The organism is Massilia sp. Bi118 (genome assembly GCF_918697865.1).
Classification (GTDB): Bacteria; Pseudomonadota; Gammaproteobacteria; order Burkholderiales; family Burkholderiaceae_D; genus Telluria.
Genome location: NZ_CAKKMV010000002.1, coordinates 1 through 112061, shown reverse-complemented (window position 1 = coordinate 112061; position 112061 = coordinate 1). Strand labels below are relative to the sequence as shown.

The 112061-nt window shown below is 65.4% G+C and carries 104 protein-coding genes and 1 rRNA gene (1 of these 105 running past the window's edge); 43 read left to right on the top strand and 62 right to left on the bottom strand.

Annotated elements, in window-relative coordinates; translation table 11 throughout:
• On the top strand, positions 1 to 2178 hold the 3' portion of the coding sequence (locus LQV39_RS03115) for a valine--tRNA ligase (protein WP_230020284.1). The gene continues 621 nt to the left of window position 1, outside the view; 2178 of the gene's 2799 nt are visible here — the last part of the coding sequence; its start codon lies off the left edge, out of view; the stop codon is at positions 2176 to 2178.
• A 142-nt stretch (positions 2179 to 2320) separates the two neighbouring features.
• Positions 2321 to 2830: a hypothetical protein gene (locus tag LQV39_RS03110; RefSeq protein WP_230020283.1), complete on the top strand. Its 510-nt coding sequence runs from the start codon at positions 2321 to 2323 to the stop codon at positions 2828 to 2830.
• On the opposite strand, the gene LQV39_RS03105 is transcribed toward LQV39_RS03110, so the two are convergent.
• The 4 genes from LQV39_RS03105 to LQV39_RS03090 form a co-directional block, all read right to left on the bottom strand.
• Positions 2827 to 3408 carry a PEP-CTERM sorting domain-containing protein gene (locus LQV39_RS03105; protein ID WP_230020282.1) on the bottom strand — a complete coding sequence of 194 codons (582 nt, stop codon included), beginning with the start codon at positions 3406 to 3408 and terminating at the stop codon, positions 2827 to 2829. The genes LQV39_RS03110 and LQV39_RS03105 overlap by 4 nt on opposite strands.
• A 76-nt stretch (positions 3409 to 3484) precedes the next feature.
• Positions 3485 to 4102 (bottom strand): DNA-binding response regulator, encoded by a 618-nt coding sequence (locus tag LQV39_RS03100; protein WP_230020281.1) that lies wholly within the window; start codon positions 4100 to 4102, stop codon positions 3485 to 3487.
• The gene (locus LQV39_RS03095) at positions 4099 to 5220 is read right to left on the bottom strand and encodes a sensor histidine kinase (RefSeq protein WP_230020280.1); all 1122 of its coding nucleotides are present in this window, start codon (positions 5218 to 5220) and stop codon (positions 4099 to 4101) included. Before LQV39_RS03095 ends, LQV39_RS03100 begins: the two co-directional genes overlap by 4 nt.
• Positions 5221 to 5253: 33 nt before the next feature.
• Positions 5254 to 7062, bottom strand: coding sequence for a CIA30 family protein (locus LQV39_RS03090; protein WP_230020279.1), 1809 nt, complete (start codon positions 7060 to 7062; stop codon positions 5254 to 5256).
• 202 nt (positions 7063 to 7264) lie between these two features.
• On the opposite strand from LQV39_RS03090, the gene LQV39_RS03085 reads away from it, so the two are divergent.
• The 3 genes from LQV39_RS03085 (at position 7265) to LQV39_RS03075 (ending at position 10541) form a co-directional block, all read left to right on the top strand.
• Positions 7265 to 7711: a DUF2147 domain-containing protein gene (locus LQV39_RS03085; RefSeq protein ID WP_230020278.1), complete on the top strand. Its 447-nt coding sequence runs from the start codon at positions 7265 to 7267 to the stop codon at positions 7709 to 7711.
• Positions 7712 to 7800: 89 nt separating this feature from the next.
• Positions 7801 to 10023 carry a bifunctional diguanylate cyclase/phosphodiesterase gene (locus LQV39_RS03080; RefSeq protein WP_230020277.1) on the top strand — a complete coding sequence of 741 codons (2223 nt, stop codon included), beginning with the start codon at positions 7801 to 7803 and terminating at the stop codon, positions 10021 to 10023.
• Between the two features lie 62 nt (positions 10024 to 10085).
• Positions 10086 to 10541 (top strand): hypothetical protein, encoded by a 456-nt coding sequence (locus LQV39_RS03075; protein WP_230020276.1) that lies wholly within the window; start codon positions 10086 to 10088, stop codon positions 10539 to 10541.
• Here LQV39_RS03075 and LQV39_RS03070 read toward each other — a convergent pair whose 3' ends face one another.
• The 11 genes from LQV39_RS03070 to tyrS form a co-directional block, all read right to left on the bottom strand.
• The gene (locus LQV39_RS03070; protein ID WP_230020275.1) at positions 10542 to 11000 is read right to left on the bottom strand and encodes a YaiI/YqxD family protein; all 459 of its coding nucleotides are present in this window, start codon (positions 10998 to 11000) and stop codon (positions 10542 to 10544) included.
• A gap of 13 nt (positions 11001 to 11013) precedes the next feature.
• A complete protein-coding gene (gene ruvB, locus LQV39_RS03065) occupies positions 11014 to 12081 on the bottom strand; it encodes a Holliday junction branch migration DNA helicase RuvB (protein ID WP_230020274.1) in 1068 nt (355 codons plus the stop codon).
• A 110-nt stretch (positions 12082 to 12191) separates the two neighbouring features.
• Positions 12192 to 12770: a Holliday junction branch migration protein RuvA gene (gene ruvA / locus LQV39_RS03060; RefSeq protein ID WP_230020273.1), complete on the bottom strand. Its 579-nt coding sequence runs from the start codon at positions 12768 to 12770 to the stop codon at positions 12192 to 12194.
• A 21-nt stretch (positions 12771 to 12791) separates the two neighbouring features.
• Complete coding sequence (ruvC, locus tag LQV39_RS03055; protein WP_230020272.1) at positions 12792 to 13334, bottom strand: crossover junction endodeoxyribonuclease RuvC; 543 nt, start codon at positions 13332 to 13334, stop codon at positions 12792 to 12794.
• Positions 13335 to 13429: 95 nt separating this feature from the next.
• The gene (gene purH / locus LQV39_RS03050) at positions 13430 to 15016 is read right to left on the bottom strand and encodes a bifunctional phosphoribosylaminoimidazolecarboxamide formyltransferase/IMP cyclohydrolase (RefSeq protein ID WP_230020271.1); all 1587 of its coding nucleotides are present in this window, start codon (positions 15014 to 15016) and stop codon (positions 13430 to 13432) included.
• A gap of 97 nt (positions 15017 to 15113) precedes the next feature.
• Positions 15114 to 15347 carry a helix-turn-helix domain-containing protein gene (locus LQV39_RS03045; RefSeq protein ID WP_056447956.1) on the bottom strand — a complete coding sequence of 78 codons (234 nt, stop codon included), beginning with the start codon at positions 15345 to 15347 and terminating at the stop codon, positions 15114 to 15116.
• A gap of 76 nt (positions 15348 to 15423) precedes the next feature.
• On the bottom strand, positions 15424 to 16449 hold the full coding sequence (dusB, locus tag LQV39_RS03040) for a tRNA dihydrouridine synthase DusB (RefSeq protein WP_230020270.1): 1026 nt from the start codon (positions 16447 to 16449) through the stop codon (positions 15424 to 15426).
• A gap of 118 nt (positions 16450 to 16567) precedes the next feature.
• A complete protein-coding gene (locus LQV39_RS03035) occupies positions 16568 to 17206 on the bottom strand; it encodes a histidine phosphatase family protein (protein WP_230020269.1) in 639 nt (212 codons plus the stop codon).
• A gap of 11 nt (positions 17207 to 17217) precedes the next feature.
• Positions 17218 to 17886: a YbhB/YbcL family Raf kinase inhibitor-like protein gene (locus LQV39_RS03030; RefSeq protein WP_230020268.1), complete on the bottom strand. Its 669-nt coding sequence runs from the start codon at positions 17884 to 17886 to the stop codon at positions 17218 to 17220.
• 61 nt (positions 17887 to 17947) lie between these two features.
• Entirely contained in the window at positions 17948 to 18406 is a 459-nt protein-coding gene (gene dtd, locus LQV39_RS03025; RefSeq protein ID WP_230020267.1) for a D-aminoacyl-tRNA deacylase, read from the bottom strand.
• Positions 18403 to 19677 carry a tyrosine--tRNA ligase gene (tyrS, locus tag LQV39_RS03020; RefSeq protein ID WP_230020266.1) on the bottom strand — a complete coding sequence of 425 codons (1275 nt, stop codon included), beginning with the start codon at positions 19675 to 19677 and terminating at the stop codon, positions 18403 to 18405. Before tyrS ends, dtd begins: the two co-directional genes overlap by 4 nt.
• A gap of 169 nt (positions 19678 to 19846) precedes the next feature.
• On the opposite strand from tyrS, the gene LQV39_RS03015 reads away from it, so the two are divergent.
• Together LQV39_RS03015 and LQV39_RS03010 are read left to right on the top strand one after the other, a co-directional pair.
• A complete protein-coding gene (locus LQV39_RS03015) occupies positions 19847 to 21211 on the top strand; it encodes a peptidoglycan DD-metalloendopeptidase family protein (RefSeq protein WP_230020265.1) in 1365 nt (454 codons plus the stop codon).
• A 130-nt stretch (positions 21212 to 21341) separates the two neighbouring features.
• Positions 21342 to 22445 (top strand): anhydro-N-acetylmuramic acid kinase, encoded by a 1104-nt coding sequence (locus LQV39_RS03010; protein WP_230020264.1) that lies wholly within the window; start codon positions 21342 to 21344, stop codon positions 22443 to 22445.
• A gap of 121 nt (positions 22446 to 22566) precedes the next feature.
• Here LQV39_RS03010 and erpA read toward each other — a convergent pair whose 3' ends face one another.
• The 5 genes from erpA to rplM all read right to left on the bottom strand — a co-directional run bounded on the left by erpA (position 22567) and on the right by rplM (position 25652).
• On the bottom strand, positions 22567 to 22944 hold the full coding sequence (gene erpA, locus LQV39_RS03005; RefSeq protein ID WP_230020263.1) for an iron-sulfur cluster insertion protein ErpA: 378 nt from the start codon (positions 22942 to 22944) through the stop codon (positions 22567 to 22569).
• Between the two features lie 54 nt (positions 22945 to 22998).
• Entirely contained in the window at positions 22999 to 23412 is a 414-nt protein-coding gene (locus LQV39_RS03000) for a polymer-forming cytoskeletal protein (RefSeq protein WP_230020262.1), read from the bottom strand.
• A 120-nt stretch (positions 23413 to 23532) separates the two neighbouring features.
• Positions 23533 to 24570: an N-acetyl-gamma-glutamyl-phosphate reductase gene (argC, locus tag LQV39_RS02995; RefSeq protein ID WP_230020261.1), complete on the bottom strand. Its 1038-nt coding sequence runs from the start codon at positions 24568 to 24570 to the stop codon at positions 23533 to 23535.
• A 251-nt stretch (positions 24571 to 24821) separates the two neighbouring features.
• Positions 24822 to 25214 carry a 30S ribosomal protein S9 gene (gene rpsI, locus LQV39_RS02990; RefSeq protein WP_028102305.1) on the bottom strand — a complete coding sequence of 131 codons (393 nt, stop codon included), beginning with the start codon at positions 25212 to 25214 and terminating at the stop codon, positions 24822 to 24824.
• Between the two features lie 9 nt (positions 25215 to 25223).
• Complete coding sequence (rplM, locus tag LQV39_RS02985) at positions 25224 to 25652, bottom strand: 50S ribosomal protein L13 (protein ID WP_230020260.1); 429 nt, start codon at positions 25650 to 25652, stop codon at positions 25224 to 25226.
• A 266-nt stretch (positions 25653 to 25918) separates the two neighbouring features.
• Between rplM and LQV39_RS02980 the strand changes: the two genes are divergently transcribed.
• Genes LQV39_RS02980 through LQV39_RS02965 form a run of 4 tightly spaced genes read left to right on the top strand, consistent with a single transcriptional unit; the run spans position 25919 to position 29760 of the window.
• Positions 25919 to 27370 carry an alpha/beta fold hydrolase gene (locus tag LQV39_RS02980; RefSeq protein WP_230020259.1) on the top strand — a complete coding sequence of 484 codons (1452 nt, stop codon included), beginning with the start codon at positions 25919 to 25921 and terminating at the stop codon, positions 27368 to 27370.
• 12 nt (positions 27371 to 27382) lie between these two features.
• Positions 27383 to 28117, top strand: a complete 735-nt coding sequence (locus LQV39_RS02975; protein WP_230020258.1) for an ATP-binding cassette domain-containing protein — start codon at positions 27383 to 27385, stop codon at positions 28115 to 28117.
• Positions 28114 to 29295, top strand: coding sequence for an ABC transporter permease (locus LQV39_RS02970; protein WP_230020257.1), 1182 nt, complete (start codon positions 28114 to 28116; stop codon positions 29293 to 29295). Before LQV39_RS02975 ends, LQV39_RS02970 begins: the two co-directional genes overlap by 4 nt.
• A 42-nt stretch (positions 29296 to 29337) precedes the next feature.
• Positions 29338 to 29760 (top strand): OsmC family protein, encoded by a 423-nt coding sequence (locus tag LQV39_RS02965; RefSeq protein WP_230020256.1) that lies wholly within the window; start codon positions 29338 to 29340, stop codon positions 29758 to 29760.
• On the opposite strand, the gene coq7 is transcribed toward LQV39_RS02965, so the two are convergent.
• Both coq7 and LQV39_RS02955 read right to left on the bottom strand, forming a co-directional pair.
• Entirely contained in the window at positions 29757 to 30404 is a 648-nt protein-coding gene (gene coq7 / locus LQV39_RS02960) for a 2-polyprenyl-3-methyl-6-methoxy-1,4-benzoquinone monooxygenase (RefSeq protein ID WP_230020255.1), read from the bottom strand. The two genes, LQV39_RS02965 and coq7, sit on opposite strands and share 4 nt — an antisense overlap.
• 7 nt (positions 30405 to 30411) lie before the next feature.
• A complete protein-coding gene (locus LQV39_RS02955; RefSeq protein ID WP_230020254.1) occupies positions 30412 to 30831 on the bottom strand; it encodes a hypothetical protein in 420 nt (139 codons plus the stop codon).
• A 215-nt stretch (positions 30832 to 31046) separates the two neighbouring features.
• Here LQV39_RS02955 and LQV39_RS02950 point away from each other — a divergent pair, with 215 nt between their 5' ends.
• The 4 genes from LQV39_RS02950 (at position 31047) to LQV39_RS02935 (ending at position 36174) form a co-directional block, all read left to right on the top strand.
• Positions 31047 to 31940 carry an ABC transporter ATP-binding protein gene (locus tag LQV39_RS02950; RefSeq protein ID WP_230020253.1) on the top strand — a complete coding sequence of 298 codons (894 nt, stop codon included), beginning with the start codon at positions 31047 to 31049 and terminating at the stop codon, positions 31938 to 31940.
• Positions 31941 to 31944: 4 nt separating this feature from the next.
• Entirely contained in the window at positions 31945 to 35529 is a 3585-nt protein-coding gene (locus LQV39_RS02945) for a M1 family aminopeptidase (RefSeq protein ID WP_230020252.1), read from the top strand.
• Positions 35530 to 35575: 46 nt separating this feature from the next.
• Positions 35576 to 35779 (top strand): addiction module protein, encoded by a 204-nt coding sequence (locus tag LQV39_RS02940; RefSeq protein ID WP_230020251.1) that lies wholly within the window; start codon positions 35576 to 35578, stop codon positions 35777 to 35779.
• A 137-nt stretch (positions 35780 to 35916) separates the two neighbouring features.
• Positions 35917 to 36174 carry a DUF6582 domain-containing protein gene (locus LQV39_RS02935; RefSeq protein ID WP_230020250.1) on the top strand — a complete coding sequence of 86 codons (258 nt, stop codon included), beginning with the start codon at positions 35917 to 35919 and terminating at the stop codon, positions 36172 to 36174.
• 77 nt (positions 36175 to 36251) lie between these two features.
• On the opposite strand, the gene LQV39_RS02930 is transcribed toward LQV39_RS02935, so the two are convergent.
• The 4 genes from LQV39_RS02930 to LQV39_RS02915 all read right to left on the bottom strand — a co-directional run bounded on the left by LQV39_RS02930 (position 36252) and on the right by LQV39_RS02915 (position 42086).
• Entirely contained in the window at positions 36252 to 38924 is a 2673-nt protein-coding gene (locus LQV39_RS02930) for a DNA topoisomerase III (protein ID WP_230020249.1), read from the bottom strand.
• 267 nt (positions 38925 to 39191) lie between these two features.
• Positions 39192 to 39659, bottom strand: coding sequence for a DUF494 family protein (locus LQV39_RS02925; RefSeq protein ID WP_230020248.1), 468 nt, complete (start codon positions 39657 to 39659; stop codon positions 39192 to 39194).
• Positions 39660 to 39766: 107 nt separating this feature from the next.
• On the bottom strand, positions 39767 to 40948 hold the full coding sequence (dprA, locus tag LQV39_RS02920; RefSeq protein ID WP_230020247.1) for a DNA-processing protein DprA: 1182 nt from the start codon (positions 40946 to 40948) through the stop codon (positions 39767 to 39769).
• Between the two features lie 7 nt (positions 40949 to 40955).
• Positions 40956 to 42086 (bottom strand): LysM peptidoglycan-binding domain-containing protein, encoded by a 1131-nt coding sequence (locus LQV39_RS02915; RefSeq protein ID WP_230020246.1) that lies wholly within the window; start codon positions 42084 to 42086, stop codon positions 40956 to 40958.
• Between the two features lie 264 nt (positions 42087 to 42350).
• On the opposite strand from LQV39_RS02915, the gene def reads away from it, so the two are divergent.
• Both def and fmt read left to right on the top strand, forming a co-directional pair.
• On the top strand, positions 42351 to 42887 hold the full coding sequence (gene def, locus LQV39_RS02910; protein ID WP_230020245.1) for a peptide deformylase: 537 nt from the start codon (positions 42351 to 42353) through the stop codon (positions 42885 to 42887).
• A gap of 11 nt (positions 42888 to 42898) precedes the next feature.
• Positions 42899 to 43846, top strand: coding sequence for a methionyl-tRNA formyltransferase (fmt, locus tag LQV39_RS02905; protein WP_230020244.1), 948 nt, complete (start codon positions 42899 to 42901; stop codon positions 43844 to 43846).
• A 46-nt stretch (positions 43847 to 43892) separates the two neighbouring features.
• On the opposite strand, the gene LQV39_RS02900 is transcribed toward fmt, so the two are convergent.
• Positions 43893 to 44123 (bottom strand): BrnA antitoxin family protein, encoded by a 231-nt coding sequence (locus tag LQV39_RS02900; RefSeq protein ID WP_230020243.1) that lies wholly within the window; start codon positions 44121 to 44123, stop codon positions 43893 to 43895.
• 329 nt (positions 44124 to 44452) lie between these two features.
• On the opposite strand from LQV39_RS02900, the gene metH reads away from it, so the two are divergent.
• Positions 44453 to 48220 carry a methionine synthase gene (gene metH, locus LQV39_RS02895; protein WP_230020242.1) on the top strand — a complete coding sequence of 1256 codons (3768 nt, stop codon included), beginning with the start codon at positions 44453 to 44455 and terminating at the stop codon, positions 48218 to 48220.
• Between the two features lie 93 nt (positions 48221 to 48313).
• Here the strand turns inward: metH and LQV39_RS02890 are convergent, their stop codons facing one another.
• The 10 genes from LQV39_RS02890 to rsmB form a co-directional block, all read right to left on the bottom strand.
• Positions 48314 to 49588 carry an ABC transporter permease gene (locus LQV39_RS02890; protein WP_230020241.1) on the bottom strand — a complete coding sequence of 425 codons (1275 nt, stop codon included), beginning with the start codon at positions 49586 to 49588 and terminating at the stop codon, positions 48314 to 48316.
• Positions 49589 to 49604: 16 nt separating this feature from the next.
• Positions 49605 to 50561, bottom strand: a complete 957-nt coding sequence (locus LQV39_RS02885) for an ABC transporter ATP-binding protein (RefSeq protein WP_230020240.1) — start codon at positions 50559 to 50561, stop codon at positions 49605 to 49607.
• A 148-nt stretch (positions 50562 to 50709) separates the two neighbouring features.
• Positions 50710 to 52026 (bottom strand): EAL and HDOD domain-containing protein, encoded by a 1317-nt coding sequence (locus LQV39_RS02880; protein ID WP_230020239.1) that lies wholly within the window; start codon positions 52024 to 52026, stop codon positions 50710 to 50712.
• Positions 52027 to 52139: 113 nt separating this feature from the next.
• Positions 52140 to 52910: a class II glutamine amidotransferase gene (locus tag LQV39_RS02875; RefSeq protein WP_230020238.1), complete on the bottom strand. Its 771-nt coding sequence runs from the start codon at positions 52908 to 52910 to the stop codon at positions 52140 to 52142.
• 82 nt (positions 52911 to 52992) lie between these two features.
• A complete protein-coding gene (locus LQV39_RS02870) occupies positions 52993 to 53250 on the bottom strand; it encodes a DUF3567 domain-containing protein (RefSeq protein ID WP_230020237.1) in 258 nt (85 codons plus the stop codon).
• A 108-nt stretch (positions 53251 to 53358) separates the two neighbouring features.
• Positions 53359 to 53778 (bottom strand): GTPase, encoded by a 420-nt coding sequence (locus tag LQV39_RS02865; RefSeq protein WP_230020236.1) that lies wholly within the window; start codon positions 53776 to 53778, stop codon positions 53359 to 53361.
• On the bottom strand, positions 53775 to 54509 hold the full coding sequence (locus LQV39_RS02860) for a response regulator (RefSeq protein WP_230020235.1): 735 nt from the start codon (positions 54507 to 54509) through the stop codon (positions 53775 to 53777). The genes LQV39_RS02865 and LQV39_RS02860 overlap by 4 nt, the downstream gene beginning before the upstream one ends.
• Before the next feature lie 52 nt (positions 54510 to 54561).
• Positions 54562 to 56880 carry an ATP-binding protein gene (locus LQV39_RS02855; protein ID WP_230020234.1) on the bottom strand — a complete coding sequence of 773 codons (2319 nt, stop codon included), beginning with the start codon at positions 56878 to 56880 and terminating at the stop codon, positions 54562 to 54564.
• A gap of 3 nt (positions 56881 to 56883) precedes the next feature.
• Positions 56884 to 57465, bottom strand: a complete 582-nt coding sequence (locus tag LQV39_RS02850; protein ID WP_230020233.1) for a DUF4390 domain-containing protein — start codon at positions 57463 to 57465, stop codon at positions 56884 to 56886.
• Positions 57466 to 57504: 39 nt separating this feature from the next.
• The gene (gene rsmB / locus LQV39_RS02845; RefSeq protein WP_230020232.1) at positions 57505 to 59046 is read right to left on the bottom strand and encodes a 16S rRNA (cytosine(967)-C(5))-methyltransferase RsmB; all 1542 of its coding nucleotides are present in this window, start codon (positions 59044 to 59046) and stop codon (positions 57505 to 57507) included.
• Positions 59047 to 59204: 158 nt separating this feature from the next.
• Between rsmB and argS the strand changes: the two genes are divergently transcribed.
• Genes argS through LQV39_RS02810 form a run of 7 tightly spaced genes read left to right on the top strand, consistent with a single transcriptional unit; the run spans position 59205 to position 65408 of the window.
• Positions 59205 to 60929 carry an arginine--tRNA ligase gene (gene argS, locus LQV39_RS02840; protein ID WP_230020231.1) on the top strand — a complete coding sequence of 575 codons (1725 nt, stop codon included), beginning with the start codon at positions 59205 to 59207 and terminating at the stop codon, positions 60927 to 60929.
• Complete coding sequence (locus LQV39_RS02835; protein WP_230020230.1) at positions 60929 to 61642, top strand: SPOR domain-containing protein; 714 nt, start codon at positions 60929 to 60931, stop codon at positions 61640 to 61642. The genes argS and LQV39_RS02835 overlap by 1 nt, the downstream gene beginning before the upstream one ends.
• Before the next feature lie 53 nt (positions 61643 to 61695).
• Positions 61696 to 62346, top strand: a complete 651-nt coding sequence (locus LQV39_RS02830) for a thiol:disulfide interchange protein DsbA/DsbL (protein ID WP_230020229.1) — start codon at positions 61696 to 61698, stop codon at positions 62344 to 62346.
• Positions 62343 to 63146 carry an SDR family oxidoreductase gene (locus LQV39_RS02825; protein WP_230020228.1) on the top strand — a complete coding sequence of 268 codons (804 nt, stop codon included), beginning with the start codon at positions 62343 to 62345 and terminating at the stop codon, positions 63144 to 63146. The genes LQV39_RS02830 and LQV39_RS02825 overlap by 4 nt, the downstream gene beginning before the upstream one ends.
• Complete coding sequence (locus LQV39_RS02820) at positions 63143 to 63919, top strand: biotin--[acetyl-CoA-carboxylase] ligase (protein WP_230020227.1); 777 nt, start codon at positions 63143 to 63145, stop codon at positions 63917 to 63919. The genes LQV39_RS02825 and LQV39_RS02820 overlap by 4 nt, the downstream gene beginning before the upstream one ends.
• A 10-nt stretch (positions 63920 to 63929) precedes the next feature.
• Positions 63930 to 64661, top strand: coding sequence for a type III pantothenate kinase (locus LQV39_RS02815; RefSeq protein ID WP_230020226.1), 732 nt, complete (start codon positions 63930 to 63932; stop codon positions 64659 to 64661).
• Between the two features lie 9 nt (positions 64662 to 64670).
• Entirely contained in the window at positions 64671 to 65408 is a 738-nt protein-coding gene (locus LQV39_RS02810) for an SPOR domain-containing protein (RefSeq protein WP_230020225.1), read from the top strand.
• A 21-nt stretch (positions 65409 to 65429) separates the two neighbouring features.
• Here the strand turns inward: LQV39_RS02810 and LQV39_RS02805 are convergent, their stop codons facing one another.
• The gene (locus LQV39_RS02805) at positions 65430 to 65681 is read right to left on the bottom strand and encodes a hypothetical protein (protein WP_230020224.1); all 252 of its coding nucleotides are present in this window, start codon (positions 65679 to 65681) and stop codon (positions 65430 to 65432) included.
• A gap of 192 nt (positions 65682 to 65873) precedes the next feature.
• On the opposite strand from LQV39_RS02805, the gene LQV39_RS02800 reads away from it, so the two are divergent.
• Together LQV39_RS02800 and LQV39_RS02795 are read left to right on the top strand one after the other, a co-directional pair.
• On the top strand, positions 65874 to 67289 hold the full coding sequence (locus tag LQV39_RS02800) for an FAD-binding protein (protein ID WP_230020223.1): 1416 nt from the start codon (positions 65874 to 65876) through the stop codon (positions 67287 to 67289).
• 308 nt (positions 67290 to 67597) lie between these two features.
• The gene (locus LQV39_RS02795) at positions 67598 to 68299 is read left to right on the top strand and encodes an HNH endonuclease signature motif containing protein (protein ID WP_230020222.1); all 702 of its coding nucleotides are present in this window, start codon (positions 67598 to 67600) and stop codon (positions 68297 to 68299) included.
• A 384-nt stretch (positions 68300 to 68683) separates the two neighbouring features.
• Here the strand turns inward: LQV39_RS02795 and LQV39_RS02790 are convergent, their stop codons facing one another.
• From LQV39_RS02790 to LQV39_RS02765, 6 genes are all read right to left on the bottom strand, one after another.
• On the bottom strand, positions 68684 to 69658 hold the full coding sequence (locus LQV39_RS02790) for a septal ring lytic transglycosylase RlpA family protein (protein WP_230020221.1): 975 nt from the start codon (positions 69656 to 69658) through the stop codon (positions 68684 to 68686).
• A gap of 82 nt (positions 69659 to 69740) precedes the next feature.
• Entirely contained in the window at positions 69741 to 70859 is a 1119-nt protein-coding gene (gene rodA, locus LQV39_RS02785) for a rod shape-determining protein RodA (protein ID WP_230020220.1), read from the bottom strand.
• 3 nt (positions 70860 to 70862) lie between these two features.
• Positions 70863 to 72851 carry a penicillin-binding protein 2 gene (mrdA, locus tag LQV39_RS02780; RefSeq protein WP_230020219.1) on the bottom strand — a complete coding sequence of 663 codons (1989 nt, stop codon included), beginning with the start codon at positions 72849 to 72851 and terminating at the stop codon, positions 70863 to 70865.
• Between the two features lie 9 nt (positions 72852 to 72860).
• Positions 72861 to 73373, bottom strand: coding sequence for a rod shape-determining protein MreD (mreD, locus tag LQV39_RS02775; protein ID WP_230020218.1), 513 nt, complete (start codon positions 73371 to 73373; stop codon positions 72861 to 72863).
• Positions 73373 to 74566: a rod shape-determining protein MreC gene (gene mreC / locus LQV39_RS02770; protein WP_230020217.1), complete on the bottom strand. Its 1194-nt coding sequence runs from the start codon at positions 74564 to 74566 to the stop codon at positions 73373 to 73375. The genes mreD and mreC overlap by 1 nt, the downstream gene beginning before the upstream one ends.
• An 82-nt stretch (positions 74567 to 74648) precedes the next feature.
• Complete coding sequence (locus LQV39_RS02765; RefSeq protein ID WP_230020216.1) at positions 74649 to 75692, bottom strand: rod shape-determining protein; 1044 nt, start codon at positions 75690 to 75692, stop codon at positions 74649 to 74651.
• A gap of 332 nt (positions 75693 to 76024) precedes the next feature.
• Here LQV39_RS02765 and gatC point away from each other — a divergent pair, with 332 nt between their 5' ends.
• The 6 genes from gatC (at position 76025) to LQV39_RS02735 (ending at position 82005) form a co-directional block, all read left to right on the top strand.
• A complete protein-coding gene (gene gatC, locus LQV39_RS02760) occupies positions 76025 to 76324 on the top strand; it encodes an Asp-tRNA(Asn)/Glu-tRNA(Gln) amidotransferase subunit GatC (protein WP_230020215.1) in 300 nt (99 codons plus the stop codon).
• Between the two features lie 22 nt (positions 76325 to 76346).
• The gene (gatA, locus tag LQV39_RS02755) at positions 76347 to 77822 is read left to right on the top strand and encodes an Asp-tRNA(Asn)/Glu-tRNA(Gln) amidotransferase subunit GatA (RefSeq protein WP_230020214.1); all 1476 of its coding nucleotides are present in this window, start codon (positions 76347 to 76349) and stop codon (positions 77820 to 77822) included.
• Between the two features lie 85 nt (positions 77823 to 77907).
• Positions 77908 to 79368 (top strand): Asp-tRNA(Asn)/Glu-tRNA(Gln) amidotransferase subunit GatB, encoded by a 1461-nt coding sequence (gene gatB / locus LQV39_RS02750; RefSeq protein WP_230020213.1) that lies wholly within the window; start codon positions 77908 to 77910, stop codon positions 79366 to 79368.
• Between the two features lie 142 nt (positions 79369 to 79510).
• The gene (locus LQV39_RS02745) at positions 79511 to 80230 is read left to right on the top strand and encodes a hypothetical protein (protein WP_230020212.1); all 720 of its coding nucleotides are present in this window, start codon (positions 79511 to 79513) and stop codon (positions 80228 to 80230) included.
• A 144-nt stretch (positions 80231 to 80374) separates the two neighbouring features.
• On the top strand, positions 80375 to 80659 hold the full coding sequence (locus tag LQV39_RS02740; protein WP_230020211.1) for a helix-turn-helix domain-containing protein: 285 nt from the start codon (positions 80375 to 80377) through the stop codon (positions 80657 to 80659).
• Positions 80656 to 82005: a HipA domain-containing protein gene (locus tag LQV39_RS02735; RefSeq protein WP_230020210.1), complete on the top strand. Its 1350-nt coding sequence runs from the start codon at positions 80656 to 80658 to the stop codon at positions 82003 to 82005. Before LQV39_RS02740 ends, LQV39_RS02735 begins: the two co-directional genes overlap by 4 nt.
• A gap of 16 nt (positions 82006 to 82021) precedes the next feature.
• On the opposite strand, the gene LQV39_RS02730 is transcribed toward LQV39_RS02735, so the two are convergent.
• Positions 82022 to 82603: a TetR/AcrR family transcriptional regulator gene (locus LQV39_RS02730; protein ID WP_230020209.1), complete on the bottom strand. Its 582-nt coding sequence runs from the start codon at positions 82601 to 82603 to the stop codon at positions 82022 to 82024.
• An 82-nt stretch (positions 82604 to 82685) separates the two neighbouring features.
• Between LQV39_RS02730 and LQV39_RS02725 the strand changes: the two genes are divergently transcribed.
• Positions 82686 to 83336, top strand: a complete 651-nt coding sequence (locus LQV39_RS02725; RefSeq protein ID WP_230020208.1) for a glutathione S-transferase family protein — start codon at positions 82686 to 82688, stop codon at positions 83334 to 83336.
• On the opposite strand, the gene pyrE is transcribed toward LQV39_RS02725, so the two are convergent.
• Both pyrE and LQV39_RS02715 read right to left on the bottom strand, forming a co-directional pair.
• Positions 83337 to 83993, bottom strand: a complete 657-nt coding sequence (gene pyrE / locus LQV39_RS02720; RefSeq protein ID WP_230020207.1) for an orotate phosphoribosyltransferase — start codon at positions 83991 to 83993, stop codon at positions 83337 to 83339. It lies immediately after the preceding gene.
• Positions 83994 to 84029: 36 nt separating this feature from the next.
• Positions 84030 to 86627 (bottom strand): ATP-binding protein, encoded by a 2598-nt coding sequence (locus tag LQV39_RS02715; RefSeq protein ID WP_230020206.1) that lies wholly within the window; start codon positions 86625 to 86627, stop codon positions 84030 to 84032.
• Between the two features lie 164 nt (positions 86628 to 86791).
• Between LQV39_RS02715 and LQV39_RS02710 the strand changes: the two genes are divergently transcribed.
• Both LQV39_RS02710 and LQV39_RS02705 read left to right on the top strand, forming a co-directional pair.
• Positions 86792 to 87562, top strand: coding sequence for an exodeoxyribonuclease III (locus tag LQV39_RS02710; protein WP_230020205.1), 771 nt, complete (start codon positions 86792 to 86794; stop codon positions 87560 to 87562).
• A gap of 152 nt (positions 87563 to 87714) precedes the next feature.
• Positions 87715 to 92013, top strand: a complete 4299-nt coding sequence (locus tag LQV39_RS02705) for an Ig-like domain-containing protein (protein ID WP_230020204.1) — start codon at positions 87715 to 87717, stop codon at positions 92011 to 92013.
• Here LQV39_RS02705 and LQV39_RS02700 read toward each other — a convergent pair whose 3' ends face one another.
• The 8 genes from LQV39_RS02700 to gshB all read right to left on the bottom strand — a co-directional run bounded on the left by LQV39_RS02700 (position 92014) and on the right by gshB (position 99179).
• Complete coding sequence (locus tag LQV39_RS02700; protein ID WP_230020203.1) at positions 92014 to 92952, bottom strand: RluA family pseudouridine synthase; 939 nt, start codon at positions 92950 to 92952, stop codon at positions 92014 to 92016.
• Positions 92936 to 93850, bottom strand: coding sequence for a M48 family metallopeptidase (locus LQV39_RS02695; protein WP_230020199.1), 915 nt, complete (start codon positions 93848 to 93850; stop codon positions 92936 to 92938). The genes LQV39_RS02700 and LQV39_RS02695 overlap by 17 nt, the downstream gene beginning before the upstream one ends.
• A 77-nt stretch (positions 93851 to 93927) precedes the next feature.
• Entirely contained in the window at positions 93928 to 94545 is a 618-nt protein-coding gene (gene metW / locus LQV39_RS02690; protein WP_230020197.1) for a methionine biosynthesis protein MetW, read from the bottom strand.
• The gene (locus LQV39_RS02685) at positions 94542 to 95696 is read right to left on the bottom strand and encodes a homoserine O-acetyltransferase (protein WP_290368545.1); all 1155 of its coding nucleotides are present in this window, start codon (positions 95694 to 95696) and stop codon (positions 94542 to 94544) included. Before LQV39_RS02685 ends, metW begins: the two co-directional genes overlap by 4 nt.
• 13 nt (positions 95697 to 95709) lie before the next feature.
• Positions 95710 to 97476 (bottom strand): phosphoenolpyruvate--protein phosphotransferase, encoded by a 1767-nt coding sequence (gene ptsP, locus LQV39_RS02680; RefSeq protein WP_230020195.1) that lies wholly within the window; start codon positions 97474 to 97476, stop codon positions 95710 to 95712.
• A 41-nt stretch (positions 97477 to 97517) separates the two neighbouring features.
• The gene (locus LQV39_RS02675) at positions 97518 to 97787 is read right to left on the bottom strand and encodes an HPr family phosphocarrier protein (protein WP_230020193.1); all 270 of its coding nucleotides are present in this window, start codon (positions 97785 to 97787) and stop codon (positions 97518 to 97520) included.
• A 38-nt stretch (positions 97788 to 97825) separates the two neighbouring features.
• Entirely contained in the window at positions 97826 to 98230 is a 405-nt protein-coding gene (locus LQV39_RS02670; RefSeq protein WP_230020191.1) for a PTS sugar transporter subunit IIA, read from the bottom strand.
• A 1-nt stretch (position 98231) separates the two neighbouring features.
• On the bottom strand, positions 98232 to 99179 hold the full coding sequence (gshB, locus tag LQV39_RS02665; RefSeq protein ID WP_230020189.1) for a glutathione synthase: 948 nt from the start codon (positions 99177 to 99179) through the stop codon (positions 98232 to 98234).
• 193 nt (positions 99180 to 99372) lie between these two features.
• Here gshB and LQV39_RS02660 point away from each other — a divergent pair, with 193 nt between their 5' ends.
• Positions 99373 to 100188 (top strand): class I SAM-dependent methyltransferase, encoded by an 816-nt coding sequence (locus LQV39_RS02660; RefSeq protein WP_230020183.1) that lies wholly within the window; start codon positions 99373 to 99375, stop codon positions 100186 to 100188.
• Here LQV39_RS02660 and gshA read toward each other — a convergent pair.
• The 4 genes from gshA to LQV39_RS02640 form a co-directional block, all read right to left on the bottom strand.
• Positions 100091 to 101392, bottom strand: a complete 1302-nt coding sequence (gene gshA / locus LQV39_RS02655; protein ID WP_230020180.1) for a glutamate--cysteine ligase — start codon at positions 101390 to 101392, stop codon at positions 100091 to 100093. The genes LQV39_RS02660 and gshA overlap by 98 nt on opposite strands.
• A 146-nt stretch (positions 101393 to 101538) precedes the next feature.
• The gene (locus LQV39_RS02650; RefSeq protein ID WP_290368544.1) at positions 101539 to 102960 is read right to left on the bottom strand and encodes an ammonium transporter; all 1422 of its coding nucleotides are present in this window, start codon (positions 102958 to 102960) and stop codon (positions 101539 to 101541) included.
• A gap of 10 nt (positions 102961 to 102970) precedes the next feature.
• Positions 102971 to 103309 carry a P-II family nitrogen regulator gene (locus LQV39_RS02645; RefSeq protein ID WP_230020178.1) on the bottom strand — a complete coding sequence of 113 codons (339 nt, stop codon included), beginning with the start codon at positions 103307 to 103309 and terminating at the stop codon, positions 102971 to 102973.
• 12 nt (positions 103310 to 103321) lie between these two features.
• On the bottom strand, positions 103322 to 104074 hold the full coding sequence (locus LQV39_RS02640; protein ID WP_230020176.1) for a TorF family putative porin: 753 nt from the start codon (positions 104072 to 104074) through the stop codon (positions 103322 to 103324).
• A 272-nt stretch (positions 104075 to 104346) separates the two neighbouring features.
• On the opposite strand from LQV39_RS02640, the gene LQV39_RS02635 reads away from it, so the two are divergent.
• Positions 104347 to 104598 (top strand): accessory factor UbiK family protein, encoded by a 252-nt coding sequence (locus LQV39_RS02635; protein ID WP_230020171.1) that lies wholly within the window; start codon positions 104347 to 104349, stop codon positions 104596 to 104598.
• On the opposite strand, the gene LQV39_RS02630 is transcribed toward LQV39_RS02635, so the two are convergent.
• Complete coding sequence (locus LQV39_RS02630) at positions 104595 to 104891, bottom strand: hypothetical protein (RefSeq protein ID WP_230020169.1); 297 nt, start codon at positions 104889 to 104891, stop codon at positions 104595 to 104597. The genes LQV39_RS02635 and LQV39_RS02630 overlap by 4 nt on opposite strands.
• Before the next feature lie 88 nt (positions 104892 to 104979).
• Between LQV39_RS02630 and LQV39_RS02625 the strand changes: the two genes are divergently transcribed.
• The 5 genes from LQV39_RS02625 (at position 104980) to LQV39_RS02605 (ending at position 109817) form a co-directional block, all read left to right on the top strand.
• Positions 104980 to 106506, top strand: a complete 1527-nt coding sequence (locus LQV39_RS02625) for a YifB family Mg chelatase-like AAA ATPase (protein WP_230020168.1) — start codon at positions 104980 to 104982, stop codon at positions 106504 to 106506.
• Between the two features lie 54 nt (positions 106507 to 106560).
• Positions 106561 to 107082, top strand: a complete 522-nt coding sequence (locus LQV39_RS02620) for a hypothetical protein (protein WP_230020167.1) — start codon at positions 106561 to 106563, stop codon at positions 107080 to 107082.
• Positions 107083 to 107091: 9 nt separating this feature from the next.
• A complete protein-coding gene (locus LQV39_RS02615) occupies positions 107092 to 107826 on the top strand; it encodes an ABC transporter ATP-binding protein (RefSeq protein WP_230020165.1) in 735 nt (244 codons plus the stop codon).
• A complete protein-coding gene (locus tag LQV39_RS02610) occupies positions 107823 to 109373 on the top strand; it encodes a hypothetical protein (protein ID WP_230020160.1) in 1551 nt (516 codons plus the stop codon). Before LQV39_RS02615 ends, LQV39_RS02610 begins: the two co-directional genes overlap by 4 nt.
• A 102-nt stretch (positions 109374 to 109475) precedes the next feature.
• The gene (locus LQV39_RS02605) at positions 109476 to 109817 is read left to right on the top strand and encodes a DUF1840 domain-containing protein (RefSeq protein ID WP_230020154.1); all 342 of its coding nucleotides are present in this window, start codon (positions 109476 to 109478) and stop codon (positions 109815 to 109817) included.
• A gap of 10 nt (positions 109818 to 109827) precedes the next feature.
• Here the strand turns inward: LQV39_RS02605 and LQV39_RS02600 are convergent, their stop codons facing one another.
• Complete coding sequence (locus LQV39_RS02600) at positions 109828 to 111507, bottom strand: sensor domain-containing diguanylate cyclase (protein WP_230020151.1); 1680 nt, start codon at positions 111505 to 111507, stop codon at positions 109828 to 109830.
• Positions 111508 to 111752: 245 nt separating this feature from the next.
• Positions 111753 to 111865, bottom strand: a 5S ribosomal RNA gene (gene rrf, locus LQV39_RS02595).
• Positions 111866 to 112061: the final 196 nt, after the last annotated feature.

The following is a 112061-nucleotide window of genomic DNA, read 5'->3' as shown; positions in this document are numbered from 1 at the left end:
GGCAGCGGCCACCTGACGGTCGCCACCACCCGTCCTGAAACCATGCTGGGCGACGTCGCCGTCGCGGTCGATCCGACCGACGAGCGCTACACCCACCTGGTCGGCAAGATGCTCAAGCTGCCGCTGACCGGCCGCGAGATCCCCGTCATCGCCGACGAATACGTGGATAAAGCCTTCGGCACCGGCTGCGTGAAGATCACCCCGGCCCACGACTTCAATGACTACGCCGTCGGCCAGCGCCACAAGCTGGCGATGCCGAGCATCATGACGCTCGACGCGAAGATCGCCGACGAAGCGCCGGAAGCCTACCGCGGCCTGGACCGCTTTGAAGCGCGCAAGAAGATCGTCGCCGACCTCGAAGCGCAGGGCCTGCTGGAACAGGTGAAACCGCACAAGCTGATGGTGCCGCGCGGCGACCGCACCGGCGTCATCATCGAGCCGATGCTGACCGACCAGTGGTTCGTCGCCATGAGCAAGCCGGCGCCGGAAGGCACCTTCAACCCGGGCAAGTCGATCACCGAAGTGGCGCTGGAAAAAGTCGCCAGCGGCGAGATCCAGTTCGTGCCCGAAAACTGGACCACCACCTATAACCAGTGGCTGGGCAACATCCAGGACTGGTGCATCTCGCGCCAGCTGTGGTGGGGCCACCGCATTCCGGCCTGGTACGGCCCGAACGGCGAGATCGTGGTCGCGCGCAGCGAAGAAGAAGCGCAACAGAAGGCATCGGCGCAAGGCATTACCGGTGAACTGCGCCGCGACGACGACGTGCTGGACACCTGGTTCTCCTCGGCCCTGGTGCCTTTCTCGACCATGGGCTGGCCGGAACAGACGAAGGACATGGACCTGTTCCTGCCCTCGTCGGTGCTGGTGACCGGCTTCGACATCATCTTCTTCTGGGTCGCGCGCATGGTCATGATGACCGCGCACTTCACCGGCAAGGTGCCGTTCAAGACCGTCTACGTGCACGGCCTGGTGCGCGATTCCTCCGGCCAGAAGATGTCCAAGTCGAAGGGCAATACCCTGGACCCGATCGACCTGATCGACGGCATCGACGTCGAGTCGCTGGTTGCCAAGCGCACCACCGGCCTGATGAACCCGAAGGCCGCCGAGAAGATCGCCAAGGCGACGCGCAAGGAATTCCCGGAAGGGATCGCGGCCTACGGCACCGACGCCGTGCGCTTCACCATGGCCAGCTACGCTTCGCTGGGCCGCAACATCAACTTCGACCTCGGCCGCGCCGAAGGCTACCGTAACTTCTGCAACAAGCTGTGGAACGCGACCCGCTTCGTGCTGATGAACACCGAGGGCAAGGATTGCGGTAAGCCTGACGCAGCCGACCTGTCGCAGGCCGACCGCTGGATCATCTCGCAGATGAACCGTGTGGAACTGGAGGTGGCCAAGGGCTTCGCCGACTACCGCTTCGACAACATCGCCTCCAGTATCTACAGCTTCGTCTGGGACGAGTACTGCGACTGGTACCTGGAACTGGCCAAGGTCCAGGTCCAGCAAGGCACCGAGGCCCAGCAGCGCGCCACCCGCCACACCCTGCTGCGCGTGCTGGAAGTGATCCTGCGCCTGGCGCACCCGATCATCCCGTTCGTGACCGAGCAGCTGTGGCACGCGGTCGCGCCGCTGGCAGGTAAAACTGGTGACACCATCATGCTGCAGCCCTACCCGATCGCCGACGAATCGCTGATCGACGCGGAAGCCGAAGCCTGGATGGACCAGTTCAAGAAGCTGACCGACGCCACCCGCAACCTGCGCGGCGAGATGAAGCTGTCGCCGTCGGTGCGCGTGCCGCTGATCGTCGAACCGGGCTCAAGCGCCGACCGCGCCGCCGCCCAGAGCTTCGCGCCCTACGTCCAGCTGCTGGGCAAGTTGTCGGAAGTGCAGATCGTCGACGCCCTGCCGGAATCGCCGGCCGCGGTGTCCATCGTCGGCACCACCAAGCTGATGCTGAAGGTCGAGATCGACGTCGCCGCCGAGCGCGAGCGCCTGTCGAAAGAGATCGCGCGCCTGCAGGGCGAGATCGCCAAGGCCAACGGCAAGCTGTCCAGCGAGAGTTTCGTCGCCCGCGCCCCGGCCGCCGTGGTGGCCCAGGAACGCGAGCGCGTGGAGAACTTCGGCGCCACGCTGGCCAAGATGCAGGAGCAGTTGGGCAAGCTGCCACCGGCCTGATTTTTTGCCGTTTGTAAAAAAGCCGCGTTTGGGTTTGCCCGGCGCGGTTTTTTTTCGTCTTCGCGAGCTCGTGAGAATGCGCGCATTTTTCACGGCGGCGCCCTGCTATCCTCGGACGCACCCCGTCGATCGAGGACTTCGCATGAAAGCTGTCATTCCGCTGGTGCTGGCCATTGCCTGGCATCTGCCGCTTCACGCGGCGGACGCGCTGCCATCCTACCTGACCGGCGTCTGGGGCACGGCCGAGTCTTTGGACACTGGTACCGCCGCGCAGTCCTTCCTGCATCTCGCTGCGGACGGCTACGGCTTCGCTGTCGGCTCGGGCCCGGTGAAACGCATGGATGGCAAGGATGGCGGCGGGGACGACGGCAAACAACTGCCGCGCCCAGTCATCGGCTTTCCGGTACGTGCGATGCTGGACGGCGACCTCCTGACGCTGCTCCCCTATTGGCCAGGCAAGATAGACGAAGCACAAGCGGCGCGCCAGGTCCTCAGCTGCCGCTACGACGCGTCCGCGCCGGCCCTGAACTGCACCACGGTGAACGGCGTAGCAATACGCTTGCAGCGCCGCGCCGAGCAGCTGGATGCCGAAACCGCGAAGCAAATCGAGGCGGTGCGCTCGCCGCCCCCCTTCACCCTATCGGGCCGCTAGCGCCGGCGCGAGCGGCGGCCGTGCAGCAGCAGCCCGGCCAGTCCGAGACCCAGCATCGCCACCTGCCCCGGTTCCGGCGCCGGCGAGATGTTCGTCACGAAGTTATCGATCTCGCCCCACTGCGGGTCGGGCGTACTCAGGTCGCCGGGATTGGGCATGAACCAGTCGATGTAAGTAACGCCCTGGAAGGCCGCCGGCATGGTGAAGGTGGCCAGCGGCTGGTCCCCGAGGATGGTGAAGGTGGCGCCGGTATCGCTGACGAATACCGAATCGCCGCCGAAATAATCGAAGGCGATGAAGTCGAAGCTTTCGCCGTCGAGGCGCTGGAAACGGTAGGGTTGCGAGCCCTCGCGGCTGTGCAGCACCAGCGAGTTCGCCCCGGAGTGCAAATGCCCGCCCGATGGGTCGAGCGAGGTGACGCTGAAGCCCGATTCCGTCCACGAATCCGGGTAGGGTCCGAGGTTGCCGATGTTGTCGAAGGTGAGCGTCACGGTCTGTGCGAAAGCCGGGGCACAGGCCATGCCGAAGGCGCAGCAGAGCGCGACGATGCAGCGTTGGATCCAGCTTGATTGCGTCATGGTAATCCTCAGTGCGGTTGAGGGACGAAGGCCGTCCACCCTCACAGCATAGGGATGCGCCACGGCGGCATATTGATCAGAGCCAGCCCGCGTTGCGCGCCATCCGGTAGGCCTCGATCCGATTTCCCGCATTCAGCTTGCTGATCGCCTCCGACAGGTAGTTGCGCACTGTGCCCTCGGACAAGTGCACCAGCTTGGCGATCTCGCCGCTGGTCTTGCCCTCGCCGGCCAGGCGCAACACCTGGCGCTCGCGGTCGGACAGCGGGTCCTGGCCCGCGCTCCAGCTTTCCAGCGCCAGCTCGGGCGCGATCGCCCTGCCGCCGCCGTGCACGACGCGGATCGCCGCCGCCAGGTTCTCGGCCGGCGCATCCTTCAGCAGGTAGCCGCGCACCCCGGCCTCCAGCGCGCGACGAAGATAACCGCTGCGCGCGAAGGTCGTCACGATCACCACCTTGCCGGGCAGGCCGAGTTCCTGCAGATGGGCCGCCAGTTCGAGGCCGGTCATCTGCGGCATTTCGACGTCGGTAAGGACGATGTCGGGCCGCAGCTCACGGCACAGCGCCAGCGCATCCTTGCCGTTGCCGGCGGTGCCGACCACGTCGAGGTCGTCCTCGAGTTTCAGGAGCGCCGCCAGTGCGCCCAGCACGAGCGCCTGATCTTCGGCGATCACGATGCGAATCAAAGCTGAACTCATGCTGCTTCCCCTTCCATGTCTTTGACAGGCAGGCGCAGTTCGAGGCGCAAGCCCTTGTCCACGCTCACCAGAAGCTGGCCGCCGACCATCGCCGCGCGTTCGCGCATCCCCGTCAGTCCATTGCCGACGCGGACCTCGTCGCCGGCGCGCAGGCGGTCGCCGTCGTCCAGCACGCGCAGCACCGCGCTGCCCTCTTCCAATGCGAGACCTATCGTGCAGCGCGTGGCGCCGGCGTGGCGCACCACGTTGGTCACCGCTTCGCGCAGCGCCAGGGCTAGGACGTGTTCGGGCGCCGGCGCCAGCGCAAACTGCTGGATGTCCTCGCGCAGTTCGACGCCGCCGGCGGCCAGGCTGGCGCGGGCGCTGGCCAGGGCGCCCGGCAGGCCGCTGTCGCGGTAGCCGGTCACCGCGGTCCTCACCTCGGCCAGGGCGCGGCGCGCGGTCGTCTCGACGTCGGCGATCTCGCGCTTGCAGGCTTCGAGGTCGCGCCCCGCCAGCTTGCCCGCCAGTTCCGCCTTCAATGCGATCAGCGACAGCGAGTGGCCGAGCAGGTCGTGCAGGTCGCGCGAGATGCGTTCGCGCTCGGCGATGCGGGCGATGTGCTCGACTTCTTCCTGCTTGCGCAGCAGCTGGCTGCGCGAGGCGCGCAGGCCGCTTTCCATGATCGAGGCCACGCCCACCGACAGGCCGACCGCCCAGGGCGCGAGCATGAAGGCGGGCGCATTCCCGGTCAGCAGGTAGGCGGTGGCGGTGGCCAGCGCCAGCACCACCGCCAGCATGCGCGGGGCGTTACGGCCCGGCGCCAGTCGGCCGCACATGCCGGCCGCGAAGATGAAGAAGGTGCCGGCGCCATTATTGTGCGGGGCCCACAGCATGCCGAACAGGCAGGCCGCCAGGATGCACAGGACGGCGCGGCGTCCGCCGGCCCAGAAGCTGTAAAGGTAGAGCGGCAGGAACAGCACCGCGCTCAGGCCCAGCATGAACAATTCGAGCGCGGTGACCGGGCTGTAGAAATATTTAAATACCAGGAACACGAGGGACATCGCCCACAGGTAGGGCAGCTTGCCCAGATCGGCCGGGACCCAGGGCCCGGCCAGCACGCGCTTGAATCCTTGCATCGCTCGTCTTCGTTATGGTTATCGTTATCGTGATCAACGGTCGACCAGGCGGACGTCGGCGATCTCGAAACGGTAGTCGCCGGGTTGCGGTCCTGCGTTAAATCCTATCATGATCACCGCCGCCGGATCGACCCCGGCAAAGGCGCTGAAGGGAATCGTCACTTCCTTCCATTCGGCGCCGGTGTCGAACAGCACGCTGCGCGGGATCGTCATGCCGCTCGAGGCCATGGTCACCGTGTACTTCTGGCCGTCGCCGCGCACGCGGAAGCGGATCAGTTTGGCGGCGCTCAGGTCCGCGCCCTGCATCGGCTGCGTGCCCGGCATGAAGGCCGCGCCGGCCCAGGGATAGGCGAAGCCGGGTTTGACCTTGGCGTCGATGGCGATGGCCGCGCCGCCTTCGCTCGCCGATTGCGTGCCCAGGTTAACGGTCGAAACGCCGCCGGCGAATTTGTCCGAGGACGGGATCCAGCCGGTGCCGAAGGGGCTGGCCAGCTTGCCGTCCTTGAGCAGCGAGATCCTGCCGTCAGCCGGCAGCGCGGCCGGCGACGCGCCCTTGGCCGAACTCTCCTGCGCCACGTGCCTGAACTGGGCTTCGCGGATCGCGGCCGTGCTCTCGCCATCCTTCCACACCTCGACGATGCGGCGCGTGGCCGCGATGTCCTGCAGCGGATTGCCTTCGACCAGCACCAGGTCGGCCTTGTAGCCCTTCGCGATCTGGCCGCGCTGGCCCAGGCGGAAGGCCTTGGCCGGGGCGCTGGTGGCGGCCACCAGGGCTTCGCGCGGGCTCAAGCCGGCGTCGACCAGCGCCGCCATTTCGTGGTGCAGGCTGGCGCCGTACTGGGTGCCGGCATTGCCGGCGTCGGTGCCTGCCAGCAGCGGCACGCCGGCGCGGCGCATGGCGGCGGTCACCATCTTCGGCGCGGCCAGGATGGCGGGACGCGGCGACGGGCCATAGCCGGTCTGCAGGGCGCCGCGTTCCTCGCGGTCGAGCAGGCCGGTCACCTGCGGATCCTCGAGCAGGTCGCGCGGCTTCACGCCGGCCATGCTTTCCAGGACCGAGAAGGTCGGCACCACGAAGGCGCCTTTCGCCTGCGCCAGCCTGGCCAGGCTGTCCGCCTGTTCCTGCGAGAGCTTTTCGGCGACGAACAGGTGGGCCAGGCCGTCGGCGCCGGCTTCCAGCGCGGCGCGGGCGTTCTCCAGGTTGCTGATGTGGACCACGGCCAGCTTGCCGCGCTTGTGGGCGGCCGCGATTACGGCCTTGACGGTGGCGCGGTCAAAGCTGTGGAAGTGATGTTCGCCGAAGCCGTCTTCCATCACTACCTTGATGAAGTGCGAGCCCTCGGCGATGCGGGCGTCGACGAAGGCCTGGGCGTCGCCGCCGTTTTCCAGGGTCGGGATCTTGACCGGGTACTCGGTGCCGTGGCCGCCCGGCGCGGTGACCAGGGTGCCGGCCGAGAACACGTCGGCTTCGCCGCCATTGCGGCCGCTGGCCATCTGTTGCCTGATGCGCTGCATGACCTCGACGCCGGTGAACATGTCGACCTGGGTGGTCACGCCGAACACCAGCGGCAGTTCGAAATGCTGCCAGGTGTGGACGTGGGCGTCGATCAGGCCCGGCAGCAGGGTCCGGCCCTTGCCATCGACCACGCGGCTGCCTTCCGGCGCCATGCCGCGATAGTCGCTGTCGGCGATCAGGCCGTCGCGCACCAGCACGGAACGGTGTTCGTGTGCGCTCTTGCCGTCGAAGACGCGGACGTCCTGGACCAGGGTCGTGCCGGCGAAGGCGCTGGCAGAAGCGAGGCCGGCGGCCAGGAAGAGCGAAGCGAGGATGGTCGGTTTCATGTCTGTTTTCCCTTGTCGTTGTTGGTGTCGATGGCGATCTGCCATTGACGCCAGTATCGGGAAACGCCGGCTGCCGCAACAGGCGCGACCGCCATCAGTTTCAGGTGACAAATGTCATCTGCAAGAATTTCCCCCCGGCTGTTTACCGAACGACCGTACTGTTTGCTACACTCCAACTGCTGATAACCATACTGGAGACCCCATGCGCACCCTCATCAACGCTACTCTGATTGCCGCCGTCCTCGCCTCCCCGCTCGCGTGGGCGCAGGACGGTTCGCCGGTCGGCCTGTGGAAGACCATCGACGACAGCTCGGGCAAGCCGACCGCGCTGATCCGCATCACCGAGAACCATGGCGAGCTGACCGGCAAGATCGAGAAGCTGTTCCGCGCCCCGGACGAAGACCAGAACCCGAAGTGCCAGCTGTGCACGGATGCGCGCAAGGACCAGCCGATTCTCGGCATGACCATCGTCTCGGGCCTGAAGAAGACCGGCGACGAATACACCGGCGGCGAGATCCTCGATCCGAAGAACGGCAAGGTCTACAAGAGCAAGCTGACGGTGCGCGACGGCGGCAAGAAGGTCGAGGTGCGCGGCTTCATCGGCATGCCGATGTTCGGCCGCTCGCAGGTCTGGCTGCGCCAGGAGTAAGTTCTTTTCGAAACCCGCGCCGTTCTAACCCGGCGCGGGGCGCGCGGCATGTGCGCTACACTTCCTCGAAGCAGATGAGGGAGAGTGCGATGGCCAAGCCGACAGGCACGCCACCGGTTGAGCAGCAACCGCAGCAGCAGAACCAGCCCCCGAGCCAGGTCGCGCGCTACCTGGCCGCGGATGCGCCGCCGGTTCCCCTGCATTACCTCACCTATCTGTTCGAACACGTTGCCGACGTCATCTTCTTCCTGGAGGTGCTCGACGGCGACCGCTACCGCTTTTCCGCGGTCAACGAGCGCTTCACCCTCGCCACCGGCCTGCCGGTCAGCGCCGTGGTCGGCAAGGAAGTCGACGAGATCATTCCGCCCGATTCGCTGGCGCTGGTGAAGTCGAAATACCGGGAAGCGATCGCTACCGGCAATGTGGTGCGCTGGCAGGAGGTGTCGGCCTACCCGACCGGCACCAGGACCGGGGACGTGACCGTCTCGCCGGTGATCGACGCCGACGGCGGCTGCCGCCTGCTGATGGGCGTCGTGCACGACATTACCGAACATGTACGCAACCGCCACCAGCTGGAACTCGGCTCGCTGGTATTCGAGAACAGCCATGAGGCGATTGCCGTGCTCGATGCGGACGGCCGCGTCGAGGCCATCAACCCCGCCTTCACCGCCATGCGCGGCTACACGCTGGAGGAGATTGCCGGCAAGGCGCCGCGGGTCTACAACGCCGGGCTGGACGAAGCCGATTTCGACGATGCCCTGTGGGCGCGGCTGCGCGGCTGCGGGCACTGGCAGGGCGAACTATGGAGCCGCCACAAGGACGGCCAGGTGCTGGCCGAATTCCGGAGCATCAGCGCCGCCTACGGCCCGGACGGGCAGGTGCGCAACTTTATCGAGATCGGCACGGACATCAGCGACTCCAGGCGCGCGGAGGAGCTTGCCTGGCGCCAGGGAAATTATGACGACCTGACCGGCTTGCCGAACCGCCAGATGTTCATGGAACGCGTGGCCGAGGCCATCCGCGGCGGCGGCGAGGCCGGCAGCTTCACCCTGCTGGTGATCGACCTCGACCGCTTCAAGGACGTCAACGAAACCTTGGGCCACTCGTCCGGCGACGAGATCCTGAAGGAAGCCGCCCAGCGCCTGCTCGACTGCACACGCGACGGCGATACCGTGGGCCGCCTCGGCGGCGACGAGTTCACCGTGCTGCTGACCGCCAGGCCGGAACAAACGGAAGAAGCCTTCGCCGTCGACCGCACCGCCCAGGCCATCATCCAGGCCATGGCCCGCCCCTTCGTGATCGCCGACGAAGCCCTGCACTTATCGGCCAGCATCGGCATCACGCATTACCCGAAGGACGCCGCCGACATGGAAAGCCTGGTCAAGCACGCCGACCAGGCCATGTACGTGGCCAAGCAGCAGGGACGCAACCGCTATGCCTACTTCTCGCACGCGATGCAGGAAAGGGCGCAGGCGCGCCGCCGGCTGATCAGGGACTTGCGCGGCGCGATGAGGGAACGCAAGCTCGAAGTCCATTACCAGCCCATCGTCGATCTCGCGACCGGCGCCCTGAAGAAGGCCGAATCGCTGGTGCGCTGGACCCATCCGCAGCGTGGCATGATCGGCCCCGCCGAATTCATTCCCCTGTGCGAAGAGACCGGCATGATCGTGGAATTGGGCGAACAGGTCTTCGAGACGGCGGTGCGCGACGCCGTCGCCTGGAAACGGGAGCATGGGGCCTGCCTGCAGGTCGGGATCAACGTCTCGCCGGTCCAGCTGCTGTCCGGGCGCGAGGCCTGCGAGCGCTGCTTTCAGCTGGCCAGGCGCGCCGCGCTGCCCGAGCACACCCTGGTCATCGAAGTCACCGAGGGCATGCTGCTCGATAACAACCCCTTCGTCATCCAGCAGCTGCGCCAGGTGGCCGAGAACGGCATGGACCTGTCGCTGGACGATTTCGGCACCGGCTACTCGTCCCTGTCCTACCTGAAGAAATTCAGCTTCCAGTTCCTCAAGATCGACCGCGCCTTCGTGATGCACCTGGAAGCCGGCACCACCGACTACGCCTTGTGCGAGACCATCATCACGATGGCCCACAAGCTCGGCATGCGGGTCATCGCCGAAGGCATCGAAACGCCGGAACAGCTGGCCCTGCTCAAGCAGGCCGGCTGCGACTACGGCCAGGGCTATCTGTTCTCGAAAGCGGTGCCGCGCGAGACGATCGCGCGCTGGCTCGCCAGCGGCGCCATGCCCTGGATGCGCGCGGGCTTTGCCGAGCACGCATTCAAGCGCGCGACAGGAAAATTATCGCAATGATAATCTCGGCGCACATTGTTTCCGGCTATCGGATTAAACTTGCGCACCGAAGGAACCACCCCATGATTTTCCTGCGTCTGCTTGCCCTGCTCGCGGGCAGCCTCGTCCTCATCCTGCCGCCCATCGTGGTGGCCGGAGATGCCCACCCCGGCATGCCGGGCTGGATCGCCGTCGGCGGCCTGGCCGGCCTGGCGCTGGTGGCCCTGAGCTTCCTCTACATCGCCGCGCTCGGCGACCGCATGCGCCGCTCGGCCCACGCGCGCGCCCTCGGCGGCCTGCTGCTGCTGATCCCGGCCTCCGCCGCCATCACCATGCTGGCCACGCGCACCGACGAAGCGCTGCTGTGGGCCAGCGGCACCCTGCTGTCGTTCACGGTCCTGATGTTCATCAGCTTCGTGTTCCCGGTCACGCCGGATCGCCGCCAGCGCCCGATGCGCCAGCGCGAGCGTCTCGAACCTGCGCTGGTGCTGGTGAAGCGTCATCCTTCGGCTGAACGGCGCGGCGCATCGCGCGTCTGATTATCCCGGCGCCGGGCGGCGCTTTACGAGGTGCCTGTCGAGGGCATTGGCAAACTGCTGACGGTCGGCCTGGCTGAAGGCGCTGGGGCCGCCGGTGTCGACGCCGCCGCTGCGCAACTCTTCCATGAAGGCCCGCATCGTCAGCTGCTGGGCGATATTGTCCTTGGTATAAAACTCGCCGCGCGGATTCAGCGCATCTCCACCCTTTTCGAGCACGCGCGCCGCCAGCGGAATGTCGCCGGTGATCACCAGGTCGCCCGGCGCCAGGCGCTCGACGATTTCGGTGTCGGCCACGTCCGGCCCGCTCGGCACCTGGACCGCGCGGATGAAGCGCGAACCCGGCACCCGGATCAACTGGTTCGCAATCAGGGTCACCTGCAGCTGCAGGCGCTCGGCCACGCGAAACAGGATGTCCTTGATCACGCCCGGACAGGCATCGGCATCGACCCAGATTTCCATCTTCGGCCCCGCCTTATGCCGGCGGCAGGTTGTCCCACAAGTCGCCCGTCGGGCTGATGCGGGGTGCGGCGACGCCGAAGTGTTTATACGCCAGCGGCGTCGCGATGCGGCCGCGCGGGGTGCGCTGCAGATAGCCCTGTTGGATCAGGTAGGGTTCCAGCACGTCCTCGATGGTGTCGGCAGCCTCGCCGATCGCCGCCGCCAGGTTGCCGATGCCGACCGGGCCGCCGGCAAACTTGAACAGCACCGCCTCCAGCAGCTTGCGGTCCATGACGTCGAAGCCGACGGTGTCGACGTCGAGCATCTTGAGCGCGCGGTCGGCCATGTCCTTGGTAATCTCGCCGTTGCCCTTCACTTCCGCATAGTCGCGCACGCGGCGCAGCAGGCGGTTGGCGATACGCGGCGTGCCGCGCGCACGCTTCGCGACTTCGCGCGCGCCTTCCTCGTTGATCGGCGCCTCCAGCAGCGCGGCGCTGCGGGTCACGATCCTGGTGAGCTCTTCGACGTTGTAGAACTCCAGGCGCGCGACGATGCCGAAGCGGTCGCGCAGCGGATTGGTCAGCATGCCGGCGCGGGTGGTGGCGCCGACCAGCGTGAACGGTTGCAGGTCCAGCTTCACGGAGCGCGCCGCCGGGCCCTCGCCGATCATGATGTCGATCTGGTAGTCCTCGAGCGCCGGATACAGGATCTCCTCGACCACCGGCGACAGGCGGTGGATCTCGTCGATGAACAGGACGTCGTTGGCTTCCAAGTTCGTCAGCAGGGCCGCGAGATCGCCCGGACGTTCCAGCACCGGGCCGGAGGTCTGGCGCAGGTTCACGCCCATCTCGCGCGCGATGATGTGGGCCAGCGTGGTTTTACCCAGGCCCGGCGGACCGAACAGCAACGTGTGGTCCAGCGCCTCGCGGCGCTTGCGGGCAGCGGAGATGAAGATCTCGAGCTGGTCGCGGATCTTCGACTGGCCCACGTATTCGTCGAGGTGCTTGGGCCGCAGCGCGCGCTCGATCGCCTCCTCGTTCGGCGAAGCCGGCGCGGCGTCGATGATGCGCTGCTCGGTGAAGTTGTCGGTCTGGATGCTCATGGTTGCGTTTAATCATCGTCGTTCCCGCGAAGGCGGGAACCCAAGTTTGCATGCGTTTCGTTAGCTCAAGCAAAACTTGGGTCCCCGCCTGCGCGGGGACGACGTGGTGGTTATGCCTTCGACAGCGACTTCAAGGCCAGCTTGATGCCGTCGGAAACACTGGTCCCCGCCGGCATGTTCTTGATCGCCGCCAGCGCTTCCTTGTCAGAATACCCCAAGGCCAGCAGCGCATTGAGCACGTCTGCCTGGGCATCGTCCTGCACGGCGCCGCCGACCGCGCCGATGTCGGCGCCCAGCTTGCCCTTCAGTTCCAGCAGCAGGCGCTCGGCGGTCTTCTTGCCGATGCCCGGCACCTTGACCAGGCGGCCGGCTTCCTGCAGGGTCACGGCCTGGGCCAGGTCGGCCACCGACATCCCGGACAAAATCGACAATGCCGTCCGCGCGCCGACGCCGGTGATCTTGATCAGCTGGCGGAACACGGCGCGCTCGTTGGCAGAGCCGAAGCCGAACAGCAGGTGCGCATCCTCGCGCACCACGTAGTGCGTGAACAGTACCACCTTCTCGCCGGTGTGCGGGAGGTTGTAGAAGGTGCCCATCGGCACGTCGACCTCATAGCCGACGCCCTGGCAATCCACGAGCACTTGCGGGGGATTCTTTTCCAGCAGTACGCCGGAGAGACGACCGATCATCGGTAACCTTTCTAAGTTTTATCAGGACGAGACCAGGCGGCCGCGCCGCATGTGCAGGCCCTGCTTTTCCGGCGCCAGCGCGCCGATCAGCGCCAGCGCATCCATGCCGTGGGCGTGGCAGATCGCGATGCCGAGGGCATCGGCGGCGTCGGAGCCCGGCAGGCCGGGCAGCTTCAGCAGGCGCGCCACCATTTCCTGGACCTGGGCTTTCACGGCTTTGCCGCTGCCGACCACGGCTTGCTTGACCTCGGCAGGCGTGTATTCCGCCACATCCAGGTCGGCGCCGACGAGGGCCGTGATGGCCGCGCCGCGCGCCGCGCCGAGCAGCAGGGTCGACTGCGGGTTCACGTTGACGAAGACGCGTTCGATGGCCGCGCAGGCCGGCTTGTAGGTGGCGACGACTTCGCTGATGCCGGCCAGGATGATCTTGAGGCGCGGCGGCAAGGCGCCTTCCGTGCCGGTCTTGATGGTGCCGGACGCGATATAGCGCAGCCGGTGACCGTGTTTTTCAATGACCCCGAACCCCGTCGTGCGCAGGCCCGGGTCGATGCCGAGAATAATCATTATCGAATGTTATACCGGCTGGCTTGTTTCGTGGGAAAAATACTGTGCAAAAACACAGGTCGTGGTGGGTTTGTCACCACGACCGTAACGTCAAATCAATGACGGAAGTGACGCGTACCAGTATAGAGCATCACCACCCCGCGCTCATCCGCCGCATCGATCACTTCCTGGTCGCGCATCGAGCCGCCCGGGTGGATGACGCAGGTCGCGCCGGCGTCGACCACCACGTCCAGGCCGTCGCGGAACGGGAAGAAAGCGTCCGAGGCCACCGCCGAACCCACCAGCGACAGGCCGGCGTTATGCGCCTTGATCGAGGCGATGCGGGCCGAGTCGATGCGGCTCATCTGGCCGGCGCCCACGCCCAGGGTCATGCCGCCGGCGCAGAATACGATCGCATTCGACTTGACGAACTTGGCCACGCGCCAGGCGAACATCAGGTCCTGCATCTGCTGCGGGGTCGGCTGCAGTTTCGAAACGACGCGCAGGTCGGCCGGCAGCACGTTCTTGGCATCCGGCGATTGCACCAGCAGGCCGCCGCCGACGCGTTTGACGTCGAAGGCGTTCTGGCCGTCGCCCAGTTCAATTTCCAGCAAGCGCACGTTCTGCTTGGCCGCCATGATCTGGCGCGCTTCCGCCGTGAACACCGGAGCGATCACGACTTCGACGAACAGCTTGGCGATCGCTTCCGCGGCGCGGCCGTCGACCGGCACGTTGAAGGCGATGATGCCGCCGAAGGCCGAGGTCGGATCGGTCTTCAGCGCGCGCTGGTAGGCGTCCAGCGCATCGGCGCCGATCGCCACGCCGCAAGGATTCGCGTGCTTGATGATCACGCAGCCGGCCGGCTGCTCGAAGCCGCCCATGGTCTTGACGCATTCCCAGGCCGCATCGGCGTCGGCGATATTGTTGTACGACAGTTCCTTGCCCTGCAGCTGGCGGTAATTCGCCAGGCTGCCGGCGCTAGGGGCCAGGTCGCGGTAGAAAGCGGCGCTCTGGTGCGGATTCTCGCCGTAGCGCATGTCCTGGACCTTCTCGAAGTGCAGGTTCAGGGTCTGCGGATAGGCGGCGCGGGTGGCGTGCTGCTTGTCTTCGCCCAGGCTGGTCAGGTAATTGGTGATGGCGCTGTCGTATTGCGCGGTGTGCGCGAAGACCTTCTTCGCCAGGCGGAACTTGGTGTCGTAGCCGACATCGCCTGCTTGCGTACCCGTGCCCTTCATTTCCGCCAGCACGACGCCGTAATCGGCCGGGTCGACGATCACGACCACGTCACGGTGGTTCTTGGCCGCCGAGCGCAGCATGGTCGGGCCGCCGATGTCGATGTTCTCGATCGCATCTTCCAGCGAGCACTCCTGCTTGGCGACGGTCGCCTGGAAGGGGTAGAGGTTCACCACCACCATGTCGATCTGCGGGATGCCGTGCTCTTCCAGCTTGGCGATGTGCTCGGGGAAGTCGCGGCGTGCCAGGATGCCGCCGTGCACTTTTGGGTGCAGGGTCTTGACGCGGCCGTCCAGCATTTCCGGGAAACCCGTGTAGTCGGCGACTTCGGTGACGGGCACACCATTGTCCTGCAGCAGCTTGGCAGTGCCGCCGGTCGACAGGATGTTCACGCCGAGTGCGGACAGCGCGCGCGCGAAGTCGAGCACGCCGGTTTTATCGGAAACGGAGATGAGGGCTTGTTTGATCATGGGAGAGGCCTGTTGATAAAAATCGGTGCGAGCAGGGAGTTTCCATTACGCCGGACAGGGCCGGCGCACGCTCGCACGCCGGCCCCTCCGCCGGCGCTTACAGCAGCCCGTGCTCCTGCAATTTCTTGCGCAAGGTATTGCGATTGATGCCCAGCATCTGCGCGGCATGCGACTGGTTGCCTTCGGCGCGCGTCATCACCACTTGCAGGATCGGTTTTTCGACGGTCAGCAGCATCATGTCGTAGATGTTCGAAGGTTTTTGCTCGCCCAGGTCGTTGAAATAATCTTCGAGACTTTTCTGAACGACTTCCTGGATACTTTCTTTGCTCATGTGCTACTTCGCCTTGGTTAATGTGCCGCTTGTGGCAGCCCTGTCTCCGATTATTATTATTTTTTTACTACTATTCTTATGCCGCGATTGCGACGTCATCCGAATGCGCGGGCCGGTATTGTAACCGCTCGCCAAACCGGTGTTGCGATTTGAAAAATTCATCCACGGCCGCCAGCTGCTCGGCGGTCGATTCCAGCAGGTTCATGCGCTGGCGGAATTCTTCGCCGCCAGGCAGGTCTTCGACATACCAGCCGATGTGCTTGCGCGCGGTACGTACGCCCAGGTATTCGCCGTAGAAGGCATAGTGGGCCGGCAGGTGTTCGTTCATCAACTCGCGCACTTCGTCGACCAGCGGCGCCGGCAGATATTCTCCGGTGCGCAGGAAGTGGTCGATTTCGCGGCAAATCCACGGACGGCCCTGGGCCGCGCGCCCGATCATGACAGCGTCGGCGCCCGTATGGTCGAGCACGAATTTCGCCTTTTCCGGGGTCGTGATGTCGCCGTTCGCCACCACCGGAATCGACACGGCAGCCTTCACCGCGGCGATGGTGTCGTATTCGGCATCGCCCTTGTAGCCGTCGGCGCGGGTGCGGCCGTGCAGGGTCAGCATCGCGATGCCGGCCTGCTCGGCCATGCGCGCGATGACCAGGGCGTTCTTGTTCTGGCGATCCCAGCCGGTGCGGAACTTCAGCGTGACTGGCACGTCCACCGCGCGCACCACGGCTTCGAGAATGCGCTGGACCAGGTCTTCGTGCTGCAGCAGGGCCGAACCGCACCAGTTGTTGCAGACCTTCTTGACCGGGCAGCCCATGTTGATGTCGATGATCTGGGCGCCGCGGTCGACGTTGAACTTGGCGCACTCGGCCAGTTCTTCCGGCACCGCCCCGGCGATCTGCACCGCCTTCGGCTCCATCTCGCCGGCATGGTCGGTGCGGCGCGCACTCTTTTCGCTTGCCCACAGGCGCGGATTCGAGGCTGCCATTTCCGACACCGCATAGCCGGCGCCAAGCTTCTTGCACAGCTGGCGGAATGGGCGGTCGGTCACCCCGGCCATGGGGGCGACAAAGACGTTATTGCGCAGCGCGTAAGGACCAATTTGCACGGGAGAAAAACCAGGAGAAAAATCGGGAACTCGCTATTTTACCCGAACCGCTGCTCAATTTATCAGCACACTTTTTTGTGTGTTGCAAATCTGACATACCTTAGTGTCATTCCGCTTGTCAGCTCAGCTCGTCCAGCACGGCCGGCCGGAGATGCGCGACCTCGCCCCAGCTTTCCAGCGCCAGCCTGCCCTCTTCCAGGCGGAAGCGGTTGATGCTGGCGTTGTAGACCTTGAAGTCGCGCGGGGTTTCCAGCGGCAAGTTCAAGGCCATCCGGTAGGCGCATTCGAGCACGCCGCCGTGGGCGACCATGGCGATCGTGCGGCCCGGATGGTTTGTCGCGAGGGCCAGGATGGCGCCGGTGGAGCGCTCGTAGAACTCGCGGAAGGTCTCGCCGCAATTTTTACCACTTGGCAAAATTGCGTCGACGTCGCGCGCCTGCCAGGCCGCGAACTCGGCCGGGAAGCGTTGTTCAATTTCGCTGTACAGCAAGCCTTCGAAGCCGCCATAGCAGCGCTCGCGCAAGCCAGGCTCGACCATCAGCGGCATGCCGCGCGGCGCGGCCACGGCCTGGGCGGTCTGGCGCGCCCGTCCGAGGTCGCTGGAGACGATCAGGTCGATGTGCTCAGGCGCCAGCGCCTCGGCCAGCAGCCGGGCCTGGCGTTCGCCTTCCGCGTTCAATGCGATGTCGAGGTGGCCCTGCAGGCGCCGTTCAGCATTCCATGCGGTTTCCCCATGGCGGATCAGGATGATCTTCAAATTTTCTACTTTTACTTATCGATGATGGTGGCGGCGATTTCCGGATTCAGCGAATACACGCCGAAGATGCGGGCTTCGTCCAGGATGTGGCCCATGATGGCGAGGCTCGCCTCCTTGCCCGTGAAGCGCCCTTCCAGCGGCAGGCGCGGGATGTCGAGGGCGTAGAGCGTGAACACGTAGGTGTGCACCCGCTCGTCGTTCCAGGGCGGACAGGGTCCGTCGTAGCCGTAGTATTCGCCGGCCATGTCCGGATCGTTGGCGAACCAGCCGGTGTAATCGTTGACGCCGTGGCGCAGCTGGTGCTCGGTGCCGTTCTTGATCGTGAACGGCACCAGTGGATCGCTCTTGCCGCCCGGGGTCACCATGTCCGAGAACAGGCCCTCGGCAAAGGAATCGAGGACCACCGGGATGTCGACCAGCGACCAGTGATAGAAGTCGGTGCGCGCCAGCGCGTCCGGCACCGTGCGGCCTTCCCGGTTGACGTTTGCGCCGTCGGTCGGCACGTCGAGGTCGTGGCACAGCAGCACCAGCGATTCGGCGCCGGCCGGCACCTCGTCCCAGGCGATATGGGGGCTGCGATTGCTCGACAGCTTGATGTGGCTGCCGGGATCGATCTCGGCGAACGCACAGCGTGGCGGAATCGGGCCGCCTTCGGTAAAGGAATCGCTCCAGATCTTCATGGCTACCTCCGTTCGCGCCTACTGCTCCTGATTACATTGACCAGCACAAGGCGCCGCAGTTTCAGCTTGACACCTTGGGTGGATCAATACGAAGCCAGAAAGTGACTGGACCGTCATTCGTCAGCGACACCTGCATGTCCGCGCCAAAGCGGCCGGTCTCGACATTACCGTGTCGTTCGCGCGCCTGGCGCACGAAATGCTCGAACAGCCGGCGCCCGTCTGCAGGCAGCGCGGCCGGCGAGAACGAGGGCCGGGTTCCGGAGCGGGTGTCGGCCGCCAGCGTGAACTGCGGCACCAGCAGCAGGCCGCCCTCCACGTCGGTGACGCTGCGGTTCATCTTGCCGGCCTCGTCGGAAAACACACGGTAGCCCAGCAGTTTCGCCAGCAGCGCATCGGCCTCGCGCGCGGTATCGCCCTTTTCGGCACAGACCAGCACCATCAGGCCGTGCCTGATGGCGCCGATGGTTTCGCCTTCGACGACGACGCTGGCCTGGGTGACCCGCTGGAGCAGGCCGATCATGCCGCGGCGAGGGTCACGCGGGCGAACTTGCGCTTGCCGACCTGCAGCACGAAGGTACCGGCCTGGACCTGCAGGGCCTTGTCGGACACCACGGTGCCGTCGATGCGCACACCGCCCTGGTCGATCATGCGCATCGCTTCCGAGGACGAGGCGCACAGGTTGGCGGCCTTCAGCAGTTGCGGCAGGCCCAGCGGAGCGCCGGACAGGCTGACTTCCGGCACGTCGTCCGGAATGCCGCCCTTGGAACGGTTGACGAAGTCGGCCAGCGCGTCCTCTGCCGCCTGCTGCGAATGGAAGCGCGTCACGATCTCCTGAGCCAGGGCGACCTTGGCGTCGCGCGGGTTGCGGCCGCCTTCGACTTCGGCGCGCAGCGCGGCCAGGTCCTGGATCGAGCGGAAGGACAGCAGCTCGTAGTACTTCCACATCATCACGTCCGAGATGCTCATCAGCTTGCCGAACATGGTGTTGGCCGGCTCGGTGATGCCGATGTAGTTGTTCTTGGACTTCGACATCTTCTCGACGCCGTCCAGGCCTTCCAGCAGGGGCATGGTCAGGATGCACTGAGGCTCTTGGCCGTAGTCTTTCTGTAGCTCGCGGCCAACAAGCAGGTTGAATTTCTGATCCGTTCCACCTAGCTCAAGGTCTGCTTTCAAAGCGACCGAATCATAGCCTTGCATGAGCGGATACAGGAACTCGTGGACCGAGATCGGGGTCCCACTCTTGTAGCGCTTGGTGAAGTCGTCGCGCTCCATCATGCGCGCCACGGTGTAGCGCGAGGCCAGCTGGATCATGCCGCGCGCGCCCAGCGGGTCGCACCACTCGGAGTTGTAGCGGATTTCGGTGCGCGCCGGATCGAGCACCAGCGAGGCCTGCTTGAAATAGGTCTGCGCATTGGTCTCGATCTGCTCGCGGGTCAGCGGCGGGCGGGTCACGTTGCGGCCCGACGGGTCGCCGATCATCGAGGTGAAATCGCCGATCAGGAAGATCACCTGGTGGCCCAGGTCCTGCAGCTGGCGCAGCTTGTTCAGCACCACGGTGTGGCCCAGGTGCAGGTCGGGCGCGGTCGGGTCCAGGCCCAGCTTGATGCGCAGCGGGACGCCGGTCTGTTCGGAGCGCGCCAGTTTCTGGGCGAATTCGCTCTCGATCAGCAGTTCGTCGACGCCGCGTTTGGCGATTGCAAGGGCTTCCTGGACGGCCGCGCTCAAGGGAAGAGGCGCGGCCCCGGCGGAAGTTGCAGTTTTGGCATTACCAGAAAGCTCGGAGGAAGTCATAAAATTCTTGTAGGAATATGGCTAAAACGGTTGTAGGACCCCGTATTTTGATATAATTCGCGATCCCGTCAATCTTGCCGCATGAAAAGTTTCACAGACAACAAGTAAGAAAACAAAAAGAAAAAGCGTTCGTCTTGGGACAGTGAAGCGGTAAATTTTAACTGATTGCATGAACCCAATACAGAAAATCACTGGCAAGCGCTGGTTCGGTCTCGCGGAAACGAGCCGTAAAACCCGCATCCTTGCGGGCGGCGCCGCTGCCCTGGCACTGTGTGCCTTCGGCGCGACCGCAGTCGCCCCGATCGCGCCGGACGCCGCAGACATCCCCGTCAAGTCCATCGCCCAGGACCTGCAGCTGCCGAACCTGGCAGACCAGATCGCAGCCCTGCAGCAAGACCAGCAGCAATTCATCCACGAAGAACGTATCCGTCCGGGCGACTCCCTCGGTTCCGTCTTCACCCGCCTCGGCATCGACGACCAGCAGGCAGCGGCCTTCGTCCGCAGCGACAAGCTGGCGCGCAGCATCCTGAGCCTCAAGACCGGCAAGCGCATCCAGGCTGAAACCGACGAGAACGGCCTGATGCTGTCGCTGCGCGCGACCATCCCGGTCAGCAAGGATCAGTTCAATACCGTCACGGTGATGCGCAAAGGCGACAAATTCGTCGTCAGCAAGGCCCCGGCTGAGCTCGAGCGCCGCGTCGAAATGCGTTCGCGCGAAATCACCTCCTCGCTCTACGCTGCCACCGACGCCAACGTCGACGGCGGCCAGATCCCGGATTCGGTGGTCAACCAGATCATCGAAATGTTCTCGACCAGCATCGACTTCCGCGGCGACCTGAAGCGCGGCGACCGTTTCAACGTCGTCTACGAAACCTTCTACCAGGATGGCGAACTGGTCCGTACTGGCCGCGTGCTGGCCGGCGAATTCGTCAACCGCGGCGTGGCTTACCAGTCGGTCTGGTACGAAGATCCGCAAACCCACCAGGGCGGCTACTACAGCCTGGACGGCAAGTCGCTGAAGAAAGCCTTCCTGAAGTCGCCGGTCGCCTTCACCCGCATCTCCTCGGGCTTCTCGATGCGCGTGCACCCGGTGTTCAATGTCTGGAAAGCGCACAAGGGCATCGACATGGCTGCCCCGATGGGCACCCCGATCCGCGCCGCCGGCGACGGCACCGTCGATTTCGCAGGCGTGTCGAATGGCTACGGCAACATGGTCGTGCTCAAGCACTGGTCCAACTACAGCACCGCCTACGGCCACATGAGCCGCTTCGCCAGCGGCATGCGCAAGGGCCAGAAGGTCCATCAGGGCGACGTGATCGGCTATGTCGGCGCCACCGGCTGGGCAACCGGCCCGCACCTGCACTATGAATTCCGTGTCGGCGGCAACGCCATCGACCCGATGGCGCAGAAGAACCTGCAGCAGCAGCCGCTGACCTCGGGCGAACTGTCGCGCTTCCGCACCACCGCCGCCGTCGAGATGTCGCACCGCTTCTCGCTGCTGAATCCGGCAGGTAACGCGATGGCTGCTCGTTAAGATCCAGCCGAATTGCAGATAGAATAAGGCGCCTTGCACTGAAGAGTGCAAGGCGCTTTTCTTTTGACAACCCTATTCATGGGGTCAGAGCCCGAATTTCTCGGGTGGGCTCTGCCCCCATCTGACTATCATGCCCGCTTCCTCTCTCTATATTGGCCTGATGTCCGGCACCAGCCTGGACGGCGTCGACGGCGTGCTGGCCGATTTCTCCGGCCGCGGCATCCGCACGCTGCAAGCCGCCTTCACGCCCTTCCCCGCCGCGCTGCGCAAGGAATTGATGGCCCTGCAGGCCGCCAGCGAGAACGAACTCGAGCGCGAGGCGCTGGCCGCCAACGCCCTCGCCCGCTGCTATGCCGAATGCGTGCAGCAATTGCTGGCCCAGGCGCCAGGGCCGGTGCGCGCCGTCGCCGTGCATGGCCAGACCATCCGCCACCGCCCGGAACTGGGTTTTACGCGCCAGACCAATAATCCGGCCCTGCTGGCGGAACTGACGGGCGTCGACGTGATCGCCGACTTCCGCACCCGCGACATCGCCGCCGGCGGCCAGGGCGCGCCGCTGGTGCCGGCCTTCCACGAGGCCCGCTTCGGCAAGCCGAAAACGGTGCGGGTGGTGGTGAACATCGGCGGCATCGGCAACATCAGCGTGTTGCACGGTGACGGCCGCGTGAGCGGCTATGACACCGGGCCGGGAAATGTGCTGATGGATTTGTGGGTTGCGCGCCACACCGGCAAGGCTTATGACGAGGACGGCGCCTTCGCAGCTTCCGGCAAGGTCGACGAGCAATTGCTGGAGATTCTGCTGGACGAGCCCTACTTCCGCCAGCCGCCGCCCAAGAGCACGGGCCGCGACCTGTTCCATGCAGAATGGTTGGATGGGAAGCTGGCGCAGCATACCGGCCTGGCGTCGGCGGACGTGCAGGCAACCCTGACGCGGCTGACAGCGGTGTCGATCGCGCGCGCAATCCAGGCGGAAACGGCGGATAAGCCGGCCCAGGCGGTTTACGTGTGCGGCGGCGGCGCCTACAACGGCGTGCTGTTGCGCGACATCGAAGCGGCGCTGGGCGGCGGGATTCCGGTCAGGTCGACCGAGGAGCTGGGCGTGGCGCCGAATCGGGTGGAGGCGCTGGCCTTTGCCTGGCTGGGTTATCAGTTCACCCGGCGCAGGCCGGGGAATTTGCCGGCGGTGACGGGGGCGAAGGGGCTTCGCGTTTTGGGTGCGCTGTACCCTGCTTGAACTGGTGGGCACAGGGTGCCCACCCTACGGGCGGCAACGTGGGGTGGGCTCCCCGAGCCCACGCACCAATGAAAAAGCCGCCCGGCATGCCAGGGCGGCTTTCTTTTCTTGAAACGGACGCTTACGCCGAGAACGACGAACCGCAGCCGCAGGTCGAAGTGGCGTTCGGGTTCTTGATGACGAACTGGGCGCCTTCGAGGTCATCCTTGTAGTCGATTTCCGCGCCGACCAGGTACTGGTAGCTCATCGAGTCGATCAGCAGGGTGACGCCGTTCTTTTCCATCGCGGTGTCGTCGTCGTTCATGATCTCGTCGAAGGTGAAACCGTACTGGAAGCCGGAGCAGCCGCCACCCTGCACGAACACGCGCAGTTTCAGGTCGGGATTGCCTTCTTCTTCGATCAGCTGGGCGACCTTCTGGGCGGCGCTATCGGTGAAATTGATGGGCGACGGCATGGCGTCCTGCTCTTGCGAGCGATGCAATTCGGCGATTGCGGTCATGGATAAACTCCTGATTGAATTCGGATTTCGTCCATTATAGACGGTTGGCGCCAGTCATGCTGATGCCCCTTCCGCCGTTACACCTAAATGAAACACCGGCTCGGCGGCCGGCATCGGGGCAGCTTCGTGGGTCAGCTTTCCCGTCACCAGGGCGCCGCCATGCATTTCCAGCAGGCGGTAATGGACATCCCCATGTATGCGGCCTTTCGGCTGTAATTCAAGCAGTTCCGTCGAACGGACCGTCCCGGCGATATAGCCATTGACGACCAGGTTGGCGCAGCGCACCTCGCCCTCGATGCGGGCGTGCTCGGAGACGATCAGGACGCTGTCGGCTTCGCCGCCGGCGATCACGTTGCCATGCACCTCGCCGTCGATGCGCAGGCCGCCGGTGAATACGAGGTCGCCTTCGATGCGCGCGGAAATGCCGATCAGGCTATCGATTTCGCTTTTTGCATTACGACCGAACATGGTAGTCCCCTCGCGTAGTGATGCGTTGCCAGGCACGGCATTGCACAGGTCAATTTACCGTGCTCAACACCTGCTGCCTTGATCTGCATCTTGTCAGCAACCCTTGCGAGGGGATGGCGCTTACGGCAACAGCGCGACTTGCTTCAGTCCCATGTTTTCCGGCACGCCGAACATCAGGTTCATACACTGCACAGCCTGGCCGGCGGCGCCCTTGACCAGGTTGTCCTGGACCACCAGGATCACCACGGTGTCGCCGCCGTCCGGACGGTGCAGCGCGATGCGCAGCATGTTCGAGCCGCGGGTCGAGCGGGTTTCCGGATGCGAGCCGAAGGGCATGACGTCGACGAATTCGTCATCACGGTAGGCATCTTCGAACAGGGCCTGCAGGGCGGCGTTGTCGATGTCATTCGTCAGGCGCGCGTACAGGGTCGAGTGCATGCCGCGGATCATCGGCACCAGGTGGGGCGTGAAGATCAGGCCGACTTTCTGCTCGGTGTAGCGCTGCAGCTGGGCCGAGGTCTCCGGGGTGTGGCGGTGGCCGGCCACGCCGTAGGCCTTGAAGTTGTCGCTGGCTTCCGAGAACAGGGTGCCGATCTCGGCCTTGCGGCCGGCGCCCGAGACGCCCGACTTGCTGTCGGCGATCAGGTTGCCGGCATCGATCAGGCCGGCCTTCAGCAGCGGGTAGAAGCCCAGCTGCATGGTGGTCGGGTAGCAGCCCGGATTGGCGATCAAGCGGGCCTTCCTGATGTCTTCGCGGTTCAGCTCAGGAAGACCGTACACCGCCTCCTCGATCAGCTCGGGGGCGGTGTGCTCCATCTTGTACCACTTCTCGAAGGCGGCGCGGTCCTTCAGGCGGAAGTCGGCGGCCAGGTCGATGACTTTCACGCCGGCAGCCAGCAGCGCCGGGGCCTGGGCCATGGCGACGCCGTGCGGCGTGGCGAAGAACACGACGTCGCACTTGCTCAGGTCGGCCTTGTCCGGGCTCGAGAAGGCCAGGTCGACGTGGCCGCGCAGCGACGGGAACATGTCCGCCACCGGCAGGCCGTCTTCCTTGCGCGAGGTGATGGCGGTCAGCTGCACCTCGGGATGGGCTGACAGCAGGCGCAGCAACTCCACGCCCGTGTAACCGGTACCACCAACGATGCCAACTTTGATCATGTTCTTTCCTTCGTAAGTAAATAAATGCCAGCAAGGCTGAGGGTGCAATTTTATGCGAAAAATCAAACCGGGGTCAGACCCCTGAATTTGGCAAGATTCGCAAAAAAATTCGGGGTCAGAACACTTTTTCGGATGATGAAAAGTGTTCTGACCCCGAATTTTTGACTCCGGATTTTTTAAACAAAAAAGCCGCCGGCTTTGCAGCGGGCGGCTTTCTGTCTGGCAGCAGCGCAGAAGCGCTGCAGATCCAATTAACGCTTCGAGAATTGCTTTGCGCGACGTGCTTTGCGCAGACCAACTTTCTTACGCTCGACTTCACGGGCGTCACGGGTGACGAAACCGGCACGTGCCAGATCGCCCTTGAGGCCTGCATCGTAGTCGATCAGTGCACGGGTGATGCCGTGGCGCACTGCACCTGCCTGGCCGGACTCGCCGCCGCCATGCACGTTGACCTTGATGTCGAAACGCTCGACGTTGCCGGTCAGTTCCAGCGGCTGACGGATGACCATCAGGCCGGTTTCGCGCGAGAAGTACTCGGCGGCCGGTTTGCCGTTCACGATGATCTGGCCGGTGCCTGCCTTGATGAAGACGCGGGCGACTGCACTCTTGCGACGGCCGGTGCCGTAGTTGTAGTTACCGATCATGTCAGTTCCTTAGAATTCGAGTGCTTGCGGTTGCTGGGCGGCGTGCGGGTGGGTTGCTTCCGCGTAGACCTTCAGCTTCTTGATCATTGCGTAGCCCAGCGGGCCCTTCGGCAGCATGCCTTTGACAGCTTTTTCCAGGGCACGGCCCGGGAAGCGCTGTTGCATTTTCAGGAAGTTGGTTTCGTAGATACCGCCCGGGTAGCCCGAGTGACGGTAGTAGGTCTTGGCGGTGGCCTTGGTGCCGGTCACGCGCAGCTTGCCTGCGTTGACGACGACGATAAAGTCACCGGTGTCGACGTGCGGAGTAAATTCCGGCTTGTGTTTGCCGCGCAGTCGGCGTGCCACTTCGCTGGCAACACGTCCGAGGACTTTGTCCGTCGCGTCAATCACGTACCAATCGCGCTGGACTTCATGGCCCTTAGCGGAAAAAGTTTTCATGTTGACTTCCTATATATAGGTGTAAATGCTCAAATGGTGGTTCCGCAAAAGAAACTGCGGACTCGGCCTTGTTGTCTTTTCCTGAGCAAATGGAAAGCCCACGATCATAGCGGATCTCAGCCTCTCCCGTCAAGCCAGCCCTGGCGAGATCGCAAGCAGGTTCATGCGCGCTCGCCCACGCTCAAGTATTAATGCAATTTTGCAACTTTTGATTGACCGTAAAAAGAATAGCAATTTAGTATGGTCAACATCGAAGAGGAGGCTCCGTGAAAATCCGTCCCATCCTGTCTACCCTGCTTGCACTGCTGTGCTCAGCATCCGCGCTTGCCGCCCCCGCTGCCCCCGATACGGCCGCAGCCGCGAGCAAGCCCACCGCCCGGAGCTGCCACCTGCCCGGCGCCGAGGAAGCGCTGCGTTGTTTATCCGTCGCCGCCCCGCTCGACTACGCCAAGCCGAAAGAAAACACCCTGAAGCTGCACGTGACCGTGGCCCCGGCCTTCCGCGAATCGGCGCGCCCCGACCCGCTGTTCGTGCTGGCCGGCGGTCCCGGCCAGGCCGGCAGCGACGTGCTGGTGCTGCTGTCGGCCGCCTTCAAGCGCGTGCGCGCGACCCGCGACATCGTCTTCATCGACCAGCGCGGCACCGGCCTGTCCGGCAAGCTCGATTGCGAAAGCCCGCCGAACGAGGAGCTGCTGAGCGACGCCGAGCTCGAAGCGGCCCTGCGCAGCTGCATCGCCACGAAGAACGTCCCCTTCGCCGCCTACACCACCGCGGCGGCGGCGCGCGACATCGAACAGGTACGCAAGGCCCTCGGCTACGGCAAGGTCAACGTCTGGGGCGGCTCCTACGGCACCCGCCTCGGCCAGGCCTATGCGCGCGCCTTCCCGGACAGCGTGCGCAGCCTGGTGCTGGACGGCGTCGCCGCGCCCGAGCAGGTGATCCCGGCCGGCGGCCGCGACGGCCAGGCCGCGCTCGACAAGCTGTTCGCCCAATGCGATGCCGACGCCGCCTGCCACAAGGCCTACCCGAACCTGCGCGCCGAATGGGACACGCTGGCCGCGCGCGCCGAGGCCGGCCTGAAGCTGGCGATTGCCGATCCGCGCACGGCGCAGCCGGTGACCTTCACCATGACCGGCCCGCGCTTTTTCGGCACCGTGCACAACATCCTGTATTCGCCGGCCGACGCGCGCCGCCTGCCCTTCCTGCTGCACAGCGCCTACCAGGGCCGCTGGGAGCCTTTCATCGCGCGCCACAACATCGCCGGCGACTTCGCCAGCGACGCCTCCAGCGCCATCCTGCTGCACCTGGCCGTGGTCTGCGCCGAGGACGTGCCGCGCATGACCCCCGCGCTGATGAAGGAAGACGCCTCGATGCTTACACGCCCGCTGGCCGACCGCATTCCGAACCTGTGCAAGACGATCAAGGTGCCGGCGGTGCCGTATGTCGAGCCGGCCCCGATCCAGGCCCCGGCCCTGCTGCTGTCCGGCGCCCTCGACCCCGTCACGCCGCCGCGCCGCGCCGAAAGCGCCGCGCGCCGCATGCCCAAGGCCCAGCAGCTGGTGGTGGCGAATGCCGGCCACGGCGTCTCGCAGCTGGGCTGCGCGCCGCGCCTGCTGCGCGATTTCCTCGACCGCCCGGGCAGCCCGCTGGATGCGAAATGCCTGTCCGAGATCCCGGCCCCGACCTTCCAGCTCGGCAGCGCCGGGCCGCAACCCTGAATCGAGTTCGCCATGATAGAAGTCCAGGATGTACGCAAACAATTCGGCGCCGTGCAGGCGCTCGGCGGCGTGAGCTTCTCCGCGCGCGACGGCCAGATCACCGCCCTGCTCGGCCCCAACGGCGCCGGCAAGACCACCCTGCTGCGCACCCTGGTCGGCCTCTTGAGGCGCGACCACGGCAGCATCGCCATCGACGGCGTCGATCCGGAAAAGGACCCGCTCACGGTACGCCGCAACATCGGCTTCCTGACCGACCAGTTCGGGCTCTACGAGCGCCTCAGCACGCGCGAGTACCTGGCCTACTTCGGTGAGCTGAACGGTTTGAAAGGCACGCCGCTACGCCAGCGCATCGACGAAGTGGCCGAGCTGCTGCAGATGGACGACATCCTGGAGCGCCGCGCCAAGGGCTTCTCGCAGGGCCAGCGCATCAAGGTCGCGCTGGCGCGCACGCTGCTGCACCGTCCGCGCCACCTGCTGCTGGACGAACCGAGCCGCGGCCTGGATGTGATGAGCACGCGCGCGCTGCGCCGCGCCCTCGCCAGCCTGCGCGCGGAAGGCTGCTGCGTGATCATGGCCACCCACGTGATGCAGGAAGTGACCCACCTGTGCGACGACGTGGTCGTCATCGCCAAGGGCCATACGGTGGCCCAGGGCTCCCCCGAAGAACTGTGCCGCCGCACCGGCATCGCCAACCTGGAAGACGCCTTCGTCAGCCTGGTCGGCACCGAAGAAGGAATCGCCGCATGAAGCCCAAGTTTTTGATCGTGTTCCTGAAAGAGCTGCGCGAGGCGCTGCGCGACAAGCGCACCCTCGGCCTGCTGGCGCTGTTCACGCTGATGTACCCGGTGATGATCGGTTACATTCTCAACCAGAGCATCAACCGCGCCACCAAGCCGGAACGCGAAGGCGTCGAGATCGCCGTGATCGGCGCCAGCCAGGCGCCCACGCTGATGTCCCAGCTCAAGCAGCGCAACATCAACGTCAAGAACCAGGCCCCGCTCGACGAAGAGGGCATCACGAAGCTGCTGCAGGCGCGCACCTATCCGGTGGTGCTGCGCGTGTCCGACAAGTTCACCGAGAACTACGCGGCGATGCGTCCCGCGCGCATCGAGCTGTGGTACGACTCGGCCGACGAGAACGGCAAGCGCCGCCGCGAAGTCGAGGAGGTGCTGGAAGCCTACAGCGCCAACGTGGCCGGCGCACGCCTGCTGGCGCACGGGGTCTCGCCGGCCACGCTGGCGCCGATCCAGGTGCAGCGCTTCGACACCGGCACCAACGCCTCGCGCTCCGCGGGCCTGATCGGCAGCCTGCTCGGCATCCTGTTCCTGCCGGTCTTCATCTGCGGCTTGTCGACCGCGGTCGATACCACTGCCGGCGAGCGCGAACGCCGTTCGATGGAAGTGCTGATGGCGCAACCGGCCAGGGCCTGGGAACTGGTGGTCGGCAAATGGCTCACCGCGGGCTGCCTGGCGGTCGCCGGCACCACCCTCGAGCTGGTGCTGGCGCACCTAATCCTGTCCTGGCTGCCGCTGGAGGAAATCGGCATGTCCTGGAGCCTGGGCTGGGCCGACCTGGCGCTGCTGATCGTCGTCACCATCCCGCTCTGCCTGTTCGCCTCCGGCATGCAGGTGGCGCTGGCGATGAACGCCAAGTCCTTCAAGGAAGCCCAGAGCGTGCTCAGTTTCGTGACCCTGGTGCCGCTGATTCCGGGCGTGGTGGTGTCGATGATGGAGCTGAAGACCGCCACCTGGATGTACATGGTGCCGATGCTGTCGAACCAGACCCTGCTCCGCGAAATGACCAAGGGCGACGTCGGCATCCTGCCTTTCGTGATGACCTTCTCCTGCTCGGCATTGGTGGCCTTGCTGGCGGTCGGCTTTGCCAGCTGGCGCATGAAGAGCGAACGCTACGTGCTGGCGGTATAAGCCGTAGAATAGACGCCCTGAATCACGCTAGGGAGAGATCGAATGGAAGTCAAAGTCAGCTGGAACGGCCCGTCGGGGATGAGCTTCCGGGCCGAAACCGGCTCGGGCCACATGGTCAACATGGACGGCGCGCCGGAAGGCGGCGGCCACAACCTGGCGCCGCGCCCGATGGAGATGGTGTTATTGGGAACCGGCGGCTGCACCGCCTATGACGTGGTGCTGATCCTGAAGCGCGGCCGCGAAGACGTGCGCGGCTGCGACGTGACACTGAAGGCCGATCGCGCCGACAGCGATCCGAAGGTGTTCACGAAGATCCACTTCCACTTCATCGTCAGCGGCAGGAACCTGAAGCCGGCGGCGGTGGAACGGGCGGTCAGCCTGTCGCATGACAAGTACTGCTCGGCTTCGATCATGCTGGCCAAGACGGCCGAGATCACACATTCCTTCGAGATCGTCGAGGCTTAAATGTAATACGCGGTGGTGGTCATGACCTTGGACATGGCCTGCATCGCCATCTTCACCGGCAGCGGCATCTCGGCCGCGCCCATCGCCTGCGCCTTCGAACCGTGCTCGATCTCGTCGACACGCATCTGCTCGACGATGGCGCGCGATTTGCCGTCCTGCGGCGGCAGTTTATCGAGGTGACTGTTCAGGTGGGCCTCCACCTGGCGCTCAGTCTCCACCACGAAGCCCAGGCTCTGCGGGTCGCCCATGCGCGCAGCCACTGTGCCCAGCGCATAGGCGCCGGCGTACCACAGCGGATTCAAAAGACTTGGCTGGGAGCCCAGTTCGGCCAGGCGCTCGGCGGTCCAGGCCAGGTGGTCTTCTTCCTCACGGCCGGCCTGCACGAACTGCGCGCGCATCGCCGGGCTGCTGGCGTAGCGCGCCTGCGAGTCGTACAGGGCCTGGGCGCAAACTTCGCCGACGTGGTTCACGCGCATCAGGCCGGCGCTGTGGCGCGCCTCCTGGTCGTTCAATTCGCAGTCGCGCGCCGCGGCGCCGGGGTTCGGGCGCGAGGCCTTGGCCACGCCGCCGACCACGCGCAGGGCGCGGTCGAAGCCGGCGATCAGGTTGTCGAGAGGGTTGATGTCGCGGGTGAGCTTTTCCATGGCTTTATTATATCGCGCCGCCCTTCTGCCGCTGCAGCCAGTCGTGCACCGGCCCCGCTACCTCCAGCTTCGAGATGTTCTTCGCCACGCCCAGGTTCAGCTCCAGCAGGAATGGAATCGAATCGGGTGGCACCTCCGGGCAGCTTTCGCCGAACACCGCCATGAAGCGTGGCGACTGCAGCGTCGGCAGCACTTTCTCCCCGCTCATGAACTGCAGGATGCTGGTGATGGTGTGGCCGCCGCCGATGCTCTGGTAGACGAAGCGGTTGTATTCGCGGTCGACCTTGGCGAAGTCGATCGCTTCCTTGGTCATCAGGCCGGCCAGGTAATGCAGTCCGGTGGCGACGCGGAACCAGTCGGTGGCCTCAATGCGGGTGCGGCCCTGGCGGGTCACGGCCAGGATCTTGTCCTTGATGATGGTATCCATGGGAGCAACTATACCCCCATCCGGGCAGGGAAAGGAAGTTGTCAAACTAGACAGGGATTTTTCACTGGCGTATGCTGGGGTGTTGTTTCCGCTACGCCTCAATGCCGCGTTTTTGCACTCTGGGCCGGCGAAACTGCCGTGTGTCGCATGGGCTCTACCCCTGCAGCTCATTTTTAATACAATGCAATAGTCATCAAAGTACGCAGATTCTCACTATGGAATTAGAAATCCGCCATCTGTCCAAGACCTACGCCAACGGCGTGGTGGCGCTGGACGGGGTCACGCTGCGCATCCCGCCCGGGATGTTCGGCCTGCTCGGGCCGAACGGCGCCGGCAAATCGACCCTGATGCGGATCCTCGCGACCTTGCAGGAATGCGATTCCGGTTCCGTGTTCCTGGACGATATCGACGTCCTCGACGAAAAAGACGAAGTGCGCCGCCTGCTCGGCTACCTGCCGCAGGATTTCGGCGTCTACCCGAAAGTGACTGCTTACGAACTGCTCGACCATTTTGCGCAGTTGAAGGGCCTGGCGAACCGCGCGCGGCGCCGCGAAGTCGTCGACGGCCTGCTCCAGCAAACCAACTTGTTCGAGGTGCGCGACCAGCGCCTCGGCACCTTCTCGGGCGGCATGAAGCAGCGCTTCGGCATCGCCCAGGCGCTGCTGGGCGACCCGCAGCTGATCATCGTCGACGAGCCGACCGCCGGCCTCGACCCGCAGGAACGGGTGCGCTTCCATAACCTGCTGTCCGACATCGGCCAGGACAAGACCGTGATCCTGTCCACCCACATCGTCTCCGACGTCGCCGACCTGTGCGCGAACATGGCGATCATTAACAAGGGCCACGTGCTGCTGTGCGGCGAGCCGGCCAATCTCATCGAAGGCATCGAGGGGAAGATCTGGGCCCGCTTCGTCAACAAGCCGGAACTGCTCGCCTTCCAGAAGCGCCACACCGTGATCTCGACCCGCCTGCTGAGCGGACGCCCGATGATCCACGTGTATGCGGAGCGCTATCCGGGCGACGATTTCGAGCCGGTCCACCCGACCCTCGAAGACGTTTATTTCGCCACCATCGCCGGCCGCCACAACGCTCTAGCAGGGAACTGCTGATACCATGCGCGCGCTTTACGCCATCGCGCTGTTCGAAGCACGGCAGCGCCTGAAACTGCTGTCCACCTGGATCTACTTTTTCGCCTTCCTGGCGCTGGCCATGCTGTGGGTGGCGGCCGCCGGCGGCGCCTTCAAGGACATCACGATCTCCTTCGGCGGCCGGGTGCTGGTCAACGGCCCGCGCCAGGTGGCGCTGTCCTCGGCCTTCCTCGGCTGCTTCGGCATCGTGGTGGCGGCCGCCGTCATGGGCCGCTCGGTGCAGCAGGACTTCGAATACGAGACCCATCACTTCTTCTTCAGCGCGCCGATTCCCAAGCACGCCTATGTGTTCGGGCGCTACCTGGGGGCGCTGGCCACGCTGGCGGTGGTGTTCTCCTCCATCGTGCTGGGCAACCTGCTGGGAGCCCTGCTGCCCGGCGTCGATCCCTCGCGGGTGGGCGCCTTCAAGGCGCTGGCCTACCTGCAGCCCTACTTCCTGACCCTGCTGCCCAACCTGTTCATCTTCGGCGCCATCTTCTTCGTGCTGGCGGCCCTGACGCGGCGCATGCTGCCGGTGTACGTGGCCGGCGTGGTGATGATGATCGGCTACCTGGTCGCGCCCTCGCTGGCGCGCGACCTCGATTACAAGACCCTGGCGGCGCTGATCGATCCCTTCGGCACCACCGCCCTGATCCGCCTGACGGAGTACTGGACCATCGCCGAGCGCAATGCGCGCATGATCCCCTTCGAAGGCGTCTACCTGGCGAACCGCCTGATCTGGTCGGCGTTCGCGTCGATTGTGCTCTTGCTCGGCTACTGGCGCTTCAGCTTCGTCTCCAGCCCCGCCACCCGGCGTGCGGCCGCGCGCGGCGAAGGCGAGACCGCGGCGACTCCCTCTTCCCAGCCCGCGGGCGGCACGAAGGAGGCGCCGGACTTCGTGGCGCGCCGCCTCAGCCTCCTGCTCTTCAAATCGGCCTGGCTCGACCTGCGCGAGTCGGTCAAGAACATCTATTTCGCCGTCATCGCACTGGCCGGCGTGCTGGTGCTGGTGGTCAGCTCGCTCGACCTGGGCGCCATCTTCGGCACCAAGACCTATCCGGTCACCTACATGGTGCTGGAGCTGATCCGCGACGTCTTCGCGCTGTTCCTGCTGATCGTCACCACCTTCTATGCCGGCGAGATGGTCTGGCGCGAGCGCGAAGCGCGCATGTCGCTGATGCTGGACGCGCTGCCGGTGCCGAGCTGGCTGCCGCTGGCGGCCAAGACCCTGGCCCTGGTCGGCCTGCAGGCCGTGCTGCTGCTGGTGGCGATGGTGTGCGGGATGCTGATCCAGCTGTCCCGCGGCTACGTGGCGCTGGAGCCAGGCCTCTACCTGTTCACCCTGTTCGGCGTCCTGCTGCCCAAGTACGCCCTGCTCGCCATACTGGCGATCACGGTGCAGGCGATCCTGAACCACAAATACCTCGGCTACTTCGTGCTGGTGCTGTACTACATCGCCAGCATCACCCTCGGCTCGCTCGGCCTGGACCACCCGATGCTGCTGTACGGCGCGCTGCCGGACATCACCTATTCGGCGATGAACGGCTTCGGTCACCACCTGGCCCTGCAGCGCGCGCTGCTGGTGTACTGGGGCGGCGCGGCGCTGGTGCTGCTGGCAGCGGCAGTGGTGTTGTGGCCGCGCGGCGTGTCCGACACCTTCCGCGAGCGCCTGCAGCTGGCGCGCCAGCGCCTGAGCCCCGGCGTGCTGGGCGCCTTCGGCCTGGGCACGCTGCTCTTTCTAGGTTCCGGCGCCCTCCTCTGGTACAACCTGGAGCACGTCGGCGCCTACCAGTCCGCCTGGACCAGGGACCGCCTGCGCGCCGAATACGAACTGTATTACCACCGCTACGCCAAGGCAGCGCAGCCGCGCATCGCCAGCGTCGACCTGCAGGTCGACATCCTGCCGGCCAGCCGCACCCTGAAAGTGAAAGGCGCCTACCAGCTGGAGAACCGCAGCGGCACGCCGATCGCGGAACTGTTCCTGAGCCAGCGCCCGGGACCGACGCTGCGCCCGCGCTTTTCGCAGCCTGTGCGCCTGTTGGACGCCGACGAGAAGCGCGGCTTCTACCGCTATGCCCTGACCACGCCGTTGGCCGCGGGCGGCCGCATCGCCCTCGAATTCGAGCTCGAAGACGCGCCCGGCGGCGTGCTGGGCCTGGGCCGCGACACCGCGGTGGTGGCCAACGGCAGCTTCTTCAGCAACGCCATCCTGCCCCACATCGGCTACCAGCAAAGCGTCGAGCTGCAGGACGACCGTGACCGCAAGCGCCACGGCCTGGCGCCGAAGGAGCGCATGGCGGCGCGCGAAGATGCGTCCGCGCAGGCCAACAACTACCTCGGCGGCGACGCCGACTGGATCCGCTTTGACGCCGTGGTCAGCACGAGCCTCGACCAGATCGCGGTGGCGCCGGGCACCCTGGACAGCGAATGGATGGCCAAGGGCCGCCACTACTTCCACTACCGGATGGACAAGCCGATCCTGAATTTCTATACCTTCCAGTCGGCGCGCTACGAAGTGCGGCACGACCGCTGGCAGGACGTGACCATCGACGTCTACCACCAGCCTGGTCACGACTACAATGTCGACCGCATGATCCGCGGCGCCAAGGCCGCGCTGGAATACGGCTCGACGCAGTTCGGACCCTACCAGCACCGCGAGCTGCGCATCGCCGAGTTCCCGCGCTATGCGTCCTATGCGCAGGCGGCGCCGGGCGTCATCCCTTTCTCGGAAAGCGCCGGCTTCATCGCCAAAGTCGATCCGGAATCGCGCAAGGACATCGACTACCCCTACTACATCACCGCGCACGAGGTCGGGCACCAGTGGTGGGGCCACCAGTTGATCGGCGCCGACAGCCGCGGCGCCACCGTGCTGTCCGAGAGCCTGGCCGAGTACACGGCGCTGATGACGATGCGGCGCACCTTCGGCTCCAGCAGGATGCGGCGCTTCCTGCGCTACGACCTCGAGGAATACCTGATGGGCCGGGCGACCGAGACGCGCAAGGAGCTGCCGCTGGCGCAGAACGAGGACCAGCCCTACATTCACTACCGCAAGGGCAGCCTGGCGATGTACCTGCTGCAGGACCTGGTGGGCGAGCAAGCCGTGAACGGCGTCCTGCGCCAGCTGCTGCTGGAGCACGCCTTCCGCGGGCCGCCCTACCCGACCGTCACCACCCTGGTCGAGAAGCTGCGTGCAATCACCCCGCCCGACAAGGCTTACCTGATCGACGACCTGTTCGAGTCCATCGTCCTGTATGAAAACCGCGCAGACAGCGCCAGCGCGCAGCGCCGCCCGGACGGCAAATACGAAGTGACGATCCGCGCCAAGGCCGGCAAGGTGCGCGCCGGCGAGCTGGGCGAGGAGCGCGAGGTGCCGCTCAAGGACTGGATCGAATTCGGCGTCGACGACGACAACGGCAACCCGCTGGCGCGCGAACGCCGCCTGGTCGACCGCCGTGCGCAAACGGTCACGCTGGTGGTGGACGGCCGACCGGCGCGGGCCGGTATCGACCCCGACAACAAGCTGATCGACAGGAAACCAACGGACAACATGGTCCCTGTCGACATGCATTAAAGTCTACGTTATTATTTGGTCACAATTTCCTGTTAGGAGCTTCAGCATGTCCACCGTCGCCGAACTGGCCTCAGAAATTCAGCAATTGTCCGCTGCCGACAAGCATCTGCTGATGCAGCTGCTGCTGACCGACAGCGACGAACCCGAACAGGACGCCGAAGAGGCCTACCGCGCCGAAATCGTGCGTCGCGTGAAGGCGATCCGCAACGGGGAGGCGGCGATCAAGGCGCTGCAGGATTGGCAGGAATAAGTTTCTGCCGCCGCCGCCGAGTGCGGCAGGCGTAAAAAAACCGCGAAGCGATTCGCGGTTTTTTTACGTCCCTTGCAAGCGTCCGCCGGCGCATCGCTGCCAGGGGCATAATCGGCCACGCATACCGAGGAGGCCCCATGAGCAAACTGGACCAGGAAGACCGGGACGAGATCCCGGGCAGGCAATTCGCCTTTCCCAAGCAGCGCAAGGAGCCGCTGGAGGACGCCAGCCACGTGCGCAACGCCGTCGCCCGCTTCGACCGGGTCGAGGGCGTGACGGACCAGGAGCGGGATGAGGCCTGGAAGCATATCCAGGCTGCGGCGAAGAAGTTCGACGTCGAGTTGAATGAGAAGGACTGGCGGGAACTTGGGAAGGACAAGAAAGGCAAGCACTAAGCCGGGCGACCCACGAAAAAAAACCGCAGACACAGGTCCGCGGTTCTCATGCATGCAGCAAGGCCAAAGGCGCCGGCTTACTTCGCCGTACTAGCCGCCCGCTTGGCCGCCGGCTTCGCCGCAGCCGTCTTCGCAGGCGCCTTCTTGGCCGCCGTCTTGGTCGCAGCCTTGGCCGGCGCTTTACGCGCCGCAGTCTTCTTGGCCGCTACCGCAACATCGCCGCCCTCGCCTTCATCCGCAACCGCAGCGCCGGCTTTCGGCTTCGCACCCGGCTTGACTGCGCGTGGCTCGAACTCGAAGCTGATCTTGCCATCTTTGCCGCGCACCAAGTAAGCCTTGAAGGCACGGCGCGTGCGCTGCGAGATGAAGCCCGGCAGCAGGTCGGTCTTGCCGTCGTTCAGCAGCTTGGCCATCTGCTCCGGCAGGATTTCCTGCTGCAGGATGATGCGGCCGCTGCGGAAGTCGCAGGTCTTGGGCTTGGACACGCTCTTCTCGCACACGTAGGCCAAGGGCATCTCGTAGACGCCGCCGAAGCATTTCGGGCAGGGGCCGAGCGCGGTCTGGCCGGTGAAGTCGACGCCCTCGCCGTCCTCGCCCTCGTCCTTGTCCTGGCCGAAGTCGAACTCCAGCTTGTAGTTGTGGATGTCCTCGTCGCGCACGATGCGCAGCACCGCGGCGAACGGGCGGCCCATCTTCGAGCGGAAGCCCTGCAGCGGACCGATGGTGCGCTTCTGCAGCAGTTCCTCGACTTCCTCGATCTCGAACTGGCGGCCGCCCGGCACCTTGGACATCGAGAAGTCGCACTTGGTGCAGGCGAAACGGCGGTAGTTTTCCTTGACCACGCCGGCGCAGTTCGGGCACGGCGTTTTAAGGGTAGCGTACTCGCCCGGGATGGTGTCGTTGTCGTATTCCTTGGCGCGCTTGACGATGATCTGGGTCATCTGGGCGATCTCGCGCATGAACTCTTCACGCGTGATGTTGCCCTTTTCCATCTGCGACAGCTTGTATTCCCACTCGCCGGTCAGTTCCGGCGCCGTCAGTTCGTTCACGCCCAGGCCGCGCAAAAGGGTCATCAACTGGAACGCCTTGGCGGTCGGAATCATCTCGCGGCCTTCGCGCAGCAGGTACTTCTCGGTCAGCAGGCCTTCGATGATGGCCGCGCGCGTTGCCGGCGTGCCCAGGCCCTTGCCGGCCATGGCGTCGCGCAGCTCGTCGGAGTCGACCAGCTTGCCCGCGCCTTCCATGGCCGACAGCAGGGTCGCTTCGTTGTAGCGTGCGGGCGGTTTCGTGACCAAGCCGTTCGGCGTGACCTTGTCGGCCAGGACCTTCTCGCCCTTGGCGACCGGGACCAGGCTGGCGCCGTCCTTGTCGTCGCCGGTGGCGGCATCCTTGCCGTACACGGCCAGCCAGCCGGGGTTGGTCATGACCTTGCCTTCGGTCTTGAACTGGTGGCCCGAGACTTCGGTGAAGCGGGTCGTGACCAGGAACTCGGCGGCCGGGAAGAACACGGCCATGAAGCGGCGCGTGACCAGGTCGTAGAGCTTCTGCTCAGGCTCGGACAGGTTCTTCGGCACCACGCCGGTCGGGATGATCGCGAAGTGGTCCGAGATCTTGCTGTTGTCGAAGATGCGTTTGTTCGGCTTGACCCAGCCCTTGTCCAGGATCTGCTTGGCGAACTGGTGGTAATTCGAGTTCCCCTTCAGGACTTCCAGGGTCTGCTTGACCGTGTTCAGGTAGTCTTCCGGCAGCGCGCGCGAATCGGTACGCGGGTAGGTCAGCACCTTGTGCTTTTCGTACAGCGCCTGGGCCAGGCCCAGGGTGTTCTTGGCCGAGAAGCCGAAGCGGCCGTTGGCTTCGCGCTGCAGCGAGGTCAGGTCGAACAGGGCCGGGGCCATCGAGGTGGTCGGCTTCGATTCCTCGGTAACGACGCCCTGCTTGCCGTGGCAGGCCACGACGATGGATTCGGCAGCGGCCTTGCTCCACAGGCGCTCGGCGCGCTTTTCCGGATCGTTCTCGTCCTTCTTGAACTTGGTGTCCAGCCAGCGCCCTTCGTAGACGCCGGCGGCGCAGACGAACTCGGCGCGCACTTCCCAGTAATCGCGCGGCACGAACTTGCGGATCTTTTCTTCGCGCTCGACCACGATCGACAGGGTCGGGGTCTGCACGCGGCCGACCGTCGTCAGGAAGAAGCCGCCTTCCTTCGAGTTGAAGGCAGTCATGGCGCGGGTGCCGTTGATGCCGATCAGCCAGTCCGCTTCCGAGCGGCAGCGCGCGGCATCGGCCAGCGGCATCATCTCTTCGTCAGTGCGCAGGTGGGCGAAGCCGTCGCGGATCGCGTTCGGCGTCATCGACTGCAGCCACAGGCGCTTGACCGATTGCTTGGCCTTGGCGTTCTGGGCGATCAGGCGGAAGATCAGCTCCCCTTCGCGGCCCGCGTCGCATGCGTTGATCAGGGTGGTGACGTCCTTGCGCTTGATCAGCTTGTTCAGCACCTTGAGACGCGATTCGGTCTTGGCGATCGGGTTCAGCGCAAAGTACGGCGGGATCATCGGCAGGTGGGTGAAGCTCCACTTGCCGCGCTTGACGTCGTACTCCTCGGGCACCGCGATTTCCAGCAGGTGGCCGACGGCGGACGACAGGACGTATTCGTCGGATTCGAAATACTCATCGTGCTTGGTAAAGCCGCCGAGCGCCTTGGCGATGTCGTTCGCCACGGAGGGTTTCTCGGCAATGATGAGGGCTTTGGTCATATGGTTTCTCTATGTGTTCGATAGTCGCGGCTCGCGCATCATACATGACGGCGGCCAGACGGATCGGGAAGTGCGTCCCGGCGATTCCCGTCTGTTGATAGCTTATTGGTAACAATTAGCGGATTGCGGCAAATGATAAGCGGGTTGCCACGCACCTTGCAAGTAGACTGTACCTGTTCGTTGCTGAGGCAAAATACGCTTCATCTTGCTTTATTGCAAGAAAAAACGGCGCCGCAGCGCCGTTTTCGTCATTACAATTGTGGAATATCAATGCAGAAGGCGCGGCTCAGCATCCTCGTCTTCGTCGGCGCCGAACAGGTCGTCGAACATCAGCGCGTCCGGCTCCTTGCCCTGGCTCCACAGCAGCATCAGGACGATGATTTTCAGCTTGCCAAGGGTAACTGGGGATTCGTCCAGCGCCAGGGCGCGTTCGATGACGATCTCACGCTGGCAGGCAGTGAGGAGACCGGCCAGCTCGAGGAACTGGATGAAGCCGACGGCGGCGCTGCCGAGAGTGTCGACTTCCTGCGAAACATAGAAACGGGTGCCGCTGGATTCCAGGGCAGGGTTGATCGTCCCGGCCATTTCGGTGAGACCGTTCAGCCAGTCCAGCGCCTCGGAAATTTCGATATCGTCGAAACCGACGGCAGACAGCTTGCGTGCCAGGGCCTCCGGCTCTGGGCAGGCATCGGGACGGTAGTACGTCTCGTAAAGGTAGACTAGGATGTCGAACATGGTGACGCTACTGTAGCAGCTAAGTTCGCCCCGGCACAAGTGCGTCACAAGGTCAGCTGCCGTCTAGAAACATCATCGTTGTTTATCGGCCTTATCCGCTTCGCCACTCACTTCACCACTCTTTGCACCCTGCCACCGGGCCGCCGTTCCAGCAGTCCAGCGAGCTCTAGCGCAAGCAATTGGCTGCTCAATAATGCAGGGCTGATATTCATCGATGCAATAAGGATATCGGGTTCGACCGGGTCGTGACCGAGCGCCGCCAGCAGGGCTTCGCTGCCGTCCGGGACGGTCTCGTCCGGGCGCTTTGCCGGCATCGCAACGGCAGGCGCGCGCACCAGCGGCGACCAGGCCATCGCCTCCAATACGTCGGCTGCCGTGTCGACCAGCTTGGCCCCTTCGCGGATCAGGAGGTGGCAGCCCTTGGCCAGCGCCGCATGGATCGAGCCGGGAATCGCGAACACGTCCCTGCCCTGCTCGGCCGCCTGGCGCGCCGTGATCAATGAACCGGACTGCGCCGCCGCCTCGACCACCAGCACCCCGGCCGCCAGTCCGCTGATGATCCGGTTACGCTTCGGGAAATTGCCGGGCAGCGGCCGCGTGCCGACCGGGTACTCGCTGACGATGCAGCCTTCCGCGGCGATGCGTTCGCACAGTGCGCGGTTGCGCGCCGGGTAGACCAGGTCCGGGCCGGTGCCGATCACGGCAACAGTCGAACCGCCGCCTTTCAAGGCGCCTTCGTGCGCGGCGGCGTCGATGCCCAGCGCCAGGCCGGACACGATGCACAGGCCGGCGCCGGACAGCGCCTCGGCAAAGGCCAGCGCATTCGCCTTGCCCTGGACGCTGGCGTTGCGGCTGCCGACCATGGCCAGCATGGGCGCGTCGAGCAATTCCACACGTCCTTTTATATAGAGCAGCAGCGGCGGATCGGGAATATTCGCCAGCAGTTCGGGATAACCGGGTTCGCCCAGCGCCAATATGTGGTGACCGGGCTGTGCACGCCAGCGCAGCGTGGCTTCGATCAACTGCTCCGTTTCGATTGACGCCGGCGTCTTTAGTGAACGCAATTGAGCCGGACCAATCAAGGCGGCCAGCTCGTCGCTGCCGGCTTCGAGGATGCCTTCGGCACAGCCGAAGGCATCCAGCAGCTTGCTTGCCGTGCGCGGCCCGATGCCGGCGGCGCGTTCCAGACGCAGCCAGGCCGCAACGCGGGCGTCGCTTAAAAACACCGCGGCCGCTGGATTGTCTGCAGCGGCCGCTTTGTGTGGGGTGTGGGAGTCCGTGTCCTGCACGGCAAAATTACTCCGGTGATTTCGCCACGTCGCCGATTTCCACCGGCAACGTCACTTGCATGACCAGTCCATACGAGACATGGCCGAACACCCGGAAAATGAACAGTTCGCCAAACTGCTCGTCCGGCATCCGCATCGTCGACTTGCCGAAACCGAGGAAGCCTTTGCTGCCGCCCGGGTCCTGGATCGTCTTCCCGAGATGATAGAGCTGCAGGACGGAGCCGACATCGAGTCCGTCAAGTGCGCCCCGGTTGACAGTCACGACCTGGCTCTGCGCAGCGTAATTCGATTCGCTGGCCATGGCCATGATGCGGGCCGTAACGGGTCGCGCCGGCGCATGCGGCACGTAATTGCGCAGCGGCATGGGAGGAGTCGGCAGCAGGCGGTCGCCCACGCCCATCTCCTGCACCGAGCTGGTGACGACGAAGCTGTGCACGTCCACACCCGGCCCAGCTTCCTTGACCAGTTTGGCCGAGCCCACATAAGCGGCCTCATGGGCGACGACCTTGCCGGTGTCCGGGTCGACCAGCGGCTTGCCCGGACGGAAGACCTGGAACGAAGTGGCGCCGTTCAGGGCGCCGCGCACGTAGATGCGGTCGCCTTCGGCCAGGTAGACCCGGGTTTCCGGGGCGGCGGCGATGCGGGGCGCGGCATTCAGTTCGCCCGGCTCGATCACCAGCGGCTGGGTCAGGAAGGGTTCGATCGCGCTCGACGGGATCGAGGAAATCGCGCCGCGCTCCAGTTCCTCGGTGCGGATCTGGGGCGACAGCCTGGTGACCGGCGGCAGGCCGGCGTCGGCATCGAGTGTGCCCGGCTTGGTCAGCGTCAGGCGGCCATGGGCGCGGTCGAAATAGATGATCTGGCCCGGGTAGATCCAGTGCGGATTGCGGATCTCGTCGCGGTTCATGCCCCAGACTTCGGGCCAGCACCAGGGATGTTCGAGAAACTTGCCCGAAATATCCCACAAGGTATCGCGCTTGACGACCACGTGCTGGTCGGGCGCGTTAGGACGGAAGCTGCAGTGGGGACCGGCGGATGCCGGCGCGGCCTGGGCGGGCAGCGCCAGGACGGCAGCCAGGGCGACGGCGGCAGTGCGGCCCGTGAGCGATCGGACCACGCCTGTGCTAAAATTTTTCATCAAAGTGTCCGTAAAGTGCGGCTATGCGTACGCGGCAAACAATCCCTGACCGCACGCCGGATCAAAGGCTTGATGGACTAAAGGGTTGCCGAACTGAATCAAATTCTGCCCACAAATCCATGAACTAGCAAGACAAGCGCGTTCTGCTACCAGCGCGACGTGTTGCTTTTATGTCTGTGCGGAAACAATTGTACAGGCTTGAACGCGCATGGCCGACACCCCATCTACGCACTATCCCTAGAATAAACAGATTAATCGAGAACCATGGCCTTACTGAACATCCTCCGCTATCCCGACCCGCGCCTGCACAAAGTGGCCAACCCGGTCACCGAATTCGACGCGCGCCTTGAAACGCTGGTCGCGGACATGGCCGAGACCATGTACGACGCCCCGGGCGTGGGCCTGGCCGCCACCCAGGTCGACGTGCACGAGCAGGTGATCGTCATCGACACCACCGAGACGCACGACGGCTTGCTGGTCTTCATCAACCCGGAAATCACCTGGTCCAGCCCGGAAAAGCAGGTCTATGACGAGGGCTGCCTGTCGGTGCCCGGCATCTACGACGGCGTCGAGCGTCCCGCGCGTGTCAAGGTGAAAGCCGTCGACCAGCACAACAAGCCCTTCGAGATGGAATGCGACGGCCTGCTGGCGGTCTGCATCCAGCACGAGATGGACCACCTGATGGGCAAGGTTTTTGTGGAATACCTGTCGCCGCTGAAGCGCAACCGCATCAAGACCAAGCTGCAGAAGGAAGAGCGCGCCCTGCAAAACAGCGGGCCCAAGGCCGCCGGCCGTCGTTGATGGCGGCGCGCATGAAGGCCGTCTTCGCGGGCACGCCCGAGTTTGCCGCTGTCGCGCTGCGCGCCCTGATCGAGGCCGGCTTCGAGATTCCGCTGGTGCTGACCCAGCCGGACCGCCCGGCCGGGCGCGGCATGCAGCTGCAGGCGTCCGCGGTCAAGCAGGTCGCGCTGGCCCACGGCATCGAGGTGCTGCAGCCGCTCTCTTTACGCATGGATGCCAAAGACCCGCAGCGCGCGGAAGAAGCGAAAGCCGCGCACGAGCGCCTGCTGGCTACCGACTATGACGTGATGGTGGTCGCGGCCTATGGCCTGATCCTGCCGCGCGCGACCCTCGATATCAAGCCCTGCATCAATATCCACGGTTCGCTGCTGCCGCGCTGGCGCGGCGCCGCGCCCATCCACCGTGCAATCGAGTCCGGCGATCCCGAGACCGGCGTGACCATCATGGAGATGGAAGAAGGTCTGGACACCGGCCCGATGCTGCTGATGGAGCGCCTGCCCATTTCGGACACGGACACCACCGGCAGCCTGCACGACAAGCTGGCCGGGATGGGCGGCCGCATGATCGTCGATGCCTTGCAGCGGATGGCGGCGGGCGGCCTGCAGGCCGAGCCGCAGCCGGAGGAAGGCGTGACCTATGCCGCCAAGATCAGCAAGGAAGAGGCGAAGCTGGCTTTGGCCCGCCCTGCCCTCGAGCTGGCGCGCAAGGTGCGGGCGTTCAATCCTTTCCCGGGTGCGCATGCGCAGGCGGGTGGCGTGACCGTGAAAATCTGGAATGCGCAGGCAGTGGATGGCAAGGGTCGACCTGGCCAGGTCCTGTCGGCAGATGCCCAGGGGATCGTGGTGGCTTGCGGGGAAGGCGCGCTGCGCCTGACGGAACTGCAGAAACCGGGCGGCAAGCGCCTGGCGGCTGGGGAGTTTCTGAAGGGATTTTCGTTCGACGGCGTGTCGTTCGAGTAATACTTCGAATAAAAAACGAAGGGGGCAGGGCCCCCTTTTTTTTCGCTTACTGCTGCTCGCCTTGAGCACGCACGCGATTGGCTTCCATGTATTCGCGCAGGACCTGGTTGATGCGGGTCTGGTAGCCCGGACCGGCCGACTTGAACCATTCCAGCATGTCCACATCCAGGCGGATGGTGACGATCTGCTTCACGCCGCTGACCGCGTTCTGCTTCGACGTGCTTTCTTCAGTGCGGGTTGCCGGCTGGTCCCACTCAGGCACATATTCTTTGTTCATTTCAATTCTTCCCATTGAGGCGGCGGACGACGGGTCCGCGCATTCCGTACGATTTGGACTAGGGCCGCGCCAGCGGCGGCTCCATGGAATTAATTGTCGTCGGTGTATGTATCCGGGAAATTGCTAATAAGCCTCATTTTGTATCGCACTGTAACAATGCGGCTTTTGATACATAAAGATACAAACGTCTTTACAGAACCGCCGTTTTTGGTCTTCTTCTGCCCTTCCTTTGCGCCGATTGGCAGCAGCTGCTTGACACGGGAACAAACTCTGCTAGTAAAGGTATAATCGAAGACCCGCCTCTGTAAAACCGCCTGGAAAAATTGACGATGACCACCGCCGCCCCCGCCTACTCCCCCGCCGACGCCCAGCTGCGCGAGATCCTCGCGCGCCGCATCATGATCCTCGATGGCGCGATGGGCACGATCATCCAGCAGTACAAGCTCGACGAGCAGGCCTACCGCGGCGAGCGCTTCAAGGATTTCGCCGCACCGGAAGGAAGCGGCGCGCGCGAGCTGTTCGTGAAGGGTAACAACGAGCTGCTGAACCTGACCCAGCCGCAGATCATCCAGGAGATCCACGAGCGCTACCTCGCGGCCGGCGCCGACCTGATCGAGACGAACACCTTCGGCGCCACCAGCATCGCCCAGGACGACTACCACATGGCGGAACTGGTCTACGAGATGAACGTGGAGGCCGCCAAGCTGGCGCGCGCCGCCTGCGCGAAGTACTCGACCCCGGACAAGCCGCGCTTCGCCGCCGGCGCCCTCGGCCCGACCCCGAAGACCGCCTCGATTTCGCCGGACGTGAACGACCCGGCCGCGCGCAACGTGTCATTCGACCAGCTGGTCGCTTCTTATTATGAGCAGCTGCGCGGCCTGGTCGACGGCGGCGTTGACCTGCTGCTGGTCGAGACCATCTTCGACACCCTGAACTGCAAGGCCGCGCTGTTTGCGATCGACCAGTATTTCGACGAACATCCCGAGACGCCGCGCCTGCCGCTGATGATCTCCGGAACCGTCACCGACGCCTCGGGCCGCATCCTGTCCGGCCAGACCGTGCCGGCTTTCTGGAATTCGGTGCGCCACGCGAAGCCGCTGACCATCGGCCTGAACTGCGCCCTGGGAGCTGCGCTCATGCGCCCGTACGCGCAGGAGCTGTCGACGATCGCCGACACCTATGTGTGCATCTACCCGAACGCCGGCCTGCCCAATCCGATGAGCGACACCGGCTTCGACGAGCTGCCGGCCGACACCTCGGCGCTGCTGAAGGAATTCGCGGAAGCCGGCTTCGTCAACGTGGCCGGCGGCTGCTGCGGCACCACGCCGGAACACATCAAGGCCATCGCCGAGGTGATGGCCAAGTCCACCCCGCGCACCGTGCCGGAAGTGCCGACCGCGCTGCGCCTGTCGGGCCTGGAGCCCTTCACCATCGACGATGCCTCGCTGTTCGTGAACGTGGGCGAGCGCACCAACGTGACCGGCTCCAAGGCCTTCGCGCGCATGATCCTGAACGAACAGTTCGACGAGGCTTTGTCGGTAGCCCGCCAGCAGGTCGAGAACGGCGCCCAGGTCATCGACATCAACATGGACGAGGCGATGCTGGATTCGCAGGCGGCCATGACGCGCTTCCTGAACCTGATCGCGTCCGAGCCGGACATCTCGCGCGTGCCGATCATGATCGACTCCTCGAAGTGGAGCGTGATCGAGGCTGGCCTGAAGTGCGTGCAAGGTAAAGCCATCGTCAACTCGATCTCGATGAAGGAAGGCGAGGAAGAATTCATCCGCCAGGCCAAGCTGTGCCGCCGCTACGGCGCCGCCGTGATCGTGATGGCCTTCGACGAGCAGGGCCAGGCCGACACCTTCGAGCGCAAGACCGAGATCTGCGCACGCGCTTATAAAGTGCTGACCGAACGGGTCGGCTTCCCGCCGGAAGACATCATCTTCGACCCGAACATCTTCGCGATCGCCACCGGCATCGAAGAGCATGACAACTACGCGGTCGACTTCATCAACGCCACGCGCTGGATCCGCGAGAACCTGCCGCACGCGAAGGTGTCGGGCGGCGTGTCGAACGTGTCCTTCTCCTTCCGCGGCAACGACCCGGCGCGCGAAGCCATCCACACCGTGTTCCTGTATCACGCGATCAAGGCCGGCATGACCATGGGGATCGTCAACGCCGGCATGATCGGTGTCTACGACGACCTCGCGCCGGAGCTGCGCGAGCGTGTCGAGGACGTGGTGCTGAACCGCCGCAAGGACGCCACCGAGCGCATGATCGAATTCGCCGGCACGCTGAAGGCCGGCGGGAATAAACAGGAAGCGAACCTCGAATGGCGCGACGCCCCGGTCGGCAAGCGCCTGGCGCACGCGCTGGTGCACGGCATCACGCAGTGGATCGTCGAGGACACCGAGGAAGCGCGCGCTGCAATCGCTGCCGAGGGCGGCCGTCCGATCCAGGTGATCGAAGGCCCGCTGATGGACGGCATGAACGTGGTCGGCGACCTGTTCGGCCAGGGCAAGATGTTCCTGCCCCAGGTGGTGAAATCGGCGCGCGTCATGAAGCAGGCCGTGGCCCACCTGATCCCCTTCATCGAAGCCGAAAAAGCGGCAGAGGAAGCGCGCACCGGCATCGTCGCCAAGCCGAAGGGCAAGATGGTGATCGCGACCGTGAAGGGCGACGTGCACGACATCGGCAAGAACATCGTCTCGGTGGTCCTGCAATGTAATAACTTCGAGATCGTCAACATGGGCGTGATGGTGCCCGCCGCCGAGATCCTGGCCAAGGCCAAGGAAGAGAACGCGGACATCATCGGCCTGTCCGGCCTGATCACGCCTTCGCTGGAAGAGATGGCCTATGTGGCGCGCGAGATGCAGCGCGATCCTTACTTCCGCGAGCGCCAGGTGCCGCTGCTGATCGGCGGCGCCACCACCAGCCGCGCCCACACCGCGGTGAAAATCGCGCCGCACTACGAAGGCCCGGTGGTGTACGTGCCGGATGCCTCGCGTTCGGTGTCGGTGGGCCAGGCCCTGGTGACCGCGGATTCACGCGACGCCTACGTGGCCGAGCTGGCGGTGGACTACGAGCGCATCCGCGAGCAGCACGCCAACAAGAAGGCGCTGCCGATGGTGAGCCTGGAGCAGGCGCGCGCCAACAAGGCCAAGCTGGACTACGCGCCCGTAAAGCCGAAGTTCGTCGGCCGCCGCGTCTTCAAGAACGTCGACCTGGGCACGCTGGCGCGCTACATCGACTGGGGTCCCTTCTTCCAGACCTGGGACCTGGCCGGCCCCTACCCCGCCATCCTCACCGATGAAGTGGTGGGCGAAGCCGCCAGCAAGGTGTTCGAGGAAGGCCTGGCGATGCTGAAGAAGATCGTCGACGGGCGCTGGCTGACGGCCAACGGCGCGGTCGCGCTGCTGCCGGCGAATACGGTCAACGACGACGACATCGAGGTCTACACCGACGACACGCGCAGCGAGGTCGCCTTCACCTGGTACGGCCTGCGCCAGCAGGGCGTGAAGCCGGTGGTCGACGGCGTGCAGCGCCCGAACCAGTGCCTGTCCGACTTCATCGCGCCGAAGGACTCCGGCGTGGCCGACTACATCGGCATGTTCGCGGTGACGGCCGGCCTGGGCGCCGAGAAGATCGAGAAGCGCTTCGAGCTTGAAGGCGACGACTACTCGTCCATCATGGTGAAGGCCCTGGCCGACCGCCTGGCCGAAGCCTTTGCCGAGTACATGCACGAGCGCGTGCGCACCGACCTGTGGGGCTACGAGCCGCTGGAGAACCTCAGCAACGAGCAGCTGATCAAGGAAGCCTACGTGGGCATCCGCCCGGCGCCGGGCTACCCGGCCTGCCCGGAGCACACGGTCAAGGCGGAGCTGTTCAAGACCCTGCAGGCCGAAGAAATCGGCATGCAGCTGACCGAGTCGTTCGCGATGTACCCGGGGGCCGCGGTGTCGGGCTTCTACTTCTCGCACCCGGAGTCGAAGTACTTCGTGGTCGGGAAGATCGGGCAGGATCAGGTGGATGACATGGCTGGCCGCCGGGGCTTGCCGAAAGAGGATGTCGAGCGTTACCTGGCGCCGAACCTTTGATACGGTCGTCCCCGCGAAGGCGGGGACCCAAGTTTGCAGGCGTTTCGATAGCTCATGCAGAACTTGGGTTCCCGCCTGCGCGGGAACGACGAGTTAGCTGCGCTTGAACTTCCACACAGCCAGCAGCGCAAACACCAGCGCAAACCCCAGCTGCACCCCCATCGCCGGCAGCACCGCCATCGCATCCTGCCCACGCCACGTAATCGCATCCAGCCCATCGATCGCCCAGCGCGTCGGCACCGCCAGCGTCAGCTGCTGCATCCATGACGGGAACAGGAAAGACGGCATCCACGCGCCGCCCAGCATCACCATGATCAGGATCGCGAACATGGCAATGCGGCGCGCCGCTTCCGGGGTCTTGCCGAAGGCGGCGATCACCAGGCCCAGGCAGGCGGTCAGGACGCCGAAGGACAGCGCCATGCCGAGGAAGCCCGGCAGGCTGGCGATATGCACGCCGAACACGAACACCGCTACCGTGAACACGATGCACAGCAGCGCGAAGGCGATGATGGCGCCGGACGCCGCGCGCGCCAGCAGCACCTGGGTCAGGCCCACCGGCGCCGCCAGCAGGCGGTTCCAGACACCGCTGCGCTGGGCCAGCAGGATGCCGATGCCCATGTCGATGCCCATGAAGAGGATGAACTGCACGCCCATGCCGGCGAAGGCGTGCGCATAGGCGTTGTAGCCCTGCTCCGCGATGCCGCTGGAGAGCTGCTTGTCGAGCGTCGTGAAGGGCATGGTCATGCCTTTCGAGGGGCCGGCCGCGGCGCCGTCCTTGACCGGCAATGCCTGGTACTTCTGCACGCTGGCCAGCATGTCGACCAGCACCTTGCTGTCCGGGTCGGTCTTCGCCTGCTCCTGGAGCTGCTGCATGCTCCGGGCAGTCATCTCCTGGCCCATCTTCCCGCCGAACATCTCGGCGCTCACGACCGACATCACCTGCTGCGTCAGCATGCCCTTGACCATGCCCAGCACGGCCGGCTGCGAGGGATCGTACAGCAGCGGAATCCCGGGCTTTTTGCTGTTGCCGAACAGGGCCGCTCCGGCCGCTTCGCCAAAGCCCGCCGGCAGCACGATCGCGACTTTCTGGTCGCCCTTGCGCACGGCCTTTTCTGCATCGTCCATGGCCATCGTCGTGATGTGCAGGTTGGGATCCGCCTTCAGGCCGGCAGCGATTTTATTCCCGATCTCGCTCGTGTCCTGCTGCACCAGCGCGACCTCGATCGCGCTGGTCTTGGCATTACCGCCGAACAGGGAGCCGAAGAAGGCTGCGATCACGATCGGCAGCACCAGGGTCATCACCAGCGCGCGGCGGTCCGATAGAAACAGGATGAGATCCTTGCGGATCAGGGCATAGAAGGCAGTCATGTCGGCTCAGCTCAGCTTAATCGCGCAGGGAACGTCCGGTCAGGGCCAGGAAGATGTCTTCGAGGCTGGTGCGTGCGGTGGCGAAGTGCAGCGGCCGGCAGCCGGCCTGCTGCAGCCAGCCCATCACCGGCAAGGCATCGGCGGCCTGCGCCAGGCCGATGTCGAGGGCGACGCCGTCGGCAGTCAGCTCATTGCAGCTCAATGAAATGACACCGCGATGCGCACGCAAGCCGTCCAGCAGCGACGCATGCGCCGGCTCGGCCAGTTCCACGCGCAGCGCGGCCTGGGCGGCCAGGCGGCTGTGCAGCGAGGCCGGGCTCTCGTCCGCCAGCACCTTGCCGTGGTCGATGATGACGATGTGGTCGGCCAGGCGCTCCACCTCTTCCATGTAGTGGCTGGTGTAGATCAGGGCCTTGCCCTGGGCCTGCAGGGCTTCCAGGGTGTCGAAGATGGCGTTGCGGCTTTGCGGGTCGACGCCGACGGTGGGCTCGTCCAGGATCAGCAGCTGCGGATCGTGCATCAGGGCGGCGGCGATGTTCAAACGCCGCTTCATCCCGCCGGAATAGGTCGCGGGCTTGTCGCGCGCGCGGTCCGCCAGGTTCACCTGCCCCAGCACCGTCTCGACCCGCTCGGCCAACTGCTTGCCGCGCAGGCCGTACAGGGCGCCGAACAGCTTCAGGTTTTCCAGGGCCGACAAATCGTCGTACAGCGCCAGGTCCTGCGGCACCACGCCGATCTTGCGCTTGACCGCCGCGGCGCCCGGCGCGACGCGCTCGCTGCCGAGGACGATGTCGCCGGCATCCGGCGCCAGCAGGCCGCACAGCATGCCGACGATGGTCGACTTGCCGGCGCCGTTCGGCCCCAGCAGGCCCACGGTCTGGCCGGCCAGCACGCGGAAGGAGACGCCGTCGACGGCCCGCCGTGTCCCGTAAGTCTTGACCAGATTAGAAACGCTTAGAAGTACTGAGGCCATTTGGTCCCTTGACTATAGTTAGCGTAACGGCGCCTTGAGCAACCGTAGCGAGCGGCCGCAGATTTGGCCGAGAAGCGCAGCCGTACTTACGGTACGGCGAGCATCGCAGGCCGAAGCTGCAACGCGCAGTAGGTTGATCAAGGCGCCATCAGATTGCGTAGCGCACTACGCTGTCACTCCACTGGAACGCGGCCATCTCGAGTTCGACCATGTCGTCGCCTGAAATCGCCAGGCCGCGCAGGGTCGGCAGCACGCCGTCGTCCTGGCTGTCGGGCGACTCGATGCATTCGGCCAGCTTGAGCAGCTCGCCGAAGAAGCCGCTGCGGCGCAGCAGCGCATTGGTGATCTCGTCGCTGACCGGGATCTGCTCGACGATGTCGGCCATCGGGATGCCGAACAGGACGTCCATCAGCGACATGATGCCGACCGTGAAGGCGATCTCGGACAGGTAGCGCTGGCCCGGGCGCAGGCGCTGGGCCAGCAGCTCCATCAGGCGGCCGCGCGTGGTGGCCAGCATCAGCAGCGGGGTCTGGTTGTGGCCGCGCGTGCCCGGCTCGGCGTACAGCATGATCTGCAGCCAGCGCTGCAGCTGGCGCCGGCCCAGCACCAGCAGGGCCTGGGACACCGAATCGATGCGCTGGCGCGCACCGACGGCCGGCGTGTTCACCAGGCGCAGCAGGTTCATGGCGACGGTCACGTCGCGCTTCACGGCGCGTTCGATGTCGGCGTTGTCGACATCGGAGGTGACCTTGTTCATCAGCTCCAGCACCGCCAGTTGCGAAGGCGAGAGCTTGCGCCCACCCAGCACCGAGGGACGGGCGAAATAATAGCCCTGGAAGTAGTCGACGCCGAGGTCCATGCAGGCCTGGTATTCGTCGCGGGTCTCGACCTTGTCCGCCACCACGGTCTTGTTCATGCCGTGCAGGCGCGCTACCAGGCCGGACAGCGCCGGCTGCGCGTTGTTGCGCACATCGAGTTTCACGAAGCGGGCCATTGGCAGCAGCTTCTGCAGGCGCTCGGCTTCATTGGCGCCCGCGCCGCCGATGCCGTCGAGGGCGAACTGGAAGCCGTGGCCGGCCAGTTCGGCCATGCGCGCCAGCACCGCATCGTCGGGCACCACGGAAGGCGCGAGTTCGAGCACGGTGCGCTCGCGCGGCAGGAAGGCGTAGATGTCGCTGCCCAGCACGTCGGCGTCGACGTTGATGAAGCAGTGAGCGTCGCCGATCGCACGCGCCAGGCCGAGCTGGGCAGCGTGGGCGATGACGGTGGCGGTGGCGCTCAGGCCGGGAGTGGGCGCGGAAGGCGTCCCGGCGCCGATATTCGCCTGGCCGAGCGGCGTGCTGCGGAACAGCAGCTCGTATCCGAACAGCGCCTGGTTGCGGTCCAACACGGGCTGGCGGCCCAGGTAGAAATCACGCACCCGCAAGGGATGCTCGGCCTGATCCTGGCTCGGGGTATCGGTCATCTCGGACTCGTTGGCAGCTTGAACACCGGGCTACTTTACCGCATTCCGCCCGCCTAGTGGCTTTTAGGCATTAATTTCCTGCCAAAAACGTGCCAATACGATCACATTTCAGATTATTCCGACAACGGCCATCCATCGACGAAGACCTTCAGCTCGCCGGGTGCGAATTCGGTCCAGGTTTCGTTGGTCGTGAGCGGCGTGGTGACGATGATGGCGACGCGGTCGTTCGGCGTGGTCACCTGCGAAAAATCGACCGACAAATCCTCGTCGGCCAGGCAGGCTTGCGTGAAAGGATACCGGCGCACGACGTAGCACAGCTTGGTCGAGCAATGGGCGAACATCGCCGTGCCGTCCGACAGCATCATGTTGAAGGTGCCGTGGCGCGCGATCACGTGCACCAGGTCGCGGATGGCCGCGCGCAGGGCCGGCATCGCGGGCATCTGGTCGCCGAAGCGTTCGCGCAGCTGCTGCAGCAGGAAGCAGAAGGCGCGTTCGCTGTCGGTGTTGCCGACCGGGCGGAAAGGACCGTCGAGCACCGGTGTGAAATCCTTGAGGTCGCCGTTGTGGGCGAACACCCAGTAGCGGCCCCACAGCTCGCGCACGAAGGGATGGCAGTTTTCCAGGGCGACCTGCCCTTGCGTGGCCTTGCGGATGTGGGCGATGACGTTCAGCGACTTGATCGGGTACTGCTTGATCAGTTCGGCGATCGGCGAGGCGATGGCGGCCTGGTGGTCGACGAAATGGCGGACCCCGGCGCCCTCGAAGAAGGCGATGCCCCAGCCGTCGTGGTGGGTATCGGTGCGGCCGCCGCGGTGGGCGAAGCCGGTAAAGCTGAAGACAATGTCAGTGGGGACATTGCAATTCATGGCGAGTAATTGGCACATGGGAGAAGCTTAACACCATGTGCTGGCTGCCGGGCCCCGCCTCACAATAAGCGTAGGCGACAGGCCCGGAGCGATGCGGGTTTCAATGCAGGACGACCGGCTGGCTCATCAGGGTATCGTAGGAACCCAGGAACTCGTCGATCTCTTCCATCGTCGGCTCGCTTGCGATCAGGTTGTTCACGTCGCGACGGAACGATTGAGCCAGTTTGCCGCCGATGAATGCTTCGCGACGGCCGGATTTGTCGACGATCTCGTAGCCGCCGAAGCGCAGGGCTTCGAGGTTGTGATCGACGCCAAACTCGACGACGCTATATTGCTCGCTGTTGTAGATCATGTTCATGATGACTCCTTCACTCGATCAGATTGGCGAAGCATGGTGCCCGGCGGCGGGCTACCAATAAGGATTGCCTTCCACTTCAATGCTGAGGTGGGGCTGTCCCAACCGATTTCAAGTATCCGGAATTGCCTGAGGAGCTGTAGGCGCGGTCCTATGGTCGGGAGTCAGCCTTAGCAGCTGATCGTATGGCTCGGACTGCAGCCACGATCGCAACTGATCAAGATGCTCGCTGCGGGCGACACCGATGAAAAGACGCTCCGGGCGTTGGCGCAGCATGCGATTCAATGTTACACGCAAAACCAGGTTGCCGGCGCAGCACAGGCAGCCGGGGGCAATGCGCGCGAACAGGACATGCGCAGGTAGGGTGTCCAAGGGGGAAGTACCAAGAGCGAGACCTTCAAGAATCACCGCGGATTTTGCACCATGATGGTGCGATGTTGACAACTGCAGCAGATCGAAGATCGCCTGCTCGCGCGCAGCCGCCGAAGAGCCCGTGACCAGCGTCGTGGTCACGGGAGCGAGCGAAGTCATTGCGCGGCGTTCTTCTTGCCCAGCTTGCCGGGTTCGACGCCCAGTTGCTTGAGCTTGCGGTACAGGTGGGTGCGTTCGAGGCCGGTCTTTTCGGCCACGCGGGTCATCGAGCCGCCTTCGCGGCCGAGATGGTGCTCGAAATACATGCGCTCGAAGGCGTCGCGCGCCTCGCGCAGCGGCAGGTCGAAGGACAGCGTGTAGCCATGCGCATGCGCCTCGCCGTTGCTGACCGGGCGGGCGATGCCGATCGCGCCGTTCTGCGGCGGCTGGGCAGCGTACATCGGCGCGCTCGGGATGCTCGGCTCGGGCACAGGGGCGCTGGCCACGGCCGGGCGCGGCGCGATGGCAGGCGCGCGCGCCACTTCCTGGGCACGGGTTAGGCCCTGCTGCACGGCCTTCAGCAGCTTTTGCAGGGCGATCGGCTTTTCGAGGAAGTTCAGCGCGCCGATGCGGGTCGCCTCGACCGCGGTATCGATCGTCGCGTGCCCGGACATCATGATGACCGGCATGGTGAGCAAGCCATCGCGCTGCCATTCCTTGAGCAGCGTGACGCCGTCGGTGTCCGGCATCCAGATGTCGAGCAGCACCAGGTCGGGCGCGCCCTGCTGGCGTGCGCCACGGGCCTGCTGCGCGTTCTCGGCCAGCTGCACCACGTGGCCCTCGTCGCCGAGGATCTCCGAGAGCAGCTCGCGAATTCCCATTTCATCGTCAACTACGAGTATGTTCGCCATCTTGTATTGCCTTCCTGTCTGACCCTCACACAGCCCAGATTCTAAGCGCGATTTACACTTCGGCCAAGTTCGCCTCGGGTGCTAACTTTAACAGCAAAATCGATACCGAAGCGCCAGATCCGTCCGCGCGGTTGGCAACGTCGATGCGGCCGCCGTGTTCGTCGACGATCTTCTTGACCATCGGCAGGCCCAGACCGGTGCCCCGGACCTTCGATGTGACGTAGGGTTCGAAGGCGCGCGACAGGATTTTCGGCGCGAAGCCGGGGCCGTTGTCGACGATCGCCAGGCGCACCGCGGTGCCGGCGGCGCCGTCCGCGCCCTCGTAGTGAATGGCCTCGGTGACGACGTCGATGCGCGGCGCATCGCCGTTCGGCGGCGGGGCGTCGGCCAGCGCGTCCTGGGCGTTCTGCAGCAGGTTGTGGATCACCTGGCGCAGCTGGGTGGCGTCGCCCATCACCGGCGGCAGGTTGGCGCCCAATGCGGCGTGGATGACGTCCGAGCTGTCGCCGGCCAGGTAGAGGTTCAGGATCTGCGAGATCAGGTCGTTCAGGTCGAGCGGGTGCAGCACCGCCGGCGGCGCCTTGGCGTAGTCGCGGAAGTCGTCGACCATGCGCTTCATGGCGTCCACCTGCGTGACGATGGTGTCGGTGCCCTTCTTCAGCAGCGCGGCGCCGTCCGCATCCAGGCGGTCGGCCAGCTTCATCTGCATGCGCTCCGCCGACAGCTGGATCGGCGTCAGCGGGTTCTTGATCTCGTGCGCCAGGCGCCGCGCGACCTCGCCCCAGGCCACCGAGCGCTGGGCCGAGATGACGTCGGAGATATCGTCGAACACCACGATGAAGCCACTGCCCGCCCCCACCGGCAGGCGCGAGCCGCGCGCCAGCAGGGTCAGGTCGTGGTCGTCGCTGGTGCCGGGACGGCGCGGCACTTCGATCTGCTGCTGCCAGTGCGTGCGCAGGTCGCCGTGGCGGCGTCCGTGGCGCGCGGAGGTATGCGCGCTCTGCGCCGCGCTCTGGGCCGAGAAGGCGCGCGTGACGGCGCTGGCGAAAGCTTCCAGGCCCTCGATCGCATCCAGCGGACGGCCCGCCAGCGCGTTCGCGTCCACCTGCAGGATGCGGTGCACGGCCTCGTTCGAGTTGACCACCACGCCGTCGGCATCCATCACGACCACGCCGGCCGACATGTTGGCCAGCACCGACTCCAGGTGGGCCTTGGCGCTTTCCAGCGCGGAGCGGTTGCGCTCGACGGCGGAACGCGCCTCGAACAGCTGGCCGGTCATGGCGTTGAAGGATTGCGTCAGCGTGCCGAGTTCGTCGCTGGTCTCGACGATCGGACGCGGCGAGAGGTCGCCCTCGGCCACCGCGCGCGTGCCCTCGGCCAGCACCAGTAGCGGCTGCGCCAGGTTGCCGGCGATGAGGAAGGCGCTGCCGATGGCGGAGAAGATCGCCAGCAGCAGGGTCAGTGTCAGGGTCTCGATGTACATCTTGCGCAGGCCCCTGCGCGAGAAGTCGCGGTTCTGGTAGGTGCTGTAGGCATCCTGCAGCACCTGGGCATTCGAGGCCAGGTTGACCGGCACCGACTGCATCAGCTGCAGGTAGCGCGGCGCCGTGCCCGGCGGCTCCGGCACCGCTACCACCGCGCGCAGGCGCAGGCCGGTGGCCATGTCCAGGCCGGTGGGCGCGCCGCCGTTCTGGAAGTCGCGGAACTCGCGCTCGGCGCTGCCTTCGGACTGCGCGTAGCCGCCCGGCAGCGCGGCGCGCTTGAGGATCTGCGGCGTCGGCAGGTCCGGGGTCAGGTCGACCTGCGGATCCTCGGCGGCCGAAGCCAGCACCTGGCCCTCGGCCGACAGCAGCAGCGCGCTCTGCATGCCGGTCTCGCCGCTGACCAGGCGGGTCAGGATCGCGCGCGCGTTGGCCTGGTCCTGGCCGGCCAGGGTCGCGGCGATGGTGTTCGCGGTGGCGCCCAGCTGCGACTTCGATTCGTCCAGCGCCGCCTGCCCCAGCTTCAGGCCGGAGTCCAGCGCGGCCTCGATCTTGACGTCGAACCAGGAGTCGATCGAGTGCGAGACGAAGCGCACCGAGACCATGAAGATCAGGAGTCCCGGCAGGATGCCGATGCCGGCGAACAGCAGCATCAGGCGCGCCATCAGGCGCGAGCCGAACTTGCCGGCCTTGTAGCGCGCGTACAGGCGCGTCAGCGCGACGATCACCAGGATCAGCAGCGCGCCGGTGACGGCGGCGTTCAGCCCCAGCAGCCAGGAGTAGTTACGGTCGAGGAAGCCCGAGTTGTCGGACGCGGAGGCGAGCAGGAACAGCAGGATCGAACCGATCGCGCTGCCGATCACGAGTGCGTAGCGCAGGACCTGGGTCACGGCTTATTCCGCCCGGTAGGTAAAGGTCTTCTTGTGCGACGCCAGGCGCAGGTCGGAGTTGTTGAAGGCGTCCACCTGGAGCGGCTTCTGCAGGTAATCGCGGTCCATGAACATGCGCAGGGTGACGTTGTAGACTTCGCCCGGTTTGAGCTCGCCCCTGGACGCGATCAGCCAGCGGCTGGGGCGCCTGATCGACAGCAGCGCCTCGTCGAGCGTCTGGTAGCTTTGCTGCAGGCCGCCGCTCTGCTGGGGCCCGCTGATCACCTGCACGGTGTACTGGCGCGTCAGCAGGTCGTAATGCAGGCGCACGGTGCGGCGCTTGGACACCGCCTTGTCGTCGGTCCACCACCAGCGCGGCCGGGTCAGCTCGATCTCGGTGGTGAAATGCAGGGGTATGCCGTGCATCACGGCCTGCTCGAGGCCGGAGGGCAGCTCGAAGGAGTAATTGGCGGCCAGGCGATAGCCGTCGTCGGAGGCTTCGATGCCGGCCCGGGTGATCTCGATCCCCTCGGCCGCCTGCGCGCTGGCGCAGGCGAAGACCAGCAGCAGCTGGCAAACGAGCAGGCGGAAGAATCGAGCAGTCACTAGGGCCGGAACCTTAAAAAAGCGTGTTATCGGGAAGTCTCACGCCCCGGCCTTCTGGAACAGGGCATAGAACAGACCATCATGATCCTGCCCGGCACCGCTCGTTGGAAGAAGCTGGCCCGGCGCATCGAGGCGGACCGCGTTATGGCGTGCCGCAAAGGCGGCTGCCTGCGCTTCCGATTCCTGCGGCCAGAGCGAACATGTCACAAACAGCAATTTACCATCGGGCCGCAGCATCTGCCAAAGGTTGTCGAGTATTTTGGTGGAAAGTGTTGCAAGTTGGTGGGTATCGCTCTTGCGACGCAACCAACGGATGTCCGGATGGCGCCGCACGATGCCCGAAGCCGTGCACGGCACGTCGGCCAGGATGCGGTCGTACTGCACGCCGTCCCACCAGTCCGTGTTCTCGGCGGCGCCGGCTTTGACGGTGGCTTGCAGGCCCAGTCGCTGCAGATTCTGGTCGACCCGCACCAGGCGGCGGCCGTCGACATCCAGCGCCGTCAGATCGACCTCGGCGCTCTCGAGGATGTGGCCGCTCTTGCCGCCCGGCGCCGCGCAGGCATCCAGCACGCGCATGCCGTCTTGCAGGTCGAGCAGCGGCGCGGCCAGCTGGGCGCCGGCATCCTGTACCGACACCAGGCCCTGCTCGAAGCCGGGAATCTGGGCCACGTTCATCGCTTGCGCCAGGCGCAGCGCGCTCGGGCCGACGCGGCCGGCCTCGATGCCGGCCGCGGCCAGGGTCTGCAGGTAGTCGTCGACGCTGGTCTTGCGCAGGTTGACGCGCAGGGTCAGCGGCGGCTGGCAGTTGCCGGCCTGGAGCACGTCCTGCCACTGCTGCGGATAGGCCGTGCGCACTGCGTCGATCCACCATTGCGGGTAGTTCCAGCGCGCCGGCGGCTGCGCCAGCGCGGTGTTCAACAAGGCGTCGCGCTCGCGCAGGAAGCGCCGCAGCACCGCGTTCACCATCGCCTTGGCGTGCGCGAAATCGGGGTGGCTCGCGGCCGCGCCGACCGCCTGGTCGACCACGGTAAACGCTTCGTAAGGCGCCTGTCTGCCTTCCGGCGGATCGAGCAGGGCCAGCGCCGCGCACAGCAGGCCGGCCAGCATGGCGGGCTCCGGCGCTTTACTGGTCATCATGCCCAGCAGGGTCTCGCTGCGACCCAGCTGGCGCATGCTGCGGTAGGCGATGTCCTGCATCGCGCCGCGCGCCTGCGGGGTCGCGCCATAAGCCTGGAACACCTCGCTGAGCGCCTGCGGCAGCGCGGTGCCGGTGCGCACGCGCGCCAGGCTGCTGGCCGCGCCGAGCAGGGCGAAGGCCAGCGAATCGGTTTTCAGGTCCGGGCGAAAATCGAGCTGGGCCGGCACTTTGACTTCGCTGCTCTGGCGCAGGCGCGGGGCTTCGTCGACGGCAGACGGGGCCTTGACTTGCGGGATCGGAGCCGGAGGGCGTCCCTGCGGCGCCGGGCCGCGTGGGCCGCCGGCGCTCTTGCCCGGACCTCCCTTGGCCTGGGGCCGCGCGGGGCCGGCGGATTTGGCCGCGGCCTTGGGTTTCAGGGTGAGCGTCGGGCGCTTTTCAGTCATGGCGAATCGGACAATGCATAAAGACGCACATTGTAGCGGTTAAGCGTTGCGCAGGCTTAAACGAAGCTTTGGAGCAAGGTCCAGGGCGTATTCCGCATTGCGTCAAACCAGTATAATGAGCAGCATCCCCCAGACTATTTCCTTTTCGACCACAGTCCATGCTCGCCCAACAAAAACAAGAAATCGTTGCCCTGTTCCAGGCCGCCCTTGCCCCGATCATTGCCGGCAGCGATTTGACCCCCGCAGTCGTTCCTAACATTGCGCTCGAACGTCCGCGCGACCCGACCCATGGCGACATCGCCTGTAACATCGCGATGCAGCTGGCCAAGCCGCTGAAGACCAATCCGCGCGAACTGGCTACGCGCCTGGTCGCCGCCCTGCAGGCCGATCCGAAGGCGCAGGGCCTGATCGCCTCGGCCGAGATCGCGGGTCCGGGCTTCATCAACCTGCGCGTGGCCGACGCCGCCAAGCAGTCGGTGGTGCGCAGCGTCCTGCAGCAGGGCGCAGCCTTCGGCCGCGGCGATGGCGGCAACGGCCACCACGTGATCATCGAATTCGTCTCGGCCAACCCGACCGGCCCGCTGCACGTCGGCCACGGCCGCCAGGCCGCGCTGGGCGACTCCCTGTCCGCGCTGTTCGAGTCGCAGGGCCACAAGGTCACCCGCGAGTTCTATTACAACGACGCCGGCGTCCAGATCGCGACCCTGGCGACCTCGGTGCAGGCGCGCGCCCGCGGCTTCAAGCCGGGCGACGCCGAATGGCCGGAGTCGGCCTACAACGGCGACTACATCCAGGACATCGCCGACGACTTCCTCGCCAAGAAGACTGTCTCGGCCAGCGACGGCCAGCCGGCCACCGCCTCGGGCGATGTGAACGACATCGAATCGATCCGCCGCTTCGCCGTCACCTACCTGCGCAACGAGCAGGACCAGGACCTGCAAGCCTTCGGCGTGAAGTTCGATAACTATTATCTGGAGTCCTCGCTGTACGCCGACGGCAAGGTGGCCGCGGCCGTGCAGGCCCTGGTCGACGCCGGCGTCACGTTCGAAGCCGACGGCGCGCTGTGGCTGAAGACCACCGACTACGGCGACGACAAGGACCGCGTGATGCGCAAGTCCGACGGCACCTTCACCTATTTCGTGCCGGACGTGGCTTACCACATCCAGAAATTCAAGCGCGGCTTCGACCAGGCCATCAATGTCCAGGGCAGCGACCACCACGGCACCATCGCGCGCGTGCGCGCCGGCCTGCAGGCGGTGAACATCGGCATCCCGCAGGGCTACCCGGACTACGTGCTGCACAAGATGGTCACCGTCATGAAGAACGGCGAAGAGGTCAAGATCTCCAAGCGCGCCGGCTCCTACGTGACCGTGCGCGACCTGATCGAATGGTCGGGCAACGGCGACGTCACCCGCGGCCGCGATGCCGTGCGCTTCTTCCTCATCTCGCGCAAGGCCGACACCGAGTTCGTGTTCGACGTCGACGTCGCGCTGGCCACCAACGACGAGAACCCGGTGTACTACGTGCAGTACGCCCACGCCCGCATCTGCTCGGCGCTGGCCAACTGGGGCGGCGACCCCGCCAGCCTCGCCAACGCCGATCTGTCGCCGCTGACCCAGCCGCATGAAGCCAGCCTGCTGGCCAAGCTGGCCGAGTTCCCGGAGATGCTGCAGCGCGCCCAGTCCGAACTGGGGCCGCACCAGGTCGCGTTCTACCTGCGCGAGCTGGCCGGCGAGCTGCACAGCTACTACTTCGCGCACAAGTGGCTGCTCGACGACGACGAAGCGCTGAAGCTGGCGCGCCTGGCCCTGGCCCTGGCTGTGCGCCAGGTACTGCGCAACGGCCTCGCGCTGATCGGCGTCTCGGCGCCGGAGAAGATGTAATGGCACGCGGCAGCAGCATCCTTGCCCTCGCGCGCCAGCGCGGCAGCACGCTCACCGGCCTGATCATCGGCCTGATCGTCGGCCTCGGCATCGCCGTCGCCGTGGCCCTGACGATCACCAAGGGCGCCTCGCCGTTCACGGAAAAGGCCGCCAAGGCGGGCCGTCCGGCCGACCCGGCGCCGGGCCAGGCCATGGATCCGAACAAGCCGATGTACGCCAACCGCGACGCCGTGCGCGAGGCCAACAAGGAAGTGACCGAGAAGGCGGCCGCGCGCAGCGCGAAGCCGGCTGACGCAGCCGCACCGGCCGCGGCGGCCGATCCGCTGGGCCAGGCGATCGCCAATATGGAGTCGAGGCAGCCAGTGGCTGCCTCGACGGCCGCCCAAGCCCAGCCGGCCGCGCGCGAAGCGCATCCGCTGGCGACGTCCGCCGCACCGCCGACCTCGGTGGCGGCCGCCCCGGCCGCGGCCAGCGGCGATTACATCTACTACCTGCAGGCCGGCGCCTTCCGCGAAATGTCGGACGCCGAGGCCACCCGCGCCAAGCTGGCCCTGCTCGGCTTCGAAGCCGCGATCAGCGACCGCACCAGCGACAGCGGCGTGCTGCACCGCGTGCGCCTCGGCCCGTACAACCAGGTCGAAGCGATGAACAAGGCGCGCGCCAAGCTGCTCGACAGCGGCGTCGACGTCGCCATCGTGCGCAACCAGCGCTGAACGGGCCATTCATGACGAGCCGCCGCCCGTTTCTTCGTCTATGCTGCGTTTCGATGCTCGGCCTGGCCGCGGCGGGCGCGGTCTCTTTGCCCGCTGCTGCTGCCACCGAGCCGAAGGAAGGGGTCGAGTACCTGACCCTGCCCTCGCCGCTTCCCACGGACACCGGCCGCAAGGTCGAGGTGATCGAGTTCTTCGCGTATTACTGCCCGCATTGCTACGCCTTCGAGCCTGCCCTGGCCGCGTGGGTCAGGCAGCAGGGTGACAGGATCGCCTTCAAGCGCGTGCACGTCTCGCGTGACGCCAACGTGGCGCCGCAGCAGCGACTGTTCTTCACGCTGGAAGCGATGGGCCTCACGGAGCGCTTCCACGACAAGGTGTTCGCCGCCATGCACGTCGACCGCCTGCGCCTGAACAGCGACGAGCAGGTGTTCGACTGGATCGGGAAGAACGGCATCGACAGCGCGAAGTTCATCGACACCTACCGCTCCTTCGGCATCCAGCAGCGCCTGCGCCGCGCGGAGGCCATGATGGACGCCTACCATATCGACCGCTGGCCGATGATCGCGATCGGCGGCCGTTACCTGACCTCGCCCTCGCATGCCAATGAAAGCGCAATCGCCGCCGGCGAAGCCCGCAGCGAGGCGCTGCAGCACCAGGTGGTGCTGCAGGTGATGGACTACCTGGTGGGCAAGGCCAGGCAATGAGTTCCGCGGCGAGCCGCGCCAACACCCCGCTGCGCGTGTTCATCACCGGCGCGTCCAGCGGCATCGGCGCCGCCCTGGCGCGCGAATATGCGGCGCAAGGCGCCGCGCTCGGCCTCCTGGCGCGCCGCCGCGACGCGCTCGAAGCCCTGATCGCCACCCTCCCCCATCCGGAACGCCATCGCGCCTACGCCGTCGACGTCACCGAGCACGCGGCGCTTGCCAGGGCCGCGCAGGACTTCATCGCCGTGAACAAGGGCGCCGACGTCGTGATCGCCTCGGCCGGCATCTCGCACGGCACCCTGACCGAGCGGCCTGAGGACCTGCCGCTGTTCGCCTCCGTGTTCGCCACCAACGTGGATGCCACCATCGCCACCTTCGCGCCCTTCATCGGCGCGATGAAAACCCAGGCCGGCATGCGCCGGCTGGTGGCGATCGGCAGCATGGCCGGCGTGCGCGGCATGCGCGGCGCCGGCGCCTACTGCGCCTCGAAGGCGGCGGTGCACAGCTATGCCGAATCGCTGCGCCTCGAAATGCGCCCTTACGGCATCCGGGTCGTGACCATCGCGCCCGGCTACATCGATACACCCATGACCAGCAATAACCGTTTCCCCATGCCCTTCCTGATGCCGGCCGGACGCTTCGCGGCGCAAGCCGTGCGCGCCATCGACGCCGGCGCGAGCTTCCGCGTGATTCCCTGGCAGATGGGCCTTGTCGCCAAACTGCTGCGCGTGCTGCCGGACTTCCTGTTCGACCCGCTGTTCGCGCGCGCGCCGCAAAAGGCGCGAAAGGAGGCCGCATGAACGCCCAGCAGATCATGGCGCTGTCCCAGGCCGGGGCGCAGTGTCTCGTCAAGGTGGAAGTGGTCGCGGAGACCGGATCGACCAATGCCGACCTGCTTGCGCGCGCACCTGGCCTCGATGCGCCCGTGCTGCTGGTGGCCGAACATCAGACTGCGGGCCGCGGCCGCGCTGGACGCAGCTGGCTGTCCGCGCCCGGCCACTCGCTCACCTTTTCGCTGGCCTGGAAGTTCGCGGGCGGCGTCCAAAAGCTGACCGGCCTGCCGCTGGCGGTCGGTACGGCCCTGGCCGAGACCCTCGGCCGGCTCGGCCAGCCGGTCCAGCTGAAATGGCCGAACGATGTGCTCAAGGACGGCGACAAGCTGGCCGGCATCCTGGTCGAAACCGCGGCCGCGGAGAACGGCGGCGTCTGGGCCGTGATCGGCATCGGCCTGAACCTGGCCATGCCGGATGAGCTGGAACAACAGATCGGCCGCTCCGTCGCCGTCGTGCCCTGGCTGGCGCGCATGGAGCGCGACACCCTGCTGGCCGCCATCCTGGACGGCCTGGCCGAGGCCCTGCGCCTGTTCGACAAGAGCGGCTTTGGCGCCTTCAGCGCGCGCTGGAACCTGCTGCACGGCTGGCAGGGCCAGCTGGTCACCATCCTCGACCGCGGCGAAGTGCTGCACGAAGGCCTGGCCGCCGGGGTCGACGATGCCGGACGCCTGCTGCTGGATACCGAAAGCGGCCGCATGACCATCGTTGCCGGCGACGTCTCGCTGCGCATCAAGGGCTAAGGCGATGACGATGCTGCTGGTCGACGCAGGCAATACCCGGGTCAAGTGGGCCATCGCACAGGATGATGCGGCGCCGGGCGACTGGCTCGCGCATGGCGCGGTGGTGCATGCGGAGCTGGACAGCCTGGCCGCCGCCTGGGCCGGGCATGCCGTGGCGCGCGCGATCGTCTCGAACGTCGCCGGCGCTGCCATGCGCGACAAGCTGACCGCGCTTCTACCTGTGGCGCAACCCGAGTGGTTCACTGCCCAGGCCGAGCTGGCCGGGCTGCGCAACCGCTACCGCAATCCAACCCAGCTGGGCGCGGATCGCTTCGCCGCTGCGCTGGGTGCGCGCACCCTGGTGCCAGGCAAGGCGCTGGCGGTGGCCACCTGCGGCACCGCGACCACGGTGGACGGCGTCACGGCAGACGGCGACTTCGTCGGCGGGATGATCCTGCCGGGCCTGGGCCTGATGCTATCCTCGCTGGCGCGCGGCACCGCGCAACTGCCCGAGACCAGCGCCGCAGCCACGTTGCCGCCGGCCTTTGCCGACAACACGCTGGACGCGATCCGTTCGGGCTGCATCGCCGCCCAGGCGGGCGCCATCGAGCGCGCTTTCGCCGCCCTGCCGGCGGAGCTATGCATCGTCTCGGGCGGCGCGGCGGGCCATGTGGCGCCGGCTTTGTCCCTGCCCTGCCGGATGCTGGATAATATCGTGCTGGTCGGCCTACACGCGGCCGCCCTCGCTCCCACTTCATCATAGGAAAACGCTGTGTTGAGATTCGTCTTCTGGTCGCTGCTGTTCCTGAACGCCGCCCTGTTCGCCTACGCGCAGGGCTTCATGGGCTCGAACAAGGGCAGCGAGGAAGAACGCGCGCGCATCAAGCCCCAGCTGGAAGCCGGCAGACTGACCCTGCTGACCAGCGAGCAGGCCGAGGCCGCGAAGACGCCAGCAGCGGCAGCGGCAACGGCGCAAGCCAGCGCTCCCGCGGCGGCCGCCGAAGAAGCGAGCGCACCTGCTCCCGCGCCTGCCGCGCCGGCAAAACCGCTGGCCTGCATCGACGTCGGCACCTTCAGCGCTGGCGAATCGAAGCGCTTCGAATCGCGCCTGGCCGCATTGGACCTGGGCGAGCGCCAGTCGCGCCAGGCTGTGCAGGCCCAGGATGTGACCAGCTACCTGGTGAACATCCCGCCCCAGGCCAGCAAGGACGCGGCCGATCGCAAGGCCGGCGAACTGCGCGAACTGGGCGTCACGAATTTCTTCATCATGTCGGGAGACTCGCCCATGAAGTGGGCAATCTCGCTGGGCGTGTTCAAGACCGAGAGCGGCGCCCAGACCCTGCTGGCGCAGCTGAACAAGCAGGGCGTTCACAGCGCCCGCATCACGCCGCGCGGACCGCAGACCACGCGCTATACCTACCGCTTCCGCGATATCGAGGCGGCGGCGCGCGAACGCATCGTATCGGTGGCGGACGCGGTGTCGTCGGCGGAAGTCAAGAACTGCCGCTGACCGGGCGAGCGCCTGGAGACCCTACTCCCGTTCGGCGCCCGGAATCGTCGTCATCCGGCGCTCGGGCCTGGGGTCGGTTTCATGGAAGCCGGCCACAAACATCATCAGCACCTCAGGGGCAATCTGCGCCTCCCCCAGCGCCAGCACTTCCGCAGCAATTTTCGACAGGTCGGCCGCTTGCTGCCCCTCGGCCGCCTGGTACATCGCCTGGCGGGTAATGCGGCCCAGCTTGAACGCCAGTTCCGCCATCGCATTCTTCTCGTGATCGTGCATCGCTTCTCCTTTTGCGGCCGAGTATAGCGACTGGCAGGCCTTAGCGGCCACACGCGACGCAGCCGCCGGGTATCAAGCGGCGCGACCCCAGGGAACGTTTTCCACGACTCGCGCCATGCGGGCAGATCGCCGGACATTTGGGCGTAAAGCCGGTGCTAGGATGCGTGCACGATCTTCACGCCGCCCATCTTCATGCCGACGACTCGCCGCACCTTTCTTGCCCAGGCACTGGGCGCCGCAGGGTTGCTTACCCTGAGCCCCTTTTCCGCGCTGGCCCGTTCTTCCTTCGTGGTCGCCAATATCAGCCAGCTCTATCCGGTCGAAGTGGCCCGCATCGCCCTTCCCCGATCGACCGAAGAGGTGGCGCGCGAAGTCAGGGCGTGGGGCGGCAAGGTCGCGGTCGGCGGGGGCCGCTACAGCATGGGCGGGCAGACCGCGGTCGCCCTTGGGCTGCACCTGGACATGCGGGGAATGAACCGGCTGCTGCACTTCGATCCCGTGGCGCGCACGGTACGGGTGCAGGCGGGCATGACCTGGCGCGACCTGCAGGATGCGCTGGATCCCGCCGGTCTGTCGGTCAAAAGCATGCAAAGCTATTCGAACTTCACGATCGGCGGCGCCGTCTCCGTCAATGCGCACGGCCGCTACACCGGCACCGGCCCGGTGGGCAGTACGGTACGCGCGCTGCGCATGGTGCTGGCCGATGGCGCCATCGTCGACGCGAGCCCGAACGAGAACACGGAACTGTTCCGCGCCGTTGTCGGCGGCTATGGCGCGGTCGGCGTGATCACCGAGGTGGAACTCGAACTGGTGGAGAACTGCCGCATCGAACGGGTAGTCGTGCCGCTTACCCTGGACACCTACCGCGCTTACTTCACGCGGCAGGTGCGCGATGCGCACGATGTCGTCATGCATAACGCAGACCTGCTGCCGCCTCATTTCAACGAGCCAGTGGCCGTGTCGTGGCGCCGCACCGACAAAGCCCTGACCGAAACGGCGCGCCTGGTCCCGCGCGGACAGCGCTATCGCGTCAGCCAGGCCGCGCTGGAAGTGGCGACCGAAGCGCCCTACGGCGATCTGCTGGTCAGGCATGTGCTGCATCCCTTGATGCGGTCGGGAGGCGTGGTGAAGTGGCGTAACCATGAGGCCAGCCTCGACGTGAACGAACTCGAACCGGCGTCACGCGCGGTGTCGACCTATGCCCTGCAGGAGTACTTTGTGCCGGTGGCCCGGTTCGAATCCTTTGCGCGCGAGATGGCGGCAGTGATCCGGGCGCATGGCGCGCAGGTGCTGAACGTCTCCGTGCGGCATACGAAGGCCGATCCGGTACCGCTATTGGCCTGGGCGAAAGAGGAAGTGTTTTCCTTCGTGGTCTATTACAAACAGCAGACCAGCGCGTCAGCCTGCGCCGCCGTGGGCGAATGGACGCGGGCGATGATCGCATCGGCCTTGCGTCATGGCGGCCGCTACTATCTGCCCTATCAGCTGCACGCGACGAAGGCGCAGTTCGAACAGGCCTACCCCGACATCGAGGCGCTCAGGCGCGTGAAGCGTGCGCTGGACCCGGAGGGAAAATTCTCGAACGCGATGTGGGCCAGGTATCTCTGACCCGGCGCCCCCTGATGTCTATACGCAGCTTGTGACAATCCGAGGGGATTACCAGGTCCCCAGAGATTCAGCTCACTTCACTTTAGCAGCGTATAGACCTCCTCCTGAGCATAGTGCTGACGAGAGCGCGGACAAGGCAGTATGGGTCCACGACTCACAAGCGCGCGGAACGAGATCAGTGGCAGCGCCCGAATGGGCACTCGGTTGCCTAATGACTGAGCCAGACTACGTTTAAAATACATCCGCGAAGCTTCCTGCTGACCATAACACACTCGAATGTAAGCGGATCGGGCGGCGCAAACGCCGGTATGAAGCTGGGCGCGACGACCTATCCCTATCGATACACGACAATGCATGCAGCTCAGCACTTTGAAAACGATGAACCTGGCTATCTGGACTGGATACGAAACAACCCGGGCGGATACGTTCTAAACCTCAACCGTCCGCCGACGCAACGCTACCTGGTGCTTCACAAGGCGTGTTGCAGTGATATCCGCAATCAATTAGCACGTCGCGGCCCCGCGCAGTTCACAGGTGGTAAGTACGCGAAACTGTGCGCATCGGATGCCGAATCCATCGTGACCTGGGTCAGCGAACACGTCCCAGGACCACTGTCCTTTACAAGCTTGTGCAAGCGGTGCCGTCCCGATGCGCCAGTGGGTTGCGCCGAGAATATCCAACAAACCTTCGCTTCCGCGGCCCATCAAGCCCTACGCGACAGCACGGTCGACCGGCGCGCACGTCTAAATAAAGCCAATCCCAAGCCTGCCGTACGCTATGTAATGACCCGAGTTTTCGTGCGCAACCCGGACGTAGTGGCCGAGGTCCTGCATCGCGCTCAGGGTCGCTGCGAAAGGTGTCGCAACCAGGCGCCGTTCAACAGTCGCTCGACAGGTGAACCCTATCTCGAGGTGCATCACCGGATTCCGCTGGCGAAAAACGGCGACGACACCGTCGAGAATGCGATCGCACTGTGTCCGAACTGCCATCGGGCCTCGCATTATGGATAACCAAACGCGAACAGGACCCCTACAACCTTTCAGACCCGCGAGAGCTGCGCTGTTGGCAAACGCTGGACTTCCCCCACTCCGGGCGTTCGGCGCGGTGCCTTGCAAGGAAAATAGCCAAATCCGATCTGGCGGGAATTCTGGTTCATGAAGTGACTGAACGCGAACGCCGGCAACTTGGCGCAGAGTATGGTGTCGTTCCCGGGAAGAGGTTTCGCGGCTTTACGGAAGATGGGATAACGCGCCTTCTTTCGGCACGGCTCGGCGATCGCCACGCGACGCGGCAGATCATACTATTCAAGCACTGGCTCCAGACAGACGCCTTTCCGAATGTTCGACGCCTGCCCGGCTCCAGCGCCTGAATACGCGCAGGGCCGCAGCTAAGGCTCAGCGCCGCACGACGATAGGCTTCAAACCCAAGGACGAAGGCAGCGCACGCGCAGCCTCCTGCGCCATCGCCCGCGTCTCGAACGGCCCGCTGTACAACCGGTTGACCGAACCCGAACGCACCACTTCCAGCGCCTGCGACACGCCGGACTTCTTCAGCATCTCACCGATCTCTTCGGCCTTGCCTTCGCGTCCGTAGGCGCCCAGTTGCAGGTAGTAGCCGGACGCCGGCGCGGCCTTGGCGGCGGCCGGCTGCGAACGCGCTACCGCGGCGCTGTCCATCGCCACGCGGTCTTCCAGCATCAGCGCGGCGATTTCCGCCGGCGCCGGCGCGGCCTGGGCGGCGGAGGTCGCGGCGCGGCGCACGGTGGCGATGCGGGTCGGATCGTCCGGGAACAGGCGTTCGACCTCGACCTGGTGGCTGCCCTTGCCCAGCAGGCCGAGCTTGAGCGCCGCCGTGTAGGAGACGTCGACGATGCGGTCGGAGTGGAAGGGCCCGCGGTCGTTGATGCGCACCACCACCGACTTGCCGGAATCCAGGCTCGTCACGCGCGCGTAGGATGGAATCGGCAGCGTCGGATGCGCGGCCGTCATCTTGTACATGTCGTAGGGCTCACCCGAGGAGGTGCGCTGGCCGTGGAATTTCACACCGTACCAGCTGGCCACGCCGCGCTGGGTGAAGGGCTCGTCGTTGAGCAGCGGCGTGTAGGTCTGGCCGAACACGGAGTACGGCTTGTTGGCGAACTTGGCGTAGGGTTCGTACTTGACCACCGCGTCCGGCAGGTCGCGCAGGCCGGGCGGCGGATTGTCGCCGGGGCCGTCGTCCTGGTAGTAGCCGCCGCGGCCGGAACCGGCTGCGGGCAGCTTGGGCAGGCTGGGATCGATGTCGCCGTGCCGCGTTGTCACCTTGTGCTTCCAGGGCAGCGGGATCAGGCTTTTGTGTTCGCCGTCGCTGGTTGTACTGCAGCCGGTCATCAGCGTTGCCGAAGCAAGCGCAATGACCGCTGGCAAAAATCGGCCTCGCAATGCGCGAACGGCCATCGCGTTCTCTTTCATGTCAGGTCTGCACCAGTTTGCGGTGTCTTTGAATGCTCATCAATATACCACTGCAAAGCCCCAAAGTAATCAAGGCAGTACCGCCATAGCTCATGAATGGAAGCGGAACGCCGACCACGGGCAGGATCCCACTGACCATACCCATGTTGATAAAGCAATAAGTGAAGAACATCATGGACACGGCGCCGGCCAGCAGGCGCGTGAACAGGTTCGGGGCATTTGCAGCGATCATCATGCTGCGCCCGATGAGCAACAAATACAAGAACAGTAACACCAGGTTACCGATCAGGCCGAATTCCTCGGAGTACACCGAGAAGATGAAGTCGGTGGTGCGCTCGGGAATGAACTCCAGGTAAGCCTGGGTGCCTTTCATGTAGCCCTTGCCGCTCACGCCGCCGGAGCCGATCGCGATGGTCGACTGGATGATGTGGAAGCCCTTGCCCAGCGGGTCCGAGGTCGGGTCGATCAGCGTCATCACGCGGTCGCGCTGGTAGTCGTGCATCATCGACCAGGCCACCGGCAGGCTGGCGGCGCCGGCCACGAACAGGCCCACCAGGGCCTTCCACGACAGGCCGGCCAGGAAGATCACATAGAAGCCGGACGCGCCCACCAGCAGCGCGGTGCCGAGGTCGGGCTGCTTGGCGATCAGGCCGAACGGGATCAGCAGAAGCACCGCCGCAACGATGAAGTTCTGCCACTTCATGAAGCCGGCCCGGGTCTGGAAATACCAGGCCAGCATCAGCGGCGTGGCGATCTTCAGGATCTCGGAAGGCTGGATGTCGACGCCCACGTGCAGCCAGCGCCGCGCGCCCTTCTTGATGACGCCAAACAGCGCCACCGCCACCAGCAAGGCCACGCCGAAGGTATAGATGGGCACCGCGAGCCGCAGCAGCATCTGCGGCGGGATATTCGCCGCGATCCACATCACGGTGAAGGACAGCAGGATGTTGCGCATCTGTCCTTCCATGCGGCCCGGGAAGTCGTGGCCGGCCGAGCTCATGGTCAGGGTGCCGACCGAGAACAGCAGGAACAGGATCAGGGCCAGCGGGCCGTCGAACACCAGCAGATAGGGTTTCAGGCGCCGGCTCAGCGAACGCCGTTCAGGGATATGGGCCGGCATCGCTTACTCCTTGTTGCCAGGGGTTTCGCCGCCCGGCGGCTTGGGCAGGCCGGCGTTCGGGCCGAAGGCCTCTTCCGGCACCGCCAGGTCTTCCTTCTGCACTGCGGTGCTCGGCACCGGCTTGGCCTTCTCGCCGGGGCGCTTGCCGAGCAGGTAATAGTCGAGCGCCTTGCGCGCGATCGGCGCCGCGTACTGGGCGCCGAAGCCGGCATTCTCGACCACCATCGCGATCGCGATCTTCGGCTTGTCGGCCGGGGCGAAGGCGGTGAACAGCGCATTGTCGCGCAGGCGTTCGGGGGTCATGTTGTGGTTGTACTTGGCGCCCTTCAGGCCGACCACCTGGGCGGTACCGGTCTTGCCGCCGGCCGTGTACTGCGCATCGCGGAAGGCCAGGCGGCCAGTGCCGCTCGGATCGGTCATCACGCCCACCATCGCGTGCTTGATGACGTCGATGTTTTCCTGCTTCAGCGGGATGCGGCCCGATTCCTTCGCCACCGTCAGCGTGCGCTGGTGGGTGCCGCCGTCTTCGAGGATCTTGACCAGGTGCGGCTTCATGATCACGCCGTTGTTGGCCAGGGTAGCCACCGCGTGCGCCAGCTGCAGCATGGTGTAGCTGTTGTAGCCCTGGCCGATGCTGATCGAGATGGTGTCGCCGCCGACCCACTTCTGGGCCGCGCGGTTCTTCCTGAAGCGCTCGCGCTTCCACTCCTGCGAAGGCAGCACGCCGCCCTTCTCGTGGTCGAGGTCGATGCCGGTCGGCGAACCGAAGCCGAACTGCTTCATGAAGGTGCTGATCAGGTCGATGCCCATCTCGTTGCCGAGCTGGTAGTAATAGGTATCGCAGGACATCACGATCGAGCGGTACATGTCGATGTAGCCGTGGCCGCCCGGCTTGTCGTCGTTGAAGCGGTGCCCGCCCAGCATGAAGAAGCCGGGGTCGCTGATGCCCTGCTCCGGGCGGCGCTTGCCGGTCTCCAGCGCGGCCAGCGCCATGAAGGGCTTGAAGGTCGAGCCGGGCGGATAGGTGCCCGACAGCGGACGGTTCATCAGCGGACGGTCGAGCGAGGTATTCAGTTCGTTCCAGCTTTGCGAGTCGATACCGTCGACGAACAGGTTCGGATCGAAGCCCGGCCGCGACACATAGGCCAGCACGTCGCCGGTTTCCGGTTCGATCGCGACCAGCGCGCCCCGGAAGTCGCCGAATGCTTCCTCGATCACCTTCTGCAGCTCGATGTCGATCGACAGGATCAGGTTGGTGCCCGGCACCGGCGGCGTGCGCGACAAGGTGCGGATCGCGCGGCCGCCGGCCGAGCGCTCGACTTCCTCGTAGCCGGTGACGCCGTGCAGCTGGCGCTCATAGCTCTTCTCCAGACCTTCCTTGCCGATGTGGTCGGTGCCGTTGTAGTTGGCGGCATCCTGGCTTTCTTCGATTTCCTTGGCCTCTTTCTGGTTGATGCGGCCGATGTAGCCCAGCACGTGCGAGGCGATCTCGCCCAGCGGGTACTGGCGGAACAGGCGCGCCTGCACTTCGACGCCGGGGAAGCGGAAGCGCTGCGCGGTGAAGCGCGCGACCTCGTCGTCGCTCAGGCGGGTGCGGATCGGCACGCTCGAAAAATTCTTCGACTCTTCCAGCAAACGCTTGAAGCGCTTGCGGTCCTTGGCTTCGATCGTCACCAGCTTGGCCAGTTCGTCGATCACGGAATCGAGGTTGGCCTCCAGTTTCGAGGGCGTGATCTCGAGCGTGTAGGCCGAGTAGTTACTGGCCAGGACCGCGCCGTTGCGGTCCAGGATCAGGCCGCGGTTGGGGACGATGGGCACCAGCGCGATGCGGTTGTCCTCGGCCTGGGCCATGTACTGGTTGTGCTTGACCACCTGCAGCCAGACGAAGCGGGCCACCAGCAGGCCGAAGCAGATAAACACGAGCACCACCAGCGCCGAGAGGCGCATGCGGAAGTGGTGGATCTCGCGATCGCTGTCTTTAATCTCGGTCATTCGAAAAAATCAGATGGGACGGGTGTGATCTTTATCGACCGCGCGCCGTTGCGGCGCCAGCAGCAGCCAGGTGACGACCGGCCACAGGGCCACCGCGATCAGGCTCTCGATGAAGTGCAGCCAGCCCGGGAAGCGCCCGGTGACGATGAAGCGCACCATCACCTGGATCGCCTGCGTCATCAGCAGCAGCGGGAACACATGGATCGCCTGGGTGACCAGCGGGAACCACAGCACGCGGCGATGGATCATGATCGCCAGATAGGATAGTAGCGTGTAGGCCAGCGCGTTCTCGCCGAGCAGCGTGGCGTCGTGCACGTCCATCAGCAGGCCCATCGAAAAGGCGATGCCGATGCCGACCTTGCGCGGCTGATGGATGCCCCAGAAGACCAGCACTAGCGCGACGAAGTCGGGCGCGCCGACCCAGCGGCCCCAGGGCATCAGGTTGAGCATGAAGGCGCAGATCAGGCTGAACGCGATGAACAGCGGGCTGACCGGCAGCAGGATGTAATGCGGACGGGGCATCAGGCGCCCTCCCCGGTACGGGCCGCGGCCGGTTTGGCTGCGGGCGGTGTGACGCGTGCCGGCGCCGGTGCGGGCGCGCGGTTCTGGTTTTGCGTAGCTGGCGGCGCGGCAGGGACGGCGCCCGGTGCGGACGTTGCCGGCGCGGCCGTCGCGCCGGGAGCAGCGCCCGACGGTGCGGCGCCTTGCGTGCCGGGAGCGGCAGCCGGCTGCTGGCCGGCCTGCTGCGCAGGCTGCACGGCCGGCGGCAGCGGCTGCGCTGGCAGCGGCGGCAGCGGGATCGGCGCCATTTTCGGCAGGTTGCGGCGCGAGGTGGTGTTACCGTTGGGTTTGGGCGCTTCCGCGGCCGGGCGCGGCTGGGCCGGCTGGTCCGACATCACGATCAGGAGCTGGCGGTGGCGGTCGATGCCGGCCAGCGGCTGGCACACCACGCGTCCGAAGGCGCCCTGCGCCACGCTCTCGACCTGGCTCACCTTGGCCACTGCCAGGCCGGCCGGGTACATGCCGTCCAGGCCGGAGGTGACCAGCACGTCGCCGACCTGGATGTCGGCGTTCGGCGCGACGAAGCGCAGGTCCAGCTGGCCGGACTGGCCGCGGCCGTAGGCGACGCTGCGCAGGCCGTTCCTCAACACCTGCACAGGAATCGCCTGCTCCTTGTCGGTCAGCAGCGTGACCTCGGAGGTGAACGGGAACACGCGCGTGACCTGGCCGACCACGCCGGCATTGTCGATCACCGGCAGGCCGGGCTTGACGCCGTTCTGCGAGCCGCGGTCGAGCACCACGCGGCGGGTGGACGGGTCGCGGGCGTCGTACAGGATCTCGCTCATCATCGAGCGCACCGGCAGGTGTTCGCGCGCGTCCATCAGCTTGCGCAGGTGGCCGTTCTCGGCCATCTGGAGCTGGGCCTGCTGCATGGCCTGGGCCATCGCCACCTGCTGGCTCTTCAGGTCACGGACTTCCTTCTGCAGCGCGGAGATCGAGGAGAAGTAGCTGCCCATATTGCTGACCGCGTCGCGCGGCATCAGGGCAAGCATCTGGAAAGGATAAAGCACCGTGCCCGCAACCTGGCGCACGGCGGTGAGCGCATGAAACCGCGCGTCGACGACAAGCAGTGCGATCGAGATGAGTGCGAACACCGTCACCTTGACCCTGGCGGGAGCGCCTTGCTTGAAGAGCGGCGGAGGACTGTATTCCATGACTTCCAATCACTAAATCAAACGCGGATCGGGCACGCGCAAAACATGCACGCGCCCGGTCCGCGCCGTCAATGCGGTCGCCTTACTCGTACGAGAAGATCGAACCCAGCTTGTCCATGCGCTCGAGCGCCATGCCTGAACCGCGCACCACGCAGGTCAGCGGATCCTCCGCCACCAGCACCGGCAGGCCGGTCTCTTCCATCAGCAGGCGATCGAGGTCGCGCAGCAGCGCGCCGCCGCCGGTCAGCATCATGCCTTTCTCGGCGATGTCCGCGCCCAGTTCCGGCGGGGCCATCTCGAGCGCGTTCTTGACGGCGGAGACGATGTTGTTCAGCGGGTCGGTCAGGGCTTCGAGGATCTCGTTGCTCGAGATGGTGAAGGAACGGGGGATGCCTTCGGACAGGTTGCGGCCCTTGACTTCCATTTCCTTGACTTCGGAACCCGGGAAGGCCGAACCGATGGCCTTCTTGATCGCCTCGGCGGTCTGCTCGCCGATCAGCATGCCGTAGTTGCGGCGGATGTAGTTGACGATCGCTTCGTCGAACTTGTCGCCGCCCACGCGTACCGAGCCTTTATAAACCATGCCGCCCAGCGAGATGATGCCCACCTCGGTGGTGCCGCCGCCGATGTCCACCACCATCGAGCCGGTTGCCTCGGCCACCGGCAGGCCGGCGCCGATCGCGGCCGCCATCGGCTCTTCGATCAGGTAGACCTGGCGGGCGCCGGCGCCCAGCGCCGATTCGCGGATCGCGCGGCGCTCGACCTGGGTCGAACCGCAGGGGACGCAGATGATGATGCGCGGCGAGGGGCGCAGGAATTTGGAGTCGTGCACCATGCGGATGAACTGCTTCAGCATCTGCTCGGTGACGGTGAAGTCGGCAATCACGCCATCCTTCATCGGACGGATCGCTTCGATATTGCCAGGCACCTTGCCCAGCATCTGCTTCGCTTCCTTGCCGACTGCCTGGATCGTCTTCTTGCCGTTCGGACCGCCTTCCTGGCGGATCGCGACGACCGAGGGTTCATCCAGCACGATGCCCTGGCCACGGACATAGATCAGGGTATTCGCGGTACCCAGGTCGATCGCCAGATCGTTCGAAAAAAGCTGCGTAACAAAACCAAACATGTGTGTCCTGATGCGCATCGATGTGCGCCTAAAGCGGACCCTGCATAAGCAAGATCCCAAACATTAATCGGGGAATCCTCGCCGCGATTGATGAATCCGCACCGCGGGCTTTCATGCGCGGTCCGTCTGCTTTCGGCGCCGGAGAACGCATTAGCCCGCCATTCTACCTTATAATTTGCCGATTAAACGCTGAAAAACGGGTGGATTCGCCCCTATATCAGCCTGCGAGTTCGACGGTATTAGCAAGCATTTATCAGCTTTAGCAAGCCGTTAACCAAATTTCATTATTCGCACAACCATCTTTGACCGCGGCTTCGAGCCGTGCCCATGCCATGTCCCTGACTCTCTCAGACGTAAAACGGATCGCCAACCTGGCCCAGCTCGATATGGATGAGGCCCATGCCGAGATCGCCCTGAACGAACTGAACGGCATTTTCGCCCTGGCCGAGCAGATGCAGGCCGTCGACACCACCGGCGTCGAGCCGCTGGCCCAGCCGCTGTCCGCCATCCTCGCGCTGCCGCTGCGCCTGCGCGAAGACGTGGTGTCCGAGGAAGACCACCGCGCCGACTACCAGGCGCCGGCCCCGAAGGCCCAGGACGGTTTGTACCTGGTGCCGAAAGTCATCGAATAACAAAGCCGGGATCCCACAGATTATGCATAACAAGACCATCAAGGAGCTCTCGACGCTCCTGCATTCGAAACAGATTTCGTCGACCGAGCTGACGCAGCACTACCTCGACCGCATCGCCGCCAGCCAGCACAACGCCTTCCTGCACGTCGATGCCGAGCTGTCGCTGGCCCAGGCCAAGGCGGCCGACGCGCGCTTCGCCGAAGGTTCGGCCGGCGCGCTGACCGGCATTCCGATCGCGCACAAGGACATCTTCGTCACCAGGGGCTGGCGCTCGACCGCCGCCTCGAAAATGCTGGGCAACTACGTCAGCCCGTTCGACGCGACCGTGGTCACGAAGTTCGGCGACGCCGGCATGGTCACGCTGGGCAAGCTGAATTGCGACGAGTTCGCGATGGGCTCGGCCAACGAGAACTCGGCCTTCGGCGCGGTGAAGAATCCCTGGGATACGCTGGCCGTGCCGGGCGGCTCCTCGGGCGGTTCGGCCGCCGCGATCGCCGCGCGCCTGGCGCCGGCCGCGACCGGCACCGATACCGGCGGCTCGATCCGCCAGCCTGCCGCCTTCTGCGGCATCACCGGCATCAAGCCGACCTACGGCCGCGTGTCGCGCTTCGGCATGATCGCCTTCGCCTCCTCGCTCGACCAGGGCGGCCCGATGGCGCGCACCGCCGAGGATTGCGCCCTGCTGCTGAACGAGATGGTGGGCTTCGACGAACGCGACTCGACCAGCCTCACGCCCGAGCAGGGCAACGCGCGCGAAGACTTCACGCGCGACCTGAGCAAGCCTCTGAACGGCCTGCGCATCGGCGTGCCGAAAGAGTACTTCGGCGAAGGCCTGGCCGCGGACGTCGAGAGCAGCGTGCGCGCCGCGCTGGACCAGTTCGTGAAGCTGGGCGCGACCCTGGTCGAGATCTCGCTGCCGAAAACGGCGCTGTCGATCCCGGTCTACTACATCATCGCACCGGCCGAGGCCTCGTCCAACCTGTCGCGCTTCGACGGCGTCCGCTACGGCTACCGCACGCCGGAGTACAAAGACTTGCAGGACATGTACAAGAAAACGCGCGCGGAAGGCTTCGGCAAGGAAGTCCAGCGCCGCATCATGGTCGGCACCTATGTGCTGTGCCACGGCTACTACGACGCCTACTACGTGCAGGCGCAGAAGATCCGCCGTTTGATTGCCGACGACTTCCAGGCCGCCTTCAAGGACCAGTGCGACGTCATCATGGGCCCGGTGGCCCCGACCGTGGCCTGGGACCTGGGCGCGAAGTCAAGCGACCCGGTCGCCAACTACCTGGCCGACATCTTCACGCTGTCGACCAGCCTGGCGGGCCTGCCCGGCATGGCTATCCCGGTCGGCTTCGGCCAGGGCGAAAAGAACGCCAAGCGCCCGGTCGGCCTGCAGATCATCGGTAACTACTTCAGCGAAGCCAAGCTGCTGAACATCGCGCACCAGTACCAGCAGGCGACCGATTGGCACAACAAGGCACCCGAAGGCGTTTAGGGGTCAGAGCCCGGTGTTGCTTTTAAAAGGGCTCTGACCCCGGTCTGGCCCCGGTGTGTGCGTAACGAAAAATAGAGAGAACATCATGGAATGGGAAGTCGTCATCGGTCTTGAGAACCACGTCCAGCTCACGACCAATTCGAAAATCTTCAGCGGCAGCTCGATCCGCTTCGGCGCCGAGCCGAACACCCAGGCCAGCCCGGTCGACCTGGCGCTCCCGGGCGTGCTGCCGGTGCTGAACCGCGGCGCCGTCGAACGTGCGATCCGCTTCGGCCTGGCCGTGGGCGCGAAGATCGCGCCGCGCTCGGTCTTCGCGCGCAAGAACTACTTCTACCCCGACCTGCCGAAGGGCTACCAGATCAGCCAGTTCGAGGATCCTGTGGTCCAGGGCGGCACGCTCACCTTCCCTTACGAGAAGGACGGCAAGATGGTCACCAGCACCATCAACCTGACCCGCGCCCACCTCGAAGAAGACGCCGGCAAGTCGCTGCACGAGGACTATGCCGGCATGAGCGGCATCGACCTGAACCGCGCCGGCACGCCGCTGCTGGAGATCGTCTCCGAGCCGGAAATGCGCAGCGCGAACGAGGCGGTGGCGTATGCGAAAGCCCTGCACTCGCTGGTGATGTGGCTGGGCGTCTGCGACGGCAACATGCAGGAAGGCTCCTTCCGCTGCGACGTCAACGTCTCGGTGCGCCCGGTCGGCCAGAAGGAATTCGGCACCCGCTGCGAGATCAAGAACCTGAACTCCTTCCGCTTCATGGAAGAGGCGATCCACTATGAAGTGCGGCGCCAGATCGAGCTGATCGAAGACGGCGGCAAAGTGATCCAGGCCACCCGCCTGTGGGACCCGGACAAGAAGGAAACCCGCTCCATGCGCACCAAGGAAGACGCGCAGGACTACCGCTACTTCCCGGACCCGGACCTGCCGCCGCTGGCGATCTCGCAGGACTGGATCGAGCGCATCAAGGCCGACATGCCGGAACTGCCGGCCGCCATGCGCGAGCGCTTCATCAAGGACTACGGCCTGCCGGAATACGATGCGCTGATCCTGACCGGCTCGCAGGGCATGGCCAACTACTACGAAGCCGTGGTCGCCAAGGCCGGCAAGGAAAACGCCAAGGCCGCCGCCAACTGGATGATGGGCGACGTCTCCTCGGCCCTGAACCGCGCCGACCTCGACATCATCGACTCGCCGGTCGAGGCATCGCAACTGGCTGTGCTGCTGAAGCGCATCCTTGATGGCACGATCTCGAACAACGCCGCCAAGAAGGTGTTCAGCCTGATGTGGGAAGCGGGTTCGGAAGACGAGAACCTGGCCGACGCCATCATCGATCGCGAAGGCCTGAAGCAGATCTCGGACACCGGCGCGATCGAAGCCATCGTCGACGAAGTCCTGGCCAACAATGCGAAATCGGTCGAGCAGTACCGCGCCGGCAAGGAAGCGGCGATCAACGCGCTGATCGGCCAGTGCATGAAGGCGTCCAAGGGCAAGGCCAATCCGGCCCAGGTGACGGAGCTGCTGAAGCAGAAGCTGGCGGGCTGATTTTTCGGCTTTTTTGCCAGTTGTCAAAAAACCGGGGATGTGAAATCTCCGGTTTTTTTTATGCCCGCTGCGTGACATTTGGTGAGCCACGGCCAGACCGCGGCTGCCTATAATCGAGTTCCACTTGCCGATGGACTCACCGATGCGCCAACTTGCCCTTCCCGCTTTCCTGCCGCTCCTGTTCACCGCTTCCCTTGCCTGCGCCGCCGACACCACCCAGGTCTTTCACGATCATGGCGAGCTGCATTACGTCGGCCCGCTCGACGAACAAGCGAATGCCAAACTGTTCGCCCTCTACGACAGCCTGCAGGACAAGCCGGACAAGCTGGCGATCCGCAGCGAGGGCGGGTCGACCACCGTGGGTCTGGCGCTAGGCCAGTGGGTCCGTGACCACAAGCTGGACGTCAAGGTGCTGGAATACTGCCTGTCTTCCTGCGCCAACTACGTGTTCCCGGCCGGCGTGCACAAGGTGGTCAGCAACTTCGCCGTGATCGGCCTGCACGGCGGTTTGAGCAGCACCAGCTTCAACTACGACGACGCCACGAAAAAGATGTTCGCCGCGATGCCGCCGAAAAAACGCCAGGCGCTGCTCGACGAAATCAACGCATCGATCAGGGGCGATGCGGTCAAGGAGCAGGCTTATTTCAAAACACTGGGCGTGCGCGGCGACTACGTCACGCTGGGCCAGGAAGAGCGCTACCAGAAACTCTACCGCGACGATCCAAAGACGATGGGCTGGACCTACTCGCTCGAAGATTTCGGCCGCATGGGCATCCACGACATCTCGGTCATCAATCCGCCGTGGCGGCCTGGGGCGGCGATGAAGAACATCTCCTTCATGGTGCTCAAGCTCGAGGAATAGAAGATTCCAGCGGTTCTGTTTCGGATTTTCAGAAATTCAGCTTGCTTCGTCCACTTTTGGCATATAGTTTCGGAGTTTAAGAAATTATGTTGACGAGTCATCTGAATTTGCTATATTTTCTGAAATTCCGAAATAGGACAACGCATGGACACCACGCCCATTCTTCTCACGCACGCCGGCAGTCTGGGACCGTTGGTGCGCCAGCGCCGCCGTGCACAACAATTGCGCATCGATGACGCCGCAAGCCTGCTGGGTGTGTCCGTCGACCTGATGTCGCGGCTGGAGAACGGCCAGGGCAGCGTACGGCTGGACAAGGCGCTGGCGATTCTTGACGGTCTTGGCCTGGCATTGATGGTGGTACCCAAGGAGCATCCCTGGACCCGCCTCGCTGAACCGGCTGCCGCAAGCGACACCGGGAGCCGGACTTGAACTTCAGGCTCGACGTTTTCGCCGGCGAGCCGCTCATGGCCCAACTCGGGCACGATCCGCGGGCCGATGCCTGGACCCTGGATTACGCCCAGGACTGGCGGGATGGCCCGAATGCCTATCCGCTGTCCCCCGCCCTGCCGCTGACCCCGCCTGAAAGGGGATTCGACTCGCGTTCGATCAAGCGCTTCATCGAACACCTGCTGCCGGAAGGCCATGCACTCGACGTCGCCGTCGCGTCGAATGGCCTGGCCAAATCCAATGTATTCGGCCTGATCCGCGCCCTGGGTGTCGAAACCGCCGGCGTCCTGCGATTCCGCGACGCGGACAATGCAATGGCCGCCCCTGACACCAGCATGCGGGAAGTGCCGCTCGACGAGCTGAATGCACGCATCGCCGACCGCGAATTGCCCTTCACTGTCTGGGACGGCAAGGTGCGCATGTCGGTTGCGGGCGTGCAGGACAAGCTGCTGGTCTACATCGACGGGCCACCAGCACAAGGCGGCCGCATGTTCCTGGTCGAAGGTCCGCACCTGGCATCGACCCATATCCTCAAGCCGGACCTGGGCCAGGCAAGGCTGCCTCACCTCGCGGTCAACGAGCACTTCTGCATGACGCTCGCGCGCCGCATCGGCTTGCCGGTGGCGGACGTGCTTTTGCTGCGCGCGCCCCGCCCCGTGCTCCTCGTGCGCCGTTTCGACCGCATCGTGCAGGAACAGGCGGACGGGATCCGGGTCGACCGGCTGCACATCGTCGATGCCTGTCAGACCTGCGACCTGCCCGTCAGCTTCAAGTACGAGCGGAATCTGGGAAAGGAAGCTGCCGTACGCGACATCCGCGAAGGCATGAGCTTCCAACGCCTGTTCGGTCTCGGCGAACTGACCGCCAACAAAGCCACGGCAAAACTGGCGATGCTGCGCTGGGCGCTATTCCAGTTCCTGATCGGGAACAGCGATGCCCATGGCAAGAATTTCTCGTTTTTCGTTCGGCCTGGCGGCTATCTCGATCCCACCCCCTGGTATGACCTGGTGAGCGTGGTCCAGTACGCACACTTCGATACCGATCTGGCGATGGCATTCGGCGATGCATTCACCTTCGACGAAGTGACGCCCTTCGAACTCGCCTCCTTTGCGCAAGGCTGCGGCATCGACCGCAAACTGATGCGCCGCGAAGCGGAGCGCCTCGCCAGCGCGGCGAACGGCGCGGCGGCCGACCTGGCAGGGTCGCGTGATTACGAAGAGGGTGAACGCGAGTTCGTCACGCGCTTGGCAGCCTATGTCGGCCGGCAGGCCCAACGTCTGTCCAGTCTCGCTCGTGAAGCGGTCAAGGTGTCTGACGAACTTCTTTGAGGCGGCCGTCGGCCGCTCAAGCGCCGGATAACAAAGCCAGCGCCTGCGCTCGCGCCGCACTGCGCAGCGAGCGCCGCAGTCCCGCATCGTCGGTGGTCCGCGCCAGCACCATCCCGCCGACGCACAAGGACACGATGGCCTGCGCACGCTGCTCGCCGTCCGGGCTGGCTTCCAGCGCCGCCGCGTACACCGCGGTCAGGTTGCGGATCAGCTGCGTGTATGCCTTCTGCGGCGACAGGCCGGCGCGCGCCACGTCGCCCGGCAGCGCGTACAGCGGGCAGTGGTGCTCGACGTTGTCGAACACCTCGTCGCACAGGTAGACGTCGAGCAGCATGCGCGCCAGCTGCGCCGGTTCGGGTGGCGGCGCGTCCTTGAAATCGGGCTTGAAGGGATTACAGCTGGTGAAGCTGGCGACGGCCGCCGCGTACAGCTCGTCCTTGCTCTTGAAGTGATGGTAGAAGCCGCCGCGCGTCAGGCCGGCATCCAGCATCACGCGGTCGATCGACACCTGCTCGAAGCCGTGGCGGTTGAACAGCCGGCGCGCCGCGTGCACGATGCGTTCGCGGGTCTGGGCCTTGTGCTCGCTGCTGTATGGCATGTCGGGGTCTCCAATATTATGTTCTTGAACATATTATGCACCCGCGTATTCTCTCTCCATCCACCACGAGAAGGAGCCAAACATGCTTACCCTGACCACTTTCCGCAGCGTGCCCGAATTCGCCATCGGCTATGTGCGCGACCTGCGCGTGCGCTGGGCGCTCGAAGAAGCCGGCCTGCCCTACCTGCTCCGCGCGCTCGAGTTCCAGGAAGCGGCCACGCCCGCCTACCGCCGCGAGCAGCCCTTCAGCCAGATCCCCGTGCTGCAGGACGGCGGCCTCACACTGTTCGAGACCGGCGCCATCCTGCTGCACCTGGGCGAACGCAGCCCTGCTTTGCTGCCGGTGGACGCGGACGAGCGCGCACGCGTGACGATGTGGATGTTCGCGGCCCTGAACTCGGTCGAGCCCTACGTCGGCAACCTGGTGAGCCTGGTGGTGTTTTCCGCCGGCGAGCCCTGGGCCGCCGGCGCCCGTCCGGCGACGGAAGCGATGGTGCACAAGCGCCTGCGCGACCTCGACGACTGGCTGGAGGGCCGGGAGTGGCTGGCGAAGGACTTCAGCGCGGCCGACATCCTGATGACGACGGTGCTGCGCCTGATGGACAACATGGAGATGGTGGAACGCTACGCCCGCGTGCAGGCTTACCGCGACCGCTGCATGGCCCGCCCCGCCTTCCGTAAGGCGCTGGCGGACCAGGTGGCGCATTTCAGGCAGGCCGCAGCGGCCGCGTGATCAGACCACGCCGTATTGTGCGCGATACGCCGCCACCGCATCCTTGTGCTGCGCCAGCGAAGGATCGGCGGACAGATAGGTGAACAGGTCGGCCAGGTTGGCGATCGAGATCACCGGAATGCCGTAGTTCTGGCTGACTTCCTGCACCGCCGACAGCGGCGACAGCACGCCGTCGCGGCCAGCCCGTTCCATGCGGTCCAGCGCGATCAGCACCGCGGCCGGCTCGGCACCGGCGGCGCGGATCATGGCCACGGATTCGCGCACCGAGGTGCCGGCCGAGATCACGTCGTCGATGATCACGACCTTGCCCTTGAGCTGGGCGCCGACGATGGTGCCGCCTTCGCCGTGGTCCTTGGCTTCCTTGCGGTTGTAGGCGAAGGAGGTGTCGCGGCCTTTCGCGGCCAGCGCCACCGCGGTGCTTGATGCCAGCGTGATGCCCTTGTAGGCGGGGCCGAACAGCATGTCGAATTCGACGCCCGAATCCAGCAGGGTCTGGGCGTAGAACTGGGCCAGCTTGCCCAGCGTGGCGCCGTCGTGGAACAGGCCGGCGTTGAAGAAATACGGCGACTGGCGGCCGGCCTTGGTGAGGAACTGGCCGAATTTCAGAACTTCGGACTCGACGGAAAACGCAATGAACTGCTGGCGCAGATTGTCCACGACTTTACCCCTGATGAAATCTGTAAAGCCGATATTCTAACCGGGGAGATGCGGAGAAGCCGATGCCACCAGCTTTACCACCAGGTCGGGATTGACCGGCTTGACCAGGTGCCGTTCGAAGCCGGCCTGTTCGCTCCTGGCCTTGTCGGCTTCCTGGCCGTAGCCGGTCAGCGCGACCATGCGGCAGGGATGGCCGTCCAGCAGTGTACGCATGCGGCGCGCCAGCTCGTAGCCGTCGAGGACCGGCAGGCCGATGTCGAGCACCGCCAGGTCGGGGCGGAATGCGCGCACCGCCGCCAGCGCCGCGATCGGCTCGTGGAAGACCCGGACCTCGTGGCCGTGGGCGCCCAGCAGGCGCGCCAGGGTCTCGGCGCCGTCGACGTTGTCGTCGACCAGCATGATGCGGCGCCGCGCCGCGGCCGGCGCGGCCTGCTGCACTGGCAGGCTTTCTTCCGCGCCGGCGCCCGGCGTCAGCAGCGGCAGCAGGACCACGAATTCGCTGCCGCGGTCCTTGCCCTCGCTGCGCGCCTCGACCTGGCCGCCGTGCAGCTCGACGATGTTCTTCACCAGCGACAGGCCGATGCCCAGGCCGCCCTCGGCGCGGTCGATGTTGCGCTTCCCCTGGAAGAACAGGTCGAACACCTGGCCGCGCAGTTCGGGCGCCATGCCGACGCCATCATCCAGCACGCTGATGCGCAGCCAGGGCTCGCCTTCACCCGCATCCACGCGGCCGGCGCGCAGGCGCACGTGGCCGCCCGGCTCCGTGTAGCGCGCCGCGTTGGTGAGCAGGTTGGCGACCACCTGCGCCAGGCGCACCGGATCGCCTTCCCATTGCAGTCCGGGCTCGATCTCGACATCCAGTCGGTGCCGGCGCTTCTCCAGCAGGAGGCTGGCCATCTCGATGGCCTTGTCGAGCGGCTGGGCGATGAAGACGCGCTCGAACTTCAGGTCGATCTTGCCGCGCGTGACCTTCGAAATGTCCATCAAATCGTCGACCAGGCGCACCAGGTGGCCGACCTGGCGCTCGATGATCTCGCGCTCGCGCAAGGCCGCGCCCTCGCCGCGCAGGCGCATCAGCTGCAGCGAGGTGACGATGGGCGAGAGCGGATTGCGCAGCTCGTGGCCGAGCATGGCCAGGAACTCGTCCTTGGCCTGGCCGGCCGCGGTCAGCTCGGCCAGCAGTTCCGCGCGCTCGGCGTGGGCGCGCTCGATCTGCTGGCGGCTGCGCACGTGCTCGGTGACGTCGACCGCCACCAGGATCACGCCCGGCTCTTCGGCATCGAGCACGGCCAGCGGCTCGAGGCTGAACTTCAGAAAACGCTCGCGCGGCTGGCCATCGGCGTCGTTCAGCACGATGCGCAGCTCTTCCGCGCGCGCCATGACCTTGCTGCGGTAGACCTGTTCGAGCAGGTGCTGGGGCTCGCTGTCGCGCAGTTCCGGGAAGACTTCCAGGAAGGCCTTGCCTTCCAGTCCGCTGCGTCCCACCAGCTCGCAATAACTGCGGTTCGCCAGGCGGAACACGAAATCCGGGCCGCTCAGGAGTGCAGCCGCCACCGGCGCGTTCAGCAGCATGCTGTCGCGCTGGGCCAGCGCCACGTCGCGTTCGTGCCTTTCGGTGGCGTCGCGCGTGAAGCAGCGGGTGTAGCGCAGCTCGCCGTTCTCGAAATGGGCGTTCGAGTGGATCATCACGTGCTTGATCGAGCCGTCCTTGCAGCGCAGGCGTGCCGGCTGGTCGTACAGGGTAGCGCCGGCCGAGAGGCGGCACAGGATGTCGCCGATGACCGGTTCGTCGACGTGGAACTCGCCGATGTTGTGACCGACGTATTCTTCCCAGCGGTAGCCGAGCATCTGCAGTTCGGCCTTGTTGGCCCACAGGATGGTGCCGTCGGCGCCGACCCGGTGCAGGCCTTCGGCGGCGTTCTCGACGAAGTCGCTGAACTCGCGCTCGTTGCGGCGCAGGACCGCCTCGGTTTCCTTGCCGCGCGCGAGCTCGGCTTCGAGCGCATGCACCTTCTGTTCGAGCCTGGCCAGCTTCAGTTCCGCATCGTCGGCCGGCAGCGCCATCGCGGCGTCCGCGCAGGCATGATCGTGTTCCGCGCACACGCGCTGGAAGGCGTTGACCAGCCTGGCCGAGGGGAACAGGCTCCAGGGATAGGCGCAGAACAGGGAGAAGGCGCTGCGCTGCGCCAGTTCGTTCCACATGCGTTCGAGCTCGAGCGCCGCATCGTACTGGCCGCACGCGCACAGCAGCGCCACCATTTCGCCAAAGGCGTGGACGCCCTTGCCATCGGCGCCGGCAGCAAGCACGGCGCCACCGACCACGGCGTCGAAACGCTGGCGGTCCGGCCAGCCGTCGACCATGAAGGCCGCCAGCGTCGCTTCCGCATCCAGCCAGAGGACCTGGGCGGCGGGCGCGGCGCGGCCTTGCGCCTGCGCGAGCGCGTCCAGGCGCAGCGCCAGCGCATCGCGGTGTTCGGCAGTGGCGATCACGATCCCGCGGCCGTCGGCGCGCAGGGCCTGGTCGACGTAGGCGGCAACCTCGTCGAGCAGCAAGGTGTCGTTATCGTAGAAGCGGACGAAATGCCCGTGGTTGCCGTAATCGCCAGACAAAATATCGTCGGTCTTGATCAGCACATGAACTCCGGTGCGTACATAAGCGGGAAAGTTTAACACGCCGAAACAATTCGCTTAACAATTCGGCGATAAGCGTAGTCATCCGTACACAGTTACCGAAAGGCAATCTAGAAACGCGTTAAACTCACGTTTTGGCCATGCGCCCTGCCCTTTTCCTTTTCATCATGCCACGAATTATCTCCGCCAACCTGAACGGAATCCGCTCCGCCCACAAGAAGGGCTTCTTCAACTGGATCGCCAGCCAGAACGCCGACTTCATCTGCGTGCAGGAGCTGAAAGCCCAGCAAGCCGACATGACCGAGGAATTCCTCGCGCCGCACGGCTACCACGGGCATTTCCACTACGCCGAGAAGAAGGGCTATTCCGGCACCGGCGTGTACAGCCGCACCAGGCCAGACGCCGCGAAGATCGGCTTCGGCTGCCTCGAATTCGACAACGAAGGCCGCTACACCCGCGTCGATTGCGGCGACCTGACCGTGATCTCGGTCTACTGCCCATCCGGCTCGTCCTCGCCGGAACGCCAGGAAGCCAAATTCCGCTTCATGGAGGTATTCCTGCCGCACCTGCAGGCATTGAAAGCCGAGGGCCGCGAAGTCGTCATCTGCGGCGACTGGAACATCGCGCACAAGGAAATCGACCTCAAGAACTGGAAGAGCAACCAGAAGAATTCGGGCTTCCTGCCGGAGGAACGCGCCTGGATGACGCGCCTGTTCGACGAACTGGGCCTGGTGGACGTGCACCGCGTGGTGGCGCCCGAGGCCGCCGATTACACCTGGTGGAGCAACCGCGGCCAGGCCTGGGCCAAGAACGTCGGCTGGCGCATCGACTACCACGTCGCCACCCCGGGCATCGCCAGCAAGGCTCACGCGGTCTCGGTCTACAAGGACGAGCGCTTCTCGGACCACGCGCCGCTGATCATCGACTACGCGCTGTAACACCTCCGCAAACTCCCCCTCTGCTGGGGGATTCGTTCGCGCCGGCGGTTTTGGGCGGCTTTTTGGCGGTATGATCCGTTCGCTAAGCTTGCTTGACGGAATTTTTTATTTCCGCCACCTTATTCATCCGCTCCGCCGCGCGAACGACCGTCATGACTTCACTTACCAATACTCCGCCGATCCTGCTGTCCGCCACCCCGACCGTCATCGCAGGCGGCATGAGCATCGACCTCGTGTTCAACACCGCGATGGCGGCCGGCAGCGGCACGATTTACATCACCGACGGCGCGGTCCAGACCGTGATCGACCGCGCCACCGGCCAGCCCACCATGCGCGTGGTCGGCGCCACCGACACCCACACGATTTCCGCATCCAGCATCAGCGTCGACGGCACCCATGTGAAGCTGAACGTGAGCGGCCTGCTGCCCGATCACGCCTACAGCATCGTGATGGGCAACGGCGTGCTGGTGTCCAGCGCCCACGTGGCCTTCGGCGGCGTGCGCGCCACCTCGCAGATCCGGTTCACGACCGATCCGGCGCCTGACGGCGATGCCCCGACCCTGGTCTCGCACGAGATCGATGGCAGCCTGCTCAAGGCCGGCGGCAGCCTGCAGGTCACGCTGGTGTTCTCGGAACCGGTGAGCGGGCTGACGGCCGAGGCCCTGAACGCGCCGAACGCCGCCGTCAGCGCGCTGGCGCCGGTGGGCGACGGCCATGCGTGGGTGGCGACCCTGGTGCCGGCCGGCGCGGCCGAGCAGCCAGCCAACGTCCTCACCATCGACATGAGCAAGGTCCGCGACGCCGCCGGCAATGCCGGCAAGGGCGTCGGCAACGTGGCCAGCTATTCGGTCGACACCAAGGGCCCGGCGGCTAGCATCGCGCTGGACGGGACCGAACTGACGGGCGGCCATGACATCGTCGCCACCGTCAGCTTCTCGGAAGCGGTCAAGGGCCTGGACGCCGCGGCGCTGCAGGCCGGGCATGCATCCATCACGAACATCAGCGGCAGCGAAGACGGCAAGACCTGGAAGCTGACGCTGCACGGCAACGGCAGCGCCGCCGGCGAGGTGCTGAGCCTCGACCTCGGCAAGGTGGCCGACCTCGCCGGCAACCTGGGCAGCGGCACGGTCGCTTCAAACGCCTATACGGTCGACACCCAGGGCCCGTCCGGCGTCGCCATCGCCCTCGACGGCAGCCTGCTGAAGACCGGCGCTACGGTCGGCGTCACCTTCACTTTTTCGGAAGCGGTCCGGGAACTCCCGGCCAGCGCCATTACCGCGCCGCATGCTGTTGTCGAAGGCCTGACGAGCAGCGACGGCGGCCGCACCTGGGCCGGCACGCTGAAGGCGCTCGACCCGAACACTTCGAGCGGCAACACGCTCAGCGTCGATCTGACCAAGCTGCAGGACCTGAAGGGCAATGCCGGCAGCGGCAGCGTGCTCTCCAGCGCCACCTACGCGATCGATACGGTGGCGCCGATGGTCGCCGACATCCAGCTGAACGGCAGCGCGGTTTCAAGCAACGAAGGCGTCGAAGTCGTGATGCGCTTTTCCGAAAAGGTGAGCCTGGGCGCGGACGCCATCCAGGCGCCCAACGCGACCCTGCTCGGCCTGAGCACCAGTGACGGCGGCCTGACCTGGAAGACCATCCTGCGCCCCGGCGCCGGCCAGGTGGAAGTGAGCGGCAACAAGCTGACCATCGACATGAGCAAAGTGATCGACGCGGCCGGTAACGCCGGCAGCGGCTTCGCGAACGCCGCGCAGACCTATGACGTCGACACCGTGGGGCCGAGCGCGACCATCAGCCTGGACGGCAGCGAACTGCTGCACGGCGGCGGCATCGCCATGAAGATCGTGCTGTCGCAGAAAGTGACAGACATCGCCGCGATCCTGGACGTGCCGAGCGCCACCCTGCTCGACAGCGAGGGCCTGAGCACGCTGCATACGGAGGACGGCGGCCTCACCTGGACCGCGACCCTGTCGACCGCCCTGAGCCTGGTCGATGCCGTCAATGCGGTCACGCTCGACCTGCGCGGCATCCACGATGCGCATGGCAATGCGGGCAGCCTCGTCACCTCGGCCAACTACGTGGTCGACGGCACGGTGCAGGCCTATGTGGAACATGACATCGGCATCAACGACTGGCACTCGCCCGATCGCAACGACCATATCAGCAGCGAGGCTTCGCAGTGGTTTTCCGGCAGGCTGTCCGGCGAGCTGGCGGCCGGCCAGAAGCTGATGCTGTCGATCGACGGCGGCGCGGAATTCGAAGCATCCATGGACGGCTCGTCCTGGTACGACGGCCAGGACAGCATGCATTTCGAGGACGGCGCGCACACGATCAGCGCGCGCGTGGTCGACGGCACCCACCAAAGCGCCAGCTTCACCCAGAGCTTCACGATCGATACCGCCGCACCGGCGATGCTGAGTTCACCCGCCGGCGCCTCGGGGGGCGCAGGCGACGACCTGGTCTTCACCTTCGACGAAGCGATGTACCTGGTCCCGAGCGAGGGCGCGCACTTCTATTTCACCGATGCCGAAGGCCATACGGGCGGCGTCTACCTCGACGACAGCAATTTTTCGGCGGACCGCCGCACCCTGACGGTCTCCGCCTCGGACCACCATTTCGAGCCGGGCAAGGATTACACGATCGAGTTGTCGAGCGATGTCACCGACCTGGCCGGCAATGCGATCCGCAATCTGCAGCCCATGCATTTCCGGACCTCCGGCGTCGATACCCTGGCGCCGACCGCCATGTCGGCCGCCTCGCTGACCTCGTCCGGCATCTACGGCATCGGCAAGGAAATCCAGATCGCCGTCGAATTCAGCGAAGCGGTGCAGAAGGCCGGCAGCGGCACGCCGACCCTGCGCCTGACGAATAACGGCCTGGCGACCTGGGACCATGCCAGCGCGGATGGCCGCACCGTCTACTTCAAATACATCGTCGGCGCCAACGGCGAGGACGATACCCACGGCAGCGACTCGCTGGCCCTGGTCGACAGCGAGGACCTGGCCGGCCACGTCAGCGACCTGGCGGGCAACCTGCTGGATGCGGCCCACATCAGTTTCTCGGGCCTCGACATCCCTTATGTCGACGGCTACGGCCACCACGATTCGGGCGGCAGGATCCAGATCGACGCGCATGCCGGTCCTGCGCCGAGCGCTCCGGCACTGGCGGCCGACAGCGATACCGGCGCCACCGGCGACAACCTGACCAGTCTGCACACGCCTGGCCTGAGCGGCAACGGCGCGGCCAGCTTTGCCAGGGTCAAGCTGTTCGACGAGAACGGCACCCTGCTGGCCCAGACCACGGCGAAGGCCGACAATACCTGGACGTTTGCGGCGGGCGATTGGCTGGACGGGAAGTCGCTGGCGGACGGCACGCACCAACTGACCGTCAAACAGGTCGACGGCGCCAACAACGAAAGCCCCGCCTCCGCCGCGCTGACGTTGAAGGTGGATTCGACCATCGCGCCGGCCACGGTGACGCTCGGCGAGGACAGCGACAGCGGCAGCTCGCACAGCGACCTGCTGACCAACGAAACCCAGCCGGTGTTCAGCGGTACCGGCGAAGTCGGCGCCCTGATCCGGGTCTGGGACGGCAGCACCATCGTCGGCGAAACCCGCATCGACAATGGCGGCATTTATGAAGTGCGCTCCCTGCATTCGCTGGCGCAAGGCGAACATACCCTGACCGTCGAGCAGACCGACCTGGCCGGCAATTTCAGCGACCGCGCCACCTCGACGCCGGTGAACTTCCGCATCGATTTCACGCCGCCCGAGGCGCCCTCGAAGCCGGTGCTGGACGCGGCCAGCGACACCGGCGTTTCGGACAGCGACGGCATCACCAGGGACAACACCCCGACCATCAAGGGCAGCGCCGCCGAAGCCGGCGGCACCATCCAGATCTACGAAGACGATATGCTGCTCGGCAGCGCCGAAGTGAAAGCGGACAAGAGCTGGTCGTTCACGGTCGGCACCCAGGACGGCTATCCGGCCGCGCTGGCGGACGGCACCCATGACCTGACGGCCCGGCACGTGGATGCGGCCGGCAACCGCAGCGAGTACTCGGCGGCGCTGCATCTCACCATCGACACCGCCGCGCCGACGGTGGCCCTGCAGGACAGCGGCGTGGATTCCGGCACCCACAAGGGCTGGATCAGCCTCGAGTTCAACGAGCAGATCGTGTTCGGCGCCGGCGGCCAGATCGACGTCATCGACACCATCACCCATCTCAAGCACTCGGAGCACGTGTGGAATGCGATGACAAACTGGCGGATCGTGAACGGCGAGATGGGCACGCGGAACACGCTGGAACTGAACCTCGGCACGCTGAACCAGATCTACAAGCTGCACGTCAATGTCGACGCGAGCACCATCGAAGACCTGGCGGGCAATATCGTTATCGTCGGCAGCAACCAGGACTTCACGCTCGGGCCGATCCCGAGCTGATCATCCGGGCCAGTCCAGCGCCCGCCCGCTGGCGAAGCTGCGTGCTTCGCCGGTGAGCGGATCATCGAAGGCGATCGAACGCGCCAGCAGCTGCAGCGGCTTCGAAAAATCGTCGCCCTTGCAGGGCAGCGCGACCGGATAGAAGGCGTCGTTCAGGATAGGCACGCCCAGCGAGGCCATGTGCAGGCGCAGCTGGTGCTTGCGGCCCGTGTGCGGATGCAGGCGGTAGCGCGCCAGCGGGCCGCGGCGCTCGATCAGCTCCACCAGGGTCTCCGAATTCGGCTCGCCCGCCTCCTCCTTCATCACGAAGAACTTCTCGCCGTCGACCATGCGGCTGCGGTAGGTGAAGGGAAAGTCCCTGTTCTCCAGCACCGGCGCCAGCGCTTCGTAGGTCTTGCGGATCGCGCGCTTCTGGAACATCGACTGGTAGGTGCCGCGCGTTTCCAGGTTGTGCGAGAAGATCACCACGCCGGCCGTCTCGCGGTCGAGGCGGTGGATCGGCGTCAGGTGCGGCAGCGCGAGCCGGCGCTTGAGGCGCACCAGCAGGGTCTCGCGCAGGAAGCGCCCGGTCGGGATCATCGGCAGGAAGTGCGGCTTGTCGACCACCAGCAGGTGCTGGTCCTGATGAATGATCGTTTCCTCGAAGGGGATCGGGGTCTCTTCCTCCAGCTCGCGGTAATACCAGATGCGCATGCCCTGGCGCACGTGGCTGTCCGCGTGCAAACGCTCGCCCTTCGCATCGACCACGTCGCCGCGCGCCAGGCGATCGAACCAGGACGGGCCGCCGACCTCGGCAAAGCGCTCCTCGAGGAAGGCCAGCATGCCGCCGGCCCGGGTCTCGGTGATCCACAAATAGCTGGGGGCGACGCCCTCGCGCACCGGCAGCGGGACGAAGGCGTTGGCTTCGGCCTGGTGGCCCTTTCTAACGAACCGCGCCATTGGAACCGGTCTGCGTGCTTCGGTATGCCGGCAGCCGGTCCACCGAGGTGTTCCTGCTGCGCGCGTACAGCGGCAGCAGCACGTTCATGTGGCTCTGGATCTGCTCGATGCGGTGCGCGCCGCCCGGGTGGGTCGACAGCAGTTCGATCGGCGCGCCGCGCTGGTTCAGGGCCGCCATCTTGTTCCACAGGGCGATGCCGGCGCGCGGGTCGTAGCCGGCGCGCGCGGCGATGTCGAGGCCGACCAGGTCGGCTTCGCGCTCTTCGTCGCGCGAGAATTTCAGCACGTACAGCTGGCCGGCCGTGTTGGCCAGGCCGCGCAGGTCGTAGCCGGTGTAGGCCGAGATCGCAGCGCCGATCACCGACGAGGCCACGCCCGTGGTGGTCGCCTTGGCCTGGCGGTCGCGCCCGTGCTCGCGCAGGGCGTGCGCGATTTCGTGGCCCATCACGGCCGCGATCTCGTCGTCGGTGAGCCTGAGCTTGTCGATAATGCCGGTAAAGAAGGCGATGCGGCCGCCCGGCATGCAGAAGGCGTTCACCTGGTCCGATTGCAGCAGGTTGACCTGCCATTTCCACTGCTGCGCATCCTGGTTCCAGCGCGCGGTGTGCGGGATGATGCGCTGGGCGATGGCGCGCAGGCGCTTGACCTGCGGGTCGCCGGCCGGCACCAGCACGCCCTTCTGCTGGGCCTGGCCCAGCAGCGCCGTGTATTGCTGGCCGGCTTCCTTGTCCATCTTGCCTTCCGGCGCCAGCAGGTCGCGCAGGAAGCCGCCTTTCAGCGGCTTTACCGCGATCCCGTCCTGTACTACCTGGCCCTTCTGGCCACGGTCCTGGGCCGGCGCCGCGTGTACGATGCCGCACAAGGCCAGTACGGCCAATGCTTGCCTGAGTTTGTTCATGGTCGTCTCCGCTGCGGTTCAGCAGTCAAATGCCCGTCAATACGCCGCATCATACACAAGCACACAGGAGCGCACCGTTAGGTAACGACCAGATCCTTCTTGCGCAGCCTGAACACCGCCAGGCTGCCGCGCAGGTTCGGCAGGAAGGACACCACCTGGCCCTCGGCCAGGGCCACGTACTCCAGCACTTCCAGCCCGCATTTCTCGGCCAGGTCCTTGAAGTCGTGGATCGTGGCGTAGCGCACGTTGGGCGTGTCGAACCATTGATAAGGCAGCGTGCGCGAGACCGGCATGCGGCCCTTCAGCAGCGCCATCCGGTGCGGCCAGTAGGCAAAGTTCGGGAAGGACACGATGGCTTCCTTGCCGACCCGGACGATGTCGCGCAGGCGCGCCTCGACGTGCTGCATCATCTGCAGCGAAGAGAGGCACAGTACCATGTCGAAGGCGTCGTCGCCGAACAGGTCCAGGCCCTGCTCCATGTCGTGCTGGATCACGTTGATGCCGCGGCGGGTAGACTCCAGGACCTTGTCGTCGGCGATCTCGACGCCGTAGCCGGTGCAGCGCTTGCCGCGTTCCAGGTAGCGCAGCATGGCGCCGTCGCCGCAGCCGACGTCCAGCACGTGCGCGCCTTCCTTCACCCAATGCGTGATGAAGGCCAGGTCGGGGCGCAGGTTGTTCAGGTCTTCGTACTTCATGCGGCACCCCCGGCAGTCGATTCTTCCCAGATGCGGTCGTAGTAGGCGCGCACGATGTCCATGTAGCGCTTGTCCTCGAGCAGGAAGGCATCGTGGCCGTGCGGCGCATCGATCTCGGCGTAGCTCACCTTGCGGCGGTTCTCCAGCAGCGCCTCGACGATCTCGCGGCTGCGCTCGGGCGAGAAGCGCCAGTCGGTGGTGAAGGACGCGATCAGGTAATGCGCTTTGGTATTCGCCAGCGCCTTGGCCAGGTTGCCACCGTGTTCGCGCGCCGGGTCGAAATAGTCGAGCGCCTTGGTGATCAGCAGGTAGGTGTTGGCGTCGAAGTATTCCGAGAACTTGTCGCCCTGGTAGCGCAGGTAGGACTCGATCTCGAAGTCGACGCCGAAGTCGAACTTGTAGTCGTTGGTCTCGGCGGCGTTGCGCAGCTTGCGGCCGAATTTTTCCGCCATGTCGTCGTTCGACAGGTAGGTGATGTGGCCGACCATGCGCGCCACCTTCAGGCCGTTCTTCGGCACCACGCCGTGCTCGTAGAAGTCGCCGCCGCGGTAGTCGGGGTCGGTCAGGATGGCCTGGCGCGCGACGTCGTTGAAGGCGATGTTCTGGGCCGACAGCTTGGGGGTCGAGGCGATCACGATGCAGTGGCGCAGGTGCTCGGGGAACATGATGCTCCAGGCCAGCGCCTGCATGCCGCCCAGCGAGCCGCCCATCACGGCGGCGAACTGTTCGATGCCGAGGCGCTCGGCCAGCCGGGCCTGGGCCGCCACCCAGTCTTCCACCGTCACCACCGGGAACGCCGCCCCATAGGGTTTGCCGGTGGCCGGATTGATGTGCATCGGGCCGGTCGAGCCGAAGCAGGAGCCGAGGTTGTTGACGCCGATGACGAAGAAACGGTCGGTGTCGACCGGCTTGCCGGGACCGACCATGTTGTCCCACCAGCCGGCGCTCTTGGCTTCGCCCTCGTAGTGGCCGGCCACGTGGTGCGAGGCGTTCAGCGCGTGGCAGATCAGCACCGCGTTGGACTTGTCGGCGTTCAGCGTGCCATAGGTTTCGTACATCAGCGTGTAATCGCTGATGGACGCGCCGCTTTGCAGGCGCAGCGGTTCGGCGAAGTGCATCGCCTCGGGTGAGACTATTCCAATCGATCCCATGAGCTTCTTGTTTTTACAGGGTTTGCAGCTGTTCGACCGCCTCGGCGATCGCGCTCGGTTCCATCGCGCGCAGGATGCGGCGGGTGCGCGGGCCCAGCACCGCGAGGTCGCTGGCGAGGATCTCCTGCTTCACCGCCAGCAGCTGGGCCGGGTGCATCGAGAATTCGCGCAGGCCCATGCCGAGCAGCAGGCGGGTCAGCTTGATGTCGCCGGCCATCTCGCCGCACACGGCCACGTCGATGCCCGCCTTGCGGCCGGCCTCGATCGTCATCGCGATCAGGTGCAGCACCGCCGGGTGCAGCGGATTGTACAGGTGCGCCACTTCGTAGTCGACGCGGTCGATGGCCAGGGTGTACTGAATCAGGTCGTTGGTGCCGATCGACAGGAAATCCAGGCGCTTGACGAACATCGGCAGCGCCAGCGCGGCGGCCGGGATCTCGATCATGGCGCCGACCTCGATCGCTTCGTCGAACTTGACGTTCTGCTCGCGCAGCTGGGCCTTGGCCTGGGCGATCATGCTGAGCGACTGGTCGATCTCGAAGGCATGCGCCAGCATCGGGATCAGGATCCGCACCTTGCCGAAGGCGGAGGCACGGAGGATCGCGCGCAGCTGGGTCAGGAACAGCTGCGGCTCGGCCAGGCAGTAGCGGATCGCGCGCAGGCCCAGGGCGGGGTTCAGCGCCGTGTGCTCGGTCGGATCGAGCGGCTTGTCGGCGCCGACGTCCAGGGTGCGGATGGTGACCGGGCGGCCCTTCATCGCCAGCACCGCCTTGCGGTACTGCTCGAACTGCTCGTCCTCGCCCGGCACCCGCAGCGCCGCATTGCCTATCCCGCTGCGGCCCATGAACAGGAACTCGGAGCGGAACAGGCCGACGCCCACCGCGCCCGCTTCCAGCGCCGGTCCGCAGTCGTCCGGCAGCTCGATATTCGCCAGCAGCGTGACCGGGGTGCCGTCCTTCGTGATGGCCGGCGTCTTCTTCAGCTTCAGCAGGCGCTTGCGCGCCTTCATCAAGGCCGTCTGGCGCGCGCGGTACTGCTCCATCACCAGCGCGCTCGGGTTGCAGATCACCACGCCGGCATCGCCGTCGACGATCACCCAGTCGTCCTGCTCGATCAGGCGCGAGGCCTGGCTCATGCCCACCGCCGCCGGGATATCCAGGCTGCGCGCGACGATGGCCGTGTGCGAGTTCTGGCCGCCGACGTCGGTCACGAAGCCGACGAAGGAACGGTCGCGGAAGGCCAGCATGTCGGCCGGCGAGATGTCGTGGGCGACCACGATCATCTGCGGCTGGAATTCGTCCTCGCCGGCGGCGCGGCCGGGCGGCGCGGCCAGCGCGGTGCCCATCAGGACCTTCAGCACGCGCTCGGCCACCTGCTGGATGTCCTGCTTGCGCTCGCGGAGGTATTCGTCTTCGATCTCGTCGAACTGCGCCGACAACTCGTCGATCTGGGTCACCAGCGCCCACTCGGCGTTGTAGTGGCGGCTGCGGATGATGTCGAGCGGCGCTTCCGAGATCATCGGGTCCGACAAGATCAGCACGTGGACGTCGATGAAGGCGCCCAGCTCCGTCGGCGCATCCTTGGGCAGCTCGGTCCACAGCTCCTGCAAGGTACGGTGGACTTCGGTGATCGCTTCCTGCAGGCGCTTGACCTCGGCCTCGACCTGCTCTTCCGGCACCAGATAATGCTTGACGTCGAGCGCGGCCGGCGTGAGCAGGTGCGCGCGGCCGATCGAGATCCCGCGCGAGACCGGAATGCCATGCAGTGTGAACGATGCCATCGATATTCCTGGATGGAAGCGGCCGCCCCTTGAATCCGGCATTATTCGCCTTCGCCGAACTTGTCGTTGATGAGGGCCGTCAGGCCGGCCATGCAGGCCTCCTCGTCCGGGCCGTCCGCTTCCAGCGTCACCTTGGCGCCCTTGCCGGCGGCCAGCATCATCACGCCCATGATGGACTTGGCATTGATGCGGCGCCCGTTGCGGGTGAGCCAGACGTCGCTCTGGAATTTCGCGGCCAGCTGGGTGAATTTGGCGGAGGCGCGGGCGTGAAGGCCCAGCTTGTTGATGATCTCGAGTTCCTGCTGAATCATGTTGTCGTTGTCGTCTCGTTGTTCGATCAGTGAATTCTTCAGGTACCTACGCGGATCCGGTTATCCACCCGCACGGCGCCGTTCTGCGCGCCCGCCAGCGCCATCTCGACCACCACGTCGAGCGTGTCGCGGCGGTAGGTGATGGCGCGCAGCAGCATCGGCAGGCTGATGCCGGCGATGATTTCCACGCGGCCCGCTTCGGCCAGCGCGTTGCAGCAATTGGACGGCGTACCGCCCTTGATGTCGGTGATGACCAGCACGCCGTCGCCTTCGTCCAGGCGCTGGATGGCTTCGTGGGCGAGGCAATTGACCTCGTTCGTGTCCTGGTCCGCGGTGACGTCGATCGCCTCGAAGCGCTCGGTGGGGCCGCGGAATACGTGCGCGACCGCCGCGATGAATGCCTGGCCCAGCGGTGCGTGGGTCATCAGCAGAATGCCTACCATGTCATTTCCTGTCAGCTGCTTTCTCGACGGCGTCGATGAACATCGCGGGCACGTCGAAACCGGTCTGGTCGGTGATCTCCTGGAAGCAGGTGGGGCTGGTGACATTCACCTCGGTCAGGAAATCGCCGATCACATCCAATCCTACCAGCAACAGGCCTCGCTCGGCCAGTTTGGGGCCGATGGCTTCCGCGATCTCGCGTTCGCGATCGGAAATCGGCTGCGCCACGCCGACGCCGCCGGCGGCCAGGTTGCCGCGCACTTCCCCGCCCTGCGGGATGCGCGCCAGCACGAAGGGCACCGGCTTGCCATCGATGACCAGCACCCGCTTGTCGCCCTTGACGATGGCCGGGATGTATTTCTGGGCCATGATGGTGCGGGCGCCGTTGTCGGTCAGGGTCTCGATGATGGAACCGAGGTTGAGGCCGTCGTCCTTGATGCGGAAGATGCCGGCGCCGCCCATGCCGTCGAGCGGCTTGAGGATCACGTCGCCGTGCTCGGCGTGGAAGGCGCGCAGGCGCGTGCTAGACGACGTCACCAGGGTCGGCGAGGTGAACTCGCTGAACTGGCCGATCGCCAGCTTCTCGTTGTGGTCGCGGATCGCCGAGGGCTTGTTGAACACGCGCGCGCCCTGGCGCTCGGCCAGTTCCAGCAGATAGGTGCCGTAGACGTATTCCATGTCGAAGGGCGGATCCTTGCGCTGGATGACGGCGTCGAACTCGGACAGGCGCAGGGTCTGGGCTTCGCCCGCGGCATACCAGTCGTCGGGGTCGCCGGTGAGGGTGATCTCGACCACGTCGGCGGTCACCACGCCCTGCTCCAGCACCATGTGGCGCTGCTCGAAGGCGTAGATCTGGTGGCCGCGGCGCGCCGCCTCCCGCATCATCGCGAAGGTCGAGTCCTTGTAAATCTTGAATCCGGACAGCGGGTCTGCGAGAAAAGCGATTTTCATGTTGGTTCCAGTCGGGACAATGCATCGATTTTAGCCGGAAACGCGGATTCTCGCGGAAAGCCGGCCAGGAGCGCAGTCTGTGCCGGCATGGCCTATTCCGGTTGGCAAAAATGCATTTATTCGGGCCGCATTTGCGGGCTCTCAAGCGCCCGAACGGCCGGGTTGAGGATCATGGCCTGCGAGGAGGAACGCGATGAGCGACCAGGTCGAGCAGGAACGCATCAAGCAGGTCTATCGCCAGTGGCACGGCGGCGCTGCACTGGCGCGCTATGCCTGGCACCGGCCGGAAGTCGTGAGCCAGCAGGCGGCGCGCTCGCGCGTCCTGTCGCGGCTGCTGGCGCGCACCGTCGGCCCGGACTTGTCGAGCACGCGGGTGCTCGACGTCGGCTGCGGCAACGGTCGGTTCCTGCGCCAGCTGATCGACTGGGGCGCCACGCCCGGCCACCTGGCCGGCACCGAGCTGCAGCAGGACCGCCTCGAGCATGCCCGCCTGCACACGGCGCCCGGGGTGCGCTGGCACCTGGGCCAGCTGGACGCCTTCCCCGACAACAGCGTCGACCTGGTCAGCGCGCATACCGTGTTCTCGTCGATCCTGGACGAAGACACCCGCCGTGCGCTGGCCGCCGAGATGTGGCGGGTGCTGCGGCCCGGCGGCTGGACCATGATCTTCGACTTCCGCTACAGCAATCCGCGCAACAAGAACGTCCGCAAGGTGACGGACGTCGAGCTGCTGCGCTTCTGGCCGGCCGAGCAGCGCCATTACCGCACCCTGATGCTGGCGCCGCCGCTGAGCCGGGCGATGTCGCGCCTGCCCTGGCTGCTGCCGGAACTGCTGTCCGCCTGCGTGCCGCTCTTACGCTCCCACTTCATCTACATGGCGCGCAAGGAGCCGCCAGAACTCCGAAAACGGATCAATAAATCTCCGGATCCGGATCCGTCCGCTCCATCTCCAGCGACGCCGCCAGCAGCGCCAGGCGCGCCACCACACCATACACATAGAAGCGGTTAGGCGCCGCCGTGCCCGGCTTGGCCTTCAGGTCAGGCACCGCGTGCTGCTGCGAGAAGGCCAGCGGCACGAATTGCGAGCCCGGCGCATTCAGGTTCTGGTCGACGCCGCGTTCCGCATGCACGCGGTAGAAGCCGCCGACCACGTAGCGGTCGATCATGTACACGACCGGCTCGGCCACCGCATCGTTGATCGATTCGAAGGTCGGCACGCCTTCCTGGATCAGCACGTCGGTGACGGTGACGCCGTCCTTGATGACCGACATCTTGTTGCGCTGCTTGCGGTTCAGGTCCTTGATCTCGGACGCGTCCTTGATCGTCATGATGCCCATGCCGTAGGTGCCGGCGTCCGGCTTCACGATGACGAAGGGCTTCTGGTCCTTCATCCCGTATTCCTTGTACTTCTTCTTGATCTTCGACAGCAGGGCCGAGACGCTGTCGGCCAGCGCTTCCATGCCGATGTCTTCCTGGAAGTTCACCTCGCCGACCTTGCTGTGCAGCGGATTCACCATCCAGGGGTCGATGTCGATCAGCTTGCCGAACTTCTTCGCCACTTCGTCGAAGGCCTTGAAGTGGTTGCTCTTGCGGCGGATCGCCCAGCCCGCATGCACGGGCGGCAGCAGCGACTGCTCGTGGATGTTCTCGAGGATGCTCGGGATGCCGGCCGACAAATCGTTATTCAACAGGATCGTGCAGGGGTCGAAATCGGCCAGGCCGACGCGGCGGCCGTTGGGCGAGCGCACCAGGGGCTCGACCACTAGCATGTTCCCGTCCGGCAGGGCCAGCGGGGTGGGCTGGGTCACCTCCGGCGACAGCGAACCCAGGCGCACATGCAGGCCGGTCTGGCGGAAGATCTGCATCAGGCGCTGCACGTTCTGCAGGTAGAAGGGATTGCGGGTATGGCTTTCCGGGATCAGCAGCAGGTTGCGCGCGTCCGGACAGTACTTGTCGATGGCCGCCATGGCCGCCTGCACCGTCAGCGGCAGCATCTCGGTGGAGAGGTTGTTGAAGCCGCCCGGGAACAGGTTGGTGTCCACCGGCGCCAGCTTGTAGCCCGCATTGCGCAGGTCCACCGAGCAATAGAACGGCGGCGTATGCTCCTGCCACTCGAGGCGGAACCAGCGCTCGATGGCGGGGGTGGCTTCGAGGATCTTCTTTTCCAGGTCCAGCAGGGGACCGTTGAGGGCTGTGGCAAGGTGGGGAACCATGGTGACGTCCTTGGGGCTTCTTAGCGATGTGGGAAATGCAACATGGGGGCTCACGCCCCCTTTTTAAAGACCGATTATCCCATCGGAAATACGTATTTCAATAAAAAAAGCGCCCCGCAGGGCGCTTTTGGCGACACAGGGCCTGATCAGGAATGATAAGCCGATTCGCCGTGGCTGGTAATGTCCAGGCCCTCGCGTTCCTGGTCTTCCGGCACGCGCAGGCCGATCACGATGTCGACCAGCTTGTAGGCGATGACGGCGACCACGGCCGACCAGATGATGGTGGTGCCGACTGCTTCGGCCTGGATCAGCACCTGGCTGGCGATCGAGTACGGATCGGCCGACATCTTGTTGGTTGTGTAGTCGAAGATGCCCTGCCCGCCCAGCTGCGGCGCGGCGAACACGCCGGTCAGCAGCGCGCCCAGGATGCCGCCCACGCCGTGCACGCCGAACACGTCCAGCGAGTCGTCGGCGCCGATCATGCGCTTCAGGCCGTTCACGCCCCACAGGCAGACCACGCCGGCCACCAGGCCGATGATCAGCGCGCCCATCGGACCGACGAAGCCGCAGGCCGGGGTGATGGCGACCAGGCCGGCCACCGCACCCGAGGCGCCGCCCAGCATCGAGGGCTTGCCCTTGGTGATCCACTCGCCGAACACCCAGGACACGGTGGCCGCGGCGGTTGCCAGCAGGGTATTGATGAAGGCCAGCGCGGCGATGTCGCCCGCTTCCAGCGCCGAACCGGCGTTGAAGCCGAACCAGCCCACCCACAGCAGCGAAGCGCCGATCATGGTCATGGTCAGCGAGTGCGGGGCCATGTGCTCGCGGCCGTAGCCGACGCGCTTGCCGATCATGATCGCGCCGACCAGGCCGGCGACGGCGGCGTTGATGTGCACCACGGTGCCGCCGGCGGTATCCAGCGCGCCCTTCTGCCACAGCCAGCCGCCTTTCGCGGTCTCGGCCGCCAGCGAAGCAGCGGTGATGGCGTCCGGACCGGTCCAGAACCAGACCATGTGGGCGACCGGCAGGTAGCCGAAGGTGAACCACAGCACCACGAAGGCCAGCACGGCGGCAAAGCGGACGCGCTCGGCGAAGGCGCCGACGATCAGGCCGCAGGTGATGGCGGCGAAGGTGCCCTGGAAGGCGACGAAGATGAACTCGGGGATCACCACGCCCTTGCTGAAGGTGGCGGCGGTGGCGAAGCTGGCCTTGGCCGGATCCCAGATGCCGTTCAGGAAGGCGCGGCTGGTGCCGCCGATGAAGGCATTGTTCTCGGTGAAGGCCAGCGAGTAGCCGTAGATGCACCACAGCACGATGATGACGGCGAAGATCATGAAGACCTGCAGCAGCACCGACAGCATGTTCTTGGAACGCACCAGGCCGCCGTAGAACAGGGCCAGGCCGGGGATCGTCATCATGATCACCAGCAGGGTAGCGACGAACATCCAGGCGGTGTCGCCTTTCTGCGGCGTGGGTACGGCGGCGTCCTGGGCCAGGGCCGGCAAGGCGGCGGCAAGCAGCAGGGCGAAGGAAAAGCCTGCGACCAGTTTTACGAGTGTGCGTATCATCGGGTTCCCCTTACAGCGCATCGTTGCCGGTCTCGCCGGTACGGATACGGATTACCTGCTCCAGACTGGAGACGAAAATTTTGCCGTCACCGATCTTGCCGGTGCGTGCCGCGCTCTGGATCGTGTCGATCACCTGGTCGACAATGGCGTCGTCGACCGCCGCCTCGATCTTGGTCTTCGGCAGGAAGTCGACCACGTATTCGGCCCCGCGATACAGCTCGGTATGGCCTTTCTGGCGCCCGAAACCCTTCACTTCGGTCACCGTGATACCTTGGACATTCAGCTCGGACAGGGCCTCGCGGACCTCGTCGAGCTTGAAGGGTTTGATGATGGCGGTGATCATTTTCATGCGTTTGCCTCTTCAGAAAGTTTTTGAAACGGACAGCAGGGCCGCGGACTTCCCGAGGTTTTCTCCGGACGGGCTCAGATAGCCGCTGGTATTCGCCTTGATATAGGACAGCGCAACCGAGCACACGCCCAAGTCCCTGGTTACGCCGATTTTGTAGTCGGTATAGGAAACAGCACTGTTGTGGCGGACTTCCTGGCGGCCCGCGTGCAGGTTCAGCACGAAGCCGCCGCCGACCTCGACGTTGGCGCCGATGTCGAGGTAGCCGCTGCCCTTGCTATCGGCGGTGCCGAACAGGTTGGTCAGCGAGTGCGAGTACTTGATGTAGGCCGGGCCGTAGCCCAGCTGGCCGTACAGTTCGAAGGTGTTGGCGTTCGGGTGCAGGCCGTTATCCGGGTAGAAGTAGTACAGACCGCCGACGTCGTAGGTGACATCCGCGCTCAGGTTGCCGCGCTTGCCGGCGTAGATATCCCATTCCAGGTTGCCGCTGCCGCCCAGGTCCTTGGTCCACTTGATGGTGGACAGCCAGGTGCCCACGTACACACCGGTCGGGTTGTGAACGTAGTCGGCGCCGCCCTGCAGGGCCGGGTCGAGCCGGCTCTGCGACAGGCCGCGGTAACGGTAATCGCTGGTCAGCGCCGCGTTGAAGCTCACTTCATTGTCCGGCTTCTGCTCCGGTTCCTGTGCGCCGGCCAGCCCGGTGGACAGGCTCCACACGCCTGCCGTCACGATCACGATCTGCTGCCACTTGCTGCTTCGACGCTTCATACGACACTCCTATCAATGAACTTGGACCTGATGGGTTTACAATCCGAACTTCGTGTCCCTGTTTTTGTATGTTGTATGCTTGCTTTAGCAGGATGCGTGCCACCCCGGACTGGAGCGGCAAGGCTTGTATTTCCCGGGCCTCGTCCCCATTCTTGATTTCAAAAAATGCAAACGACGCCGCAGGCGCGTGCGCCATGCGGGTGCACGCACTAAATCAGCGATGCACGCACAAAAAAAGTGCGCGCATCGTGGTGCGGCCACTATGGATAGAGATGGATATGAATAATTTCTTCAACGACCTGCAGGGCAGGATCAACCAGGCGATCGAGAATTCGCCGGCCAAGGACATCGAACGCAATGTGAAGGCCATGATGACCCAGGGCTTCTCGAAGCTGGACCTGGTGACGCGCGAAGAATTCGACATCCAGGCCCAGGTGCTGGCCAAGACCCGCGCCAAGCTCGAGGCGCTCGAAGTGCGTGTGGCGGAACTGGAAGCGAAGCTGGTAGCGGAGCAGAAGGTTTAACGCAGGGCTAGCCGCAACACGAGGCGCCATGCACCGAACAGCGCGGCGCCGCCCAGGCTGACGGCGCAGACGATCGCCAGCACCATCCCCAGCGGATTCGTGAAGCCGATGCTGTCGGCCACGAAGATCAGCACGCAGGCCAGCGCCAGCTGCGCCATCCACACGTAACGCAGCGGCCGCAAGGCCGCGGCATCCCCTCCCCGTCTGAACCGGAGCGCCACATAGAGCACCGGCCCGCACAGCAGGCAGAACAGCAGCGCCAGGACGGCGACGGTCAGGATCAGTTTCGGCATCCCGGCACTATACACATTTGGCCGCTCTCAACAATCGCAGGCGGTTCAACACGCACCATCTGCAAGTCTTCATCCCGACAGGATCGCCATGAGTCTTGCAGTACTGCGCAGCCGGGCCTTGGCCGGCATGGACGCGCCCTCCGTCAGCGTCGAAGTGCACCTGGCCAATGGTTTACCCGGCATGGCCATCGTCGGCCTCGCAGATGCCGAGGTGCGCGAATCCAAGGACCGGGTCCGGGCCGCGCTGCAGAATTCGGGCTTTGAACTGCCGAACCGGCGCATCACGATCAACCTGGCGCCGGCCGATCTGCCGAAAGAGTCCGGCAGGTTCGATTTGCCGATCGCGCTCGGCATCCTGGCCGCTTCGGAGCAGATTCCGTCCGAGGGACTGGACCGCTACGAGTTCGCCGGCGAGCTGTCCCTGTCGGGCGAGCTGCGCCCGATCCGCGGCGCGCTCGCGATGACCTTCGCCATGCACCGCAGCGCGGACGGCGCCAGACGCGCCTTCGTGCTGCCTGCCGCAAATGCCGACGAAGCGGCGCTGGTGAGCGAGGCCGCCATCTATCCGGCGCATACACTGCTGGAGGTATGCGCCCACTTCGCGGCGCAGCCCGCGAAGGGAGCCAATGAGGCGCGGCTGGCGCGGCACCGCGCGCCCGACGCATTGGCGCCGCCCCGCTATCCCGACTTTGCGGACGTCAAAGGCCAGCAGCACGTCAAACGCGCGCTCGAGATCGCCGCTGCCGGGCTGCATTCGGTGCTGATGGTCGGTCCGCCCGGCGCCGGCAAGAGCATGCTGGCTTCGCGCTTTCCGGGCCTGCTGCCGCCCCTGAGCGATGAAGAGGCACTGGAATCGGCGGCGATCCAGTCGCTGGCCGGGCGCTTTTCCATCGATCGCTGGCGGTGCCGGCCCTTCCGCAGTCCGCACCACACCAGCTCGGGCATGGCCCTGGTCGGCGGCGGCGGCGTGCCGCGCCCAGGCGAAATCTCGCTGGCCCATCACGGCGTGCTGTTCCTCGATGAACTCCCGGAATTCAGCCGCCACGTGCTGGAAGTGCTGCGCGAACCGCTGGAGTCCGGCCACATCACGATCTCGCGTGCGGCGCGCCAGGCCGACTTTCCTGCCAGCTTTCAATTGATCGCGGCGATGAATCCCTGCCCCTGCGGCTGGCTGGGCCATCCATCCGGCAAGTGCCGCTGCAACCATGATGCCGTGCTGCGCTACCAGGACAAGATTTCCGGTCCCCTGCTCGACCGCATCGACCTGCAGGTGCCGGTATCGGCGATGCCGCCGGAATCGATGGCGGCCCAGGCCGACGGCGAGGCCAGCAGCGCCATCGCCGCGCGTGTCGAACGGGCCCATACGATCCAACTGGCGCGCCAGGGCAAGGTCAACCAGCGCCTGGCGACGCGCGAGATCGACCGCCACTGCGAACTCGACGATGCTGCCGAGCAGTTGCTGCGCAACGCGATGCGGCATCTGCACTGGTCGGCGCGGGCCTATCACCGGGTTTTAAAAGTGGCGCGGACGATTGCCGACCTGGCGGAAGCGCGGCGGGTGCAGGCGGACCATGTGGCCGAGGCGATCCAGTACCGGCGCGGTCTGGTCGATTAAGTATTTGCAACATTTTTGCTGGCAGGCGGCGCGGGGCGCTGATACCATCGCCCCATGAAAATCCGTCTCCTGTCGCCGGTCCTTTCCCTCCTGCTTGCCAGCGCCCTGCTGGCCGCCTGCAGCCCGAAATACAACTGGCGCGACTACGCCAGCCCGGATGCGCCCTACAAGGTCACCTTCCCGGCCAAGCCGGCCAGCTTCACCCGCAGCATCGACCTCGACGGCCTGCAGGTCAGCATGACGATGACGGCGGCGGAAGTCGATGGCGCGACCTTCGCGGTCGGCTCGGCCGAGGCGCCGGACGAGGCCCGTGCCCGCGCCGCGCTGCCGGCCATGATGCAGGCGCTGCTGCGCAATATCGGCGCCGGCGGCACGCAGGGCAAGTTCCAAACCGATCCGAACGGCAAGGCGACCGGCGATGTCGATGCCACCGGCAGCAGCAATGGCGTGCCGGTGCGCCTGGTCGGCCATTTCGAGGCGCGCGGCAAGCGCTTCTACCAGGTGATCGTGCTCGGCAAGGCGAATGCGGTGCCGCCCGAGCAGGTCGAGCAGTTCCTCACTTCCTTCAGCCTCTGAGGCTTCGCCATGATCAACGACACCCCAGCACTGCAGCTGCGCTCCCTGCGCAAGGCCTTCGGCCGCCCGGCCGTCGACGGCATCGACCTGAGCATACGGCGCGGCGAACTCTACGCCCTGCTCGGCCCGAACGGCGCCGGCAAGACCACCACCCTGCGCATGGTCACCGGCCTGCTGGCGCCGGACTCCGGCCAGGTCGAGGTGCTCGGCATCGACCTCGCCGCGAATCCCGCCGCCGCCAAGCAGAAGATGGCCTACCTGCCGGACGACCCGATGTTGTACGGCAAGCTGAAACCCACGGAATACCTGGAATTCGTCGCCGGCCTGTGGGGCATCGCGCCCGAGGAAGCCGAGCCGCGCGCACGCCGCCTGCTCGACTGGCTCGACCTCGCCAAGCATGCGCACGAGCTGACCGAAGGCTTTTCGCGCGGGATGAAGCAGAAGCTGGCGCTGGCCGGCGCCCTGATCCACGAGCCCGAGCTGCTGATCCTGGACGAGCCGCTGACCGGTCTCGACGCCGCTGCCGCGCGCCAGGTGAAGGATTTATTGGTCTCCCACGTCGCCAAGGGCGGCACGGTCATCCTCACTACCCACATCCTCGAAGTGGCCGAACGCCTTGCCCAGCGCATCGGCATCATCCGCCAGGGCCGCCTGATTGCGGAAGGCACGCTGGCCGAGCTGCGCGAGCGCACCCTTGGCGGCAGCCTGGAAGACGTGTTCCTGCAGCTGACGGAGCAGGCATGAGGGCGCCGCCGGGCTCGAGCCGCTGGCTGCTGGGCCATGAATTGCGGATGGCCTGGTACGGCGCGGCCGTCAATGCAGGCGGACGGCGGCGCATGGGATGGGCCAGCATCGCGGTGTGGGCGCTTGCCTGGACCCTGCTGCACGTGGGCGCCTTCTTCCTGCTGCGCAATTTGCCGTCCGGCCCCATGGATCCGCGCTTTGCCATCATCGCGACCCTGGCGCTGGTGGCGATCGCCTTCCTGATGCTGTCGAGCTCGCTCAAGGCCAGCGTGCTGGCGCTGTTCGAGCGCGGGGACCTCGACCTGCTGCTGTCCTCGCCGCTGCCCTCGCGCAGCATTTTCACGGTGCGCCTGCTGGGGGTGGTGCTGGCCTGCGCCGCCCTCTACCTATTCCTGTTCGGGCCGCTCGTGCACGTGGGCGTGGCGCTGGGGCAGTTCCGCTGGGTCGGCGTGTATGTGGCGATCGCCACCACGGCCACGCTGATGGCTTGCTTGGGCATGCTGCTCACGCTGGCGCTGGTGCGCGTGCTGGGTGCGCGCCGCACGCGGGTGCTGGCCCAGGTCTTGAGTGCGGTCGCGGGCGCTTTGCTGTTCCTCTTGTCGCAGTCGTTTTCGTTTTTCTCGCAGACGGCGCAGTCGGGCGCCGCCGAGCGTACCGCGCACCAGCTCCTGCGTTCTCCCCTGTTCGCCCCGGACAGCCCGCTCTGGTTTCCCGGCCGCGCGGTGCTCGGCGACCCGCTGGCGACCCTGGGCATGGCCGTGCTGGGCATCGCCGCGTTCGCGCTGACCGCCGGCCGCACCCACCGCTTCTTCGTGCACGGCGTGCAGCAGGCGGCCAGCAACTCGCGCGCGCTCGTCAAGCCGGCCGGCGACATGCGCCTGCGCTTCCGGCGCAGCCTGTTCGACACCGTCGTCGTCAAGGAATGGCGCCTGATCGCGCGCGATCCGCACTTGATTTCCCAAGTGCTGCTACAGCTGGTCTACCTGTTGCCGCTGCTGTTCCTGATCCTGCGGCACAACGATGCGCCGGGCCCGGCCATCGGCACCGGCCTTGCCCTGCTCTCCAGCTCGCTGACCGGCGGGCTGGCCTGGATCGTCGTCGCGGCCGAGGATGCGCCGGACCTGCTGCAATCCTCGCCGGCAGCTGGACGGACGATTGCGCTGGCCAAGCTGGCCGCCTGCGTGATGCCGCCCCTGCTGCTGGTTGCCCTGCCCCTGCTGTGGCTGATCGTGCGTGCGCCGCTGGCCGGCATCCTGATCGGCTTCGCGGTGGTGGCAAGCGTGCTGAGCGCCGCGCTGGTCGTCAAATGGCAGGCGCGGCCGGGCAAGCGCAGCGATTTCAAATCGCGCGGCAAGGAAAACTTCCTGTGCTCGATGTTCGAACTCGTGAACACGCTTTGCTGGGGCGGACTGGGCTGGCTGCTGGTGACGCTCACGACCGATGCAGGCAGTGCGGCCGGCTCGACCGCACTGATGGCGGCCGGGGCGATGGCGGCCGCCCTGTTGACGCTGCTGCTGGCCTGGATGATGCGGCGGCGGCCGGATTAAGCGCGCTCTAAGCGTTCTCCTAGCGTAAAGTGGGTCTGCGCACCGACGTTTCGCGGCCAGTCGTGTTATCGTTTGGTTACTAAATGATTGAACGAGACAGCTATGTTAATCACCTTTAAATCGAAAGCCTATCCCAATGTCCTGATGTACCAGGAGCACGCCCAGCGCATCCTGGATCTGCTGGACAAGGACCCGGAGCGCGGCGTCATCACGGCCGCGGAAGCACCGAAAGCGGTGCAACTGCTTGAGCATGAGATCGACGAGAGCCGCAGGCACCAGGCCACGGACGAGGTCGAACAGGACGTCAAGGCCCATGCAGGCGACGTCGAGGATACCGACCATGAGCCGGCCGAAGCCGTGACTTTCTCGACCCGCGCCTACCCGCTGCTGGAAATGCTGCGCGCCGCGCGCGACCAGGGCAGCGACATCCTCTGGGGCGTCTGAGCCCGACAGGCTAGCGCGCGCCGGCGGACACGGCTTGCGCCGTCGCCGGCGCCAGCGCAACCCGGCGCTTGCCCTTGCGCTTGGCCTCGTACATGCCCTGGTCGGCCCGCGCCAGCAGGCGGGCCGGATCCGGCGCCTGGTCCGGCATGTGCAGGGCTACCCCGATGCTTGCGCCCACCTGCACACTGCCACTGCGCAGGATATAGGGACGGGAAAGCTGGCCCAGCAAATCCTCCGCCTTGGCGACCGCATCCGACTCGTCGCCCAGCAGCTCCAGGATCACCACGAACTCATCCCCGGCCAGGCGTGCCGCCATGTCGGTCTCGCGAATGCCGTTCAGGATGCGGCCGCTGAACTGGCGCAGCAGCTCGTCGCCGTCCTCATGCCCATGCGTATCGTTGACCAGCTTGAAGCCATCCATGTCGAGGAACAGCACCGCGCAGGGACGGTCCGCCCGGTTCGCGCGGGCCATGGCCTCCGGCAGGGCCGCCATCAGTGCACGGCGGTTCGGCAGGCCGGTCAGCATGTCGCGCATCAGCAGGCTCTGCAGCTCGGCGGTGCGCGCCGCCACGGTGTCTTCCAGATGGGCGTTCATCTCTTCCAGCTCGGTGCGGTAGCGGCGTTCGCTGCGGATCAGGCCGCGCAGGGCTTCGGACAGGACCTCGGCTTCGTGGAAGCCGCCGGCCTGGGGAATCGCCTCCGGCGTCGCCTGTTCCGGGGACCTGATGATGCCTTCCATGGCGCCGCTGAGGGATTTCAAGGGCGCCGCGATACGGCGCGCCAGCAGCGCCGCCAGGCCGGCCAGGATGCCCGCTAAAAGCAGACTGAACCACAGAGCGCGGCGTTCGAAGCGGTGTGCCGACGCCATCGCCGCCGCTTCCGTCTGGCGCACCAGCACGGCCCAGTGCAGGGCCGCGCGCTCACGGCTGCGCCCGCTCAGGCTGTAGCCGGTCACATAAGTATTCCCATCCGGCCAGCGTTCGGTAATGGCGCCGGTCTTGCCCTGCTGGGCTAGCGTGATGCTGAGCGTGGAAATGCGCTTCTCGAGCATATCGTCGGGACCGAGCAGGACCACGCCATCGCTGCGCACGACGATGATCTCGGCGCCAATGTCCCGTTGCGCCGGCGTCAGCAAATCGCGCGCGAGGCTGCGCGCCCAGGACCAACTGAGGTGAATGGCGAGCACGCCGCGCACGGCGCCGTCCGCATCTCTTACCGGTCCGGCAATGTCGACGAAGCGCCAGGGATCCGGCGTGCGCGGCAGCAGATTGCCGAGCAGAAGGGCCGGATGGTAATCGTGGGCCGTCACGCCCTGCTCGCCCGTATGGAACCATGGCCGCGTGCTGACGTCGCGACTTTCCAGCATGCCGCCGGTTGCGGCCACGACTTTACCATCGGTGTCGGCAATGCCGATCCAGGCGTAATCGCTGAAATGGTGTTGCAGGTTCTCGAGAATCTGGCGCGCGGAGGCAGGGTCAGTCGGCCGGCGCAGTTGCGGCAGGGCCGACAGCAGGTAGACGTCGCGTACGGCCTGGTCCAGGGTGCGGTCGAGCGAGTCGCGCATCTGCCAGGACAGTTGCTGCAGGCGCAGCCTTGCCTGTTCCGACGCATGTTCGATCGCATAGTGGTCGACCAGCAGTAGTTGCAGCACAACCGTGATGGCGACGGTCAGGCAGGAGAAGGACACCATCAATGCCGCCAGGCGCAAGTGTCTTGCCCGCTTGGGTTGCCGAATGGTGTCGCTGGCAGTCATATCGAACGTGAATTGGCAAAAGCGAAATGTTAGCGTACATACCGCTGTCTACTCCAGCAAAACATTGCTTATCGTTAGCGCGTGTGGCGCTTTTGCCTATACAAGTTGGGTAGGTGCGTTTCGGCGCCGGAAAAGCAAAAAGCCCGCTCAGTGTTGACTGAGCGGGCTCTGCATAATAATTAGCCTGACGATAACCTACTTTCACACTGGTTGCAGCACTATCATCGGCGCAAAGTCGTTTCACGGTCCTGTTCGGGATGGGAAGGGGTGGTACCGACTTGCTATGGTCATCAGGCATAAACTGTACGGGTATCGCTTCGCTCATGCGTTGCGCTACCCTGAATCCGGAAGAAGTTAGTTTTACTTGTAATCTGTTGTGTCAACAAACAGCTGTCATTGACCTGGCTTTGACTGCCAAGGTTATAGGGACAAGCCGTACGGGCAATTAGTACTGGTTAGCTTAATGCATTACTGCACTTCCACACCCAGCC

What these genes read in the sequence shown, in the direction of transcription:
- LQV39_RS03110 (WP_230020283.1), top strand. Translation starts at nt 2,321, where the DNA reads ATGAAAGCTGTCATTCCGCTGGTGCTGGCCATTGCCTGGCATCTGCCG.
- LQV39_RS03105 (WP_230020282.1), bottom strand. Translation starts at nt 3,408, where the DNA reads ATGACGCAATCAAGCTGGATCCAACGCTGCATCGTCGCGCTCTGCTGC.
- LQV39_RS03100 (WP_230020281.1), bottom strand. Translation starts at nt 4,102, where the DNA reads ATGAGTTCAGCTTTGATTCGCATCGTGATCGCCGAAGATCAGGCGCTC.
- LQV39_RS03095 (WP_230020280.1), bottom strand. Translation starts at nt 5,220, where the DNA reads ATGCAAGGATTCAAGCGCGTGCTGGCCGGGCCCTGGGTCCCGGCCGAT.
- LQV39_RS03090 (WP_230020279.1), bottom strand. Translation starts at nt 7,062, where the DNA reads ATGAAACCGACCATCCTCGCTTCGCTCTTCCTGGCCGCCGGCCTCGCT.
- LQV39_RS03085 (WP_230020278.1), top strand. Translation starts at nt 7,265, where the DNA reads ATGCGCACCCTCATCAACGCTACTCTGATTGCCGCCGTCCTCGCCTCC.
- LQV39_RS03080 (WP_230020277.1), top strand. Translation starts at nt 7,801, where the DNA reads ATGGCCAAGCCGACAGGCACGCCACCGGTTGAGCAGCAACCGCAGCAG.
- LQV39_RS03075 (WP_230020276.1), top strand. Translation starts at nt 10,086, where the DNA reads ATGATTTTCCTGCGTCTGCTTGCCCTGCTCGCGGGCAGCCTCGTCCTC.
- LQV39_RS03070 (WP_230020275.1), bottom strand. Translation starts at nt 11,000, where the DNA reads ATGGAAATCTGGGTCGATGCCGATGCCTGTCCGGGCGTGATCAAGGAC.
- ruvB (WP_230020274.1), bottom strand. Translation starts at nt 12,081, where the DNA reads ATGAGCATCCAGACCGACAACTTCACCGAGCAGCGCATCATCGACGCC.
- ruvA (WP_230020273.1), bottom strand. Translation starts at nt 12,770, where the DNA reads ATGATCGGTCGTCTCTCCGGCGTACTGCTGGAAAAGAATCCCCCGCAA.
- ruvC (WP_230020272.1), bottom strand. Translation starts at nt 13,334, where the DNA reads ATGATTATTCTCGGCATCGACCCGGGCCTGCGCACGACGGGGTTCGGG.
- purH (WP_230020271.1), bottom strand. Translation starts at nt 15,016, where the DNA reads ATGATCAAACAAGCCCTCATCTCCGTTTCCGATAAAACCGGCGTGCTC.
- LQV39_RS03045 (WP_056447956.1), bottom strand. Translation starts at nt 15,347, where the DNA reads ATGAGCAAAGAAAGTATCCAGGAAGTCGTTCAGAAAAGTCTCGAAGAT.
- LQV39_RS03030 (WP_230020268.1), bottom strand. Translation starts at nt 17,886, where the DNA reads ATGAAGATCTGGAGCGATTCCTTTACCGAAGGCGGCCCGATTCCGCCA.
- dtd (WP_230020267.1), bottom strand. Translation starts at nt 18,406, where the DNA reads ATGATCGGCCTGCTCCAGCGGGTCACCCAGGCCAGCGTCGTCGTCGAA.
- tyrS (WP_230020266.1), bottom strand. Translation starts at nt 19,677, where the DNA reads ATGACTTCCTCCGAGCTTTCTGGTAATGCCAAAACTGCAACTTCCGCC.
- LQV39_RS03015 (WP_230020265.1), top strand. Translation starts at nt 19,847, where the DNA reads ATGAACCCAATACAGAAAATCACTGGCAAGCGCTGGTTCGGTCTCGCG.
- LQV39_RS03010 (WP_230020264.1), top strand. Translation starts at nt 21,342, where the DNA reads ATGCCCGCTTCCTCTCTCTATATTGGCCTGATGTCCGGCACCAGCCTG.
- erpA (WP_230020263.1), bottom strand. Translation starts at nt 22,944, where the DNA reads ATGACCGCAATCGCCGAATTGCATCGCTCGCAAGAGCAGGACGCCATG.
- LQV39_RS03000 (WP_230020262.1), bottom strand. Translation starts at nt 23,412, where the DNA reads ATGTTCGGTCGTAATGCAAAAAGCGAAATCGATAGCCTGATCGGCATT.
- argC (WP_230020261.1), bottom strand. Translation starts at nt 24,570, where the DNA reads ATGATCAAAGTTGGCATCGTTGGTGGTACCGGTTACACGGGCGTGGAG.
- rpsI (WP_028102305.1), bottom strand. Translation starts at nt 25,214, where the DNA reads ATGATCGGTAACTACAACTACGGCACCGGCCGTCGCAAGAGTGCAGTC.
- rplM (WP_230020260.1), bottom strand. Translation starts at nt 25,652, where the DNA reads ATGAAAACTTTTTCCGCTAAGGGCCATGAAGTCCAGCGCGATTGGTAC.
- LQV39_RS02975 (WP_230020258.1), top strand. Translation starts at nt 27,383, where the DNA reads ATGATAGAAGTCCAGGATGTACGCAAACAATTCGGCGCCGTGCAGGCG.
- LQV39_RS02970 (WP_230020257.1), top strand. Translation starts at nt 28,114, where the DNA reads ATGAAGCCCAAGTTTTTGATCGTGTTCCTGAAAGAGCTGCGCGAGGCG.
- LQV39_RS02965 (WP_230020256.1), top strand. Translation starts at nt 29,338, where the DNA reads ATGGAAGTCAAAGTCAGCTGGAACGGCCCGTCGGGGATGAGCTTCCGG.
- coq7 (WP_230020255.1), bottom strand. Translation starts at nt 30,404, where the DNA reads ATGGAAAAGCTCACCCGCGACATCAACCCTCTCGACAACCTGATCGCC.
- LQV39_RS02955 (WP_230020254.1), bottom strand. Translation starts at nt 30,831, where the DNA reads ATGGATACCATCATCAAGGACAAGATCCTGGCCGTGACCCGCCAGGGC.
- LQV39_RS02950 (WP_230020253.1), top strand. Translation starts at nt 31,047, where the DNA reads ATGGAATTAGAAATCCGCCATCTGTCCAAGACCTACGCCAACGGCGTG.
- LQV39_RS02945 (WP_230020252.1), top strand. Translation starts at nt 31,945, where the DNA reads ATGCGCGCGCTTTACGCCATCGCGCTGTTCGAAGCACGGCAGCGCCTG.
- LQV39_RS02940 (WP_230020251.1), top strand. Translation starts at nt 35,576, where the DNA reads ATGTCCACCGTCGCCGAACTGGCCTCAGAAATTCAGCAATTGTCCGCT.
- LQV39_RS02935 (WP_230020250.1), top strand. Translation starts at nt 35,917, where the DNA reads ATGAGCAAACTGGACCAGGAAGACCGGGACGAGATCCCGGGCAGGCAA.
- LQV39_RS02930 (WP_230020249.1), bottom strand. Translation starts at nt 38,924, where the DNA reads ATGACCAAAGCCCTCATCATTGCCGAGAAACCCTCCGTGGCGAACGAC.
- LQV39_RS02925 (WP_230020248.1), bottom strand. Translation starts at nt 39,659, where the DNA reads ATGTTCGACATCCTAGTCTACCTTTACGAGACGTACTACCGTCCCGAT.
- LQV39_RS02915 (WP_230020246.1), bottom strand. Translation starts at nt 42,086, where the DNA reads ATGAAAAATTTTAGCACAGGCGTGGTCCGATCGCTCACGGGCCGCACT.
- def (WP_230020245.1), top strand. Translation starts at nt 42,351, where the DNA reads ATGGCCTTACTGAACATCCTCCGCTATCCCGACCCGCGCCTGCACAAA.
- fmt (WP_230020244.1), top strand. Translation starts at nt 42,899, where the DNA reads ATGAAGGCCGTCTTCGCGGGCACGCCCGAGTTTGCCGCTGTCGCGCTG.
- LQV39_RS02900 (WP_230020243.1), bottom strand. Translation starts at nt 44,123, where the DNA reads ATGAACAAAGAATATGTGCCTGAGTGGGACCAGCCGGCAACCCGCACT.
- metH (WP_230020242.1), top strand. Translation starts at nt 44,453, where the DNA reads ATGACCACCGCCGCCCCCGCCTACTCCCCCGCCGACGCCCAGCTGCGC.
- LQV39_RS02890 (WP_230020241.1), bottom strand. Translation starts at nt 49,588, where the DNA reads ATGACTGCCTTCTATGCCCTGATCCGCAAGGATCTCATCCTGTTTCTA.
- LQV39_RS02885 (WP_230020240.1), bottom strand. Translation starts at nt 50,561, where the DNA reads ATGGCCTCAGTACTTCTAAGCGTTTCTAATCTGGTCAAGACTTACGGG.
- LQV39_RS02880 (WP_230020239.1), bottom strand. Translation starts at nt 52,026, where the DNA reads ATGACCGATACCCCGAGCCAGGATCAGGCCGAGCATCCCTTGCGGGTG.
- LQV39_RS02875 (WP_230020238.1), bottom strand. Translation starts at nt 52,910, where the DNA reads ATGTGCCAATTACTCGCCATGAATTGCAATGTCCCCACTGACATTGTC.
- LQV39_RS02870 (WP_230020237.1), bottom strand. Translation starts at nt 53,250, where the DNA reads ATGAACATGATCTACAACAGCGAGCAATATAGCGTCGTCGAGTTTGGC.
- LQV39_RS02865 (WP_230020236.1), bottom strand. Translation starts at nt 53,778, where the DNA reads ATGACTTCGCTCGCTCCCGTGACCACGACGCTGGTCACGGGCTCTTCG.
- LQV39_RS02860 (WP_230020235.1), bottom strand. Translation starts at nt 54,509, where the DNA reads ATGGCGAACATACTCGTAGTTGACGATGAAATGGGAATTCGCGAGCTG.
- rsmB (WP_230020232.1), bottom strand. Translation starts at nt 59,046, where the DNA reads ATGACTGAAAAGCGCCCGACGCTCACCCTGAAACCCAAGGCCGCGGCC.
- argS (WP_230020231.1), top strand. Translation starts at nt 59,205, where the DNA reads ATGCTCGCCCAACAAAAACAAGAAATCGTTGCCCTGTTCCAGGCCGCC.
- LQV39_RS02835 (WP_230020230.1), top strand. Translation starts at nt 60,929, where the DNA reads ATGGCACGCGGCAGCAGCATCCTTGCCCTCGCGCGCCAGCGCGGCAGC.
- LQV39_RS02830 (WP_230020229.1), top strand. Translation starts at nt 61,696, where the DNA reads ATGCTCGGCCTGGCCGCGGCGGGCGCGGTCTCTTTGCCCGCTGCTGCT.
- LQV39_RS02825 (WP_230020228.1), top strand. Translation starts at nt 62,343, where the DNA reads ATGAGTTCCGCGGCGAGCCGCGCCAACACCCCGCTGCGCGTGTTCATC.
- LQV39_RS02820 (WP_230020227.1), top strand. Translation starts at nt 63,143, where the DNA reads ATGAACGCCCAGCAGATCATGGCGCTGTCCCAGGCCGGGGCGCAGTGT.
- LQV39_RS02815 (WP_230020226.1), top strand. Translation starts at nt 63,930, where the DNA reads ATGCTGCTGGTCGACGCAGGCAATACCCGGGTCAAGTGGGCCATCGCA.
- LQV39_RS02805 (WP_230020224.1), bottom strand. Translation starts at nt 65,681, where the DNA reads ATGCACGATCACGAGAAGAATGCGATGGCGGAACTGGCGTTCAAGCTG.
- LQV39_RS02800 (WP_230020223.1), top strand. Translation starts at nt 65,874, where the DNA reads ATGCCGACGACTCGCCGCACCTTTCTTGCCCAGGCACTGGGCGCCGCA.
- LQV39_RS02795 (WP_230020222.1), top strand. Translation starts at nt 67,598, where the DNA reads ATGAAGCTGGGCGCGACGACCTATCCCTATCGATACACGACAATGCAT.
- LQV39_RS02790 (WP_230020221.1), bottom strand. Translation starts at nt 69,658, where the DNA reads ATGACCGGCTGCAGTACAACCAGCGACGGCGAACACAAAAGCCTGATC.
- rodA (WP_230020220.1), bottom strand. Translation starts at nt 70,859, where the DNA reads ATGCCGGCCCATATCCCTGAACGGCGTTCGCTGAGCCGGCGCCTGAAA.
- mrdA (WP_230020219.1), bottom strand. Translation starts at nt 72,851, where the DNA reads ATGACCGAGATTAAAGACAGCGATCGCGAGATCCACCACTTCCGCATG.
- mreD (WP_230020218.1), bottom strand. Translation starts at nt 73,373, where the DNA reads ATGCCCCGTCCGCATTACATCCTGCTGCCGGTCAGCCCGCTGTTCATC.
- mreC (WP_230020217.1), bottom strand. Translation starts at nt 74,566, where the DNA reads ATGGAATACAGTCCTCCGCCGCTCTTCAAGCAAGGCGCTCCCGCCAGG.
- LQV39_RS02765 (WP_230020216.1), bottom strand. Translation starts at nt 75,692, where the DNA reads ATGTTTGGTTTTGTTACGCAGCTTTTTTCGAACGATCTGGCGATCGAC.
- gatC (WP_230020215.1), top strand. Translation starts at nt 76,025, where the DNA reads ATGTCCCTGACTCTCTCAGACGTAAAACGGATCGCCAACCTGGCCCAG.
- gatA (WP_230020214.1), top strand. Translation starts at nt 76,347, where the DNA reads ATGCATAACAAGACCATCAAGGAGCTCTCGACGCTCCTGCATTCGAAA.
- gatB (WP_230020213.1), top strand. Translation starts at nt 77,908, where the DNA reads ATGGAATGGGAAGTCGTCATCGGTCTTGAGAACCACGTCCAGCTCACG.
- LQV39_RS02745 (WP_230020212.1), top strand. Translation starts at nt 79,511, where the DNA reads ATGCGCCAACTTGCCCTTCCCGCTTTCCTGCCGCTCCTGTTCACCGCT.
- LQV39_RS02740 (WP_230020211.1), top strand. Translation starts at nt 80,375, where the DNA reads ATGGACACCACGCCCATTCTTCTCACGCACGCCGGCAGTCTGGGACCG.
- LQV39_RS02730 (WP_230020209.1), bottom strand. Translation starts at nt 82,603, where the DNA reads ATGCCATACAGCAGCGAGCACAAGGCCCAGACCCGCGAACGCATCGTG.
- LQV39_RS02725 (WP_230020208.1), top strand. Translation starts at nt 82,686, where the DNA reads ATGCTTACCCTGACCACTTTCCGCAGCGTGCCCGAATTCGCCATCGGC.
- LQV39_RS02710 (WP_230020205.1), top strand. Translation starts at nt 86,792, where the DNA reads ATGCCACGAATTATCTCCGCCAACCTGAACGGAATCCGCTCCGCCCAC.
- LQV39_RS02705 (WP_230020204.1), top strand. Translation starts at nt 87,715, where the DNA reads ATGACTTCACTTACCAATACTCCGCCGATCCTGCTGTCCGCCACCCCG.
- LQV39_RS02700 (WP_230020203.1), bottom strand. Translation starts at nt 92,952, where the DNA reads ATGGCGCGGTTCGTTAGAAAGGGCCACCAGGCCGAAGCCAACGCCTTC.
- LQV39_RS02695 (WP_230020199.1), bottom strand. Translation starts at nt 93,850, where the DNA reads ATGAACAAACTCAGGCAAGCATTGGCCGTACTGGCCTTGTGCGGCATC.
- metW (WP_230020197.1), bottom strand. Translation starts at nt 94,545, where the DNA reads ATGAAGTACGAAGACCTGAACAACCTGCGCCCCGACCTGGCCTTCATC.
- LQV39_RS02685 (WP_290368545.1), bottom strand. Translation starts at nt 95,696, where the DNA reads ATGGGATCGATTGGAATAGTCTCACCCGAGGCGATGCACTTCGCCGAA.
- ptsP (WP_230020195.1), bottom strand. Translation starts at nt 97,476, where the DNA reads ATGGCATCGTTCACACTGCATGGCATTCCGGTCTCGCGCGGGATCTCG.
- LQV39_RS02675 (WP_230020193.1), bottom strand. Translation starts at nt 97,787, where the DNA reads ATGATTCAGCAGGAACTCGAGATCATCAACAAGCTGGGCCTTCACGCC.
- LQV39_RS02670 (WP_230020191.1), bottom strand. Translation starts at nt 98,230, where the DNA reads ATGGTAGGCATTCTGCTGATGACCCACGCACCGCTGGGCCAGGCATTC.
- gshB (WP_230020189.1), bottom strand. Translation starts at nt 99,179, where the DNA reads ATGAAAATCGCTTTTCTCGCAGACCCGCTGTCCGGATTCAAGATTTAC.
- LQV39_RS02660 (WP_230020183.1), top strand. Translation starts at nt 99,373, where the DNA reads ATGAGCGACCAGGTCGAGCAGGAACGCATCAAGCAGGTCTATCGCCAG.
- gshA (WP_230020180.1), bottom strand. Translation starts at nt 101,392, where the DNA reads ATGGTTCCCCACCTTGCCACAGCCCTCAACGGTCCCCTGCTGGACCTG.
- LQV39_RS02650 (WP_290368544.1), bottom strand. Translation starts at nt 102,960, where the DNA reads ATGATACGCACACTCGTAAAACTGGTCGCAGGCTTTTCCTTCGCCCTG.
- LQV39_RS02645 (WP_230020178.1), bottom strand. Translation starts at nt 103,309, where the DNA reads ATGAAAATGATCACCGCCATCATCAAACCCTTCAAGCTCGACGAGGTC.
- LQV39_RS02640 (WP_230020176.1), bottom strand. Translation starts at nt 104,074, where the DNA reads ATGAAGCGTCGAAGCAGCAAGTGGCAGCAGATCGTGATCGTGACGGCA.
- LQV39_RS02635 (WP_230020171.1), top strand. Translation starts at nt 104,347, where the DNA reads ATGGATATGAATAATTTCTTCAACGACCTGCAGGGCAGGATCAACCAG.
- LQV39_RS02630 (WP_230020169.1), bottom strand. Translation starts at nt 104,891, where the DNA reads ATGCCGAAACTGATCCTGACCGTCGCCGTCCTGGCGCTGCTGTTCTGC.
- LQV39_RS02625 (WP_230020168.1), top strand. Translation starts at nt 104,980, where the DNA reads ATGAGTCTTGCAGTACTGCGCAGCCGGGCCTTGGCCGGCATGGACGCG.
- LQV39_RS02620 (WP_230020167.1), top strand. Translation starts at nt 106,561, where the DNA reads ATGAAAATCCGTCTCCTGTCGCCGGTCCTTTCCCTCCTGCTTGCCAGC.
- LQV39_RS02615 (WP_230020165.1), top strand. Translation starts at nt 107,092, where the DNA reads ATGATCAACGACACCCCAGCACTGCAGCTGCGCTCCCTGCGCAAGGCC.
- LQV39_RS02610 (WP_230020160.1), top strand. Translation starts at nt 107,823, where the DNA reads ATGAGGGCGCCGCCGGGCTCGAGCCGCTGGCTGCTGGGCCATGAATTG.
- LQV39_RS02605 (WP_230020154.1), top strand. Translation starts at nt 109,476, where the DNA reads ATGTTAATCACCTTTAAATCGAAAGCCTATCCCAATGTCCTGATGTAC.
- LQV39_RS02600 (WP_230020151.1), bottom strand. Translation starts at nt 111,507, where the DNA reads ATGGTGTCCTTCTCCTGCCTGACCGTCGCCATCACGGTTGTGCTGCAA.